Below are 115,343 nucleotides of genomic sequence, written 5' to 3'. Positions count from 1 at the left end.
ATTCGACAGATTGCGATGCGACTTTGGCAACGCACAGACGTAGCCGACAGTGCCGCAATCCTCTTTTTTACAGCCCCTTTAATTGGCTTTAATAGCCTGTTTGTGACCACGGATGCACCATTATTGTTTTTTTGGAGCGTTGCTGTTTGGAGTTTTGTTGCAGCGTTAAAAACGAGAAAATGGCTCTATTGGGTGAGTCTGGGTGCTGCGTTGGGTCTAGGTATATTGTCTAAATACACGATGTGCGTTTTGATGATTGGGTTGTTTGCCTATATCGGACTAGATAAGGCTGAGCGTAAGCGCGAAAACACGTTAGGTTTGCTTTTGGCTGTTCTCATTGCGTTTGTTCTATTTTTACCTAATCTACTGTGGAACGCAGCACACGATTTTATTAGTTTCCAACACACCGCTGAGATTTCAAAGCTTAACCAACCGTTATTGCATCCATTGCGCTGGTTAGAATTTACCGCTGGCCAAGTTTTTGCGTTTGGTCCAGTTGCATTCTGGGTTTTAACCGTGTGGGTGTGGCGACAAAAACTCGCGTCAACGACGTTGCTGTTGATGTGTGTCACCTTTCCGATGCTACTGGCAATGATGGTACAAGCGTTGCTTTCTCACGCGAACGCAAATTGGGCCGCACCGACGTATGTTGGAGGGAGTTTACTAGCCGCTTATTGGTTGGTGTATCGTGGGAAAATCGCCGTGCTCAAGGCTGCCATATTCGTCAATGTTCTGCTTATTGGGCTGTTCTATAGTTACCCTCAGATTCAAAGCGCGTTACAGATTGAACCCACCAAAAAAAATACGCCATATCAACGGGTGAGCGGGTGGCGAGAATTGGTGTTGGCGATACCAGAGCAACCTCAAAACACGGTCTATCTGAGTGATTCTCGAGCGTTATTGTCGTATGTCCATTTTTATCGCAGTGATTTTACCGAGGGGTCGGGAATTCAAGTGCGTAGTTTTAATCCTTCTGGGATCATCAAGGATCACTACCAACTAAATTACCCACTAACCGCACAATACAACGAGCGTTATCTGTTCTTAAGTGAAACACCAAAAGCATTGCACGGTTGTTTTCAACAGGTGCAAGCGCTAGCACCTGTGAGCGTTGATGTTTACCCCACGCTCACACGGAAATTGTATTTATATCAAGTATCAGGGTTCAATGGTTATGAAGGGTGCTAATTCGAGTAAGTGTGCTTGGTTACAGCGAGCTGACGTGATCGGCTGTTTGGTCTGTATTGTGGTGTTTGTGCAATTTCCCATTCTGGATATTGTTGTATCGAGCTGGTTCTTCCGTGATGGTCACTTTTTTCTTGCAAACAATGATTTGGTGCAAGTGATCTATTGGACATTTGCCAAGATCCATTATGTTTTACTCCTTGGCTTTGTGTGTGTGTTTGTCCGTTATTTCTGGGTTGATAAAAAGAATGAACTACGCGAATGCCGACTTAAGCAACTGAAAATTATGACTATCGCACTGGTGTTTGTTCCCGGTATTTTGGTTAACACCATTATCAAAGACAACTCACTTGGCCGAGCTCGGCCCCATCAAATTGAACAATTTTCGGGTGAGAAACACTTTTCCTCAGCGTTTGCTTATTCTGGCGAATGTCGTCGCAATTGTTCTTTTGTCAGTGGGCATGCCGCCATTGGATTTTATTTTATGCTGTTTGGCTGGGTGTTCGGTCGCCGCCGCTGGTGGCAGCTAGGTGTCTTGCTCGGTGCGACTGTCGGAGTGGTGCGCATTATTCAGGGTGGTCATTTTTTATCGGATGTCGTGTTTAGCTTTTGGGCGTGTTATTGGCCGTTTCTCTGGTTGGTTAAAGGGAATGGTTACTCGTTGGGTGTACCTACTTTTCAACCGACAGGTCTTTTAAGGACACATTGAGAAGGCACTTTAGAAGGGCGCGTACAAATGTAGTAGAGTACGGCTAATTCAATGCCGCCCACCATAAACATGACCCAAAGAGGCGCGCTCGTAAAGCATAAAACCACAAACCCAAGAAGCATGCCAGTACCCGCCATGCATTTACCTTTCATAGGAATAACACGGTGATCTTGCCATAACCGCAGAGATGGACCGTATTTGGGGTGATCCAACAAGCGCTGGGCGAATTCAGGTGACGAGCGGGTGAAACAGACTAAGGCAAGAATGAAAAATACAGTTGTGGGCATCACAGGAAGTGCCATCCCAAGAAACCCCAGTCCGACAAAAGCAATGCCTGCAATATGAAGCCAAAAACGTTTAGTTAATAAAAATTTCATAGGCAAATAAAGTGAGTAGGACCTAAGATCTAGCTTATCACAGGGTTGGAAAATTGCTAAAAACGTTCGTTGCTAAGCATAAATAAGCAGTCACGAGTCTACTCGGTCTGTCGAAAGCGGATTGAAAATATCTTTAAAAGCGGCATAGTTAAACACAAAAAAGAGCGCGTATTGGCGGTTAAACTTGGTGGTACGTGAAACTCCTTCATAAAGTCACTTTTCCTATTTGAACAATTCTGCGCGCATTGCATAATTGCTCTAAGGAAAACGCGTTGAGGACAAATTATGCAGTTACCAACAACGGTTACACAACATGAAATGGCATCCGGCCTATCTTATTTGAAAGTAAACAGCGCGCGCTGTGACGCCACTATCTTTTTGCAAGGTGCGCAACTGACCGAATTTACCCCAAAAGGACAAGCGCCGCTAATTTGGGTATCCAGTGATGAAGATTATCAAATGGGCAAACCCGTGCGTGGCGGCATTCCAATTTGCTGGCCTTGGTTTGGTGTCCATGAAAAGGCCGATTGGCCAATTCACGGTGTTGCACGTAAGTTACTCTGGTCGCTTAAACACGTGGAAGAAATTAACGGCGATATTCATATCCGCTTAGCGTTACCAATGGACACGGTAGACACAACGTTTTGGTCTCATAAATCGTCATTAGTTGTAACCTTTGTACTGGGTCATTCATTGCGCGTTGATCTCACAAACACGAACTTAGGTGACACACCGTTTACGCTCACACAAGCACTACACACGTACTTCCCAACGTCAGACATTCAAAAAACCACGGTAGAAGGTTTGCAAGGTGCGCAATACATTGAATTTGGCGAAGGCCCTTTTGCGCAAAATGACGAGGTGGGTTTTGCACGTGAAACGGACATGGTCTACACCCAAGCGCCGGCCATTCAGAAAATACATACCCCTCAGGGTACGATGAGGGTTGCACGTGAACATTCAGCGTCCTGTGTACTTTGGAATCCATGGATAGAAAAGGCCAAGCGCTTAAGCAATTTCCGTGATGACGAATACCTGACGATGTTATGTCTCGAGGCGGCTAATGTGATGGAAGACGCTGTGACACTTCAACCGAATGAAAGCCACACATTATCAACGATCTTGTCTTGGCAATAATCATTGTTCACCGTTTAATAAGGTAAAAATCCGCTTGATGTACATGCCAAGCGGATTTTCATTTTATGAACGATTTAGTTGAGATTATTGATAATCTGCGACCAACTCAAGACCTGAAAACGTGGTGTATCCACGAACCATGACGAAGTAGCGGCCAGCACCGTTAGTCAGCGAGCACGATTCTGTGTTTCCTGATTTAAACGGACGGCAGTCATAGACAGAGGTGGTCGGTTCTGCACCAAATTGCACGTATAAGTCAGCATCACCTGCGCCACCCGTCGTTTTCACTGAAACGCTTACGCCCGCCGGAACATCGAAGTAATAACGTAATTCGCTACCACGAGAACCTTCCAGCCCCGTTTTTGGCACACCTTTATCCAGTCGTGCTTCGTCCAACACCTGACCTACGGTTACGGTCTGCATGTTGACGGACGTCTTGCCCTTATCATCAACGACCGTCAGAGTTACATCGTAGACGGCATCAGTTGTATAGCTGTGGCTTTGAATAGCACCCAGGGCAGTCTCACCATCACCAAATTGCCATTGATGTGATTGAACATTGCCTGTTGAGCCACTACCGTCAAATTGACAAGTTAACGCGGAACAATTGTAGGTAAAGCGTGCGACCGGTGGTGGCGTGCCTGTTGAGTTATCCCCTTCAGGAATTTGGTTGTTAAAGTGGCTCGCCACTTGTGGCCAAATTTGCTTTATTTTAGCGCCTTTGTTGGTACAGCCTCCTAAATGGTGCAACGCAAGCACTTTATTGGTGTCGCCCGAAAGTACAGGACTACCAGAAGAACCGCCGATGGTGTCGCAGTAATAACCGATGTCCGTGCCTGTGCCACGGCCGTTTGCGGTTGGTTCATTGACCGAGCAAAGACCATTGGAATCTTTATCCGACTCAATGGACAGTTCTTTCGGGTTACCAGAACCGTGCTGAGGAATATAGATGCGTTCATTTTGAGCTGGGTCACGCACATCTAACCCGAAGTAACCAAATGGTGCGGTTTTCACAAAGTCATTAACGGTAAAGAGTGTGTAGTCGAGTGTGTAGTCGGTTTTGAGTAAATCTTTACCCGTTACTTTCACCACGGTCTCTTTCGTTGAGCCATTACACTGGATGTTCTGATAGTTGAACCACACTTCTGTTGCCGTCAACTCTTGCGCGCTTTCGATACAGTGGTTGTTGGTGAACATGCGGTTGTCTGGACCAACTCGCCATGCTGTACACAAGCTGCTGCCAGCGATTAATAGTCGAGCCACAGGGCGCGAGCGGTCAAATTCAACCGGATGGTTTTGTGCCCAACATTGCACATCTTTGCGTTCCATTGAGCCGCATGTTGAAAAGGTGCTCATCTCTTCGTTGATAAGTGTGTCCTCGCCGACAGTACCTTCATTGCCGTGGTAGTAAAAGTCGATTTCGCCAAAGTGGGACTCTTGGTCAACGCCAGGATAAAAGGTAACGACAGCGGTGTCACTTGATACCGACATCGTCGAGAATTGTTTGTTTTCAGTATCACCAAGGCGTAAATCGAATGACGCGGTGCTTGCATTGTCGACCGTATATTCGTAACGCTCTGAGCCATCAGCAGAAGCAACAACAAGTTTGCCACCTTGCGTCAAATCTAAATCGGTAAAGTGCAATTTAATGTAGCTGGCACCAGGATGCGAAATCGTCTGAGTAATAGGCGAAGTCATTGCGCTATTCAGTTGCTGATGACCTTGGTTGAGTTTGCGATGGACGACTTCTTTTTTGCCGATAGACAACTTTTGCGCTTGCTGTGTGTATTTCAGCATATGTGCTTCGGTCAAAGGTTGAACGTTTGTTTCGGATGCGTATGTTGCCAAGGCAACCGAGCTCGCTAGAAGACTCAATAACGGTGTTAAATGTTTCATGTTGTACCTTTTTGTTGATTATGTATCCAACCAAACCATAGTGGTACAACACAGAGGTGTAAAGTTTGTGTTAATAATATATTTACATATATTTTACTTTTCTTATTCCTTAGCATTCAGACGTAACAAGGCGGTCTGTTTCGCTTGGATTATAGCAAGTTTATGTTTTTGAGATGTTTTTTGGCTTGCCGTGGCGAGTAGTTCACGTGCTCTTGTAAAATTGCCTCTGAGATAGTGGATTTTGGCTTGCTCTATGTAGGGTTCAGGTAAATAAGGTACGGCGTCAATGACTTTTGAAAGTAACCGTTCGGCCGTATTAAGTTGGTCTTTTCTCACATAATCTTGCGCCAATAATAGCCAGTCGATAGGTGTAGTACTGGCTTGTTCAAATTCTGATTCCACTAAGGCAATTCGTGTTGCATCCTCTATAGGATCGAGTAGTGTGATGTAGTTGCTGAGTAGGTTGTAGCTCTTAACATTTTGTTCAAAGCCGAATTCAAATAGCTTATTGGCAGTATCGAAATCGCCTTTTCGTTTGTGGAGTAGTGCGGCAAGGTTTAGCAGTTCAGCATCATTTGGTGAAAGTGTAAGTGCTTCTAATAAATAGGAATAACTGAGATCGTATTCTTCGGCAAGCAACGCATCGACGCTTCGGTTGGCGTAAAACTTCGTGATTAAATCAGTGCGTGTGGCATTGCCAATAAATACGGAATCGAATTCAGGAAAATAGTCGACGACGGTGCCCGCTTTGGAAAAAGAAATCCACCCTTTTTCCGTTGGTGTTTCCTCGGGAGCAAGTAACTTTGTTTTAAAGTGGTTCGCGACTAAAACAGTCCCATTTTGTACTTGGTAAATTGGAATGCTAGAGACTTCAGTAAAGCTAGTTTGAACATGTGCGAGCTGGGCATAAGATTCAGTGAGAATAGCAAGCGAAATGCAATTACCATGATTTTCTTGCAAACTTTCTTGGGCCGTCAGAGTTTGTCCATCGTAGGTAAACTCGTCTAGTTTGGCTTCTAAATAATTAAAAATAATCTTGTCTTCTCGCGCCCCAAGTCGTCGTGCGTGCGCTTGAAAAGCAAAAAATTTAGTGCGTTCTTCATCTGGTAAGGAAAAGAGTTCAGATGCTGAAGGGATTGCAACTTTATTAAACAAAGTATGATTGATCTTTTCTGCAATATTCAGAGGTGCTGGAGAATGTGTTTCAAGTGAACGGTTGTGCATGGACGTTGTTGTACAACCAACCACTAAAAGTAAACTGCACAATCCGAAAATTTTCCAGACCATCTCCATAACTCTCTGATTACTTGTCATTAATGCAATTTATCGGGAAAAATGGTTGGAAATCAAGTGTCAAATGACCTAATTCAAATACGATCATTTTAAGAATAAATTTAATGCAAAAAGCAGAGGGTTATTTTGTATAAAAATCCGTAAAAAAAGTTACAGAAACTTACAAATGTCACCTTTCTGTTGATATTTATATTGTTACAATGTGACCAGTAGAATTAGAGAAGGACTGATCATGAAAAAGAGCGTGATGAGATGGACACTGCCATTTGCCCTCATTGCTGTCGGAGCCGCTGCGTCGATGGGTGTAGCAGCCGTTGCGAAGAAAGACGAAGAGCAAAAGCAAGTTGATACGCGACCTGTCGTACAAGTTGAAACGATGGAGCCGAGCGATTATCAAGTCGTTATCCAAAGCTATGGTGAACTTAAACCGTTGGAAAGAACTAGTTTGGCGGCTCAAGTTTCTGGCAAAGTGACGTACTGGCACGAAAGTTTTGTTGCTGGTGGCTTGGTGGCTAAAGGTGATGTCTTGATGCAAATCGAGAAAGACAATTACGAAGCGGCAGTATTGCAAGCGGAAGCTGAATTGGCGCGTGCAGAAGCCGCGTTAATTGAAGAGCGTGCGAAAGCAGAAGTGGCAAAGGATGAAGCGCGTCGTTTCCCAGACAAAAAGCACACAGATTTATTTTTGCGCAAGCCTCAGGTAATGAGTGCGGAAGCCGCAGTTAAGTCTGCGAAAGCGGGTTTACAGCGCGCACGTCGTGATCTTGCCAATTGTGACATTACAGCACCATTTGACGCGATTGTCGTGAAAAGAGAAGTGGGTTTGGGTCAATTTGTTACGCCAGGTAACCCACTTGCCGTGCTTAACAATATTGAGACAGGCGAAATTGAAATTCCAGTTGCGGGTTTTGATAGCGTCTTTTTACCAAATCGTATCGAAGGATTGCCTGCAGAAGTGTCGAACAAAGGCATCAACGGTTTTACTCGTGAAGCGAAAATTGCACGCGACTTAGGCGTAGTGGATACCGCAACACGTATGAGCCACCTCGTTGTCCGAGTGGACGATCCATACGGATTTAAAACGAACCAACCAGCAATGAAATTCGGTTCATTTGTTAACGTGGCATTCAAAGGCGCGACCCTGAAACAAATTTTCAAGCTCCCTCAAGATTTGGTTAACAACCAAACCGTCTGGGTCATGAATGACGAAGGTAAATTAGAGCCACGCAAAGTGCGGGTTATTCGTGAGGAAGGTGGTTATTTCCTAGTGGGTGAAGGGTTAGAAAGCAGCGATAAAATCGTCATGACATTGCCGGAGTACCCGACGAAAGGGTTGGCAGTGCGAGTTGCGGGTTCAAAAGATGAATCAAGCAACGCGACGCCTGCGGAAAAGCTGTAAAGCCAAGGAGTGATCATGAGTGAACAACAGCACACTGTAACACCTGACGCTGAACACGGTATTATTGCCTATTTTGCGAATAATACGGTGGCTGCCAACCTATTGATGTTCTTCATCATCATCATGGGTTTAGTGAGCTACTTTACGATTCAACGCCAGATGTTTCCAAACGTAGAAATTAACTACGTTACCGTGCAAGCAAACTACCCGGGTGCGTCACCGCAAGAAATCGAAGAAAGCATCATTATCAAGCTAGAAGAAGCGTTGAAAGATGTTACAGAGATTAAGCGAGGCGTATATCGCTCGTTTCGTGGGGGTGGTGCTGCGCAACTTGAAATTCACAAAGACGAAGATTTAACGGAAGTGACCGATAAAATTCGTGCAAAAGTGAACAGCATCGCTACATTCCCAGCAGCGATGGAACCATTACGTGTTCAACAAGTGGAATTCAAACAGGACGTCATTCAAATGGCGTTGACTGCCGCTTTGCCGATTCAAGAACTGAAACCGCTTGCCAAACAAATAGAAGATGAACTGCTACAGCGCGGTAATATTTCCATAGTGGAGCGTTTCACACCTAGCTATGAGATTGGGATTGAAATCGAACCGGATATGCTGCGCCGCTATAATTTAACGATTGCGCAGGTTGCGTCAGCGATTCGCGGCTATTCAGCAAACTTTTCAGCCGGCCAAATTCGCAGTGAAGGTGGCATTATCGCGGTGCGTGTTGAAAACCAATATTACCATGGTGAAGAGTTCCGCCACATTCCCGTCAAAGTTGGTAGTAACGGTGCGAAAGTATTATTACAGGACGTAGCCACTATCAAAGATGGGTTCGTAGAAGGTGAATACTACAATAAACTGAATGGCACCAACGCCGTTTACATTGCTGTAAAAGCGACAAAAGACCAAAACATGATGCCAGTCGCGGCGTCGGTTCATAAATACATTGAGGAGAAAAACGCAAGTCTGCCTCCTGGTATTCACATTGAACCAATTGTGGACATGACCTATTACCTTGATGCTCGTCTAGAAATGATGAAAAGCAACATGATTGCAGGTGCTATCCTCGTCGCTATTATGCTAACCATTTTCTTACGTTTTAAATTGGCTTTCTGGGTTATGGTTGGTTTACCGGTGTGTTTCCTCGGTGCCATCATGATGATGCCTATTTTCGGTGTCACAATTAACATTACGTCTTTGTTTGGTTTCATTATGGTACTGGGGATTGTCGTCGATGACGCCATTGTCATTGGGGAAAGCGCCTACACCGAAATTGAACGAAAAGGGGCAAACGTTAAAAACGTTATTATTGGCGCGAAACGAGTTGCGACGCCAGCGACGTTTGGGGTGTTAACAACCATCGCGGTGTTTGCGCCAATGGTCATGTCAAGTGGACCAGAAAGCGCGATCTTTAAGTCGATTTCTATCGTGGTTATTTTGTGTTTGGTGTTTAGTTTGATTGAGTCGAAATGGATTCTACCTGCACACATCGCACACACCACATTTAAACCGATGCGAGAAGGTAGCTGGCGTGTACGTTTTAATAAGCGCTTCTTTGGCTTTGTAAACGGTCCATATAAACGCTTTATCGAGCGCTGTGTGGAGTGGCGCTGGTCAGTGCTTGCGGCTTTCGTGGCAATGATGATTGTCAGTGTTAGCCTTATCACGGCAAATCTAGTGCGTGTTGTTCCAATGCCCAAAGTGCCACATGATTTCCCGTTGATCAGCATTACCATGAATGACAACGTATCAGATGAGCAAACTATTTCGGCGATGACGCAAATCGAAGACATGATGAAGCAAGTGGATGCGGAAATCGAAGCTGAGTTTGGCCAAAAGATGGTTAAAAACTACTTTGTCTTCAATGAATCAAGAACGGAAGGTCAAGTACTTACCGCTCTTGTTGAGGAAGAATTGCGTCCGTTTGATGCGTTTGAATTGACGCGTCGTTGGCGTGAGCATATGCCGACGATTGCGGGTGTGAAATCATTGCTTATCATCGATGACGTGGGCAGTGGTGGTAACCGTGATGGTGAATTCGGCTATCGCTTGTATGGTTCAGATTTGCCAACATTGAATGCCGCGGGCCGTCGATTGATTGCGATGTTGCAACAGGAAAAAGGCTTGTTTGACATCAGCTCATCAATTGACCCAGAAAGCAAAGAGATTCAATTTGTTTTAAAACCGGTAGCTTATGATTTAGGTCTTGATCTCGCGTCGGTCGCAAACCAAGTGGGTATGAGTTTCTACGGTGGCGAAGCACAACGTGTGCTACGTGACGGTGAAGAGTTGAAAGTCATGGTGCGTTACCCTGAACTTGAACGTGAAGCGTTGGCGTCGTTGAAGTATTCGGTGATCACTACGCCCACAGGCCGTGAGGTAATGTTGGGTGATGTGGTCGATTTCATCGAAAAACCAGGGATCAGCTACATCCGTCGTGACAACGGCTATCGTACGGTCTACGTGTACGGCAACATCGATGAGCAACAAGTTGAACCAAGTGCGGTGGTCAAAAACATTAAAGACAATGTATTACCAAAGTTACTTGAAGAGTTCCCAACGATTAAAACGGAACTTGGAGGCTCAATTGAAGAGCAGCAGGCACAAACCGATGAACAAATCCTATTCTTTATTGCAGGTATGTTGATTGTGTATATGCTTCTGGCGGTGCCTTTGAAGAGCTATTCTCAGCCGTTAATTGTTATGTCGGTTATTCCATTTGGCTTGGTTGGTGCGATTTGGGGTCACTTATGGATTGGCCTAGATTTAAGCATGATGTCGTTCTTTGGCTTGATTGCGGCGGCCGGTGTTGTGATCAATGACTCTTTGGTCATGACGGATTACGTTAACCAAGTGCGTCGTGAAGGTGTTAAGCTAAAAGACGCGGTCGTTGAGGCGGGTTGTGCGCGCTTCCGTGCAATTACACTGACCTCAATCACGACGTTTGCTGGGGTAATTCCAATCATCTTTGAAACCAGCTTACAGGCTAAGTTTGTTATTCCGATGGCGGTATCTCTGGGCTTTGCAGTTATGTTTGCCACGGTGATCACCTTGGTGTTAGTGCCTTGCTTGTACATTATTTTGACGGATCTTGGTGCATTGTCATCAGGCGCGAAAGTCAAAATATCTGCATTAGTCGCGAAATTGCGTGGTGCAAAAGCAGATAAAGCAGGTGTATAACACGGAAAAAGTATTAGCGTAACATATTGAAAAGGCCGATTTATCGGCCTTTTTTATTGGTGAGCTGTGAGTGGCAAATGCGGCTGTTGTAATCTTTTGGCTGTGGTACACTGCCTACAGTACAGCTGCTCTAAAGGATATTCACTTGTCTGTTTCAAAACCCCAAGCCCCCATTGCTAAAATTGTTCCTCATTCGATGACGCACCATGACCATACTCGCATCGATAATTATTATTGGATGCGTGATGACGAACGAGAAAATGAGGAGGTTATTGCACACCTTGAAGCAGAAAATCACTATTGTGAGGCCGTACTCGCACCAGTTGATGCATTGCGTAAATCGTTGTTCGAAGAGCTCAAAGCTCGAATAGTCAAAGATGACTCATCTGTACCGGTAAAAGATGGTCAATATTGGTATGTCGGAGAGGTCTCTGGTGACAATGAATATCCGACCTATGCACGTGCAACAAATCGCGAAATGCAGGACAAGCAGTTATTGCTCGATGCAAATGAACTGGCGAAAGATCATGACTATTTTGATTTGGGTGACCTTGCAATTAGCCCGAATGAACACCTGCTTGCCTACAGTCAAGATACCGATAGTCGACGAATCTACGATATCTATTTCAAAGATTTAACGACGGGTGAATGGTTACCGGATGTATTACGTGAAACCGAAAGCGAACTGGTTTGGGCTCATGACAACAAAACCGTTTATTACGTCAAAAAAGACATTCAAACTCTGCTTGGCTATCAAGTGTATCGTCACCGCCTGGGAACCGCTCAACAAGAAGATGAACTAGTCTACGAAGAACAAGATCGCCAATTTTTCATGGGGTTAGGTAAAAGTCGTGATGAAAGCCTAATCTTCATTTACCTCAGTGCGACGGAGACTGCAGATCTATTAGTCCTTGATGCGCATGATCCTAAGGCGAAGGTAGAGCGATTGTTCCCGCGTCAGGCTGGTCATGAGTTTGGTCTTGATAGATTAGGTGAAACCTATTTTATTTTATCCAATTACAACGCAAAAAATTTCCGTCTACTTACGGCTACGGATTCGACCATCGGTGATATAAACCAGTGGCAGGAGCGTATTGCTCATCGTGAGTCGGTGTTGTTGGAAGGTATTGAATTATTCGACGAACACTTTGTGCTGACAGAACGCGAGGCAGGGCAAATTCGCTTTGTGGTTCATGGTCGGCATGACACGCAATACACCATTCAATTTGAAGATGCGTGTTTTTACGCGTCACTTGGTTTAAATCCAGAGTCCAGTCAGACAGATGTACGGATTAGCTACAGTAGCTTGACAACGCCAGCAACGGTTTACGATGTGTGCTTGAACACGGGTGAAAAAACGTTACTCAAACAACACCAAGTTTTAGGTGGTTTTGATGCGTCGGAGTATGCCTCTGAACGACTGCACATTAAAGGTCGCGATGGGACCGACATTCCTGTGTCGTTGGTGTATAAAAAAGCCTTATTCAACAAAGATGGCAGCAATCCACTACTTCAATACGGGTATGGCGCGTATGGGATAACTATTGACCCGACATTTTCAAGCAGCATTCTCAGTTTATTAAACCGAGGTTTTGTCTACGCGATTGCGCATATACGTGGGTCTGAAATGCTGGGGCGAACTTGGTATGAACAAGGAAAATTAGCCCACAAACAGAATACCTTCAATGACTTTGTGGATGTAACGCACGGACTGGTTGAACAAGGTTACGGCGCGAAAGATAAGATTTTTGCAACCGGTGGCAGTGCTGGTGGTCTATTGATGGGCGCAATTGTCAATCAAGCTCCTAACGCGTATTTAGGGGTGGGTGTACATGTGCCATTCTTAGACGTGCTGACCACTATGTTAGATGAGTCGATTCCGCTCACGACGAATGAATATGAAGAGTGGGGCAATCCAAATGAGCCGCAAGCCTACGAAACGATTTTAGCGTATTCGCCGTATGATAATTTGCAAGCGATGGCCTATCCTAATATTTTAGTAACAACAGGTTTTCACGATTCTCAGGTGCAATACTGGGAGCCCATGAAGTGGGTCGCAAAATTACGTAGTATGAAGACTGATGACAATATCTTGGTGTTCAAGACAGACATGGACGCCGGGCATGGTGGTGCCTCGGGCCGCTTTAAAAGCTTAGAGGAAAAAGCACTGGAGTTCGCGTTTTTCCTTCATTTGTTATCGTCGAGTGCCAGTAACGAGGTTTAGGTATGTTTGCAGCGCATGGTGAATGGCGTATTTTAATTGTCGACTCGATTGTCTTCATTCAGCCCATTGGTGCATTCAATCGTGAAGGTGTACTTGAGTTTCAGTATGACGTGACAAATCAAGTTATGGCGGTACCTGCTGGTAGGTTAACTCGAGTTGTGACGGATTTGCAGTTTTTCGAATTGAGCACTGCAGACAGCCAATCCGTTGTTCAAGAATATTTTGAGGGTGTAAAACAGCGCGGATACGAACGTATCGATTACATCGGTGCAAACGCACTCTCTCGTCAGTTACTCGAGGGGCTTTGGAAAGGTGCGCAAATGACAGTGGTCTTTCATGACTCTTTAGAAGCGTTTTTAGCGTGTTGTCCTGAGTGCCAAAAACAGGAAATGTGGTTGGCAGGCAACGATTAGTTGCCTGCACAGCACGCTGACGGGGTTAATTTAGATAAGCGCGCAGCATCCAAACCAGTTTCTCTTGTTCTTTGATGTAATCGCTCATTAACGAGGCTGTGCCCTCGTCTCCTGCTTCACCGGCTTGCTCCAGAATGTCTCTTTGCATAGTCAACAATGTGGAATAACCTGCGAGCAGATTTTCAACGGCGGCTTGCCCATCACTAATGTTTTTTGCTTCAGCGATGGTACTGTTTTCCAAGTAATCAGAAAACGCGTGTAAAGGGTGACCTTCAATCGTCAAAATACGTTCTGCAATTTCGTCTACTTTAAGCAGCAGTAGATTATAAATTTCTTCAAATTTAACGTGTAGTTCAAAGAAATTACGGCCCTTAATGTTCCAATGAAAACCACGGGCGTTCATATATTGAATTTGATAGCAGCTAAGTAGTTTGTTTAATGATGCAACCAACTGTGCGCTTTTTTGTGCATCCAAGCCAATAGAATTCGTGTTTGTCATAAGTAACTCCTTAATGCGTTGATGGGTACAGTATGGGTCGAATCAATTGATTTGTATATTGGATTAAAACAATCGCTTTAATCTGAAAAATAAATCAAAAGAAAGAATGCCCAACCAGTCATGCCTTTCTCTAGGCTGGCGAGCTCTTATAAAGTCTTGGGTCTTTTCAATATTTTTCAACCGTAGTGTTTAAAAAAAGCACAAATTCACGATGGGAAGGTGTTTTATTCGGTTGAATGTCAGGACGCATATTTCCTGCCAAACTGGTTGCAAAAAATGGGTGAGGAGGTGTTTGTTTGATCTGTAACAAGTCTCTTATCGTCATTGAATTTTGGGACTTTTTTACTTGATTTAGGTCAATTTTTAGCCTCGCTAGAAGCGCATAATGAATTCATACCTTGTTGTAGAAATATATTTTTTAGCATTCAGGAGAATAATTATGATGCAGGCAAAAACATCCAGCCAACATAAAGCTGAATTAACTGTGGTAGTGATTGCGCTTCTTGCGTTTGTCGTTGGGCTAGTCGGGCATTTAGCTGGTGCGAGTTTCGCGAATTCAGATGCGTTTGGTTACATTGCTGCGCCAATACCACTTATCACAGGTTTAATAGCTTTTATTGCCTATAAAGTGGCGGAGAAAGGCGATCACTAACGTGTTAATCCTTCGAGCTCAAATGAAGTGAAAGGCAATTCCCCAGGCATCACGCGCGCCTTTCACTTCCTTTTTTGTCATCGCTTTCGAGGATCTGTTGGACGTAGTCCATCACCTGCCGAGAATAGAGAAGACTCGTGTGGCTCAAGTGAAATACCTTGTGTTCTGCCATACCGACCAGCTTGGTTTCATCAACCAGTACAGTGCCGTCGGAACGACTTCCACGCTGCAATAGTGGCATAAGCCCAAAGGGAATATCACCCGCAATACTGTAAAGTTTGGCGTTGAATGGCCAGTCGTGGTTTTCACTAAGTAAAAACTCGAGGCTATTTTTCAGGAGCATATCCAACCCTTTGTCATGCATATGCTTGGCAATGGCACTGCCTTTATGAGGTGTGCCAAGGGTGATGACTTTTTTTACATGGGATGAGGCGAAAGAACCGTGTTGCAAATACGCGCGCGCAACGAGTCCCCCCATGGAATGACAGACCAATGCGGTAGAGGTGTCGCCAATGTAGTCATCAATACGCGCAAATATCTTTTCGCGGTCAGGATGTAACGTATTGTAACTCAGATTAAGAATGTCATAGCCTGCTTTATTTAGTTTCAAGCACAGTGGTTTCATGACAAAACCAGACATATAAAGGCCATGGAGCACGACAACACGCTTGATTGGCATGGAAGTCCTTATTTTAATTGAGTCGGTAACAGCTGTACGCTTTGATTATCGTTACTAACCCATATTTCGCCATCTTGAATGGTCACTGTCAACGCCATCGAACGTGCTGCCATTGTTGCAAGTTGCGACGTGGCTTCAAACGGTAAGCTATAGATTGACAGGTTTGCGAATTGCATTAGTTTTGATTGGTTTTTTTGCCACCAAATACCTTGGGTGTTTTCACCATAGGTATATAGCACCACCTGTTTTGCTCGATTACACGCTTTCTTGACTCGTTTTTCATCAGGTAAACCCAAGTCCACCCAAAGCTCAATCTCGTCACTGTAATTTTTTACCCAAATTTCGGGCTCGTCGTCTTCACATAACCCTTTTGTAAATTCGAGCCGCTCTTGTAACTGTAATGCATACGCTAGAATACGGATCATGACACGTTGTTCTGTTTCAGACGGGTGTTGTGCGATGGTCAGTGTGCAGTCTTGATAGACATGTCTGTCCATATCACTTAAAGACAGCTGTGCTTTTAAAATAGTGGCTTTTAATGCCATGGTAAATCGCCATTTGGAAAATTTGCGCGGATTATACCCTATCGATGCAACAAAAGAATGAAACGGTTATGAAGATTGCCTACTCGTTCCGTTCGACAGAGTAGGCATTGCGGTATTAATAGCGGTAGGTTGCCGAAATACCGAAGGTTCTTGGTTTTACAACGGCAGCATATCCATCGGGATAGCGAGCGCTAGCGGGTTCACGAGTGGTATATCCGTGTTCATCAAAAAGGTTGTTCAGGTAGGCGTTCAGCTGCCAATGTTCATGCTCGTATGTGATTGCGGCGCGAGTAAGCACATAGTCACCTGCAATACGTTCTTCCGTATTTTGCAAGTCGGCGAAAAATTCACCAACGTATTGGGTGTTTATGTTCACCGAAAATGCGTCGCTAAACCAATGTGTGACACCGATGTTGGCTGTCAACGCGGGGGCTGAATTGAGTTCATTCCCTACGGTACTTTCAAATCCGACGTCTGCCGCATCAATTTCGGATTGAATGAACCCAACCCCACCGTGAACTTGCCAATTACGACCGAGCATCGCATGCGCATCCAATTCTAATCCAACGCTATGGGCATTTTTGATGTTACTAATCACGCGCGCGCTGCTCATGGCTTGGTAGTCATTGAAATTATTATAAAACAGGTTGGCGCTTAGGTTGATGTCTCCGTTGTTGAACACACTGCGAGCACTCAGCTCATAGGTGTTTACCGATTCTGCATCGTAGTAATAATATTCGTTCGTGACGAAACTTACTGCACCACCACCCGCATTGTAGCCACGACGCGCGCTCAGTGAAACTTTCGTGGCGTCACTCAAATCATATTGGATCACCAGTTTTGGCAAAACGAAGGTTTTACTGTTATCGAGGGTGGCATTGAGCGGTCCGTTTTGCTGCTGCATGATAAAATCGCGCTGCTGTTGTTCGCGCTCCACACGAACGCCGCCAATCACTGTCCAAACATTACCAACATTAATACTAGTTTCACCATAGATTGCATTCGATTTACTGGTATCGTCACCATCATAAATCGTCGCACCTCGGCTATTGAATGATTGGTCACGTTGATAGTGGACGACACCGACAAAGCCTTTGTAGAAATCGCTGGAAAGACCGAAGTTAAGCTTAGTATCAATGGATAGATCATCCTCAAACATGGTGACGTCTGATTCACGTGCGGCGACCATTTCATAGGCTTCAAAACCCCATTGGTAATCCATGTAGGACACCAGAATATCTAAAGAGAGAGAGGTGTTAATTTGGTAGTCTACTTTTAATGACGTCGTTTCGGATTTGGTGTCCATGATCCGTTGAAACAAGGGTTCATAGGCAAACGGGTCGCTACCTGCAAAGTATTTTCGGCCAGTATTGCCTTTTTCTTCATAGTGTTGATAACTGAGCTGTGAAGAAAAACCGGAAAGATCTTTTGGCTGATAAAGTAACTTCAATTGTGTATTGGTAGTGCGAAGTTGGTTTAAATTGCGGTTGGTTGGGTTGCTTTCAAACACCGGAGGATTGGAGTACGTATCCCCATCGAGAAGCTGACTTGAGAGACGAAAAGCCAGCTCATCAGCGATAAGTGGGCCTGAAATCACTGCAGCCGTATCAAGAAGACTTGCTTGGTTTTGATAACCAACTCTCAGTGCGCCTTCCCAATCAAAACTTGGGTCTTTCGTTTTTACGTATACTGCTCCGGCAATGCTGTTTCGACCATTGCTGGTGGATTGTGGGCCACGATACACTTCAACCTGTTCGATGTCCCAAAGGCCGGTATCTCCCGTCAGATCAGCAACAAATGGTTGGCTAACGCCATCAACTAGCGTTGTAACACGGGCCTTTGCACCACCGCTGAACGAGTTAAAGCCAGTGGCGGATCCATTACCTGATACACCTCGAATGTCGGGAACGGCGCCGGTGAGTACCACAATATTTGCGACCTCAGACAGAGCGTCTGACATCGACAGCAGTTGTCCTCTGTCGATAATCGATGCATCGAGTACCGCAACCGACGAGGCGGTGTCTTTGAGAGTACGTTCGGTTTTTTCACCGACGACAACGATTTTTTCCATGGACTGGCGCAAGTTGACGTCGTCAGCGTGTGCATAGAAATTCGACCCAGTTAGTGCTGCGGCAATACACAACGGCAAGATACGTTTGTTATTTCCTGATATACCCATTTTGACCAAACTCCTAGTTTGTTAATGCAAATAAAGCGGCAGCAACGTACCATAATGTTGCAATATTCGCAATTGATTGTGATTCTCATTTGCATTATCATTGTTTGAGTTGGACTATTATCGAGAAAGTAAGGATATGTTAACCTGTGTAATCTTAATCGCCGTGGCGAGCATATTGATTTATTTGAGTAATAAACATCAGCGTTTTGCCAAAAAATCGATGCCCAAAGTGATGGCACGCATTGCTGCCGTTTGCTGTTTAATTGCTGCGTTAGTATTGCTGTTTCAGCAGTTTACCTTCAGTGCTAGCCTCGTTTTGCTGGTGTTGTTCACCATGCTTGCCTGCATGGTTATCCCTCTCATGTCGTTATTCAAAGGAAAACCGTAAATGGAGACGTCAGGTCAAGTACAAGCCTTTCAAGCGGATTGGTTGAGTAAAACCTTAGCAGGTATGCTGCTCGGGCTCGCATTGGCGTATGTGTGTATTGCATTGTTTGCTTGGTATGGCCCAGGAGGCATCGATGCACAAGACAAAGTGCAATTTAACATGTGGATGATTGCGCCATTATGGTTTTCTATTTTCTCAGCTACGTATGTGTTTCGAACGGGTAAGCGCGCGTGGCTCCTTCTGGGGATACCTACTTTAGCACTGTATGGCGTATTTTTTCTGCTAAGGAGCATGGCATGAAGGTAAAAGCGGAAATTTTACGCACCTATCAAAGTGTCCATACGTGGACTGGGATTTGTGCGGGGCTATTATTGTTCATCGGATTTTATGCGGGTAGTTTGACGATGTTTAAACATCAGCTACAGGCGTGGATAGCCCCCATTCCTGCAGAACTTGCGGCAGCGACAGCGGTGCCACCGCAACAACTTATCGATAAAGCCATCGCAGCGTATCCTCAGGCAATGGCGAAAGGCTTTGAACTCGATATCGCCCACGAGGTCCCTTACTTGTCATGGTATAGCCAAGGCGGCGCAAGAGGGATGAATTTGGATAACCAATTAACGTATGCCTTTCTAAATGAACACGGAGAGCTGACAACGCATGTTGCGGGGGAGAACAAGTTTGCCGATCTGATTGATTATCTGCATCGTAGTGGTGGACTTTTTGGTGAAATAGGGCATGACCAACTGGGTGTGTACGTGTTGGGTATCGCCGCTTTGCTGTATTTTCTCGCTTTGGTGTCTGGGGTTGTGATTTTATTGCCCACATTGACCAAAACCTTTTTTGCCCTGCGTAAAGAAAAAGGGGCGAGTCGTCTTTGGCTCGATAGCCACAATTTAGTGGGAATCGTGAGTTTGCCGTTTCACATTGTGATTGCGTTTAGCGTGTTTGTGTTCGCGTATCACGATTTTCTCTATGACGGTCTGGGCAAGTTTTACGGGGATAAACCGCTGTTCAATATGCCACCAAAAACAGAGCAACCTTATCATATTAACGATCTTCCTAAGCTTGAGCTGTTGTTGGAAAAAGCTCATGCCTATAGCGGACAACACACTACGGTGCATGTCAGTTACAACCGACTGAACAGCCCAGCACCTTTTGCGACGCTTAAAATGGAAAACCCAAGTGCATTAGTGCGAGGTCCAGATACGGATTATTTGTTTATGCATCCTTATACGTTGGACGTTCAGAATTCGAGTTTCCCTCAGGGCGTAACGGGCACGTGGGGCAATACAGTTGCAACATTTTTCTCATTGCACTTTGGGACGTATGGTGGCAATTGGGGGCGTTGGGGATACTTCTTAATGGGGTTACTCGGTGCGTTTCTTTTCTATTCGGGCAATTTACTTTGGTTAGATAAACGGACTCGTAAAGACGGAGAGCAAAAACGCAGTACGCTTTTTATGGCAAAATTGACCATCGGTGTGTGTTTAGGGTCGATGCTAGGGGTCGTGGTTACGCTTGTATTGGGTAAAGCCCTGCAACAAAGTGCCTTTGCATTGAATGAATTGTATCTGTGGATTTACTACCTCACGTTTGGTGCCTTTATCGGGCTATCGTTTTGGCTGGGTGCAAGGAAAGCGTCGGTTTTTGGACTAAAAGCGTTAGCGCTTGGTTGCTTAGGTTTGCCACTGGCAACAATGTTCGTGCAGTACACTAACCCTTACGCCGTATCTTGGTTAGACTCGATTTGGGTTGATGTTTTTGGGGTCGTCTTTGCGGGTATTTTCCTGTTCGCCGCAAGCAAAACCAAGCGACGCAGTCAATCGCGAGAAGCCTCATCAATTTGGTCTATGCAGGTCGCGTAATTGAAGGGGGTCGTGATCCGACACCCCATTCAAACAGAAAATCCGTCAGCCTGTTACATATTTTGTAACGATGAATTTCTGGACTATCCGTGTTTAAATTCGTTATTCCTATATGACATGAATATTAAAAGTTAAGAATTAATTATTCATTGGCTGCACACGATTCAAGACAGTCTTCCGACGGTGCAGTTATCAGATAAGGAAACTCAAAGATGAAAAAAACACTGTTGTGGAGTCTCTCCACGCTTGGCGTGTTAGCGATATGGGGAACGCTGAATTTTCTTGCAACGACTCAAGGTTGGGGTCTAACGCCCATAGCCCCGTATGGTGACGACAATGCTTTTGCTCAGGCGCTCGATAAAGAGGTGGCGAAAGCGTTTAAAGGTAATATTGCACTGGCGCTATTGAAAAAAGGTCAAGTGGTCCATTCGAAATACGATTCGAAGGGACAACCCGTGGACGCGCACACTCGTTTTGGTGCGGCATCGCTCAGCAAGTGGGTTACTGCGGTCGGCGTCATGACCTTAGTTGAACAAGGTAAGTTGGATTTAGAGGTGCCTGTGTCGACTTATCTAACGCGCTGGCAGTTACCACCAAGCCAGTTTGACAACAATAAAGTGACCTTAAAATTGCTACTGAGCCACACAGCAGGTATTACAGACGGACTCGGACACAATGGGTTTGCACCTGGCGAACCGGTGCAACCTTTAGTAGAGCATCTAACACACGCAAAAGATGCCGATGAAGGTAAAAGTGGTAAGGTTCGCGTGGAGATGGAGCCGGGTAGCAAGTGGATGTATTCCGGTGGCAGCTACAACCTTATCCAATTAATTATTGAAGAAGTGTCGGGCACAACCTTTTCTGACTACATGGACAAAGCGGTATTTCAACCTCTGGGAATGACCAACTCAAGCTTTGCCCAACACGATAAGAATCAGCCGCTCGCAGAGTATTTTGCGGAAAATGGCAATATACGCTTTTATCCGAACTACACTTCTTTGGCGGCAACGGGATTGTATACAAGCGTGGATGATTTAGTGCGATTTGCGAATGCGCAGTTACCTTCATCGGTGGTTTCAACCAGTGGCCCTCGTTTGTTGACTGACCAAACACTTCATTTTATGAGAGCGCCACTGGCGTCTGTACAAGGTTTGGAAATCTGGGGCGCGGGTACCATGTTGTTTGCGCCAGCGAGCGATAGCGATTACGTTGTTGGTCACGGTGGTAAATCACCTTATTTGAATAGCAGTGTACGTATTAATCCGGTGACAGGTGACGCAATTATCGCCTTGGAAACAGGCAATGATGACGCTTTAGCATCCAATTTAGCGACCTATTGGACTGTATGGCAAACAGGCAAGCCGGATATCTATGTTTTGAGTAATACCTTTCCAACGATGTTGATTAGAATCGCTGTAGGCGGAATAGTTATCATTGTTGGGGCTTTTGTTTTTGCATGGTATCTCCGCCGACGCCAGCGCGCATAGAATACCTTGACGTTGGGTGAGTCTATTCACCCAACCCACCTTTCTTTTATCTTTTTTTGCCGTGACGGCTTACGCCCGTGTTTGGTGTTTTTACTCTTTGATAGCGTCAAAATGGACGCGGCATTCATCTCTTTTCACTTCTATAGTAAACTATCCTTATTCCATCCAAGTGCCGTAATACTGGAAATGCCATTTTTCTTAGTATTGCCAAGAACTTAGTTAATAAAGGTTTAAATTTAAATGACGAGACAGACTATTCAGTGGTTCCCTGGCCACATGAACAAAGCGCGCAATGAAATCAAAGAGATCATGCCGCAGATGGATGTCATTATCGAAGTGTTAGATGCGCGAATTCCTTACAGTAGCGAAAACCCTATGGTTGCGGAGCTTCGCGGAGATAAGCCGGTCATCAAAATTTTGAACAAAGCGGATCTTGCAGATCCGGAGAAAACAGCACAATGGCAAGCTTATTTGGAACAAGAAGCCGGTGTAAAAACACTGGCATTTGGTCATGAAAAAGCTGCGGAAGTGCATCAAATTAACGAACTGTGTAAGAAGCTCGTGCCGCATAAATTAGGTGCAGACAAGCAGATCAAAGCCATGATTATGGGGATCCCGAATGTGGGTAAATCCACCCTAATCAATATTCTGGCTGGACGCATTGTGGCAAAAACGGGTAACGAACCCGCGGTTACCAAAGCACAGCAGCGTATCAAACTTGAAGATGGCATTATGCTGTATGACACACCTGGAATGCTTTGGCCAAAAGTAGAAAACGGTAATTCAGGATATCGATTAGCGGCGACCGGCGCGGTGCGAGATACCGCAATGAACTACGAAGAAGTGGCAAGCTTTACTGCTGAATACCTGCTGTCCGAGTACCCTGAGCTGTTAAAAGCGCGCTACAAGATGGAAGAACTGCCAGAGTGTGATTGGGAGTTTATTGAGCGAGCGGGCAAGCTGCGTGGTTGCCTACGTAGTGGGGCTCAAGTGGATACACATAAGTTCTCAGAGATTTTGATCAATGAACTGCGTGATGCGGTCATTGGGCGTATCACGATGGAAACGCCAGCCATGCGCGAAGAAGAAGAAGTCATGGTGCAACAGCAACGGGAAGAAGCAGAAGCAAAGAAAGCGGCAAAAGCCGAAGAAAAGAAAATGCGCTTGGCTCGAGCGCGTAAGAATCGCCGCTAGGTCGATTGTAGACGTGATCGGTTGCAATAAAAAAAGCCCTTTCGGGCTTTTTTGTTTCATATCTACCGTCACCGATATGAGCAATGTAGCAAGTAAAATTGTGAAGAGGTTGAATAGAAGAGGCTTCAAGGGGCGTTGTTACCTCTAATATTCGACCATACGTTTAACGTTCGCCAACGTGTTTCAGGGTCGAGAAACAGAATCGTCGTTACAAGCCAACTACTTACCTGTCTTGTTGAGATTGATTATCAGTTAGATTAAGCTGGCAGTCAATACTTATTTGAAAATAATTCTCATTTAATCTTTTCGTGTGTTTTTTCAGTCACCCTTTGCCGGTATTGAATTACCTTGCCGATCTTTTAAGCAACCTGCAGGCTTTGAAGTCTCGTAATTTACGTTTTTTTAACGTATAAAAGGAGAAAAAAGAATGAAATAGGAACGGTTATGTTAAGTCTTATTGGACTATTGGGCGCGCTTGTTGCACTCATCTGGCTCACGCTACGAGGATTTAATCTGTTCATTTCGGCACCACTTTGCGCACTGCTCGTTGCCTTGACGAGTCACACTGCTGTCTTTCCCATCACGTCAGAGGTCAACTTTATTGATGCCTATATGGGTGGCTTTGCTAGTTTCGTAAAGGCTTGGTTCTTGATGTTTTTGCTAGGCAGTTTGTTTGGCAAGTTAATGGAAGAATGTGGCGCTGCGGATGCGGTGGCACGGTGGATAGTATCGAAGTTGGGAATGCAGTACGCGGTATTAGCAGTTGTTGTTGCGTGCGCGGTATTGACCTATGGCGGAGTGAGTGTCTTTATCGTCGCGTTTTCCGTTTACCCCATGGCATTGAGTCTGTTCAAAGATGCTAATTTGCCGCGTCGTTTTATTCCCGCAACACTGGCCTTTGGTTCAGTGACGTTTACCATGACGTCGGCTGGCAGCCCTGAAATCCAAAATTGGATCCCAATTCAATATCTCGGCACGTCGCCTTACGCCGCGTGGCAAGAGAGCCTTGTCATTGCGATTGTGATGGCGGTGCTTGGCTATGTGTTGTTGAATTGGATGATCAAACAGGCGAAAGCGAACGGAGAACATTTTGAAAGTCGCGATGGTGACCCTGAATCAACAAATCGTGCATTACCTCATCCACTAACCGGGCTACTTCCTTTGTTTGTGGTGTTGGGGCTCTCATACTACTTTCATGATCTCTTAAAGCAAAGTGCTTTGATTGTCGCGCTGTTGGGTGGTGTGCTCTCGTTACTGGTTATCAATTGGCGCTATTTTAGCCGACTACATCACGCCGTTGGCTATGCCTCGACAGGCGCCCTTGTTGCGATAGGTAATACTGCAGCTGTGGTTGGATTTGGCTCTGTTGCGAAACTCTCACCTGCTTTTCAAGAAGCGGTGAGCGTGATGATGACCATGCCGGGTCATGAGCTAGTTGGTGCAGCTATCGCCGTCAGTGTTATTGCTGGGCTTACCGGCTCGGCGTCAGGTGGACAAGCGATTGCGTTGCCTTTGGTTGCACCACATTATCTTGATGCGGGCGTGTCACCAGAACAATTACACCGTATCGTTGCAATTAGTTCAGGCGCGCTAGATACCTTGCCTCACAATGGCTACGTAGTAACAACCATCCGGGCTATTTGCAACGAGAAACATGAGACGGCGTATTGGCCACTGGCACTGCTGACTGTGGTAGTACCCTTGCTTGGGTTGTTGCTCATTCTCGGCTTGTTTATTTGGTTTTAGTGGTGTTTCTCACACTTACTTACAGTTTTAGCGTGGACAGCAAAACGAAATTCGGCAAGATGGGAAGAAAGAACGATTCGACGTGCTACTCACATTGAACGGGATAGGTCGTCAATCTTTTACAGCGTAATGTTATGTGCATGGGAGAATAGAAATGAGATGCCACGAAATTGACTATCGAATTATCGGCGAATCAATGCAAATGGTTGAGGTTGAGCTCGACCCAGGTGAAGCCGTAATTGCGGAAGCGGGCGCCATGAACTACATCGAAGACGGGATCCAGTTTGAAGCTAAAATGGGTGATGGTTCGGACGTCGATCAGGGGTTTATGGGCAAGCTATTTAGTGCGGGTAAACGCATGATCAGCGGCGAATCGTTGTTTATGACGCATTTTACCAATCGCGGCATGGGAAAAAAGCACGCGGCATTTGCAGCTCCATTTCCAGGGACAATTGTGCCACTCAATATGGCTCAGTTAGGCCAATCGGTCTATCTGCAAAAAGATTCATTCCTATGTGCTGCACTTGGTACGAAAGTAGACATTGCGTTTCAGCGTAAGTTAGGTGCCGGTTTCTTTGGTGGCGAAGGGTTTATCCTCGAACACCTGCAAGGTGATGGGATGGCCTTTGCACATGCGGGTGGTACGGTCATCGAAAAAGAATTACGAGGTGAAACATTGCGCGTGGATACAGGCTGTGTGGTCGGTTTTACGGGTGGTATCGACTTTGATATAGAACGAGTTAAAGGCCTTAAAAGTATGTTCTTTGGTGGCGAAGGTTTGTTCTTAGCGACGTTATCTGGCCATGGAAAGGTTTGGATCCAAAGTTTACCGTTCTCACGTTTAGCTGACCGAGTCATTGAACATGCGCCACAAATGGGTGGACAAAGACAAGGCGAAGGCTCAATTTTAGGCTCATTAGGCGACTTAATTGACGGAGATTGATAATTTTGGCGGCATAAATGTCGCCAAAATTCCTTGTACACTTATTCATCTAAAAAAATTTTCTCAAATTGCACGCATTTTAAGCGGTTTCAAGGATGATGTTCGCTACAAGAGGTGATATACTCCCGCCGAATAATTTTTCTACTTAAACAGAGCACATCAATGGCAGATTTATCAAAATACAGAAATATTGGTATTTTCGCGCACGTTGACGCTGGTAAAACCACGACAACAGAACGTATTCTTAAGCTTACTGGTAAAATCCATAAGCTAGGCGAAGTACACGACGGCGCGTCGACCATGGACTTCATGGAGCAAGAAGCTGAGCGTGGTATCACGATCCAATCAGCAGCGACTACCTGTTTCTGGAAAGATCACCGTTTTAACGTTATCGACACTCCGGGACACGTTGACTTCACAGTAGAAGTATACCGTTCACTTAAAGTTCTTGACGGTGGTGTGGGTGTATTCTGTGGTTCTGGTGGTGTTGAGCCTCAGTCTGAAACAAACTGGCGTTACGCGAACGACGCAGAAGTATCTCGTCTAATCTTCGTAAACAAGCTAGACCGTATGGGTGCGGATTTCTACCGCGTAGTTGGTCAAGTTAAGAAAGTACTTGGCGCAAACCCACTTGTTATGACGCTTCCAATTGGTATCGAAGACCAATTCATCGGTGTTGTTGACGTTCTAACTAAGCAAGCATACGTATGGGACGATTCAGGTCAACCTGAAAACTACACAGTTCAAGACGTACCAGCAGACATGGTTGACAAAGTTGACGAATACCATGAAATGCTAGTTGAGTCTGCAGTTGAGCAAGACGACGAACTAATGATGGCTTACATGGATGGTGAAGTTCCATCTGTTGAGCAATTAAAAGCATGTATCCGTAAAGGTACACGTGACCTAGCGTTCTTCCCAACGTTCTGTGGTTCTGCGTTCAAAAACAAAGGTATGCAACTTCTACTAGACGCAGTTGTTGAGTACCTACCAGCTCCAACTGAAGTTGCTCCACAAGATCTAACTGATCCAGAAACTGGTGAGCCAACAGGCGCAGTTGCTACTGTATCTGTAGACGAGCCTTTCCGTGCGCTTGCGTTCAAGATCATGGATGACCGTTTCGGTGCACTTACGTTCGTACGTATCTACTCTGGTAAGCTGAAGAAAGGTGACACAATCCTTAACTCTGCTACAGGTAAAACAGAGCGTGTTGGCCGTATGGTTGAAATGCACGCAAACGACCGTAACGAGCTTGAATCAGCTCAAGCTGGTGACATCATCGCTATCGTTGGTATGAAGAACGTTCAAACAGGTCACACACTATGTGATCCTAAGCACGAATGTACGCTTGAGCCAATGATCTTCCCAACGCCGGTAATCTCTATCGCTGTAACACCAAAAGACAAAGGTGCTGCAGAGAAGCTAGGTATCGCGCTAGGTAAGATGCTTGCAGAAGATCCATCATTCCAAGTTGAAACAGACGAAGAAACGGGTGACACTATCCTTAAAGGGATGGGTGAACTTCACCTTGACATCAAAGTTGACATCCTTAAGCGTACATTCGGTATCGAATTGAACGTAGGTGCTCCACAGGTTGCTTACCGTGAAACTATCACGAAGCCAGTTGAAGACAGCTACACGCATAAGAAGCAATCAGGTGGTTCTGGTCAATTCGGTAAGATCGATTACCGTATCAAGCCAGGTGAAGTTGGTTCAGGCTTCGTGTTCAAGTCTACAGTTGTTGGTGGTAACGTTCCTAAGGAATTCTGGCCAGCAGTTGAGAAAGGCTTCAAGTCTATGATGAACGAGGGTGTGCTTGCAGGCTTCCCAGTTCTAGACATCGAAGTTGAACTATTTGACGGTTCATTCCACGCAGTTGACTCGTCAGCTATCGCGTTCGAAATCGCTGCTAAAGGCGCATTCCGTCAATCAATCCCGAAAGCGGGTGCACAACTTCTTGAGCCAATCATGAAAGTTGACGTGTTCACACCAGAAGACAACGTAGGTGACGTAATCGGTGACCTTAACCGTCGTCGTGGTATGATCAAAGACCAAGAGCCGGGTGCAATGGGTATCCGTATCAAGGGTGAAGTTCCACTTTCAGAGATGTTTGGTTACATCGGTCACTTACGTACTATCACGTCTGGCCGTGGTCAATTCTCTATGGAATTCTCACACTACATGCCATGTCCAATGAACGTGGCAGATGCGGTAATCGCAGCTGAGAAAGAGAAAAAAGCGAAGAAGTAATCTTACTTTTGAGCTAAAAAAAGCCTCGATTTAATCGGGGCTTTTTTGTTTTTGGTAGACACACCGCTGTGTTGACCGTGTTAGTATGATTAGAAGGCCGTTATTGAGAGTGTTTTAGTGGCGGATCTTCATTTCGATGTTTTGATAGGGCCTGCGCTTAAAACCTTTCCTGCCACATCTCGTTGTTACTTCATTTCTCCCTTTACCAGCCCTGATAGGTTAAGTCGCGAATGCACAGAAAACGGTGTTGAATGCCGATTAAAGGCTGTTCATAGGCAAAGAATCTTTGCTTTATCGTATTCTGCGAATTATGGTAATAGAAAGGGGGAGTTGGTGAGTATGCTAGGTTTTGTAATTAGAAATGAAACCAAACGGCGTCAATAGGCGGGTTTGCCACCTTATTGTACTTACCGAATACAATTCATTGGTGTAAAGAGACGTTTGAGGTGCCATGCCAATTCTTCAAGTGATCTATATCTTCATTTTTGCGCTGTTTGGGATGGCTACGACGGATTTAGCACGTTTCATCTACCTCAATTGGCGTTACGAAGAAATCCGTCTTAATTTGATTATACGCGTTACGGCGTACTCTATTCTCATTGTCATTTTAGCGGTATTAGGTCCCCTGTTATTTGCCTAACGTTATGGCTTCACAGGTTTTATTTACACACAGGGCTTGTACTGGGTAAACCGTTGGGCATGTGTGAGTATCGGCTTGTTGCTTTACGTGTTGCTGCATGACCCATTGTTGGTATTGTTGGGCTTCTAATTCGCTTAAGGCTTTGGTTGAGTATACTTGATAGCCAGAGGGAGAAGCGCAATTTGAAGCCATTGGAAGTTCAATAACGTGACATTGAAAACTACCATCACAACCACTCACGTCTTTATTGTTAAAGCTACTGCTGTTCAGAGAAGGAACCGAAATGGACTCGCAACCCACTAAGAACACGAGACCGAGAGTACCAAGTAGACGTATCATTAAAAGCTCCTAATAAGCCGGATTTGCGGATGCATCCGTGGTGCATTGTTGATTGACGCATTGTACCAAAGGTTGCGTAAGATGTTCGCAAATGCTCATGGTCATTTCTTTTTTATTTTTAGCATTTTCCGCCGCAGTGATGGCTTTTGCGAGCTTCTCGACCTCTTGTTGTGGTGCATGATCCGTTGAATAAACGAGATAGCTTGATGGACCGCCACAGGCACGTTTTCCTACAGGTATTACCTGACAAGACGCCTGAGAAGTACATTGTTTATTTTCTGTCAGAGAATTTAACTGTTGTTTCAGTGACGCAACATCGATACTTGGTTGAGCTTCTTGAGCTTCTTGAGCTTCTTGAGCTTCTTGAGCTTCTTGAGCTTCTTGAGCTTCCTTAAGCGGCTCAAGCTTGGGTGTTGGCTGTTCTTTTACGGTTTCCGGTGCGTTATGGTCGGATTTAACGTCGTTACAGGCACTCAGTGACATCGCTAAAGCCATAATTAAAAGGGAATATTTCATGGGAAGTTTCTGCCGTACATAAAGAATGTTCCGTACAGCATGCCTGTCTATAAATTAGAATACAAGCTTAGTGTTTGTACAAGCTGCAAGCGCTCTGCGGGGCAATATAATGAAATAGTGCATTTTTCTATCACCACTGCAGAGTGAGCGCTTTAGTATTGTCATTGTATTAACCTAAGTTGCGTATACGAGGTGGAAAGTACCAATCCATACTGTCAGCAGGCATGATTAACTGCTGCTATGCGCATCTGAGGTTATGATTAGTTATAGCCAAGGACAAAAACTTTTGGTTCTTCACCTTTACGTTTCTGCTCTTTTGTTGGGCTTAGCAAACCGTAGACTTCGTCGCGGTAGCTATCACTTTCATTCAATAAGTGATCGTCAATAGGTTGAGTTAGTTCACGCTCTGGTGCTAAAACAGATTTGTTCAATTTATGTGTCATAAGGTTCCCCCAGTTTTACCGTATGTGTTTTGATTACGAGACGCGATATTCGCGCCGTGCCGTAAATATAGAGCATAGACCATGCCATTGAGATGATCTGGCTCATGTTCTGATTTATACCGCTATTTTTCTTAAATATTGCTGAATATTTAATCTTAAGCGTACTAAATTGGATCATTTTTGCACTATAACAGCGCAAAGTGCATAAAGTGGACTGATCACTTATAAAGTATTAGTAAAAAAGAATGTGCTCAGTCTTATGGATTGGAATAGTTATGGCAAAGTGCGAACGAAGCGTTCAAGTACTTGTTCTAATTGATGATAGTAAGGGTTGTAGGTAAGTCGTTGAAATATCAGGTTAGATTGCGTGTTTTCAATTGTCGTTTCACCACGGGCCGCATTTTGTTCCAGCGTACACAGTGCATACTTTTGCAGGTCATTTAAATAAATTCCGCAGTGTCGATATATCCCATTTTTTCCGTAAAAGGGGTGTGAGGGTGGATGTAAAAGGCCAATATGCGACATTCCATTGAACGCAGCGCAAGGTCCTTCGATACATCGAGCTTGCTCGATTTGGTATTTTGTCCCGAGTACAGATTGCGCCCAAGACCGCTCTCCATAAAGTAATAAGGTATCACTTGGATGATGCCATTGGGCTAACAGGCCTAATGTTGCATGACTATCAATCGTTGTATCCACCTCGCTAAGTAGCGTTAGTTTGGGAATGTTTCGTAATGCGACGTGGTTGAAGTTGGGTTGATAAAACGTATTCATGACCTCATGGACTAACGCGGCGGCAGCCATGGGAAAACTTTCGTATTTAAAAGGGTCAAGATCTGGTGCTTCATCTAACCAACGAAGACCCGGTACGTACTGAAGCCACTGTGCCAAATAGCTGTATTTATTGTGCGATTGCGATGCGGGCGCAATCAGCACTAAACCGGATACTTTATTCGGTTGAATTGATGCTGCGGCAAGCGCGAGCGCCGCGCCTGTGGAATACCCAATAAGCAATACTTGTTCAAAATCTTTTTGAGCATCAAGCAGCGCATCTTGTGTTATTTCCGACCACGCTGTCGCGTCGACTTGCTGTAAATCACTAGGAGCGGTTGCGTGGCCAGGGAGCAGCAAAGTGCGTACTGTATAGCCTTGTGCCCAGAGCAAAGGGGCAATTGCATGAAAGCTAAACGGCGAATCGGTTAATCCATGAAAAAGTAGTGCCACTTTTTTAGAGCGGGGTTGCTCAAGTTCAAAAGGGGCGACGAGATCGTTGACGGTTACGGGTGGGATAAGCTGGTTGTGTTTGATTAGCCATTGTGTTGTTGGCGTGCTAATAGGGCAAGGTAACGTACCGCGAGGGTTACGAGTTGCGATAATTTGTTTACTTTGCGCGGCATAACTCGAAAAAGACGGCGTGTTGCGGTACGACACGAAAAGCGGCTCTTCGTTGTTAGCATAACGGTATGGCGCCTCTTGGATTTGTGCTTCCAATTGTTCAGCATTTAAACGCGAAGGTAAGCAGCTTGGTTCGGCAAAAGTTGCTGAGCTCATGAACCATAGAAGCAACCACATTCTTGTCATGAAGTTGCCAGTCTCATGAGTAACTCGCCGAGCTTGTCTCTGTCTAAAGGTTTCGCGAGGTGAAAATTAAAACCAATCGCCTCGGCATGCGCTTTGTGTTCTGGCATGACGTCGGCGGTGAGCGCGACAATCGGCAGCGTACTTTTTGATTTTTGTTCGCGGATTAGGGCGGTTGCTTGGTAGCCATCCATAACTGGCATTTGGCAATCCATCAACACAACATCAAAATGTTCCAACGCAACTAAGTTAACTGCCAATTGACCATTTTCAACTATGGTCGGTTCAATGTTGAAAGAATTCAGCATGGCTTTAATGACGACTTGATTCACGGGATTGTCTTCGGCAACCAAAATATGCAGTTTTGATAACACCTGATTGTCGATGTTGACCACTTGCGTTGCGGGAGCTTTACCGACAGGAAGTTTCAGTTCAAGATTAAATGTCGTGCCTACGCCAAATTCACTGTTGATTTTGAGCTCCCCACCCATGAGTCGACATAAGTCCCTTGAAATTGCTAAACCGAGCCCCGTTCCACCAAATTTGCGAGAGGTGGAAGAATCCGCTTGGCTAAAAGGTGCAAAGACGACTTCGAGTTTGCTGGGTTCAATACCAATACCTGTGTCGGCAACTGAAATTGCGAACTTGAAATAGCGCTTTTCGATTTTATGTTGGACAGACACCACTACTTTGCCGCGAGAGGTAAACTTAATCGCATTGCTGCACAGGTTTATTAATACTTGCTCGAGACGCAGCACATCACCTCTGAGCCAGCAGTCGTTTGGTAACGAGTGCTCGATGCGCCACGTTAGCCCTTTTTCCTGAGCGGCTGTTGCAAACATACTGTCTAAACGCAATAACACGTCACTCAAATTAAAATCGTGTTCTTCCAATACCAATTTGTTTGATTCAATTTTGGAAATATCAAGAATGTCATTCACAAGGTTCAGTAAGGTTTTTGCAGCAAGCCCAATCCGTTCAATGTAGGTATGCAGTTCATCACTGGATTTGGTAATTTTGGCCAAAGAGGCAAACCCGATCACCGCATTTAATGGCGTGCGGATTTCATGGCTCATATTGGCTAAGAAGCGACTTTTCGCCTGATTGGCTTCGTCTGATTCACGCTTGGCTTTGGCAAGGGATAGTGTTTTCACTTCCACTAAATGATTAAGTGCCTCGCTTTGACGAACAAAAAGTAAAATGAGTAGCGACAGTAAACTGCAGATAGAGATTTGCAGGATCATCAGCATTAACGTTTGCTGATGATTCAAATTCGAAATAAATTCATCCCGTAAGCTGAGTTCCATACGCCAAGTTTGCCCTGCAAAATACAGCGTGCGCTCTCTGGTGTATGGGTAACTAGACGGTTGCTCCGACCCTCGATTCTGATAAAACGGCAGTGTTTTCCCTGATTCGTACAGCGCCACGTTAAGCATCTGTGCATTACTTTGCGTGATGGCCTCTTCAACGATGGTTTTCGCATCCACAACAATCGTAGCAAATCCACCGATTTGATGGTTACCCGTTTTAGTATCGATTTTGGATGAGTAAACTGGCGCAAACAGCAAGTAAGCCGGTTGGTCATTACTGGATTGAACCAGCTGAAGGATCCCTGAGGCTTGAGGCGTATTCGATAACTCAGCGGCAATGAGCGCGGATTTTCGATCTGGACGAGAATACACATTAAAACCAAGGGCATTGCGGTTATCCGCTTCAGGAAGAATATACGTGACCACCACTCTTGGGTCATTTTCACTTAGCGGAGCGCCTTTGATGGCGACATCATTGCCATACAGTGACTGCAAACGTTTGTTGAAGGCATCAACATCGGCAGGTGCAACCGCCACATTCCAAGACAAGGCTTTAATGAATGGGTGTTGGCGGCGCAGTTTTGCTGCCGCGAGCTTGAATTCTGGCAACGTTAAATGTGGGTCTTGGTAGATAACCGCAGATAAATCGTAGGCGGCTAAAAGTGTTCTACCTAAGTGGCGATGGAGAATCGTTTCAACGACTTGTGCTTCTCTGTCGGCAACCTGAGTTGCGTTATGTTGGTTGTTTTTGGTGTACATATAGGTTGTGGCCGCAACGGAGCAGATCAACGCCATGCTACCAATGACAGCCGACCAAGAGCGTGGTTTATGCGCCACGTTTTTTAACCAAGGTTGCACTAACACCATGATAATCGGTGTAATTAAAATAACCCCTAAACTGTCGCCTAGCCACCAAAATAGCATGTTCGTCCAGTGATTTTCTGGACTGTAATGAGGATTAAACAAGCTTAATGACGCGACACCAACATTGGATGAAATTAAGTTGACGACAATGCCGACAATACCGATAACGTAAAACGCGTGAATGCGGGATTTGGGAAATAAGGGGTTACCCAACCAATTGCGCAGGAGTAGTCCACCTACAAGTGCTTGGAGCATGGCACCGGTAGCGATAAGGCTAATTTCAGCAACTTTGAGCCATGAAAATGCGAGCAATGCACCAGTTTGTGAGACACTCCAATTAAATATTGCGGAGGCGAGAAAGACTCCGGGTAGAAAACGCAATCCACAAACGTAAGTCCCCGTAAGCGCTATGCCCGCGGGTAACCAAATGGGCAACACTTGCGATTGGACCGTAAAAAACAGGAGCGCATGTCCACTGACCACATAGGCAACCAAAAATAAAAGGTATAGCGTGGCTTTTTGCCATCGAGATTGAAGAGTAAGCACGACGTTTCTACATCTTTCCTTGGTTGTCACGAGTGACTTTAGTATAGCCTTAAATTGGCAGTGAGCGTCTACTAAATGTTTGTTTTAGCACTATTGTTGATTCAACCGCTGCAACATGGTGCTGCGTAGCTAGCTTGTGTTTTAGAAAAAACTCATAGTGCTCTAGGTCCTCTGCGACCACTTCCAACAAATAATCGTAGCTCCCAGAGATGACTGAACAGCTCAACACGTGCGCAAGTGATTCAACATGGGATTCAAATTGACTCGCCGCAACCGCCGAGTTTTCAGACAAGCGAACAAACGCGTAGACCAATACACTCAGGCCGAGGGATTTTGCATTAAGCTTGGCGTGGTAACCCTCTATAACGCCGTCCGACTGCAATTTTTTAACGCGTCGTAGGCAAGGGGTGTCAGATAAACTAACGTGTTCAGCTAGGGCGCTGTTGGACATGCGCGCATTATTCTGAAGTGCACGTAAGACTTCTTTGTCTTTCTTATCAAGCGGTGACATTTGAGTGGATTTCACTATTTTTTTATCCTAATTTACTTATTGTTGCTAATAAGTGGTGTAAATCAACTTTATTTTACGAATTTTATTTCGAGGAGCTTTGTTAAGCTGTTGACTATGGGGCACTGTAACTTGAGTGTCAGACGTCGTGAAAATAGAGAATAAAATGAGTACGTTATCAACAGAATTTGACCAGTGGATCCGACATGACTTTGTAGAGTTGAATGATCAACTTGAAGCGTTGTATTGGCAGCAAGAGGATAAAGCGAATGTCGCCGATGTAGGTGAAGACTTTAAGCAAACGCTTACCACGCAAGGCAATGCGTTTATCATCAAATTGCTTGCTGAGGGCAACACCGATGAAGGCTTCGAAAATGCCTTTGATTTACTTGGGAATGTAGGGTTATTTATGGCGGCATGTCGTCGCCATGAAATTACAGAACCGAGTCGCGAGGTCATTTCGCCTTTACAAGAGGCGTCGGCCCTTGCCATGCACATAGGTGCATCCATTGGGGTTACACCTCGCTTTGCAACCGCACATTTAACCACTCACAATAAAGCGGTGAGTGGGGTGTATAAGCGTTTCACCAATCTTCATGCGGAGAAGCTGTTTATTGATTACAACACGCGCGGCATTTTGGCGTATAAACGAGCCGCGGAATCGTTGATAAAAATTCACGCCCTCGGCATTTCACATCCAATGACACCGATTTTACTGACAGAAGTAAAACGAGCGCTGCTCGATGTCATTGAATCAAATCAAATTTTGTATACGGAATTAGACACCGACGCGTTTTTTTATCAAGTTCGACCGTATTACAAGCCTTACCGTGTTGGTAAAGAGATTTACCGGGGTGCAAATGCAGGCGATTTTGCTGGTATTAACGTTATCGACCTGATGCTGGGCTTATGCCAAGCCAACGATGTGCAGTATGGCCAAATGCTCGTTGATAAATTTTTGTACATGATGCCGGAAGATCAAGCGACACTTCGCGAGTGTATGCGTTTGCCTAATTTGTTTGATGCGCTGCTTGCTGAAGCCGAAAATGGTCATACGGGAAGTTGGTTTGAAGAAACGGCCACCTTGTTTATGCAAGTGTGTAAATTGCACGGGGATACGGCCATCCAACATCACAACCAATTGGTGAGTAAATACATCGCCCATCCTTCACAGCGTTTGGCACAGCAACACATGGACAAAGTCACCGCCAGTGGACCACCGCTGCCAGTATTGCTTAAGCAATTAGAAACATTACGAGACAAACGCGCCGCGGCCAATCGTGAAGACATCTATACTCGTTATCAAGATTTGCAAATACTCCGCCAACGAGTAAAAGGGAGCGCTTAAGCATGATAAACAAAGGTGATGTGTTTCACTTGCCAAAGGACGGAACTTACTTGCTCAGCCACTCTGTTGGTCGGCCTTTAAAGTCCTTACAAGCGTATTTACAAACGCACTATTTCGAACCTTGGGAACAGGGCTTAGTGGAACCTTGGGGACATTGGTTGCAGGGCATTGAGCAATTTACTGCTGCACTCGGGAAGCTATTCAATGCGCCAGCCACGCAGTTTTGTCCTCAAACCAACGTATCCAGTGGTTTAACGAAGCTATTACAAAGCTTGCCTTCATCCCCGTCACCCATTCGGTTGTTGATGAGTGAAAATGACTTTCCAAGCATGGGGTTTGTTGCACAGTGTGCGCGCAACGACATTGAGCTTCACTTTATTGGCGCGGATGCAAATATGAGTGATCCTGACGTTTGGCAAATGCACTTAACCCCAGATATCGACCTTGTTTTTGTCAGTCACGTTTATTCAAATACTGGCCAGCAAGCGCCCATTTCCTTTATCGCCTCAAAAGCAAAAGAACGCGGTATAAAAGTCATTCTAGACGTTGCCCAATCTGCAGGGATTTTACCTGTCGATCTCAATGCACTACACATTGACGCGATGTTGGGGTCGTCAGTCAAATGGTTGTGCGGTGGACCCGGTGCGGCCTATCTATGGGTTAGTGAGGCGTTTCTCAATGAATTAAAACCGAAGGATGTCGGATGGTTTTCGCACGCCAATCCATTTGAATTCGACATCCATCACTTCGAATTTCATCAAACCGCACTGCGCTTTTGGGGAGGGACGCCGTCCGTAGAGCCTTTTATTGGTGCGGCGCACAGCATTCACTATTTTACTGAACTTGGCATTGCACAAGTGCGAGAGCATAACTGGGCTTTGCTCGCTCAGTTACACTCCGCGCTTGATGCGTACATGGTGTCTGAATGCAAAATAGAGCGCGCTTCTGGTACGGCGATTGTGTCGTTTGGTGAAAACAATGGGCGAATTTTAGAGGCACTTAAGGAACAGCAGATAGCGGTAGATTGTCGCCTGCATGGACTGCGCATTTCACCCCATTTATACAATACACAAGATGACCTTAATCGGCTTATTGAGGTGGTTCAAGCTCACCTTTGAGCTTGAACTTGGATTTAGGCGACAATGGTTTCCTAGGTTAAACGAGTTTCAATGCTTCAAGTTGTTTGATTAATCTCTGTAAATCGACTTGAGTATTGAACAGGGCGCCTTCTGATTGGCTTAAATTAATGACACCTTCTTCAACCAGTTTTGTGAAAAAATCTTCTTGTACCTCAGTTAGTTCAAGCAAGTGGTAGCTGGAGGAAATCTTCGTCAGCATGTCTGAAAGTACGGAATTAACGATCGTATTGTGTTCGTTTATCGCGCTGCTTATGTCTGCAACAGTTTGCTTTAAATCGGTGATAGCTTGCGTCATGCCACAGCGTAGGGATAAGTCTTCCAACTTAGCCTCCAACCCTTCGACGATGGCTGCAGTGTAATCTCTGACCTCACCTTTAACTGCATCATCAGCGGGCATGTTTTTAACTAAAAACGATACATATTTGCCATTGACCATTAAACGCTGTCCAAACTCAAACAGTCGACCTTTGTTCGCAACCGTTTCGTATACGTTGGCTTCAATGGGGCTTAACTGCGCCCCGTTGAAATCCAGCGTCATCGGTGTTGGTTTACGAACGGAAATACTGGCGCGCAATCTAAAAAAGCGCATAGCATCAAAAAAGGTCTGGATAACCCCCTCAACGTCTGTACACGCATTTAAGTTTTTGAAAAAGCTCATGACATAGCTGTATTGTGATGCCTGTTTCATGGTGACTTCAACCAACTGATGGGCTTCTTGGTTGCTTTGTTGCAATGCGTGGCGTTCTTTGAGTAGTTTCAAGTCTCGCTCGATACGAGAGATGAGTTCTTTAATTTCAAATGGCTTACCAATGAAATCATCTGCGCCCATTGCGAAGGCTTTCAGCTTCGTATCGATTGAACTATCACCTGACACGATAAATAACGCATAGGGATTCCCGTTCGCGGCGCTCGTCAGCTTTTCACATAGTGCAAAGCCAGGTATATCCGGCAACCCAAGATCTAACATGACGAGCGAAGGTTGCACGGCAGCAAATTGGTCTAACGCACTTTGACCGTCGTGGGCGAAGTAGCATTGATATTGATCGATTAGTGTTTCAGCTATCAGCGCACAGTAGTCTAAATCGTCATCAATAATCAGAATTTTCGTTTTTGTGTTATTCATCTCTATCACATTCAATTATTCAGCGAGTTGCGCTGATACGGCATCGGTAACTAATTTAATAATCACCTTGAAATCAAAAGGTTTACTAATCACTTGTTGGAACTCATCGCATTTAGGAAGTTCAAGTTCGCCCGTGACTAAAATTTTCGGTATGTTTGGCGGCAGTTTGCGCGCTACATCCACACCGGTCATATGGCGAAGTCGGTAGTCAATTAGCACTAAATCGGGTGTGTTCGCATGACAGTACTCGATGGCATCCTGCTCCTTGTCGAAACAGTGTAATGTCACGTCTTGGTCTTGCATGAATTCCTGCATTAACTCACCCAATTCGACTTCATCGTCAATGTAAACCAATCGTAATGTCATCATTCTTCACTTTCAGACAGAGCCCTAAATCGCAGCGCGAAACACGTATGCTTGCTTTGTTCGTTGAGGTATAGCTGAGCATTGTGCCGTTCGCAAATTTCACGGCAGATAGATAAACCAAGTCCAGTTCCTTCACCTTTGGGTTTTGTGGTAAAGAAGGGTTGAAAAAGTTTATCGCGCGCATGACGGTCAATTCCGCGTCCAGAATCCACCACTTCCACCGCTACGTGATTGTGTTCATCGCTAACCCTAATTTGGATCCAACGTGTCTCCAGCGCCTTGACTGCATCTACCGCGTTATTGATCAGATTGATAAACACCTGCTCAATCTCAATTTCATTACAACGAATTAAATGCTGAGAGGAACCGGATACCTCTAAGTTAACCAGATGGCGTCTAATATTAGGTTTAGTCAGGGAGAGCGCCTCTTGCAAGAGTTTCTCCACGTAGGTTTGACTATTCATGTCATCAAAACTGGTGCGGGCAAAGCGTTTTAAGCTTTGTGTAATGTGTTCTATGCGTTGCGTGGATTTCAAAATGGTGGCGGCTTTTTGTAAAACCGCATCGGGTTGTTGATTCACCCTTTCTAATTCTAGGAGTTGAGCACTACCTGAGATGATCCCAAGTGGGTTGTTGATTTCATGGGCAATGCTTGCCGCAAGCTCGCCTAATGACGCTAACTTGGAATTTTGAATAGAGCGTTGTTTCTCAATCGCGAGGTTTTGTTCGGCGAGTTTCTTATCATGAATATCTTGTATAGTGCCTGAAATCGAGTAAATCGAACCGTCAATGTAATTCGCTTTGCCATTGGTGAACACCCAGCGCTCATTACCTTTGGCTGTAAGTGCTAGCAATTCTAATTCGTAGGGAATTCCATGATGCATCGCCTGATAAACGGCGTTTTCGATAATGGGTTGGTGTTGCGCGACATAAAGTTGAATGCCTTCGGGCAGTGTTGGAGAGTAGCCATCGCGTTGTTCTACTTCGAGAATTTTGAAGGTCTCTTCAGTCCAAAAGAGCTCGCCCGTGGCCACTTTTAACTCCCAACCACCGACTTTGGCAATTGCACTGGTTTCGTTCAGTATCTTCAGTGTTTTGGTCAGTTCAACTTGGTTTACGATGCTATCAGTGATGTCTTGGCGGATGGACACATAGTGGGTGATCTCTTTGTTGTGATTTTTCATCGGCACAATAATGCTGCGCACGTAATACAAGTTTCCGTCTTTCTTTCGATTGGTAATCGTACCTTCCCAAATTTCACCTTTCGAAATGGTTTGCCACATTAATTTGAAAAAATGTTTTGAGTGCATACCTGAGTTAATAATGCGATGCGATTGACCCACCAATTCGTCATAGGCATAGCCGCTGATGTGGCAGAACTTCTCGTTGACATCCGTAATGATACCCATGCGGTCGGTTTGCGAAATGATCGTTTGTTCTAGCAACGCGTTTTGTAGCTGGTAGTGTTGGTTTTTGGCGTTAAATTCGTCGGTAAGATCGCGCGCTGTTGCGTAAATACGTTGACTCGATGGGTCATACACAATGCGCCATGCCAGCAACAAATATTGCCCTGCATTGGTGCGAAAACGATTGTTTATCCGGACAATGCTTTTGCTGTTGAGTAAAGAGCGAAGCGTCTGCTGTGTGAATTCTACATCGTCGGGGTGTATAAGAGTCAGCAAGGACGTACGATAGAAAAAGGCTTTCTCAAACCCGAGCATTTTCACAAAGGCTTTGTTTACACTGATGGTTTTTCCATCAATGCTGGCAATGCAAAATAAATCTGAAGAGAGATCATAAAACTTCGCGAGTGCTTCAAAGCTCAATCCGTGTGTCATAGCTTACCTTCTTGATGGCTTCGTGTTCGGAGCCGTTAGGCAAATTGATGTAGGGCTAATTAAAGTATTACAAGAGGTTATAAGAATAGTAAAGCAATGTTCCTTTTAGCGAGAATTGCTGAGACAGGTAAGATAGAGTTTGAGGGAGACGGCATTTGCTGTTTACTAAAGGGCAAATTTCAGACATAAAAAAACCGCTTAACTAAGCGGTTTTTCTACAAGAAATGGCGGTGAAAGAGGGATTCGAACCCTCGATAGGGCTACAAACCCTATACTCCCTTAGCAGGGGAGCGCCTTCAGCCTCTCGGCCATCTCACCGCAACAAAACTTTAAAAGTGGCGGAGAGATAGGGATTTGAACCCTAGATACGCTATTAACGTATGCCGGTTTTCAAGACCGGTGCTTTCAACCACTCAGCCATCTCTCCATGGAGCAGAATAATACTGAGCGAAATTCGCTATGTAAACAGTTTATTGAACTGTTTGCCTAAAAATTAGACGAATATTGAAAGGTTTAAGAAAATTTTTCGATTTTGGGGTGTATTTAGAAGAAATCGAGGCAGGTAAAAAAGATTGCAAGGATGTCGTAAAAAAGATTGCAAGGATGTCGTTTGGTTGGGAACGACATCCGATTGCAAGATTACTTAGCAGCATTTTGCCAACTTGGTTGAACAGCGTTGACCAAGTAAACGATGGTTTTACTGTTGTTGCTGTGTAAAGGTGTGTGCTTGGGTTGCAACATGCACCTGCGCCATTAAGCATTGTCTTCTCCTGCAAAGTGTGGTTGAGTACGGTGCTTATTTTGCATGCAGATTGTCGAAAAATAAAACGATAAATATTGGCCCTATCGGATTAGTTAAATTTATCCGATTAATCTTTCATTCAGAATGAAATATCAAAGAATATGCAAGATTGATTCAGTGTTTTGCCTTTGTTTATAGCGGTTTTTGTTGTTTTTTATTTCGGTATGCAGGTTTTTTGATTAATTATTCATATTAGTTGTATTTGTATAATGGCAGAATTTTTAGTGGTGTATAAACCCAACGGTGGTCGCCAAGCAAAAAAACACCTCCAGTGGTTAAAAACACAAGAACAAAAACACCAAATCATCTGGCAGTGGTATGCCACAACGGGAGAATTTGAAACGGATTGTCGAGCCATTCGCTTACTTGCTAACACAGTGACCCAAGTTATTGTGATTGGCGGTGATGGGACATTGCATTTGGTGGTAAATGCGACGGTAGAAATGCCCTGTCGCCTCGCTTTACTGCCCGCAGGCACGGGAAATGATTTCGCTAGGCAGTTTCCTTTTTCTCAAGCGCAGTGGCGCGACACGGTGTTCAGCCACAAGACACAACGAATGGATCTCGGAAAAGTCGGCGGACGCTATTTTCATAACATTGGTGGCGTTGGCTTTAATGCTGCGGTAGTCGAAGCCCTTTGCGTTAAAAACACGCGTCACCCCCTAAGTTATGTTACAGCCGGCTTAAGCCAGCTTTTCCGCTTCGCAGGCGTGTTACTTGAACTGGACAATCGTCAAGCCTTACCAACCATGATGTTAGTGGTGGCAAACGGGCGCTATTTTGCGGCGGGTCTGTGCCCCGCTCCGAACAACGATAGCCAAGATGGACAGTTTGAGCTGCTAGTGTTTAAAGGGTGTAAAGGTTGGCAACGTGTGGTGTCGTTTGTCGGCATGCTGTTGCAGTGCCATACATCGCTCCCATTTGTGGAAACGTGGAACAGCGAGTCGATTACCGTGCACACTGTTGGGTTACCAATTGAGGCCGATGGTGAGTTGGTTGGGGTGACGCCAGCAACGTTTGAGTGTCTCTCAGAAAAACTGTTGTTAGCCGTGTTGTAACTCTCGTGTTCCTTCTAACAGAGTGAAGGTGAAAAGGCGCAGTCCTTTGCACCTTTTTTGAGCAAGGATTACCTTGCTACTGGGGAAAGAGGATGAAAATGCGCTTTGATACGTTCAATGGGCGTTAGGACAAGGGCATTACCGATCAATACGAGCGAAAACCCAAGAAACGTATGACTCTGCCACTCGAAGCCCTCAAATAACGTGCTTAAGGTCACGGCTACGAATGGAAACAGAACAATGACGTAACTGGCTTTTTCAGGGCCAATACCTTTAAGCAGATGGAAATAGCATGCAAAGGCTATTACCGTGCCAAATATGGCTAAGTAACCAAGCGATAACCAGTAGCTACTTTGTGCGTGCACGACGAACGACTCTCCGCTGATTAGGACGTACAATCCCAGAAGTAGACCGCTATATAACATGCCCCATGCGTTTCCTTGTAACACGCCAATTTGCGCATTGGAATTGCGTACACTGACCATGTTACCTAACGAAGCGCATACGGTTCCGACCAAGGCGAGTAAAAGACCGACTAGCGCACCATTTTCTAAATCGAACGTTTTCAGATCATGCCAGAACAAGCTCACAATACCGAGCACACCAATACCAGCACCAAAATAGATGCGTTTTGCGATGGGTTTCTTGAAAAACAATTTGGTATTGAGAATGTTAAAGACCAACAACAATGAAAACGCAATAGATGCCATGGCTGACGTCAAATAGCCTTGAGCCCAATATAGGAATAGGTAGTTCAAACCGAAGTTGCCCAATGCCAACAACATGAAATAACCATGGTCGACTAAACTAAAACGCATTGGTAATTTTTTCACAACAACGAACGCCCACATACAGGCCGCAGCTATTGAAAAACGATAGAATAAACTGACCACTTCGTTAACTTCTCCTAACTGGAATTCAATGGCGAGCCACGTGGAACCCCAAATTAATACGGTGGTGAGATAAAGTACTGCATTTTTCATGGTGTCTTCTCGGTTGAGTTGGTAAGTATCAACTTACCATTTGCTTCTGGTCTGGTTATTGGTTAGTTTAAGTAAATAATCTGTATATACCATATACAGAATTATGGATTTTCAACCTATACAGATGAGAGGTCGAGATGAGTTTGGCGATTGGACGGGATGAGAAAGGGTATTTATACCAGCAAGTCATCAACTTAATTCAAACGATGTCTGAACAAGGGACGTTGCAACCAGGGGATAAGCTTCCATCGCTGCGTATCCTAGCGACTAGTTTACGTGTCAGCATTCCCACGGTGAAGCAGGCTTATCAAGCTTTAGAGTTACAAGGAAAGATTGTCGCGCGTGAAAAATCCGGCTATTTCCTTGTGGCAAAATCCAGAAATGCCGTACAGCCTAAAAAAGCCAAACTGGTTAATAAACCCTTACAAGTCAACAAGCAAGGTTTGATAGAGCAAGTGTATCAAGCCATACATGCACCTGACATGATCCCGTTTGGGATCGCAAACCCAGTTGCCGTTGCCAGTACCGATAAAATGTTGGCAAAACTCATGCGCAAAGCGATGCAGCAAGCCGGACAACGCGCCATCAACTATGGTGCGATGGATGGACTGGCTGCACTCAAAAAGCAAATCGTGCATCGCTACTTAGACATGGGTGTGTTGGTTGAGCAAAATGAAATGGTGATCACCAATGGCGCGCAAGAGGCGCTTGCCATCGCATTGCAGTGTGTCACCAACCCCGGGGACGTGGTAGCGATTGAATCACCTTGTTATTTTGGCATCGTTGAGCTGGTTGAAAACTTGGGGCTCAAAGCGATTGAGATCCCGCTCTGCCCTGAAGAAGGCGTATGGTTGTCCGATTTAGAGCAAGCACTTGAAAAACATCCTATTAAGGCTTGCTTATTTTCGACGAGCATAAACAATCCATTAGGGAGTTGTATGCCGGAACATAAGCGGGAACAACTCGTGCACTTGCTGGACCGTTTTCAAGTAACGCTGATTGAAGATGATGTTTATGGCGATCTGCACTTTGGTTCGGCGCGTGGATTACCCGCGATGAAATACGCCAAACCAGAACGCGTCTTAACGTGTGCATCTTTTTCCAAAACGGCTGCACCCAGCTACCGGATCGGGTGGTTGGTTGCTGGACCTTATGCAGAAAAAGCGCGACGTATTAAGCGCGCGTTGAGTTGTTCTTCTTCGCTCATGAATCAATGGGTATTGGCTGACTATCTTGCCAGTGGGGAGTTTGATCGCCACCTCAAATTGCTGCGGCAACGGTTATTGAGCAATAAAAATAAAATGCGACAGGTGCTTACCGAAACTTTTCCTGCCGATGTTTTAATTAGTGATCCGCAAGGTGGCTGTGTGTTTTGGCTCGACTTAGGCAAGCACTATGATGGCACTCGGCTGTTTCATTTAGCACTGGAGAATGGCATCAGTTTGACACCGGGCAGTCTGTTTAGCGCAGGGCAAAAATACCAGAATTGTGTGCGCTTAAGCTTTGGCATTCCATGGACGGCTGAAGTGGAGAACGCGGCTCGAACCCTTGGGACTTTAGTTCGTCAGGCGCGTAAAGAAAAGGCGGTGTAAACACCGCCTACATGTTATACCTAACGGTATTAATTATGGTTTTACCGCACTGTATTTCACGGTTACGTTACCGAATGGTAAGTAACCTGATACTTGGATAAACCATTTACCTGCTTTTGGCTCAGTAAATTCACACACGTCTACGTTACCGAATTTCGCAGATAGACAGTCATAACGGAATAAGCTTGGTGCGCTACCTTGTTTTACTTTCAAGTTAGCATCACCCCAACCACCAGTGACTTCAATCTTGAGATTCTGGTAGCCTTCTGGCACGTCGATCTTGAAGTTCTTAGGCCAGAACCAACCACCTACATTTGTAAACTCACCGCTCCATACTTGAGGCTCTGGCGTAGGTGGTGTGGTGTTCAGTTCAACAACAACAGGGTCGTGATCGGAAGCTCGGTAAGCGTTGTCTGCATAGAGGCTCGCTTTCAAGGCGTCAGATTTATATTCTGTGTTGTAATCAAGAGCAACAGGCTCGTCCGCATTGATTGACCAGTGCGTTGCTGCAACGACTTTTTCCATCATTGAGTCAGACGCTAGTGCATGGTCAAGGCTACCGATACGTGCCGCGTAGTTGTATGAGTAACCTTGTGTATTACCATCAAGTTGTTCTACAACTGACTTTAAGCCTTTATCCGCAAATGCACGAAGTGGGTCTTCCATTGCATAAGAGTTTAAGTCACCAACTACAATTGTATCGGTGTCTTCAACACCCGTTGGATTTGTCGCTAACCAATCCGCCAGCGTATTTGCCGCGGTTGTACGAGTTACGCTCCAACAGCCTTGACCATCTCCGGTGTCTTTGTCGCCATCCGTCGCTTTTGTACAGCTTCCTTTTGAACGAAGGTGCGCAACAGCCATCGTGAAGACTTCTTCCGTATTCGTTACTTTGAACGTTTGTACGACTGGTGGGCGATTACCATAATCAAACGGTACCATTTCGGTAAACGCAGGCGTACCAACTTCAGCGACTTTGTTTGCACGATAGATAAGTGCAGAGGTAATTGCATCGCCACCAATTTTTTCCGCGTTGAAATTTACAAATTGATAGGTGTCTGTGCTTTGCGCATTCAATGCCGTCACAAGATCCGCAATCGCGCTGAGATCAGAGAAACCATCGTTTTCGATTTCAAGTAAGCCGATGACATCGGCGTCCAAGGCTGTAATTGCTGCAACGATTTTCGCTTTTTGACGTGCAAACTCTTCTTCACTGGATGCACCACGGCTTGTTGGGAAGCCTGCGCCTTGACCATCACCATTAAAATAGTTCAATACGTTGAATGAAGCGATACGTAAGTCACCACGAGTTTCAACAACTGGTGCCTCAGTACGAGGGTTGGTGTTGGTGAAAATTGGCTCAACGGTTGGGTGTAAACGGTATTTGCTGAAGCCGTAAGTGATTACGCCTTCAAGGTTATCTGCTGTATCACCTAAACGCAGCGTATTGTATGCATCAAGTCCTGGTGCTGGGTAACGAATCGGTTCTAAATTTTGTTTTGTCGAACCGTCATCAAGTACGATTTCTTTCGTTTTATTTGCGGCTTCAATTGCACGAGCGGCATCACCTGGAAGCGCCACTTGCGTGCTTTGGTATAAACGTTCTGTCGCAAGTGCCACTTCGCCGTAACGTGCTAATCCGTATGTATCAACCACTTTAAGTGATTGATTTATAGTAACAAGCATGCCTTCTACTGGTTCAAGGCTATCCGTTGGCAATGTCAGGAGTGTGGGCGCAATTGAGCCACTACCACACACTTCTAGTGCTTCAATGTCACCAAGTTGAGTCATGTCATAATATTCTTGTACTTTCGCACGCACACGTACGCGATCACCCACGTTGACATCGGTACCTGTGTAATAAACGAAAATACCTTCAGAGGTTAACGCATCGCCATCCTGCTCAGACTGAGGATGTTGCATGAAGAAACCTTTCAATTGGTTGTCGCCTTGAAGGTCCGACGTTACCACGGCTTCAACAATCACGATTTGATCTTTCAGTGGGCTTGCGCTGCCTGCACCTTGGATGGTGTGAATTGCCGTCGCTTCTGCACCACATACAAGCGGTTCGACAGGTGGCTCTACTGGAGGCTCGACTGGCGGTTCTGTGGTTGTAGAGCCCTCATGCTGACCGATGTTTGAGAAATCATCGATGTCGAATTGTGCCCAGTCAGCACTTGGGTCAAATGTACCATCGATGTCAGTACGAGGTGCAGAGGCTTTATTGCGGCGTAACGTTTGGTTTTGCGTTTTTACGCCATTAACCATCCAGTAGCTACCTGGATCTTCGCCACGTTTGCCAAGGCTATCGATAACCGTATCACCTTGCATAATCGCAATGGCGTCATCACCGTTAAACCAAGAACCTGAATTGATTAGTTGTGCTTTTTCTAATAGCGCAGGCGCAGAGTCATTGTCCACAATGACATAAGTTTGGTTTGCCGCAAGTTGGCCTTCCAGTGCAATTGTGTTACCTGCTGCAGTATTACCATTGAAGAAAAATTGCAGTTGGTATTGAGTCAAATCAACCGCGTCAGTGCCGTTGTTGTAGATCTCAATAGCTTTGTTATTTGATGAGCCTTCAACGTACTCGGAAATGAGTAAGTTTGCAGAGGCAGGAAGCGTGGCAAGCGCCATACTCCAAGCCAAAGGCTTAAGTGTTGTTTTTAACATTTTTTTATTTTCCCGTGTTTTTTTACCCAAAAATGGGTCGATAGTGTACGGCGGGGATATTACAAAAAAGTTACATAGGAAAGCTATATGTAGGTAAAAATTTAACCAATTTTATTTCGAATAATGGTAAAAAATATTTTAAGAATGCGGAAAGTATGAGTAATTAATATGCATTAAAAAAAGAAAAAGGGGAATTCACCCCTTTTTACAATTGTTGATTATTCTTTAAAACTCTTATGGCAATCTTTGCAACCTTTGGCCCAGTTGCCGAACGCTTTTTTGATAGCACCTTGATCACCTGTGTCTGCTGCGTCAGCAAGCGCTTGTGCATACTGCGCAAAATCTGCCGCTTTCTTATCAAACGTCACGCGGTCGCTCCATACTGCTGGCAAGGCATCAGTGTCACCTTTATCCGTGCCCTCGGCAAACGCCTCCCAAGGCATTGTTGATAGACGTGCAGCGTTATGCGCGCGTGCTTTGAAACGCTCTGCATCAAAAGGCACTTTGCCTTTCAACATGTCGCCCATGTCACCGATTTGGTAACGCAATAATTGAAATGAGGCTTTACGATAATCAATCGCATCTTCAGGTTTTTCAAACAGAGAGTTAGCAGAGGCCGCTCCAGTAGATAAAACCGTAAGAACGGCTGCGATAAGCACTTTTTTCATGATGAGATCCTTCAGTTAGTATTCTAAAAAATTACAATTTAATCTTGTGTAAAATCGGCAAATATCATGCCTCGCCTCATACTACGAGTGGCAAGGAAAATTTCCCCTAGTAGGGCAAAAAATGCCGCAATAAGCAGTGCCATGGCGGCAATAAAACAGCTGGCAATCGTTATCCCCAAATCCATCGTGTGAAGATGGGAGATAAATAGCATCATTACCACCGAACATACCAGCAAGGCACTTAAAACACTGGCGCTAAACGCGACGTGAATAAAACGAGACCGTTTTAAGAGCGCGCGCATTTCGCGCTGCAACTCTTGCATTTCCGCTTCATCTTGTAGACGTTTAATACGTTTATCCAGTAACCGTGCACGGTCCACAATACGAGCTAAGCGGTTAGAAAGTACACCAAGTGTCGCCGCGATTCCAGTGATAAGAAATACAGGTGCAACTGCCGTTTGGATGACTTTTGCCATGGTGAGAATTTGAAGCGCGCTGGTTTCCATGATTACCACTTAATTTGAGAGACCGTATCTGGAGTTTCGCCTATCCATGTGTCAATTACGCGATTTTGTTCATCAAGTAAAATGAGCCGAGGTATCCCTTTATTGGCGTAATGAGAATAAATCGCTTTGTCTGGATCGGCAACGAGCGTAAATGGTACACCAAAACTGTCTTTAAATTCAGTGAGGCTCGCCGTTGATTCTTCTCTGCCTATCGCAATAATCTCGAGTGCGGGGTCACTTATCAGCGGTGAAGCTTTTAGTTCACGCAATGTGCGCTTGGAATCAGAACACCACGTAGCAAACAACACGATGAGTTTTTTCTTGTTTTGGGCAAATGACACCGTGTCACCTTGAATGGAGGTAAGTGCCATGTCTTTGAATTTATCACCTTTTGCTACATAGGTTTCATAACCTTTTGGGTGAGGTGGGGTGCTGCTGCAGGCGGTCGTGCAAAACATCAGGCCTATCAAGCCGAGGGTTAGAATTCGTGATAACATAGTGCCTCCTTTTGAGTTCCATTAAGGCGCATTTGGTGCGCGAAAGCAACTGTTCAAGATGAGTTATTTTTCGTTATTTTTAAGTGCATTACTGTCCGCAACGCTGCTGCCAGGGTCTTCTGAGATTCTCTTTGGCGTGCTGGTAAATCAAGGGTATTTAAGTGGTTTGTTGTGGTTATCTGCCACGCTTGGTAATGTGCTGGGGAGTGTTGTGAACTACGTCTTGGGTGTACAAGTTCAGCGTTTTAAACGTGCGAAGTGGTTTCCAGTGAATGAAACTCAACTCATGAAAGCAGGGCAACAATTTCAACGCTTTGGTAAGTGGTCTTTGCTCTTTGCGTGGTTGCCGATAGTCGGTGATCCGCTTACGTTGTTTGCGGGGGTAATGCGTTTACCGTTTTGGTGGTTTATCACGTTAGTGAGTATCGGCAAGGGTATTCGCTACGCGCTGGTGCTGTGGTTTGCACTTCACGTAGCGACATAACACTATCCCTTTCGTGTCCAATCTAAGGTGAGAGACACGGAATCGGCAAAACGTAATGCGTGCGGCTTATCAACACGTACTCGTGCATAAGTCACACTTGGGTGAACGTTGCATTTTGATAAAATATCGGCAACTAACTTTTCCAAAAGCAAGAAGTGACCATCTTCGACGAGCGCAATGACGGCTTTGGTCACCGTCTTGTAATTGAGCGCGTGTGATACCTCATCAGCACTGACGCATTCATAATCGGCGGGATAATGAATCTCGATATTGATCACCACGTCTTGCTTTTTTTCGCGCTCGTCAGGGTTGAACCCAATATACGTTCTCAAGCGCAAATTAGTGATGTTTATAATGGCGTTTTGCATCCGCATTCCTTAGCGTTTAACTAGCAACAAAAACTCATTTCGTGTTTTAGGATCATCTCTGAAGTTACCGAGCATGACCGATGTACGCATTTGCGAATTCTGTTTTTCTACGCCTCGCATCATCATGCACATGTGTTTCGCTTCGATAATTACGCCGACACCTTTAGCGCCAGTCACTTCTTCAACGGCTTTGGCAATTTGATGTGTTAACTGTTCTTGAATTTGGAAACGTCGTGCAAACATATCAACGATGCGTGCAAATTTAGACAAGCCAAGTACTTTGCCATTCGGAATATACGCGATATGGCAACGACCAACGAAAGGCAGTAAATGGTGTTCACACATTGAATACAGCTCAATGTCTTGGATCACGACCATGTCATCGGCGTCACTGGTGAATACCGCATTGTTGGTTATCTCTTCTAGGGTTTGGCGATAGCCTTTGGTTAAATATTCCATGGCCTTTGCTGCGCGTTTTGGCGTATCTAACAAGCCTTCACGAGTTGGGTCTTCACCAACGGCTTCAATAATGGCTTTGTAACTTTCTTTTAGTTCATTATGCATTTGTTCGTCTCTTACTTATTTTAAGTGTCGGCCACCATCTACGGGGATACTGCGCCCAGTGATGTAACGACTATTCAGAATCAGTTCTATGCTGTTGATGACTTCTTGGCATCCCGGTTCGATGCCCATCAACGATTTCTTCAAGGTTTTCGCTTTGTAATCCGGCGTATCGTGTTCGTTAAAAATGATCAGTGAAGGCGCAATCGCGTTCACTTTTATCTTTGGTGCGAAGCGCGCACTGAACGAGCGAGTCATGTTATCAAGCGCCGCTTTACTGGCTGCATATGCGATGTGTTTTGGGCTGCCTTTCTCGACGACATAATCGGTGATATGGATGATGTCCGCGATGCCATTATGTGCTTCTAGGTAATCCACAAGCCCTAAATTCAGCAAATAAGGTAATTTGGCGTGAATCCGCATCATGTTATCAAACAGTGTCGTCCAGTCCGAATTCAGTTCTTCGCAATCCCAGCTTGAGGCATTGTGGACAATCGCTCGAAGCGAGGTGCAATGTTGTTTAACTTGACCAATCAATTGCTCGATGTCCGCATCAGTACGAATATCCGCGAGTAAACATATAGCGCCAGCAGCTTCAAGAGTATCGATGGCCTCGTGTCGAGTTCGATAGGTTACGATGACTGGAACATGCTCAGCAATGAGGTGTTGGGCAAGCGCAAGTCCAATTCGCTGTGCGCCCCCTGTGATCAAAACAGGTGAACTCATGGGTATTTATTTTCCATCCTAATAAAGTGCTTGGCTAACTATAACGCAAACCGCTAACATGTTTCAGCCTTTACGATGAGAATTGAGCGAGCGATCACTTCTCTATTTTCCACTGTTGTTACTACAGAGGTTAGTGTGAAACGCTACGTAGTTCACCCCATTTTTTCACTGAGTTGGTTGCCGCTTTGGTTAATTGTTGTGGTTTATAGCACGCTGGTTTTTCACCAAGGGTTGCAAAGTGCGTTATTAAGTATTGCCCATGAATGGGAAATTGCGCTGACCATGGCATTTGGTTCCTTCGTTGCCGGTGGTACGGCGTTGGGTGGAGGCGCGGTTGCGTTCCCTGTCATGACCAAGTTGCTTCACATCGACCCAGCAACAGCCAAAGTATTTTCTTTGGCTATTCAAAGTTTTGGAATGACTGCAGCGACGATCACGATTTTATGTCGGCGGATCCCTGTCTATGGAAATGTGGTACTAATGGCGTTACCTATGGCGACACTGGGCGTGATAGGCAGTTTATTATTCATCGCGCCTCATGCACCGAGATTGCTGACCAAAAGTATTTTTAGTGTGCTACTGCTTTGCTTTGCGATTACGCTTATCTATCGCTGGTGGCGAAAGGCTCATCATTTACCCGATCATGTGCGAATTGACCCAAAACCACTTCGATTTATGCTGGTTGCGGGGTTTGGAGGTATTGCTAGTGGTTTAGTCGGCTCTGGTGCTGACATTGCTATCTTCGCACTGTTGGTTTTGGCCTATCAAGCAGACGTTAAACGCGCAACGGCTACATCGGTGGTCATTATGGCGTTTACTTCGATAGTGGGGAGTGTTCTCAATGCCCTGTATTTACAAACGATTACCACGGAAATTAGTGCCTATTTATTTGCAGCAATCCCTGTTGTGGTGATTGGTGCCCCATTGGGTGCCTACGTATGTGCAAAGCTAAAAGTAGGGAGCTTAGTTAGTTTTCTGCTTGTGCTCATCTCACTTGAAGTTGGTTTTACCAGCTATGAGTTATATCGATCATTCTAATCCCATGCAACAAAAGCGACGTGACACAAAAAAACAAAAAGCACCCTAGGGTGCTTTTTGTTTCAGTCAACTAAGACGACAGCACTATTCAGCACTATTGCTCGTCATAGATCGTTGGAATTGGCTGACGTTTGTGTTGTGTGCGTAGGTATATCGCAACCAATTTTTCGGTCACGTAATCTGGTACGTCTTTGCCTTCAAGGAAATCGTCAATTTGGTCATAGCTCAGACCCAGTGCATCCTCGTCAGCAAGCCCAGGTCGATTGTCTTCTAAATCAGCGGTCGGCGTTTTGTGCACTAAGCTTGCGGGAGCGCCAAGGTGAGCAGCCAGTGCGCGGACTTGACGCTTAGACAGACCAAAGAGTGGCGCTAAGTCACATGCACCGTCACCAAATTTCGTGTAAAAACCGGTGATGTTTTCTGCACTGTGATCCGTTCCAACCACGAGGCCTTGCGTAAGGCCAGCAATTTCATATTGCGCGACCATGCGTTGACGCGCTTTCACATTGCCTTTAATGAAATCCACTAGGTGCTCAGCAGGCAGCGAGAGTTGTCCTCCGGCCATCGCGGCAAGCGCTTGTTCATGCATAGCATCAGCAGCAGGCTTGATGTTGACGGTTAGGCGTTGACTTGGTTGGATAAAGTCGACCGCAAGTTGTGCCTCGTCTTCATCCGCTTGCACACCGTACGGCAAACGCATTGCTATGAATTGATAATGCACATCAGCTTGTGTGGCATTCAGTTCATTGACGGCAAGTTGGCAAAGACGACCACACGTTGATGAATCGACACCACCGCTGATCCCAAGCACTAAGGTTCTGCAACCTGATGAAGTGAGTCGTTGCTTGATAAATTGAACACGTCTTTCGACCTCGAATGCAACGTTGATCTCAGGCTGAACTTTCATTTCAGCCAAAATAGCAGCACGCATGGTGGCTCCTCTTTGCCATAATGTTTTTTGTTATTATGTGGATATTAACGATGAAATTAAAGACCCAAATGCTGCTTAATTTGTCGCAATTCGGCTTTAACTTCCTCAATTTCACGCAGTAACGCTTCAATCTCGTGCGTACTCGAAATCTCCATATGCCCCGCGGTCGGCATTTCACTAACGCCCACGTATACATCACTACTTAACGTGTGAGCATAACGGGCTTCACGTTGGCCAGGTGCTTTATCTAACAGTTGAGCGTGACCCGCTGAAATTAAATTATTCAATTCGCTTTCTACCTGCTGCACATCCTTAAATTCAGCTAGGCGTGTACTTCGCGTGCGCAGCTCGCCTGGCGTTTGCGCCCCACGGAGAAACAACAAACAAAGAATGGCGACCTGCTGATTCGTCAGTGATAATTTTGCAAACTCGCCTTGGCATAGACGCTGGCGGTATTTTTGGACGCGACTACCAACGGACTCTACGACGACTAAACGCTGGTCAATTAATCCGTCCAGTGTGTCTAACACCGCCTGTTCACTAACATTGAGTACCGGTTCGCGATTGGTTTTTTGATTGCAAGCGGTGGTGAGCGCATTTAAAGATAGTGGATAAATATCCGGTGTGGTGATGGACTTTTCAATGAGACATCCAAGAATGCGCTGTTCGAGTTGATTGAGTTCCATATTCAATATACCTCTATGAATTGGTTGTTATTCTAGTTGGACTAACGGTCGATGCTTGGCGAATCCATTGGGCGATCGCGGCTTTCAAGGAATCAAACTGCAGCGGTTTACTTAAATACGCGTCCATGCCAGCAGCCAAACATTTTTCTTTATCGCCCACCATAGCATTCGCCGTCAAGGCGATGATTGCAATCGATTTAGCATGTTCACCGGCTTCGCCGCGGCGAATCCGAGACGTTGCTTCGTAACCATCCATCTCGGGCATTTGGCAATCCATTAGCACTAAATCAAATGACGGGTCCGCCGCCATTATTTGTAGTGCCGCCACACCGTGTTCTACCACACTCACCGTTAAGCCCATTTTGGTCAGTAAGCTGGTGGCAACGATTTGATTGACCTTGTTGTCTTCGACTAGCAGCACGTGTCCATGCAACACGCTGTTCGACTGAGCTTGTAACTCAGGTTCACCGTGGTACAACATGAGCGCGTTTGCTGGTGTGAGTGGATAAAGCATGTCTAAGGCAGGTTTTAGATCTGGCCAGAGTAACGCTTGGCTATGTGCCGAGGTTGAGATTTTTGCAAACGCTAATTGACGGGAGGTAATAGTGTGTTTCAGCGATGCAGTGTCTTGTGACTCGATTAACATAACGGGGTCGAGGATTAGCAGTGATTGAGACGTTGGATTGGCTTGTAAATGCTGTAGTAGGTGTGTTACGTCATGATAAAGGGCAGTTTTAATGTGCCAAGGAGCAAGCACGTGGCGCACGGACGTTGTGGCGACATGATCAGGAACAAGCAAGACGAGTTCAAGCGCATCATTGTCGATAGGTTCTATCGCGACAGGTTCTTTTAGCACGATGTAAAACGTGAATGTGCTACCAATGTTTAACTTGCTGTAAGCACTGAGTGATCCGCCAAGCAGCTCACACAATTGACTGGCGATTGAAAGCCCAAGTCCTGTTCCCCCGTATTTTCGCGTAGTCGAGCTATCGGCTTGGGTGAACGAATCAAAAATAGTGGCCAGCTTTTCTTTGGCAATACCAATTCCGGTGTCTTCTACACTGCACCATAAACGTGTTTCATCGGCATTTTGTTCGCTGTAACACGTAAGGATAATTTTCCCTTGTTCCGTAAATTTGACGGCATTACTTAACAAGTTATTGAGGACTTGGCGTAATCGATGTGGGTCGGTTTTCGCTTGGGCGATTTGCAAGTTGCGGCAATCGAACTCCAATAAGGTTTGTTTTTCTTCGGCTTTCAACGCAAAAGATTCAATTGTTTCACTGAGAAGCGAAACGAGATCCACCTCCACATGATCGATTTCTACTTTACCCGCTTCGATTTTCGAAAAGTCGAGAATGTCATTAATAATCGTCAACAGAGATTCAGCCGAACTTTGAGCTAGATGAATTTGATGGCGTTGTGAAGAAGTCAGTTCGGTTTGTTGTAATACGGTCATCATCCCCAAAATGCCATTCATTGGCGTACGGATTTCATGGCTCATACTTGCTAAAAATTCCGCTTTCATTTTTGCTGATTGCTCGGCGAGTTCCTTTTGAACGAGCGCCAATTGTTTCGATTTCAGCGTTTCTTTATTCGCGTATAAACTCCCGAGTACAACCGCCAATGCCTTAATGAATCGAGTATCACTTGGCGTCCAATTCGGGTTTGGTACATTGTACTCGACATTCAAAATCCCTACGGCTTTGCCATGATGAACGATGGGGCTGATATACAGTGATTGGATCTCAAAGGGGGTAAGATAGTGTTCTACTAGTGGTTCAGATATGGCATTTTTACGGGCATCAGGAAGCGCGATAAGTTCTTCTTTCTCAATCGTTTCAAACAATTTTTTAAGCGTATTGGCACGCCACGGTGGAAACTGCTCCCAGGCCTTCGCTTTGGTATGGCTAAAGGCCGTGGGGATCAAATGTTGTTTGTTTTCATCAAATAACCAGACTGTTGAGCGCGCAGCAGCAAGGCCGCTGCACACCGCATCGGTTATGAGTTGATGGGCGAGATCGAGCTGGTTGCCAAGTAGCGCTTCATGCGTTGTGATACGTGCGAGTAATTCGTTATGTCGAGCAATTTTGTCATGTTCTAATTCGATTTTCTTGCGCACATCGATATTTTGCAAAGAGCCAACCACTTCGACAGTACGTCCCTTCTCTACGCGAGGAAAGGCTTTTATCGAGATCCAACGCATATTTCCTTTGTCTGTTGTAATTAGGAATTCATCTTCAAACGGTTGTGCATGCTTGATGGCGCGGTCCATAAACTCTTGAATGCGGCGGCGATGTAACCCTTGTTCAAAAAAATCGACACTGTTAAGCCAACCTGGTTGAAAGTTTGACGGTGTTTCAAAAATGGCTTTAGTGACTTCAGAACAAAATACTTCCTGCGTGCGCATATCAACTGACCAAGCTCCCACCTCCGCGAGATGGCTCATGGTATTGAGGTGTTGTTCATTGTCTTGGATCTGCTTAATAATGCGATTAAGAAATACAAACGCGCCGGTAAATAAACACAAAAACGTCAGGAGCGTTAAACGAAATGGCCACAGCGACGCGCTATCCGCTTGCCAGCCGGCTTTTGGGTAAGCGTAGAGTTCCCAATCTTGTTGATTTGGTAAATTAATTTTCAAGACAAGGGCATCTTTGTTAAGCAAATTCGTCGACCCTAGGAAAAAGCCTTGGTCGTCGTTATTGGTATTGTCGATTTTGCGTAAACCAACATAAAATCGGTCCTGCAGTGTCTGAAGATCAACGGCGTTGTAGAGTTTTTCAATGTCGATAACGACAGATAATAATCCCCAAAACTGATTAGATTCGGTTTCATACACTGGGACTCTAGCGATGAGCGCCTCACCGCCTTGGACGAGTTTTAGAGGACCTGCAAGGACGATGGATTTGGAGTTCTTGGCTTGAAGGGCGGCCTCTCGCTGTAATGGCACGTTGTTATAATCAAGTCCAATTGCTTTTTCATTCCCTTTCAGGGGATACATCCACGTGATGACCATATTTGGTGCGGCACCGATGTTCCGTAAAATTTGGCTGTGATCAAAAAGAGGTGCCGCGATTTTAGTGAAATTGGCCTGATTCAGATTGTCTTTTTCCGATACAGCAACAGCGAGGCCTCTGACCATTTGCAGATTACTGTTAATTTGACTCTCTAACTTAGCACGGTAGAGATTGACCTCTTCGTAAGCATCGGTTCGCGCTATTTCTTTTAGGCGGTTGATATTGACTCGGTCAACGAGTACGCCAATCACCGCAATAACAACCAATAGCGTCCAAAATCCGACCCTAAGCGAACGTGCTTTCCTTGGCGAAATGGGCGACGTGAAATGCATGCAACAATAATGATTCCCTATAATGGTTTTACTATAGTTCACCCGTAACGTAAGCGAAAGCCATTTCAAGTAAATCAGCAGACTAATCTTGGATGCTTTTTATATTTCTGTCATGGAGTTATCGGTCAATTTCATATTGAGAAGATGGGTATACGTACGTTGTACTACGCTTAAAAGGGAACAGTTTGGGAACAAGCTTGTTCATTTGATTTTCACTCTGTAAGGTGAGATTAACACCGCGTCTTGTCATATTAATTGGCATTGTTGCGCGTAAAATAAACATCATCTTCGTCATGGATAGGAATTATAACTATGTTGAATTGGTTAAAACGGCTGGTCATGCTTGTGATTGCGTTGGGTTTGTTGATCACCGCAGTGTGCTACGGAGTGCTAACTCTCAGCTTACCGATGCTTGATGGAACTGGGCGTAGCGATGCAATTGAACACGATGTGGAAATTGGACGAGATGTACAAGGACAAGCTGTTATTACGGCGAAGACACGTCAAGATGCCGCTTATGGTCTGGGGTATGCGCATGGGCAAGATCGGTTTTTTCAAATGGACTTGTTGCGCAGAAATGCGGCGGGCGAACTTAGCGAGTTGTTTGGTGAAGCGGCGGTAAATTTAGATAAGCGGATGCGTTTTCATCAACTTCGAAAGCGCAGCGAGCTCATCTTGCGCAGTCTGCCTGTCGACGACCAAACCGTTTTGGCAGCATACGCAAGAGGTGCAAATGAAGGTCGCGCACAAACGGGCTATTCAAGTTTTGAGTACTTACTGACTGGTGCACCGATTAAAGCATGGCAACCAGAAGACAGTTTGTTGGTTATTTTTGCAATGTACCTCGATTTGCAAGAAGGGACGTTTCAGCGCGACCGAACATTAATTGAACTTGATACCCAATTCGGCTCAGAAATGCGCGAATTTTTGACGCAGCCAAGCCGCTATCAAGCCGCTTTGGATGGCAGTAAGCTCGCGTTGTCTAATCAACCAGTGCCAACACTAAAATCACAGACACTCACCGCATTGCACCATATCGAAACGCCATTAGATATTGGCAGTAATAACTGGGCGGTTACGGGCGCGTTAACAAAAACGGGTGCGGCGATGCTATCTGACGACATGCATTTAAGTTTAAATGTTCCATCAATTTGGTACCGCGCACAATTGAACTATCTACAGGATGGTGAAGCGGTGCAGGTAACTGGTGTTTCGCTGCCAGGCGCGCCTGCAATTGTGGTTGGGACAAATGATGCAATCGCCTGGGGATTTACCAATGGGTATCTGGACACCGCTGATTGGATTGAGCTCGATACAGAGACAAAAACGCAGATCATCAAAGAAGAAATCGCGCTGCCAAAAGGGCAAGTCTCCTTTTTCCCCCTTGAAATGAGTGAATTTGGACCGGTTGAAACCTTTAATGGAAAACGTTACGCCCTTTCTTGGGTTGGCCATCAGCTCTATGCGGTAAACCTAAACCTGCTGAAATTGGAAACCGCGCAATCGGCTCAGCAAGCAATTGAGTTAGCGCCAAGTATCGGCATTCCAGTGCAAAATTTAATGGTTGTTGACCGTGCAGGTAATGCTGGTTGGACAAATATGGGAGCGGTTCCTAAACGCACAGAACCGAGCAATATCGCGGTACAAGAACGTGACTATACGCCGACATGGCTGCAAAATGAAACGGACAGACCATATGTATTAAACCCACAAAGTAATAGGTTATGGACGGGGAATTCACGCGTTGTAGGCTTGTCGGATAACCTTCGTTTTGGGGACGGCGGTTATGCGCTGGGCGCGCGGGCAATGCAAATACGTGACCGCCTCTTTGAATCTAAACAGTTTGCCGAAGATGATTTCAATGCCTTGCAGCATGACAATGAAGCACGTTTTTTAACGCCTTGGCATGAATTGCTGATGTCTACGCTGCAATCGAGTCCAAATGGCGTTGATACCTACCAAGACGACCTTCGCTTTTTACAGAATTGGCAACGGTGTGCCTGCGCAGATTCCGTAGGCTATACGCTTGTGGAAGCTTATCGAGGCAAAGTGTTGGATGTCGCCTTTGCCAGTATTGAATCTGCATTACGACAACAAGGCAGCTCTCTTAAACCTATCAAGCGAAATTTAGAACCTGCGATGTGGAAACTGATTGAAGCGCAGCCAAAGTCATGGCTTGGCCAATACGAAAGTTGGGATGCCTTGTTGTTGGATAGTTACGTTCAAGCCAAAGCTGACCTGACCGCCAAACACGGAGTTTCTATGGCAGGGTGGTCTTGGGGAGAGGTAAACGCGCTGCATGTCCAACATCCATTTAGTAGACAAATCCCACTTTTATCAAAGCTACTCGACATGCCAAAAATGCCGGCATTTGGTGACACGTTTATGCCTGCCGTACAGATGCCGCATTTCGGTGCATCACAACGTTTTATTGCTCAACCAGGGCACCTGGACAATGCCACAATGACCATGGCTGGAGGGCAAAGCGGTCATCCACTGTCACCCTATTACCGCGCAGGTTTTGAGGAGTATGCAACAGGAGGCACATTGCCGTTGTTACCTGGGGAATTAGAGCATCGATTGACAATTCAAACCACGCAACAGTAAAAATGAAAAAGTGGCTTAGGCCACTTTTTTAAACTATTGAGTTGTTAGCCTCGTAGAATGTCAAGACGTACAGCATGCACTTGGGAGAAGGAAATGGAACGAATGGTCAGGTGTTTGTTTTTTCTCATGTTAATCTCACCGCCAGTTTTTGCTGAGAAAGTGGTATGGCGCATGGAGACAATAACGTCACACCTACAGGTTTTATTCGGTCGTGGCGGGAACATTGCGGTACACGTCGGAGATGAGGGAGTCTACATCGTAGATGACCAATTTGCGGCGTTGAGTGAGGACATCAAACGCCAAATAAATACCATTCAACCCGGGTTACCTGAGTTTGTGATTAATACTCATTTTCATGGTGATCACACTGGCGGAAACGCCCCATTTGCGACAGATGGCAGTCATATAGTCGCGCACCATCACGTCCGAGAGAGACTTGAAAACGCGCATGGTGCGGGGAGCACTGTTTTACCGCGTTTAACCTTCGGTTCAGATTTAACCCTGCATTTTAATAATGAACACGCCGTTATTCAGCATTTTGAACATGCGCACACCGATGGAGACGCTGTCGTGTTTTTCACGGTGGCCAATGCCGTTCACATGGGAGACTTGTACTTCAATACCGGGAGCTTGCCGTTTGTCGATGTGGATTCGGGTGGCTCTGTGGACGGCTTGTTAGCTGCTTTGTACACCGTGCATCGTCGTATCGGTCCCTCAACGACCCTGATCCCCGGACATGGTGCACTTGGAAATAAAGTCGATTTAGAGCGGTACATTGCGCTGATTGAGCGAGCAAGAAACCGAGTTTTAGATGCCATCATGACAGATAAAACGGAATCGGCAGTACTCGCGGCCGATCCGCTCGATGAGTTGGGACTGGAATACAGTTCATGGCTGCCTAAAGAACGAGTAACGCGATTATTTTACCGAAGCTTGTGTAATGACGCGTGTTTTAAATAACGGATATGGGCCCTTAACCTACAATAGACTCAGGCCTGATTGTTAGACGTACCATTCGCGGAGGAAGCATGCCACACGAAAAAGCACGATTAACACTTTGCAATTTGAAGCAAGAAGATTACCCAAAAATTAAGGGGCTTATGGATGAAGCCTACCCAGATTTAGGTGGCGCTTGGCCATCACACACCATCTATCGATTAATCGAGCAATTTCCCGAGGGGCAAATTGGCATACTGGATAACGAGGTTTTAGTCGGACTCGCACTCAGTGTACAAGTGGATTACAAACGATTTGCCGATCCTCATACCTATGAAGACATTGTTGACGCTCAAAATCGTATTTTCAGTGACCAAAAAGGTGATGCGCTTTATGGTCTGGACGTCGTGATAGCTCGGAGTCATCGAGGGATGCGACTTGGACGACGTCTTTATGATGCACGCAAAGAACTCTGCAGACAGTACAATTTACGCGCCATTCTAGCTGGTGGACGGATCCCTCGCTATCGTGAATACAGCGATAAAATGGCCCCGATGGAATACATTGAACGTGTCGATAAAAAAGAGATTTACGACCCTATTTTGAGTTTCCAACTCGCGAACGATTTCCAAGTTAAGCGATTACTAAAACAATATTTGCCTGAAGATGCGAATTCAGATGGATATGCCACCTTATTAGAATGGAACAATATTCTATTCGAGAATACGCAAACGGTTATTGATAGCCGCAAATCCATTGTACGCGTTGGTGCAGTACAGTGGCAGATGCGAAGCGTCAATTCCGTGGCCGACATGATCCAGCAAGTTGAGTATTTTGTGGATACTGTGTCGGATTACCAGAGTGACTTTATTCTCTTTCCTGAATTCTTCAATGCGCCATTAATGGGGTTAACGGAACATCGCAATCAGACCGAAGCGATTCGTTATTTAGCGGAGTACACAGAACAGTTTCGTGATGAGATGTCGCGTTTAGCCATTGAATACAATGCCAATATCGTTACCGGTTCGATGCCCTTGTTAGAAGGCAGTGCGCTCTACAACGTAAGTTATTTATGTCATCGCGACGGACGAATTAACGAGCAACGTAAAATTCACATCACACCGCATGAATCGTATGACTGGGTGATTCAAGGCGGGGATAAAATTGAGGTATTTGAAACCGACGCAGGGCGTGTGGGCATTCAGATTTGCTACGATGTTGAATTTCCAGAATTGTCGCGGATCATGGCTGAGAAAGGCTTGGAAATATTATTCGTTCCATTTTGGACAGATACGAAAAACAGCTACTTGCGAGTACGCCATTGCGCCCACGCTCGAGCAATTGAGAACGAATGTTACGTGGTTATCGCAGGCAGTGTCGGTAATTTACCGGTTGTCGAAAGTCTAGATGTGCAATACGCACAATCTGCCGTGCTGACGCCTTCGGATTTTGCGTTTCCCCATGATGCGGCGTTGAATGAAGCCACACCAAATACGGAAATGTTGCTGTTCAGTGATTTGGATTTAGACAAGTTAAAGCTCTTACACAGTGAAGGAACGGTTCGAAATTTAAAAGACCGTCGATTGGACTTGTACGCCGTGCAGTATAAACAATAGGAATAATGAAGCGCCGTTCACTGTTGCCAAAGCGCTTATTGCTGTGACATTGTGGACTGAATTTATTTTCAAGAGAAGGGAGAATCCATGACGACATTAATTTATTGTGCGTTTGCAATGATGTTACTACCGTATTTAGCAAAAATTCCGGTCGCAATTTATCAGCAAAAGGCGGGTGGCTATGACAATCATTTACCTAGACAGCAACAGGCCTCGTTAACGGGTTTGGGGGCGAGAGCATTGGCCGCACATCAGAATACGTTCGAAGCTGCCATCATGTTTGCAATCGCATTTGCGGTTGCCGTAGCAACTCAAAATACCGGTGGCACAATACAAGGGTTATTTATCGGCTTTATCGTGCTGCGCGTGTTGTACTGTGTACTTTATTGGTTAGACGTTTCCACACTGCGCTCGATAGTGTGGGGTTTGGCGCTTGGCTGTCTGCTGGTCGTTGTCGGTCTTAGTCTGTAACGACTGGATTGCGACACGACTCGGAAACATCAGGTCAGCATGACTAAGACAGCGGCGGTAGCAATAAGTACAAGACCTAAAGAATCTTGGCGTTTGGTGGGCTCTTTAAGCCACCAAGCGCTTATCAACAGCATGAAAAAGACTTCAATTTGACCGAGCGTTTTAACGTAAGCGACGTGTTCTAGGCTCATGGCGCTGAACCACCCAATAGACCCCACACAGCTAGCAAAACTGATGAGTATCGTTAATTTCTGGTGTGCCCAAAGTTGCCGCCAAGTCTGTTTTTCAAAACACGTGAGATAAACACTGAGAAAAAGAGTTTGCAACCCAATAACCGTTACCAGCACCCAAGCTGCACTGTAAGGAAACGGCAATCCAGTCGCAATACTCGCTTCTCGTACCCACAGTGAAGTGAGCGCAAACGCTGTTCCACACGCGAGGCCGATGACCGCCGTCTTTGCATTCCATGTTTTAAAGGTAAATCCACTTAACATTAAAACCGCTATTGCACCGATAGCGACCCCGAGCCAACCGAGTATCGAAAGACTTGAGCCAAAAAACAGTAAACCGAGTATTGCTGCGACAATGGCTTCACTTTTGGCTAGGCCTGCACCAATGGCGTAATTATTCTGTTTGAACAAAACCACCATAAGTCCCGTGGCGATGATTTGCATGATGCTAGCGCATAAGACGTAGGTCATAAAACGTGTGTTTGGTTCGAGTATTGGCGCTTTGTCTACGTGATAAAGCAAAATCAAATACGCGACGGCGAGTGGACCTGCAAATAAGAAACGAGCTAACGTGACACCGGCAACGGACGTGTGTTTGCTCAGCTTGCTTTGTAATGCATTACGCCACGCTTGTGAAAATGCGGCAAGGAATGTAAAGAAAACCCAAGTCATGATGTCAACATATCGCAGGTGGTGGTACTCACCTTAACGTTTAGGTTAAGTGAAGACGAGTGCTTTTCTACAATCTTGAAAATAATTCAAAGTGATAGCGTGGTATTGATGTGAGAGGAAAGTGCACTGCGACAATCTGTCGCAGTGCTAATACCGAGAGTTTGACCTACAATGGTCTTGATGCTACGAAATGAATTAGCCGTTGACGCTTAGCGGGTCAACGGCTTTTGTTTTTCTGAGTTTCTAAAACAGAACACAATCATTGGCCGACAGTGATCTGCTCCATTGCTTCCTGCTTATTTTTAGACACTGAGTCATGACCAAGCAAATAATCCAATTGTACGGTAAATAACTCATTTGGCTTCGGATTGTTGGTGTAGGTCCATTGCTTTAATGCGTCTATGCTTGCCGTGTCGAACAGACCTTGTGGTTCGCCGTGCAAGACTTGAATACTATGAGTGCGACCCTTCTCATCGATTTTAAATTGGAGCTGTACATAACCTTCAATCTTTTGATCAACCGCTGCTTTTGGGTATCGCGGCTCGATGCGCATCACGGGTTGAACAAGGTGCTTGTTGCTTTCCATTTTTGTATTTGATTGTGAATCACTATTGCCAGCATAAACACTGAGAGAGGCTACCAAACCCGCAGCAAGCACGGCTTGAAGCACATTGTTGATACGGCGTGTATCTCGCAGGTTATTAAGTCGTTGTTGCATCATTTCTTTATCTCCGTATTGGCTAAATACCTTCGGAATACGCTGTGAGAGAGCTAAGCTATGCATCAACGCTCTTCCATAATCAAGGCGAACCGAGGTGGGTTGGTTGGCGAGTACGACTTCATCACACGCCAACTCCTGAATGCGTCTGAAACTGGCAAACCCAATCCAAACAAGGGGGTTAAACCAATTAAGACACGCTAAACATAAAAATAAGGCGCTAAACTGATTGTCATAGCGGCGCAGATGCGTGTTTTCATGCGCGAGTATCATGGCTTGCTGGTTCAGCGTAAATTGTTTTTCGAAATCAGCGGGTAATACAAGAGTGGCAGGGAAAAGACCCATAATGAGCGGGGCTGAAACTTCCGTTGAACGCAGGCGATTATCGCCGTCTTTGTAGGGATGAAGTTGCTTTGCAAAACCATAATGTTGAGCAAAACAAAGACCAAACAACAATACGCTGACAATCAGATAAATTACATCGAAACTAAAGCTCCAAGCGGTGCTCGGTAGCGCCTGCGCAGTAACGCTAAAATGCCCTAAATCTGTCGTAAACGTGGGTTTCATGTCATTCGGTACATAGTCATAAAGCAATCCCAATGGCAATGCCCACCACAACCGTAAGATGAACCGTGCACCTAAGTAAGGCAGCAGAAAACGCTCACACACACTCAAAACCACCAACACAGTGCAGAGCCATAGCTGCTGTGATAAAAGCCAAGTTAGCATCTTATTCGCCTCGCTCTTGTTCCCAATCCTGAATGATTTTTTTGAGCTCATTGATGTCTTCGGCGCTAAGATCTTTTTGTTTTGCAAAACCACTGATGAGCGCCGTTAAACGACCATTAAAGAAATGATCTAAGAAGCTTTTGCTGACTTTGAGGGTGTATTCGTCTTTCGCGATGAGCGGCATATATACGTATTCTCTGCCGTCTTTATCAAACGTGATGGCTTCTTTTTTGACAAGTCGGCCTAGTAACGTTTTGATGGTCTTTTCATGCCACTCGGTTTGGTTGCTTAACCGGTCTATGATATCCGCCGCTTTTGCAGGAAATCCCTGCCAAAGTGCATCCATAACCGCAAATTCGGCTTTAGAAAGTTCGATCATGTTTTTCGCCTACAAATGTAATCTAAACTTAGAATTACACGTGTAATCAGATTGTGCAAGTGGATTTGTAAATTAATTCGAGAAGCTGTGTTTTTTTAAAGGTTGCTTGTTAATCTCGTTCATTGGTTGATGTGGTGAGTATTCGACTAGTCTTTAATGATCAAAAAGATGAATATTTAATGGCTGTATTGCACCTTCAGGTAAGATCAAAGGGTCGAGTTGTAGGCTGTCAATGCGCACGCGTTGCAGATCAATCACACGGTAACCACAGTACTTGGCCATTTTGCGAATTTGCCGATTCAATCCTTGTTTGAGCACAATGCAAAACTGGGTTTCACTAAGGAGCGAGACCTCACAGGGCCATGTGATTTGGTTGTCAATCGGGATGCCTGTCGCCATTTTGTGGCAGAAATCCATATCTAACGGTTTGTCGACGGTGACGTGGTATTCTTTTTCGACATGATGTTCCGGATGATTCAAGCGATGGCATAAATCCCCATCGTTGGTGATCAAAATGAGGCCTCGGCTGTCTTTATCTAAGCGGCCAATCGGATAAAGACGCGTTTCACTTGGCAAAGCATGAATAATACTCGTTGGGTCATTTGCATTGATTTTGCAGTCCATCCCAATGGGTTTATGAAAGGCAAACAACTGTTTTTCACAAATACCCTTAACCGGTTCGCCATTAACGAGAATGACATCACTGGGCAGCACATGATCAATGTGGTTTGCAGGACGCCCATTGACTTCGACGACCCCTGCATCAATCAATCGAGAAGCTTGCTTTCGAGAGCAAATGCCGCAATGGCTTAAATATTTTGCAAGACGCATGGGTTCAGTCAAAAGTAGCTCTCATCAGGTCAACGAAAAACACGAGGGTAACAAGGTGTATTTTAACATGAACGATCCACGTGTGCTGTACGTATTATCATCAAAAGTACAGGAGAAACCCTCATGGCTGGAATCGCGTTTTCCGAATTAGTTCATCATCAACCTTTACAAAAGGTCGTCGTGCATTCTCGTGATTTGGCACTATATCAAGTCAGTGTGTTGATCAATCACGTTGAATATTTTGTTAAAGAAGCCAATGGAGAATTTCTAAAAGCATTGAATCCACTTGAAGTTCAAAAGCGATTTGATGGGTTAAATTATTTAACGATGGTGCTTAGGCACGAAAGCGCGTATGACGAAATGATAGGACAACCCGTACGAAAAGAGCAAAATGTGCTGGAAGTGTCATTTGGGCAAAATCATTTATATTGATTTAGTTATGCTAGCAAAAATCTAAATGTGCTACTTCAAGGTGGTGACATCAGCAGTGTGTGCCTTGTGCACGGATATAAAGAGCACTCTGCAGCGACCACCTTGCATTGAGGCTGCACATTTATCACGCTTACTCGCTCAAGAAGCTGGAGGTTATTCATTGTGATTTGTCGAATAAAACCTCCATCCTACTGCACATTGATCTTTGCATTTTACTGTTAGTCACAGATGTGACGGTCAAAAATTGACCGCTCGTCAATGTTGGTCTATTTTATTTATCGGTACAAATGTAAACGAACAAAGGACTGTTGATGAAATACACATTTTTTATCGTTGTAATGGCGTGGTGGTACTTCTCCATTCCAAACGCAAACTCCACGGAGGTCTGGGCTAAAGGAAGTGAATGTACCGAACTTGAACAGCCCATTATTCGAATCACGAAACACAAAAGGCTGCGATACTATCCCCAAAACAGGTATGAAAATAATAAAAATTTAGACCACGTTAAGCTACTCGTGCTCGATGAACTAGAGAAAAACTACCCAGAACACGCAAACGTCGTGATAAAAAAGATGCACATGTATCGACAACCAATGACCGAAGCGTTTTATGGAAAATACGTGAATCGTTATGAGTTTGGTGCGGAATTTATGCCCGTTGAATCCTGTTCAGATGGGCTTAAAGTGGACAGAGGCAACTTGGCTATTTTGACCGTTGTGTCGCTGGGCGTACCAAGCATTAAACTGAATTACGATTTGGCGGCGGCGAGTAAACGTCGGTCAACCAATGTGGTGTCTAATCAACATGCGCAACTGAAAATAAACACCATTGCGCCAGAACAGGTCATGATGACAGAAAATTCAATTTTAGGTCTTAAAATAGGCAGCTCGTTTAGCGATTTTATGACGCAGGTGGGTCGCCCTAGCGTATATTGGCCGCTGACCAAAGGTAAAACGATTGCAATGGTGGGTAGAAAGCTCGCGTTGTTTTTCAAAAATGAACAATTGGTCGGCTATCAATATGCTCATCATCTTCTACCGTTGACGCTGAGTAATGAAGTCGAATTCTTTGAACAACAAAATCAAGTTGATCTGAAGCTTCAAAATCAAACGGTATCCCTATCTGAACCATTATCACAAGGGCTTAAGAAACAGGCGATGGAAGCGGGCATGCATTTAGACTTAGTGCGATATAAAAAATCCACTCATGAGTATCTGGAGAAAATAGCGGGCATTGCTGTTGGGGATGTGTTCACGGATACCATGCCCGAGTCGCTCAGTTGTCTACCAATGGATAATAAAGAAGTTGACGTCATTAATTACCACACCATTCGCTTTGTAGACCAAAAATTAAAGACAAAATATCTAACGGGATGCAATCAGATTGTGGAGCTTTGGAATGAAAAACAGTATAGCCGCGTGCAACTGATAGAGCCGCTGCCAAATCATAACGTCGAGTTGGCAGCCTTTGAAACGCTACTTGAGAAGCAAAAACCTTGGCGCTTTAAACAATGGCATTACCAGAGTGATTTAGCATCACTACCTGAATTGCAAAAGCTTGATGTGGTCAATGATATTGCAAAGTTTGAATCATCTCGCTGGTTTGGGCATTTCGAGATTGCAGATGAGAAATTAGTTGCTGCGAAATTAATAAGCCAATAATGGGATTGCGTAACGGAAACCCTGCATGGGTTCTTCCGTTACGATGATTACACTTTGTTAAAGGAACAAGGCTAATTGACGGATATCTTGAATTTCAAGATCTGCCAGTCCTTTAAAGGAGTAAGGAGCAAATTGATTTTCTAACCATAGGCTGGCACAACCGGCTTGTCTCGCACCTTGCACGTCACTATCTAAACTGTCACCAATATGCAATAACTCATTTGGCTCGATATTTAAACGCGAACAGGCCGTTAAATACATCGCTTTGGCAGGTTTTGCTGTTCCATCACGACCTGCTTGCAGAACAAAATCGAAATAACCTTTTAGATTAAATTGTTCGACGTCGACGTTACCATTAGTGATAGCAACAAGAGGATATTTCTGGCGAAGTTTGTTAAGTAAAATCAGTACATCTTCACTTACCGTAATATTGCAGCGCGCAGTCATAAACGCATTGAAAGCCCCCGTAGCATGGCGTACAGCATCTTCTTCGGGAAACCCCAATTCGGTGAAGGCGTACTGTAAAGCGACGTGTCGCCAACGGGTGACATCTCCTTCTAATGAGTCATCTTTATCAAGTGCCGCGCGGCGGCAGTCACGCCAAAAATGTTCACCTTGCTCCTGCCATTCAGGAAACTGTTCGACGTAATCGAGCATGGCCCGAATAGCTGCTTTGATAATAGGGCGGTTGTCGTACAAGGTATCATCAAGGTCAAAGCTGAGCGCTTGTATTTTGCCGATGGCGCGGTTAAATCGCATAAGAATACCCAAAGAAAATATCAGAATTCAATGGTCTGAACTCCAAGAGAGAAATTGAAAATAAACGGCACGCTAAGCATAGCCTAAGGCTTCGCTGTCGAAACTTCAAGCTGTGCATACACAAACTAGAAAGTCTTGTTTAAGACTCGTTCTTTTGTTTTTTCGCCCGCGGATGGGCTTTGTCATACACTTTGGCTAAGTGCTGAAAATCAACGTGTGTATACACTTGGGTCGCAGATAAACTGCTGTGGCCAAGCATTTCTTGAACTGCCCGTAAATCTCCGCTTGATTCCAAGACATGACTTGCAAAAGAGTGGCGAAGTTTATGTGGATGGATGGGGGTACTGATCCCTTGGCGGATCCCCCAAGTTTTCATACGGGCACGAACATGACGAACGGAAATACGCGTTTTTCGTTTACTGACAAACAGTGCCAGCTCGCCAGGGTGAATAAAATGCTCTCGAATCGGCATCCAAGCTTGAATTGCTTCAAGGGCTTTTCGGCCTACAGGTACGACACGCTCTTTGCTGCCTTTACCTACAACGCGAATTTCCCCATCACGAATATCATGGACATTCACATTGACCAACTCGCTTATCCGTAAACCGCTAGAATACATTAGCTCCATCATCGCTTTATCGCGAAGCGCTAACTCGTCCTCTTCTTGAATTTCGAGGAGTTGTGCCATTTGATCAACGTCTAAGTTCTTTGGTAACGGTTTTTGGAATTTTGGGCCCTTCAGACCCTGAGCAGGGTTACTGATGTCGTCTTGGCGACGTTGTAAAAACTTATACAACGAGCGAATACAACTCAGTTTGACGTTAATCGAACGAGGATTTAGCTGTTTCGCGCGCAAAGACATGCTATATCGACGCACCAATTCCGGCGTCACGCTATGCCACCCTGAGCACAACGTATGAAAATAGGCTGCAGCTTGGTTTAGTTGGAGTTGATATTGTGTGAGGGTGTGATTTGAGTACTGACGTTCGTATTGAACATATTGGATAAATGCGGCGATTGGTGCAGTCCATTGTTCCGTAAGTTCGACAGTGTGGTTCATGCAAGCTCAGTTAGACGCTGTTCGAGAGAGCGTAAAAACTCGTTAATGAGTAAATTGTCGTTGTCGGGCGCAAAATGATCAGGATCGGTGCTGGCTAACGCTAAAATGGCTTTAGGGGCTTTGAGATCACCAAGTAAATAAAGCGCTACTGACTGTGCGTCACCTTTATTGAAAAACAACGATTGCTCATCTTTGCTTAATCGACCTAAATAATTGCCACGGCGATTTAAGCGATTCGCGACTAAGGCAGTAAAACGAAGTTCAAACTCGAGCAATTCACAGCCGCAAATGGTTGGCACTTCAGAGAGCTTTGTTTGCACGAGTTGACTGAGCTGTGCAAACGATTGGCATTGCCACAAGGCACGCTGACATTCGCTAAACAGCTTAAAGACTCGTTCATTGTCTTTGGCATAACGGATAAGTTGAGCGATTTGCGTCTTGAGTTCCGTTGTTTGCTCGCGTAGCAATCGTTGTTGCTGCAATGCTAAATTGGGCAGTCCTGTCGCATCGCTGTGTAATTCGAGCTCGAGCAATAAATAGGGGTGATGACGAAAGAAGTCAGGGTGACGGCTCAGATAAGCTGCCACTTGATGTTCTTGCAATTCGGTGACCACTTTTTTATCTAAGGGCTGCTCATTCATACCGCAACTTGTCCATCGTAAACGTGTTCCGCAGGACCGGTCATTTTTACCGGATGCCCTTCACCAAGCCAGCGGATCTGTAAGCTGCCACCAGGTAAATCAACACGCACAGTGCTTTCTAATTTTCCTTGCAGCATGCCCACTACCGCAGCCGCGCAAGCCCCCGTTCCGCACGCAAGTGTCTCGCCCGCACCGCGCTCCCACACACGCAGTCGAATGTGTTCTGCGTTAATAACTTGCATAAAACCTACGTTTGCACGGGCAGGAAAACGTTCGTGCAATTCAAGCGTTGGGCCAAGTTCGTGTACAGGCGCGTTTTCTACGTCATCCACAATCAATACCGCATGTGGATTACCCATTGAAACCGAACTGAGGAAAACAGTTTGCTCTGGTAGCCTGAAAATATAGGTGTTCTCACGTTTGCCCGCTTTCATCGGAATGTGCTGTGGGTCGAATTGTGGATGCCCCATATTAACTGTAACTTGGCCATCTTTTTCGGTAAATAGGGTGATGTTGCCACCTTTTGTGGAGACCGACACTTTGTGTTTATTCGTCAGGCCTTTCATTCGCACAAAGCGTGCAAAACAACGCGCTCCATTGCCGCATTGCTCAACTTCATTACCATCGGCATTGAAAATTCGGTAATGAAAATCGATTTCAGGTGAATAAGGAGGTTCAACAAGCAACAGTTGGTCAAACCCAACCCCGAAATTGCGATCTGCCAAGCGCTTAATCTGGTCACGCGATAAAAATACATTTTGGGTGACGTTATCGACGACCATAAAGTCGTTGCCCAAACCATGCATTTTAGAAAAATTAATTAACATAGGAACCGTTACAATCACAACTTCTGGCTACAGCATGCCATAACCTGTGCGATGCTGCAGCCGTTTTTTTAAGGCAGTAAATGTTCACCTTGCCAAAGAGATTCAATCTTTTCACGCTCACGTACTAAGTAATGGTTCTGACCATCGACCATCACTTCTGCCGCGCGTGGACGCGAGTTATAGTTTGAACTCATGCTAAACCCATAAGCGCCAGCACTGCGTTGTACTAGTAAGTCACCGGCGGCAATCGCAAGACGTCTGTTTTTGCCAATGAAATCGCCCGTTTCGCATACAGGTCCAACCACGTCATATTCTCGCTCTTCCACATCTTGGCGGATTTCGGCGGGAACAATCGCTTGCCAAGCACTGTATAGTGCGGGACGAAGCATGTCGTTCATGCCTGCATCCACAATGGCGAAATATTTGTCTGCGGTTTGTTTTATGAATTCAACTTTGGTCAGCAAAATCCCCGAATTGGCGGCAATGGCTCGTCCTGGTTCAAAGATAAGTTGAAGATGGGGGTACTTTTCTAGGCGTGCTTTAATTTCCGCTGCGTACGCGCTAGGGTGTGGTGGTTTTTCATGGTTGTACGGTACGCCAAGGCCACCACCAATATCAATGTGCTTTAAGGTGATCCCGGCCGTGGCAAGCGTATCAATGAGCGCAAGCACTTTGTCTGTTGCCGCCAAAAAGGGTTCTATCTCGGTTAGCTGTGAGCCGATATGGAAATCAATGCCAACAACGTCCAAACCCGGTAACGCGTAAGCGAGTTGATAGACATTAAAAGCCTGTTTGATGTCTATCCCAAACTTATTTTCTTTCAAACCCGTTGAAATGTAAGGGTGCGTTTTGGCGTCGATGTCAGGGTTTACACGAATGGAAATCGGTGCAATGAGACCTAGAGAGGTCGCGACTTGGCTAATACGCTCAAGTTCTGCTGGCGATTCGACGTTGAAGCATTTGATGCCTTGTTCAAGTGCAAACGCGATTTCATCAGCCGTTTTTGCTACGCCCGAAAACACGACTTTGCTCGCATCACCGCCGGCAGCCAAAACCCGAGTTAGCTCCCCTTTGGACACAATATCAAAGCCCGCACCTAATCGAGCGAGTACATTTAGGACGGCGATATTGGAATTGGCTTTGACGGCATAACACACCAAATGAGGGTGGCCTTGAGCTGCATCAGTGAAAGCGTGGTAGTGTCTTTCTAATGTACGACGTGAATACACGTAGCAAGGGGTGCCATAGTGAGCCGCCAGATCACTGACCGAGACTTCCTCAGCAAACAACGAATCATTTTGATAGTGAAAATAGTCCATTTAACGGTCCTTCTGCTTTGACTGTTCAGAGGAAGGTGCTGAGGGTTCAGCATTGGTGGTTGGTGCTTTTTCTGGTAAATACAAAGCACCGCTTTGACCACAGCCGGTGAGTACAAGAGTGCCAACGGCCAAAATAGCAGCCCAAAATACAGTGAGTTTCTTCGCTTTCATTAGATAAATAAAGTCTATGCCCTTATAATCGCAGGGTAACAGAATTACTGAAAAAAGCAGCTATTCACAGGTGAATTTTATTCCTGTTAAACTGGTAAAAATCCAAAGCCCAAAGGAACGCTATCATGACTGACCACGAATACCATGAATTGGTTGATGCAATGCTACTCGCGCTTGAAGAGCAAATTGAAGACTGTGAAGTGGATCTGGATTATGAAACAAACAGTGGCCTGCTCGAAGTTATTTTCCCAGACAAAAGTAAAATTGTGATCAACAAACAACCTCCTTTACACCAAGTGTGGGTTGCCACAAAATTTAATGGTCATCATTTTGAATTACACGGTGACACGTGGATTGACAACCGCTCTGGTGCTGAGTTCTGGCAGTTCATTTCAGACGCGGCGACTCGTCAAGCGGGTGATGCTATTGTCTGGACTGCGAACTAAATGCTGCCATTTGTCGAAGCGTCTGCGAAAGGCGAGCATCGTGCTACGGTGATTTGGCTGCATGGCCTCGGTGATTCTGGTCATGGTTTTTTACCCGTTGCAAACGCATTGCAACTTCCCGAGTCGCTCGGAGTTCGGTTTATTTTTCCCCATGCGCCAGAAAGACCGATGACCATTAATGGTGGTATGCGCATGGCGTCTTGGTATGACATTAAGTCTCTTGATCTAGATAAAAGAGCCGATGAACAAGGTGTGCGAGAATCAGCAGAACAAGTTCAAGTGTTAATTGAGCAAGAAATTGCATCAGGTATTGCGCCGGATCGCATCGTCTTAGCGGGCTTTTCGCAAGGTGGTGTTGTGACACTCCATCTCGCCCCCCGTTTACCTTATGCCTTGGCAGGGGTGATGGCACTGTCGACCTACATGTGTGTACCTGTCAAACTGAATGAAGAAAAGCAGCAAGCGTCGCTGAATATTTTTATGGCCCACGGTCAAAAAGACAATGTTGTGCCATTATTTGCCGGTGAGTTAGCACGTGACACATTGATCACAAGCGGTTACGCACCGTCGTGGACAACCTATGCGATGGCGCATGAAGTTTGTTACGATGAACTCGCTGATATCCGTAACTGGCTCATCGCAACCCTAGGCTAATTAGAGGAAACCAGCATGACACAAAAGTTGGTCATTCGGACAAAAACAAACGTCGCCGTCAGCCAACCACCTGTTGAAGCGGTGAGTTATGAGTGGCATTGGCGACGTATTTGGGCCGCTTTGTTGTCATTTGGATTGCTCATCGGTGCCGGTGGTTACGCGCTGTTGCTATCGGTTAATGCCGATGAATTAACACCGGAAAACAGGGTGGAAACACAACATTCCGCATTGGATTTGGCGCAAGCGTCGGACAGCTTGGAACAAGATGCCGAATTGGATAATGTAAGCGTAGCGGATGAAGATGACACGGCGAATACGGAAGTGGTTACCATCGACAAAGCGGTGTTTGATGAAGATACATCGACGAGCGAACCCAGCGACGTATTGCAAGACGAATTAGGGGAAGAACCTGCCGCACCCTCTCTGGTATCAATAGACAATGGTAATGAAACACCGTCGAACCAAATTGAATCAGCCGATTCGCCAACTGACGTGAACGATCCGGCACAGTTTTCTTCGGATGCGACAGTGGCCACGTTAGCTGTAGGCGCGCAAATTGACACGTCTAAGGTGTCACGTGCAGTGCTTACCACCGGTGTTATTGACCGTGAACCCGTGGATGTCCTTAAAACGGACGTATCGAACAGCCAGTTTTCAGACAAACTCTATTTTTTTACAGAAGTGAAAGCGCTGCAAGGCACAACCATTCACCACGTTTGGTATTTTCAAGATGTGATTATGGCGGACATTCCATTGTCTATTTCCGCAGCGCGTTTTCGTACTTATTCACTGAAACACGTGTTGCCAGAACAATTAGGCGACTGGCGGGTTGATGTCGTCAAAGAAACGGGCGAATTAATCGCACAGAAACAATTTCGTATCCATGCCGCACAACCTTAATAGCGGTATTTGAAGATTAAAGGTAAAGCATGACTGAACATAACGCACCACTTCGTATTGCAACTCGCAAAAGTGCTTTGGCACTGTGGCAAGCTGAGTTTGTAAAAGCACAATTAGAAAAGTTCCACCCTGGACTTGTCGTTGAGCTTGTACCGATGACCACTCAAGGTGATGTGATTCTCGATACGCCACTGGCAAAAATAGGTGGTAAAGGTCTGTTTGTTAAAGAATTAGAACAAGCTATGTTGGATGGCCGTGCCGATATCGCGGTACATTCAATGAAAGACGTACCTGTCGAATTCCCTGAAGGCTTAGCATTACACACCATTTGTGAGCGTGAAGATCCGCGTGATGCGTTTGTATCAAATACCTATAGTGCACTTGCTGAGCTGCCACAAGGAGCGGTTGTGGGCACGTCAAGTTTGCGCCGCCAATGTCAAATTCGTGCGCTTCGTCCAGATTTAGACATCCGTGACCTGCGCGGCAATGTGAACACGCGTTTGGCAAAATTGGATGCCGGTGAATATGACGCCATTATTTTAGCCGCGGCGGGTCTAATCCGATTGGAAATGCCAGAACGCATTCGTGCTTTTATTGAACCCGAAGTGTCATTACCGGCAAATGGACAGGGTGCGGTGGGTATCGAATGTCGAATCGACGATGAGCGCACAAAAGCGCTACTCGCACCACTAGAGCATACGGAAACTCGCGTTCGAGTGAATGCAGAACGTGCGATGAATCGTCGTCTTGAAGGGGGCTGTCAGGTACCAATAGGGGCTTATGCCTTGCTTGAAAAGGATCAAGTGTGGCTACGTGGTTTGGTTGGTGCGGTAGATGGTAGCCAAATGCTGACCGCTCAAATCACAGGGGCACAGAGCGACGCAGAATCATTAGGCGTACAACTTGCTGAAACTCTGCTTGGGATGGGAGCAGATAAAATACTTGCAGACGTCTACGGAAAATAACGCATTATGAAGCATCTGCTCATCACTCGGCCAATTGACAAAGGCAACGAACTGTTTCTCAATTTGGAAGCAGCAGGATTTAAAGTGAGCCATACCCCCGTCTTGGCACTGGATTATCTTGATGTAGCGCCAGCTCAATTAGCCGTCATTGATGAAGCGGACGTTGTTATTTTCATCTCTCAAGATGCAGTAAAAGGGTTGGCAACATTGCGCGACACACTGCCAGCGTCCACCCAATATGTTGCGGTTGGGACCAGTACAGCAAGCGTGCTTAAAACCACGTTTGGCGTGCAAGCGCTCGTGCCAAAACAACAGGATACCGAAGGGATGCTCGCACTAAATGTGCTAGCGGACGTTTCAGGGAAGCAAATTGTGATCGTTAAAGGTCAAGGTGGACGGCCTGACCTTGCTAAATCGCTCAAATCACGAGGTGCGTTACTTAATCAGCTTGCCGTCTATGAGCGCAAACCGGCCGAACTTCAATCCGATGAGTGGTTGGACCTCTGGAAGCGCAGCGAAATAGACGGTATAGTGATCACCAGTAATGCTGCCGCGGATGCGATTTTCAACAGTACCCAAGAAGACGCACTTAGCTGGTTGAAAGGTTGTACGTTTTTTGTTGTAAGTCAGCGTATTGCGCTACACCTTCAGGAAACCTACCGTGTGCAAGGGGATGTAATCGTAACGGATGGTGCACAAGACGAAGTCGTTTTTAAAGCCATTTTGTCTGCTCGCCAAGCGCTTGCTATACAGCAAGAGTTGACTAGCGCACTGGAGCAAACGGAGTCAGAGCGGCTTCCTCCAGACACCTCATCTGCGAGTACGTTGTCACCAATCCAGAAAGCAACGCAGACAGCAAAGGAATTTACCTCGGTTCACATTGAGCCGGATCACACTCAGGAATCCACTATGAGCGAACAACCTCAACACACAACGTCTTCAGCGGCAATGGGAGCGAAAACACGCATTCCAGTAAGCAAAGTTGGTATTCTGGCATTAACGCTCGCGATGATGTTAGGCGGCGCTGGAGCTGCAGCAGTTTGGTATGGTGAGCAACAATTGAGTGCGATGAATGAACGTGCTACTGCATTGCAGCAGGAAAATGCCGTTTTACAACAGCAGGTTGTAACGCAAAAAGCGCAGTTGGCCAAATTAAACCAAGCAATCTCAGGTTTTGATGAACAGTTGAGTCGCACGTTGAGCGCTCAACAATCGTTGATGAGCGACACATTAGCACAAGTCAAAGAAGTGGCCTCACTGCCTCAACAACAATTCGCGAAAAGCGAAGCGGCTTACTTGGTCCATCTATTACGTTTTAAAGCAGTTGTGGAACACGATTGGCAAACCAGTGAAATACTCCTTTCACGTTTAGATAAATTAGCGGTTCACTTTGCCGAACCTCATGTTATTTCGGCAGCGATAGCACAAGATTTAGTGACTATCCGGGGTCAAGAAAATCCGCCACTCGAAACTGCTTATGTGACCTTAATGGGGTTAGTGCAACAAGCGTCTGAATTACCCCTACTCACGCTTAAACTGCCGGAAGAAAATGCCGTTGAACAAGTAGTATTGAGTGAAGATGTGAACGATTGGCAAGCAAACTTGAAACGTTCATGGGACAAATTTGCTGAGGATTTCATTCGTATTCGCAAACGTGAAACTATTACCGCAGAGCCGCTTTTATCAGCCAGTGAGCAAAGGTTGTTGCGGGCCGCGTTTGAGGCTTATTTAACGCAAGCGCAAACCGCACTTATGAAGCAGCAAACAGCCGTTTACCAGAGTGCGTTGCATGGCGCGATTGAGCACCTTAATACCCACTTCGACACCAATGCCGCTGTTGTTAAGGGGATGACGGTGGAGCTAGAGCGACTGGCTGGCATTTCTATCACGACAGACACTCAGATTAAATTGGTTACGCCAGATGTTATAGAGGGGCTCATACAATGATCCGAGTTCTGGTTTATTTCCTTGTTCTTGCCTTGGTCCTCGCAGGATCACACTGGTTGATGGATGAAAAAGGGTATGTGCTTATCTCTTTTAATCAAACAACAATAGAAGGGACGCTGGTTTCGTTTGGGTTTATGACGTTACTCTCTATGGTCTCCTTGTATTTGTTTGCACGAGTGGCGGGTTGGCTTTGGCGATTAGTCGTTTCGCCTTCTCGTCATTGGTCTTGGCGCCGTCATCGTCGTCAACAGCAAGTATTGGAACAAGGCTTGTGGGCGATGTTGCAAGGTGATTGGGAGTCGCTTGAACGTCATTGGCGTAAAGCACCCGTCTCTGAAGAGTGGCAAACCCTAAAACAAGCGGCACTAGTAAAAGCATCAATGGAACAAGAGCAGTGGGTACAAGCGCGTGCTCAGTTAGACGCTTTACCGACCAACGAGCACACAGTATCGCTAAAAGCGAGCCTTGAACCGAATGGTGACAATACTGCACTGTTAGCAAAACTCGCAAAAGACAAACAGGCATCAACGCACATGTTGATGCAATATGGTGAAGCGCTGGTTGCTCAGCGTGCGTTTAGCGACCTTAAACCAGTCTTGGTCAAGCTAAGCAAACGTGCCTCAATGGACGTAGCGTTGTGGCGAGTGAAAGTCGCAAAATGGTTTACATCAGTATCAACCCATGAACGAGAGCTACTTTGGAACGTACTACCTAAGTCTGTGCAACAGCACGTTGAAGAGGTTTGGGTACAATCACAACTCGCAAAGGGTGAACTTAGCAAAGAAGAAGCTCGGTTGCAGAAGTGGGTTAAAAAAGGCCAGTTCGAGCAACTGGCGAGTGCGCTACTGCATTTGCGTGGCGAGGGCTCGTTGGTGCTTCAACAGGCAGTGCAACACGCGTTGAAAACGCAATCGGACAATGTCTATTTGTTGCTTTCTTTGGCCAGTTTAGCGCTTGCTGGAAAAGATGCGCAGTTGGCTGCAAAGGTATTCGACCAACTGGGTGACGGAGTCCCCATGCATTGGAAAGCAATGCAAAAACGCGCCTACATTGAAGATAAACAGTATCAAAAGGCGTGTTTTATCGAACAGTAAAAGTTGTCCGTCCAAGCTAAGTAAAGGTAAAAAGCGGTGTTCAGGCACCGTTTTTTCGTTTAATAACGATTTGGCTTATCCGCTTGCACTTCTGGCTATCACAGTCAACAATGGACAGATGTCCTTGAAATCTTTCGCGAGGTGCGTATGATCCGCGAAATTTTACCAAAAAACTGAGTGCCTTATGATAAATCCAAACCTTCCGTTACTCGACCTTCACCGCCACTTGGATGGCAATGTGCGCGCAACGACCATTTTGGAACTAGGGCGTCAGTTTAACTTGGCGTTACCGGCGGCGGATGTTGATGGACTGCGTCCTCATGTTCAAGTAATGGACAACGCCCCCGATTTGATGTCTTTTCTTGCGAAACTGGATTGGGGCGTCAAAGTCCTTGGTGATTATGATGCTTGTCGGCGCATTGCGGTTGAAAATGTCGAAGACGCGAAAGCACAAGGGATAGATTACACCGAACTGCGCTTTAGTCCTTACTATATGGCAATGAATCACAATCTACATCCGCAAGGTGTTGTTGAAGCCGTGGTGGATGGCATTAAATCGGCGTCTCACGCTTTAGGGGTAAAAGTAAATCTTATTGGCATCATGTCGCGTACCTTTGGCGTCGAGAAGTGCATTGCAGAATTGGACGCTATCCTTGCACACAAAGAAGACATGGTTGCGGTGGATTTGGCTGGTGACGAAATTGGCTTTCCGGGAGAATGGTTTGAACCACATTTCAAGCGAGTGCGTGACGCGTACCTTGGTGTAACGGTTCATGCCGGTGAAGCAAAAGGCGCAGAGAGTATTTGGCAGGCGATCGAGCAACTTGGCGCCACGCGAATTGGCCACGGTGTAAATGCGATTCACGATCCAAAACTAATGGACTTTTTACGCGATAAACGAATTGGCATTGAGTCGTGCCTCACGAGTAACATTCAAACGAGTACCGTTAAAACGTTAGACAGCCACCCGCTAAAACGTTTCCTTGATCACGATATTCTTGCTTGTATTAACACGGATGACCCTGCGGTTGAAGGCATAGAGCTTCGACACGAGTTTGAAAATGTTGCCGCTTTAGCTGGACTGTCTGCCAGTGATTGCGATAAAGCGCAGCGAAACGCACTGGAGATTGCATTCCTGAGCGCGGATGAGAAACAAGCGTTGCTTACCTTGGCGGCAGCCCGTCGATAAATTTATGCTCTAGAGCTGCTTAGTGACATGAGCAGCTCAAATAATCTTGCTTTAAAGCATGGATCACGCGTCCGCGAGTCACCAAACCAATCACTTTACCGTTCTCGACAACGGGGTAAATTTTGGGTTTATTTCCATCCATTAACTGAGCTAAGTCGACAACATTCATTTCTGGCGATACTGACAACGGTTCAGTTGACATTAAATCTCCCACCGCGAGCTGTCCGTTGCAAAAATAGCTATTGTCTAGCAATGGTTTGAGCATTTGTTGTTCCGAGATAAAACCAATTAAGTAACCCGCTTGGTCAATCACTGGGGTGCCAAACACTCCATAGTTGTTCATCGCATCCAGTGCTTGAGTAAGCTCCATCGAAGCAAAGACGTGCGGAAATTGTGTGGTCATGATTTGTTTAACTGTACGCATAGTAGACTCCTTTATTGGAAGGATATCGTTTTCGATGTTTACAGTATGGGAAGAACAAAATTATTAATAAAATGGATTATTTGGATTGATGTGATGGGTTTTATCAATCGATCACCGTGATTAGCAATCGATTGATAAGAAATCAATTACTTGATGAAGGCGAACGCATCAGCAAATAAATTTTCACGGATAGCCCCTTTCGTTAGAAAGTCATCGCGGACAATACCTATCATGTCGAAGCGGCCCGCCATATACACTTGATACGGTTCAAGAGAGACGATGTCCGCCATAACCGCGTGATGTACATAGCCGATATGGCCTTGCCATTCACCTTCCGGTGTTTCTACCACAGGAATGAATTGGAAATTGGGACGACGCTTCGCCCATGCTTCCATTTCCTCTTTTGCATAAAGCGCCGACTCGACTTTCACACCCCAATAGACAAAGACGGGTTGATCGTAGTTAATTTCGGCTAAATGGTCTGCAATCGATTTAACGTAAGAAAATCCAGTGCCACCGGCAAGCAAAATTGTTGGCATGCTTGGTGTTTCGCGTAAATGTGCATTGCCTAAACCGACTTCAATAGTAACAGTCTGATTTGCTTCATGAGCCGTTTTCAAAAATGCTAAGGCTTGCATCGCATAGGAATCAACAGCACCAGCGCCAATATGCAACTCAATTAGGTTGGTTTGCGACGGTTTGCTGGCAATTGAAAACGCGCGTTTGTCTTTCTCAGCTAAGACCACTTGCAAATATTGTCCGGCTAAAAATGAAACGGGTTGTTCAGGTGTAAGCTCAACCTGATATACAAATTCTGTGAGCGGTGCAATGCGAGTGACCGCTGCTTGTAGTGTTTGCATGCTTTACCTATAAAGTTGCACATTGGACGCGAATGCCGCGCACTGTATCATAATTTGCGCTATTTGGGCAAAATACCGAGACTATCCCAAATCTCATCAACGCGCTGTTTGACTTGCTCATCCATCACGATAGGCGTGCCCCATTCTCGATCCGTTTCGCCTGGCCATTTGTTGGTTGCATCCATGCCCATTTTTGAGCCAAGTCCCGACACTGGCGAGGCAAAATCAAGGTAGTCTATCGGTGTGTTTTCAATCAATGTAGTATCACGCGCAGGGTCCATTCGTGTTGTGATTGCCCAGATGACGTCATTCCAATCTCTAGCATTGACGTCGTCATCACACACAATCACAAATTTCGTGTACATGAATTGGCGCAGGAAAGACCAAACACCCATCATTACGCGCTTCGCATGCCCTGGATACTGCTTTTTCATCGTGACCACAGCCATACGGTATGAACAACCTTCCGGTGGGAGATAAAAATCAACGATCTCAGGGAACTGTTTTTGCAATATTGGTACGAACACTTCGTTCAATGCCACGCCCAAAATAGCGGGCTCATCAGGTGGACGACCGGTGTAAGTGCTATGATAAATCGGGTCTTTACGATGCGTGATGTGCGTCACTGTCATCACTGGAAAGTCATCTACCTCGTTGTAGTAGCCAGTGTGGTCGCCATACGGCCCCTCAGGCGCCATTTCGCCTGGCATGATGTACCCTTCAAGCACGAATTCGGCACTTGCAGGGACTTGCAGGTCATTTGAAATGGATTTAACGACTTCTGTTTTGCTGCCGCGTAAAAGGCCCGCAAACGCGTATTCGCTTAGGGTATCAGGAACCGGTGTGACCGCACCTAAAATTGTGGCAGGATCCGCGCCCAAGGCTACTGAAACCGGATACGGCTCACCAGGGTGTTTTTCGCACCACTCAAGAAAATCAAGTGCACCGCCACGATGAGATAACCAACGCATAATGATTTTGTTTTTACCGATGAGTTGCTGGCGGTATATTCCAAGATTTTGTCGTTTCTTGTTTGGCCCCCGTGTAATGGTTAAACCCCACGTGATCAGTGGCGCCGCATCGCCAGGCCAACAATGTTGAATCGGCAACGTGGACAGATCGACGTCATCGCCTTCTATCACAACGTCCTGACATGGTGCCTTTTTGAGTTCTTTGGTTGGCATGTTGAGCACCTGTTTAAAAACAGGTAACTGACCGAGTGCTTCTTTGATGCCTTTTGGCGGTTCTGGTTCTTTTAAAAAGGCTAAGAGCTTTCCAACTTCGCGTAGTTCGTTGACATCCTCTTGCCCCATACCCATCGCAACACGTTTAGGGGTGCCAAATAGATTCGCGAGAACAGGGACTGAGTGACCTATGGGGTTTTCAAACAAAATCGCAGGGCCGCCAGCGCGTAGCGTACGGTCAGCAATTTCGGTCATTTCCAAATAGGTCGATACAGGCTGAGTAACTCGAACAAGCTCACCTTTGTCTTCGAGTAAAGCAATAAAATCACGTAAGTCTTTATATTTCATAAGCAGCACATCTCTTTTCTTGCGTGCTATTGTAGCAACTCCTGACAAAGACGGTAGTCCTATCCATTGAGTTGATGGCGAGAATCTAATAGCTTGCTACACTTTGTAACACGTCTGAATAAAACCATTGTGCCTTGATACCAATCACATTTATGCTCTATTCATGTTCGGTTCTGACCGTTGCTCAGTTTGGCAAGACAATCGGTATTGTTTGATATTGCGCAATATGCAGTTAGTGTGAGTTGATAGGATTGTAGCCTTTATGGTGTTAACCATTTTTCTGAAGAGTCTGTTTTTAGCCAGTGGTAGGGTTGAGGCTTGAATAAAATCATCGCGAGTATCCTGATGCTCTTGGTTTGTGTATCGTCCTGGGCGATGCCAATTCCTGAACAAGCGTTTTCAAATCACAGTGCAGTCATGCTCATTATTGAGCCTTCGACAGGGCGAATCGTAGAAGCAAACGACGCTGCTGCGATGTTTTATGGTTACGATTTACCCACTCTGACTTCACTTAAAATTCAACAAATCAATCAACTTACACCTGAACAAGTGGCGGCGGAGCGAAAAGCGGCGGTGTCAGAAGGGCGAAACTATTTTATTTTTCAACATCAATTAAAAAGTGGTGAGATCCGCACAGTACAAGTGTTTTCAAGTCCTTTTGCAGTGCATGGGCAAACGTTGTTGTTGTCCGTTATCCAAGACATAAGTGCCCAGCGAAATTTGCAGCAGGAACTTTGGCATTATCAGGAAAACTTGGAACAGCAAGTTGCGATGCAAACTCAAGCCATCGAAGAAGCCGACGCTGTAAAATGGGTGTTAATGTACGTTGTTCTGGTCATGATGATTGGCGCATTAGTCATCGTCATATTTATGGCGTTTCGACTCAGAGAGGCAAAACGAAAAGCGGAACACGACAGTTCGACACTTCGGGCTATCTTTAACGCGTTTGACGATTACTTAGTTTTTACGGATGAACATCACGTTATTTTGTCAGGTAATCAACGAGTCCATCAGGCATTCCCAGAAAATTGGGTGGGTAAGGTGTTGTGTGATTTTGTCGATTGTCCTGAAGGTATGTCACTTGGTGATAATCAGGTTGCAGAACTGATGGTGAAGTTGGTTGATAAGTCGTTCCCTGCTGAAATTCGCTGTGAAGCGGTAAATGATAGGCATGGTAAACAACAAGGATTTTTGTACATCATTCGCAATATTCAAGCACGCCTAGAAGCCGAGCGAGAACTGCGTTTAGCCAGTACAGTGTTTGCGACGACCAATGAAGGGGTGTTGGTGTCTGATAAACAAAATCGCATCCAACTTGTCAATCGAGCCTTTACGGAAATAACGGGTTTCGAACAACATGAAGTCATGGGTCAAACACCTGATATTTTCAGTTCAGGTCGGCATGACACAGCCTATTTCACTCAACTCTACGACACATTAAATAAGCAAGGGCATTGGGAAGGCGAAATTTGGAATCGTCGCAAGAATGGTGATATTTACCCAAGTTGGTTAACGGTGTCTGCTGTCTTCTCGGATAGTGGCGATATTGAAATGTACGTGGCGCTTTTTAACGACATCACCTCTCGCAAGAAAAATGAACAACTGATGTGGCAGCAGGCAAACTATGACAATCTGACGGGGCTCGCTAATCGCCACCACTATCACAATAAATTCGACCAAGAAATCCTGCGCGCACAGCGAGAAGGAATGCGTCTGGCGATTTGCTTTATTGATTTAGACCGTTTCAAAGCGGTTAACGACACGCTCGGTCACCATATTGGAGATCTGTTACTGATTGAAGCAGCGAATCGCATTAAAGCCTGTACCCGGAGCTCAGATACGGTTGCTCGGTTGGGTGGGGATGAGTTTGCTTTGTTGTTACCGGACGTGAATTCGATTGCTGATATCGAAAAGATCGCAAGTAAGGTACTTAAAGCGTTGAGCAGCCCATATAGTTTGGAAAGCCACGAAGCGTTTGTGTCGGGAAGCATGGGAATCACGTTGTTTCCTGATGATGGCACAGATCGAAAAGTGTTACTGCGTAACGCAGATAGTGCGATGTATAAAGCCAAAGAACATGGCCGAAATTGCTTTCAGTTCTACACATCCGCGATGCATGAACATGCAAAAGCGCGTAGCCGGTTGGAAGGTGCATTATATAAAGCGCTTATTAATAAAGAACTTTCAATTAATTATCAGCCGATTGTTGATGGCCAAGGGAAATTAAAAGGGGCAGAAGCCTTGTTGCGGTGGTATTCACCTCAGTTAGGTCATGTATCACCCGCCACGTTTGTTCCTGTGAGCGAAGAGTTGGGGCTTATTGTCGCGATTGGCGAATGGGTGTTGTACCAAGCCTGTGCGCAAGCAAAAAGTTGGCGTGAAAAAGAAAACGCGGACTTTTTTATTACAGTCAACGTCTCCAGTACGCAGTTTAAGCGACAAGACATTGCTTCCTTAGTGGCGAAAGTGCTACGTGATACGGACCTACCCGCACATTGTTTGACTCTGGAAATCACAGAAACGGTCTTAGCTGACAATACGCATCATACGTTACATCAGTTAATGGCGCTGAGGGAAATGGGCGTGGAATTAGCAATAGATGATTTTGGCACCGGTTATTCTTCTTTGAGTTACTTGAAACGTTTCCCGCTGACCAAATTGAAAATTGATCGCGAGTTTGTTCGTGATATTCCGGACGATCCTGAAGATTGCGCCTTAGTGAGTGCAATTATTTCAATGGCCGCGAATTTGAACCTAAAAGTCATTGCGGAAGGGGTTGAGACACAGGCCCAGTTTGAATATTTACAATCACTTGAGTGTGATCTGACACAAGGTTATTGGCACAGCAAACCGCTAAATGTGGAAGCAATGAATCGTTTGTTGCAAACCAGACGTACTATGCTGGGTGAAGAACAAAGTTAAAAAAGAGGTAAGTCGTAGACTTACCTCTTTTCTAGTCAAGGAGGTGACTATTTTGCTTTAATGGTGTTTTTGGCATCTGCTGCCATAAAAGCAAAAATTGCGTAGGCCGCTGTGTTTTGGCGTAGCTTCTCTGGGTCAACTTTATCTAAAGTATCATCCGCGGTGTGGTGGTAATCAAAGTAGTCCGTACCATTTTGATCAAGTCTAAATACGGGAGCAGAACCGGCCTGTTTGAAAGGAATTAAGTCTGGCCCACCATGCGCCTCATTCTTCCCAATATAGGTGATGTTAAGCGGCGCGAGCTCTTTAGCAATAGCTCGGACAATCGGTAGGGATTGAGCGTGTACATTTGATTCAAAAGCGTAAACTTGACCTGCGCCAAAGTCCGATTCTGCAGCGGCGACAATGTTGTTGAGCGATTTTGCATTTGCTTTAAAGTAGGCTTTTGCGCCCCATAGCCCTAATTCTTCAGCGGCAAACAGCACAACGCGCACGCTGCGCTTTGGACGTTTTACATCTTTAATGAGTTTGGCCGCAGCCATAGTTAATGCAACACCGGCCCCGTCATCTAAAGCACCAGTGCCTAAATCCCATGAATCTAAATGGCCACCGATTAAGACATATTGCTCTGGTGTTTCGCTACCCGTAATTTCACCAATAACGTTGTAGCTTGTGCCTTCACCTAAATCTTCGGTGTGTATGTTCATGTCAATGTTGACGGTATGACCCATTGAAATCAAACGCTCAAGTTGATCGGCATCGGGATTGGCAACCGCAGCAGTTGGGATTTTGGTGACTCCTTCGTCGTAATGACTGCCACCAGTATGAGCAAAGCGATGGTGACCTGTACTTACAGAGCGCATGATGTATCCGACCGCTCCTTTCTTAGCGGCTTCCACCGCGCCTTTATTGCGAGCCTTTACTGCAGGACCGTAGCCGTTGCCATCAATGTCACGATTCATACGGTAATTAATAAACGCAATTTTACCGTTGAGGCTATTCTCTGGCGCTGCCACTAGCTCTTCAAATGTTTCAAATAGAACGACCTCGCCTTTTAGTCCCGCTTTTGGAGTACTTACACTGTTGCCTAAAGCGGTGATATGAAGCGGTTGATGGCTTGGAAATGTAATACTTGCTGATTCGTGATAGCGACGCCAATTTGGGAACGTTGCAGGCTCAACCCAAACCTTGTCAAAGCCCAGATTTTTGAATTGCTTCTGTGCCCATGCGACGGCGAGTTTGTCATTTTCGGTGCCGGGTAGACGAGGACCTATTTCCGTGGTTAAGGAGCTTAAAATCTGCCAGCTTAAATCGCTTTGCATTGCATTTGTTCTAAGGGTATTGACTTGATTTAGTTGCTCGTTCGTAAATTCTTGCGCACTTACGTTGGTGCACAGTAAGGCACATGTAACGGTAAAGAGAGAGAGTAGCTGCTTCATAATTCCCAAGTATTGTTAGACTGTTCACAAGCAGACATTGTGGCAAATGCACGCAATGAAATAAATTAAAAACCGTTTAGTTGTCTAAATTTGCGACAAAGGTTTTTAGTAGTTGATATTCATGTTCAAGACGTTGAAATATACTCACATCGCCCGTTGTTCTATCTGGATGAAACTCCAATGCGAGCGCTCGCCATCTTTTTTGTAGTGCTCGATGCGTCAAGGGAGTGGGGAGTGCCCAACGGGAATGTATGGTATCTAGGGAGATGTCGGTGCAGAGCATTTGCTGTTGAAACGCCATATTTTGCCAAAATTGGTCAAATAAGGCATTGATTTCTGCCTCCGACGTGTCGAAGTTAGTCCAGTCAGCGTAGTATGCCTCGAGTGGATCTGCAGAACAGAGTGTTAACTCAGACGATGGCAGTAATTCAATGTTCAAGGTGCTTATCAGCAGCGACCACCCTTCTTGTTGCAATTGAGCCCGAAGTTGAAATAGGGCATTCATTATTAAGAAGTTTTTCTTGAATAGATCGCGCTGTGGATTATCATCTTGGGTTGTGACTACGCCACGATTCTGCAGAGCGTCGTACAATGAATGAATTTTGAAGGTTTTTTGCTCTAAAAGTAGGTCAAAAATTGGCTCGCATAGGGGGTTATACATTGTTCCGATTCAGGAGTTGATGTATGTTGACCTTAGCACACTCGTACTCATACGCAATGCGGAATGGACTCAGAATGAACGGCACAATAAAAAAAAGAACAATTGCGCTAAAAATCAAAGTGACTCTGATGTTGCTCCTGCTCAATTTTGGTCTCAGTGCAGCCGAAAGTACTTTGCTATCGACGAAGCTGGACGCTTTTTTTGCGCAGTCTGAATGGCCTCAAACCCAACATGATGGGGAGTCGATTCTGCTTGAGCAAGCGCCAAATGTTGAAACAACCAAAGCCATTCTCAAACACATCGCCATTACATCGCTAAAAGCAGGCGAATTTACGCAAAGCAATCCATATCTAGTCCGTTTGCTCAAACTCACTACCTCCCCAAACGATGAATATCGCTTTTTTGCCCAGAAAATGCTGGGCGTTAGCGCGTATTACCTAGGCGATTATAAAACTGCAACAGCACAATATAAACAGGCGCTGGAAACGGCAAAGCTGCGAAACAAACCGTTAGAAATCGCAAGTATCGAGAGCAATTTGGGGCTGGTTTACAGCGATGTGAATCAGACATCTTTGTCGTTGAAACACTATCTTGCTGCACAAAAACTCTACCAACAATTCGGTACCGACCAAGATAAAGCGGATATGTTGCTTAACTTATCGAGTGCCTATACTCGCCAATCTCGTTTTGATACGGCGGCAAAAATGTTGGAACAAGCCGCTTCGATGTACGAGCAACTCGACTATCCGGTTGGGCAAGCACTTGCCAAAGCCAATTTAGGCGTCGTGATGTCTGAAATCGGTGAGCTACATAGTGCAAGAAACTATTTTCAGCAGGCTATCGACTATTACACGCAAATAGAAGATGAGCGAAATCTTGCAATTCACTATGGAAATCTTGCTAACCAAAGTATCCGAGAGCATGATTTTGAGCAGGCAGGAAATGAGGTGCTTCAAGGACAATATTATGCAGAGAAAGCCAACAATGATGCTGCGCTTCTTTCTGTTTTGGTGCCATTTGCAAAGTGGCAGTTACAAAAAGGAGATTTGGATAAGGTCCACGATACCATTAATCAAATAGACATGCTGTCGTCGAAATTGGAAGACCCACTAAAAAAAGCGGATGGGCAAGCACTCGCGAGTCTCTACGCCGCTGCAACCGGTGATTTCAAAAAAGCGATTGTAGAGCTAGAAGATTTTCTCGCGAGCCATCGTCATTTGCAAAATAAAGCCCTATTGCAGCAGCTTGAAGATTTTGAAGGTAACTTTGCAGCCCAACAGTTATCACAAGAAGTCATTGAACTAAAACAACAGCAAACGTTGCAGTTACTTGAAATGACTAAGAGTCGTCAAACATTTGCTATAGCTGGTTTATCAATGGTGCTGTTACTAACCGCTTTTGTGGCATGGTATATTCGAAATCTTGAACGTACCGCAAAGCTAAAATTAGAAAAAGAAGTGGAAACCCAAACGGAAGTATTGCAAAGCGTTGCTCGAGATTTGCGTCGATCCGACAGTGTAAAAAGTCAGTTCCTTGCCAATATGAGCCATGAAATTCGTACACCGCTTACCGCCATTCTCGGGCATGCTCAAATATTACAAGACATTGCAGCCAATCACCCTGAGATAGGGGGAGTGTAGCCGTTATTCAAAACCAAGGAGCTCATTTACACGAATTGATTAATGACATCTTGGATTTGAGTCGGATTGAAGCTGATCAGCTACACATCCAAAAATCAGACTTTGATTTGGTGGTGTTGTTAGAAGACTTACGCGCGCTGTTTGACGTGACCGCTCAAACGAAGGGACTGGAGTTGGATTTCGAACATTCGCTGTCACAGCCTTTTTGGATCCGCGAGGACTATGTACGCCTTAAGCAAGTCTTAGTTAATTTGCTTGGGAATGCCTTGAAATTTACAGAGAAAGGTTGGGTGAAATTATCCATTTCGATGTCCGATTCACGACTTTACTTTGCAGTTGATGATTCAGGAATTGGCATGAAGCCTGAGCAGCTAGAGGTAATTTTTGATAGTTTTAAGCAAGGTGATGAGAGTATTACACGTCGTTTTGGGGGCAGTGGCTTGGGGCTAAGCCTTTCGCGACAGCTCGCCGAAATGATGGGCGGGGATATTCGCGCTTCAAGTACCTATGGTGTAGGTAGTCAATTTGTACTTAGCATGCCACTTTGTCGTAGTTCTTCCTTAGACAGTGATATTGTGTCTTTGCCTTCCTCTTTTGCGAATACCTCAATACGACAAAATAAGTTAGTCGGAACGGTTTTAGTCGCTGAAGATCACCCTGAAAACAGAGCGCTTGCGGTACGCTTCTTAACGCGATTTGGTTTAACGGTGATTGCTGCTGAAAACGGTAATGAAGCGGTTGAGTTGGCACTGCGCGACTTTCCAGATGTAATACTCTTAGATATTCAGATGCCTGAACTTGATGGGCTCAGTGCAATGCACCTGCTGCGCAAAAGCGGCTACATTGGCCCTATTTTCGCCTTAACGGCCAATGTATTATCACACGAAGTGGATCGTTATTTAGCAGAAGGCTTCACAGGCCATTTGGCGAAACCATTTGATAGCCATATGATGTACAACGTTTTGGCGCAGGTGCTTGATAACAGTGATAAGCAAGCGGAAAAATCATTTGAAGTTGATTTAAGTGATTTGAAGATCAGTTTCATCAATGGCTTGGAAGAGGACCGAACTCACTTAATCACACTGTATGAAGCGGATGATTGGGAAGGTATCCGTACGCTGTGCCACAAACTGCAGGGGGCCGCAATGACGTTTGGCTTTGCCGAAATTGCTTCAACGACGGCACAATTTGAGCGTGCTATTGCCACAAATGACCACGTACATTTTCAAGACTATTATCTCATCTTATGTGACGAACTCAGCCAGTCATTAAAACAGCTCAATGTCTCCTGATGAAGGAATGGATTGAGGGGCTGCCTTACTCTCTCCTGCGTTGTGGTGATTTTCACGCTGTTTCAATTGTCTTGGATTTTTGTCAGGAGCGGGAAAGGTCACCTTGAAGAGTGAAAGCTTTTCTTGAATACTCTGTGCAAGCGCTAATAAATCTAAATTCGACACGACTTGAATTCGGGATGTAGAAAGCGCATCGGTATTCAGTTCAACCATCGCATCAATGCTTATTTGAGCTTCGTCAGAAACTTGTTGTTGCTCATTAACCTGACCATGGATGATTTTCGACATATTACTGATGTCGACCATGGCCGCTTCAATGTGATCGACTTCTTTGGTCGACGCTTCAGACAACTGTACGGTGCGATTGGTATCTTCCAAAGCCGCCTGCATTGATTGGTTCGCTGCATCCGTACCCGCTTGAATTTTATTAACCATTACACGCACTTCTTGCGTGGACTTACTAGTGCGTGCCGCTAAGTTTCGGACTTCATCCGCGACTACCGCGAAACCACGACCTTGTTCCCCAGCGCGAGCTGCTTCAATCGCGGCGTTGAGTGCCAGCAAGTTTGTTTGCTCAGCGATAGCATTTATCACGTCGATAACCGATGTTATGTCGTCGCTGTCTTTTTTCAATGTAATGATTTGTTCACTGGTTTTTTCAATGTTCTTTGCAAGTTCAACTAAGCTGGCCTGACTTTTGGTTGTGTCCGATCGCGTTTGTTGGACAGCTGATGTCGCAGATAGCACGGATTCGTGTATTTGCTGCAAGTTATTGTCTAACTCGCGGGATGCTGAGAGCATACGACCAATACAATTTGCTAAGTCCTGACCATGAGAATGTTGGATAGTGGCTTTTTGTGTCATTGAAGCGTAGGTGTCACGTAAGTCGTCAGCCATAGGAGTAAGGCGGCAAGAGGAATTGTGTACTTCGCCGATAATATGCTCTAGGGTCAACAGGCTGGCATTAATAGCAAAACACGCTGGAGGTAGGTTCTTGTCTGTTTCGTCGAAACGGAAAGTCAGATCGATGCCTTCAGGAGACGATAAGGCATTTATAAGGTCGTTCAGCAAGCTTTTAGATCGCACCGTACGTTGTATAAGGTATTGTACCAAAAACGCTGCGGCTATAGGTGTGGCGATAATGAGCACTATCCACACGGAGGTTTGTTCTTGAAACCACAAATAGCCCGCGCCCAATATTAGCCACTGAAAAATGACCCCTAACCACACCGGTCTCGCCAAACTCATGTAGATTCTCCATAAAATAACTCATTTATTTATAGCCTAGATGATTGGAATATGCGAGCGATAAAAAAAGAGGCCGAAGCCTCTTTTCTAATCTATGTTATTGATTAAACATATCATCCAGCGTTCCTTGCGCCAGCGGGTGGTAACCTGGACGCGCGTTTAGGTACACCTTTTTCGCCCAGTCTTTCTTACCATTTTTAATCAGAGATTTGTATAACGGTACGATTAACTTACGGCGGCCAATGTGCGTTAAGTGCTTGTCTAATGCTGGATAAATTGCATCATAGCCGTTGCCAACGCCTAACATAAACCATGCAAATGCAATTTCAGCATTGCTGGAGTTCGTTAGATTGAAGGTTCCGTCTAGTTCAGCCATTTTTGCTTTGCTTAAATCACGAGGTAGATTATTGATGAAATGCAACCACTCGTGCACTATCCATTGTTTCGCTGGTAAATCACTTACCGCTTTGTCACCGGATAGCCAAGCTTTAGATTCGGCATCCACTTTGTCAAAGACATCCGATGTTGGGTTTGGCGCATCCGCAGGTAAGCCTGGCTCGTGGATCCATTCATGGATTTTTTCTTTAGTCACGATACCAGGGTATTTGTTAATCAGATTTTCTGATAAATACCCTTCAAAATCAGCTGTGGTTACAGATTTAAAGGAGAACGCTTTGAAGTAACCTTTGACAAACGGGTCAAACTTATCGCGGCCAAATTTTTCTTCTAAGTAGATTAAGAATAGCTGCCCTTTGGTGTAAGGCACTGAGCTAAAGGCATCATCTGGATCGCGACCATGCAATTCTAAGTTCAATCGTGTATCTGGCGCTGCGATTTGCGTCAGCAATTCTTTTAAGCCTGCTGTATCAAGTGCTTGTTCCATCACCGCTCGTTCGCGACCGTACACTTCTTCCATAATACGGTTTTCAACGTACGACGTGAAACCTTCGTTTAGCCACAAATCTTCCCACGTTGCGTTCGTCACTAAGTTACCAGACCACGAATGCGCAAGTTCGTGAGCAATGAGGTTAACTAAACTACGATCACCAGCCACAACGGTCGGTGTAATGAATGACAAACGTGGGTTTTCCATGCCGCCGAATGGGAAACTTGGCGGCAGCATTAATAAATCGTAACGACCCCACGCATATTGGCCATACATTTTGCTTGTGCGGTCGATCATGGCTTGAGTATCCGCAAACTCCCATACTGAGGCATCGAGAATTTGAGGTTCAGCAAAAATCGCCGTTTGGTGCGACATTTCTTTGTAATCTAAGTTACCTGCACCAATTGCGATTAAGTAAGGAGGGATAGCCTGTGGCATATCAAAGAAATAGTCACCATCTTTGATAATCGCGCCAGTATTGTCAGCGCTCATTACTGCTCGCACGTCTTCAGGCGTGTGGATACGCGCTTTATACGTAACACGCATCGCCGGGCTGTCTTGTACTGGGATCCAGCTACGAGCATGGATCGCTTGTGACTGGCTGTACATAAATGGATGCGTTTTGCTTGCGGTTTGTTCAGGTGTTAGCCATTGCAGACCTGACGCTTTAGGTTGGCTGTTGTAGTACACGCGTACTTTTTTTGCTTGTTCTTTGAACTGGATGGTGAGTTTTGACCCTTTCACATCATCACGCTGTGCTAAAGTAAACTTGGCCGGATGCCATGTGCCGTCTTTACCTTCATATATAACACGATGAATGGATAAATCACGTGTATCGAGCACTAATGTTCTTGCCTTTGCGTTTTTCCACTCTAACGTGTGCTCCACGAAACCTTCTAGCTCTTTGTCTGGAAAGTCAACGTTGAGGTCAAGGTACAGATGAGTAGAAACAACTTCATCTAGGTTTGCATAAGTATGCTGATCCGCGACTTGGGCGAATGCGTTAGTACTTAGACCAACACCAGCAAGCGCTAGGCTAAGCGTGAGCGTAGACAGTTTCATTATGTATTCTCGTTTTAGTTAAGACTGTGAATTTATAGCATGTCAGCGACGAAGATGACATCCTGATGCGTTAAACATGGTGATAAGGTAAACTAAGCTCAATTGCGAATCGGAAAAGTCACTTGTGCCTAGTTTAACCTCGTATCATACCTTTGCGCTGCCAGCATCCTGTCAACGTCTAATTGAAATAACCGATGTAGATGAGTTACGCACCCTCGATATTAAAGAACCTTTTTGTGTCTTAGGGGAAGGGAGTAATACCATTTTTATCGAAAATTTTGCGGGCAGTGTCATTGTCATGAAAACCAAAGGGGTCCACATTGAGCCTCGCCAAAATGATACCTTCATTCGAGTTGCCGCGGGTGAAAACTGGCATTTGCTTGTAGAAAAATTGGTCGATATGGACATCGGAGGTCTTGAAAACTTAGCATTGATTCCGGGAACGGTTGGGGCTGCACCAGTACAAAATATAGGTGCTTACGGTGTGGAACTGGCTCAATTTGTAGAATACGTTCAAGGCTACGATTTGAAAACGCAAGAAATGCGCAAATTATCGAATTCGCAATGCCGGTTTGGGTATCGAGATTCGATCTTTAAACATGAATTAAAAGAGCGTTTCATTATTACGGAAGTCGGCCTTGCGTTACCCCATCATTGGCAACCAAATTTGAGTTATGGCCCGCTTGCGGCACTGTCGTCACAGAGCATCTCAGCGAAACTCCTCTTTGAAGAGGTAATCGCTATTCGACAAAGTAAATTACCGGATCCCGAGATACAGCCTAATGCAGGTAGTTTTTTTAAGAATCCGGTGGTCAGTGGGACGATAGCGTCAGCACTGCAAAGTCGTTTTCCGGAGATGCCCAGTTACCCTGCAGGCCCGGAGCAAACAAAGTTAGCGGCGGGATGGTTAATTGAGAAGGCGGGTCTAAAAGGTTTTTCATTAAATGGTGTACAGGTTTATGAAAAGCAAGCATTGGTGCTTATCAATCAAGAACATGCCAGTGGGGATGCCCTAAAAGCAATGATTGAAGTCATTCAAAGTAAAGTAAAAGCGAAATTTGGTGTGAACTTAGTTCACGAGGTACGACTAATCGCCGCGACAGGTGAAGTGGCTTTGAGTGTGGAGTAAAGCATGCTAAAAGGACTCGAAGGCAATAAATTGCGGGTATTAGAAGCGTTGAACCAAGGCGGGTTTGTGTCTGGTCAAGCGCTTGGTGAACAACTTGGTATTAGCCGCACCGCCATCGCTAAACATATTGCGTCACTGCAAGAAATGGGTATTGATATTTTTACCGTGAGTGGCAAAGGGTATTGTCTCAATCAAAGCTTGCCGCTTTTGAATCCACTTCAAATTAAACAAGAACTTGAAAAAAAGCCGCACACCCATTCAAGTATTGAAGTTGTACCGGTCATCGATTCCACTAACACCGAATTAATGCGACGTGTACAGCAAGGGCAATATCCAGCGCAAGGGCATGCACTCCTTGCTGAAATGCAGCAAGCAGGACGTGGACGTCGAGGTAAGGTATGGCAGTCACCATTTGGGGCTAATCTGTATTTGAGTTATTACTGGCGTTTGGATGATGGTATTCAAGCCGCAATGGGGGTGTCTATCGTGATCGGCCTTGCGGTGTATGATGCGCTGAATAAATTGTATGGCGTATCGGTGCAACTAAAGTGGCCGAATGATGTTTACCTCGATAAAAAGAAATTGGCCGGCATTCTGGTCGAAGTTGATGGTCAGGTTGAAGGTCCGTGCCACTTAGTGATTGGTGTGGGGATAAATTTGATTATGCCAGAGTCCATAGCCGCAGCTATTGATCAGCCATGGCAAGATTTATCCTCAAAAGTGGGCAGTATTAATAAGAATCAGCTTGCGGCAACGTTAATTGATTGTATTACGACGCGACTCATGCAATATCGTCGTCAAGGAATTAAGTCGATGGTGGCACAGTGGAACAATCTGAATGTATACGCAGGGCAACCTGTTTCGCTCAGTACAGGGCAACAAACGTGGCAAGGTATTTGTGAAGGGATTGATGAACAAGGCGCAGTGATGTTACGCCAGAATGGTGAGGTGAAAGCCTATTACGGCGGCGAGTTATCGCTTCGGCCGATAAATTCGTTTGAACGTTAAGCGAGTGAAAGCATGAATCTTTATGTCGATGTAGGTAACACAGCGCTGAAAATGGCGTTGGATAAAGGCGATTCGGTTGAGTCAGTGTCTTTATCGGCAATTCCATGGGCGCAAATAAAGGCGGTTGTCGTTGGGCAGGTGGGTAAGCGAGAGCTTCTCTCTGATCTCATTAATGCAGCAAAGACTCACAACGTAGGTGTTGTGGAAGCGAACGTGTCGCCAACACTTAAGCAATTGAAATGTGGTTATGCGCTGTATCAAAACTTAGGTATTGATCGCTGGCTTGCTGTCATAGCTTGCCATTACTTATATCTAAATGAAAATGTCATTATTGTTGATTCAGGTACTGCAACAACGGTTGATGGACTCACTGCTGCTGGACAGCATCTTGGTGGTTGGATTATTCCTGGGTTAGATATGATGAGTGACAGCTTAACTCGTCATACCCAGAAGGTCTTCAGCGATTTAGAAAGCCCATTTGCAATGGAATTTGGCGTGAATACACCGAATGCGGTGAAAAATGGCAGTCTTGTGAGTACATTGGGCTGTGTTGTGCTTGCCAAATCACAGTACTTCCAAAAAGAAGGATGCAAGGTTGTTTTTACCGGAGGTTACGGCGCGTTGTTACAAAAACACATTGAAGACGCCATATTTGTAAAAGATTTGGTTTTACTCGGACTGAAATACTGGCACCAAAATCAAGGATAATGATTGTTTTTAGGGCGATTTGTTCTAATATTGAGCGCTTGAAGCGAAATTTACGATTTTTTTTCAGATTCTTGTTGCATCACGTAAATCGTTGCTCTATTATCCTGCCCCGTAGTGAAGCAGTGCCGACTTAGCTCAGTTGGTAGAGCAACTGACTTGTAATCAGTAGGTCATCCGTTCGACTCGGATAGTCGGCACCATTTTGCTTCCTAAAAGACTTTTTCGTGGAGGGGTTCCCGAGCGGCCAAAGGGATCAGACTGTAAATCTGACGGCACTGCCTTCGATGGTTCGAATCCGTCCCCCTCCACCACTTTATTACGACGGTTAGAGGTAGTTTAACAGGTTCCTAAAGCGGGCATCGTATAATGGCTATTACCTCAGCCTTCCAAGCTGATGATGCGGGTTCGATTCCCGCTGCCCGCTCCAGTTTCTGGTGTGCTGATATAGCTCAGTCGGTAGAGCGCACCCTTGGTAAGGGTGAGGTCCCCAGTTCAACTCTGGGTATCAGCACCAGATCAAGAATCTTCCAAAAAACTTCCTTTTAATTGTCTCATAAAAAGTTAATACTAACGTTTTAGAATAATCGTAGTCCGCGCTAAGTGGATTATTTTTATATGTAATCTAGATCTACAAAACTGATAGGTTCCGTCATGGCAAAAGAAAAGTTTGAACGTTCGAAACCGCACGTAAACGTAGGTACAATCGGCCACGTTGACCACGGTAAAACAACTCTAACTGCAGCAATCTCTACTGTTCTAGCAAAAACTTACGGTGGTCAGGCGAAAGACTTCGCGTCAATCGACAACGCACCAGAAGAGCGTGAGCGTGGTATCACAATCAATACTTCACACGTAGAATACGACACACCAGCGCGCCACTATGCGCACGTTGACTGTCCAGGACACGCTGACTACGTTAAGAACATGATCACTGGTGCTGCACAGATGGACGGCGCTATCCTAGTAGTAGCTGCGACTGACGGCCCAATGCCACAAACGCGTGAGCACATCCTACTTTCTCGTCAAGTTGGTGTACCATACATCATCGTATTCATGAACAAATGTGACATGGTTGACGACGAAGAGCTTCTAGAGCTAGTAGAGATGGAAGTTCGTGAGCTTCTTTCTGAGTACGATTTCCCAGGTGATGACCTTCCACTAATCAAAGGTTCAGCACTTCAAGCACTTCAAGGCGATGCTGCTTGGGAAGCGAAAATCATTGAGCTTGCAGAAGCACTTGATTCATACATCCCAGAGCCAGAGCGTGCAATCGATAAGCCATTCATCATGCCTATCGAAGACGTATTCTCAATCCAAGGTCGTGGTACAGTAGTAACAGGCCGTGTTGAAGCTGGTATCATCCGCATCAACGAAGAAGTTGAAATCGTAGGTATCAAAGATACAACGAAGACAACTTGTACAGGTGTTGAGATGTTCCGTAAGCTTCTAGACGAAGGTCGTGCGGGTGAGAACGTTGGTGCACTTCTACGTGGTACTAAGCGTGACGAGGTTGAGCGTGGTCAAGTACTATGTAAGCCTGGTTCAATCAAGCCACACACGAAATTCACTTCAGAAGTATACGTACTTTCGAAAGAAGAAGGTGGTCGTCATACTCCATTCTTCAAAGGCTACCGTCCACAGTTCTACTTCCGTACAACTGACGTAACTGGTAACATCGAGCTACCAGAAGGCGTAGAAATGGTAATGCCTGGTGACAACATCAAGATGACTGTTGAGCTAATCTGCCCAATCGCGATGGACGAAGGTCTACGTTTCGCGATCCGTGAAGGTGGCCGTACAGTAGGTGCTGGTGTTGTAGCTACAATCATCGAGTAATAGATTAGTCATAATCTAACTTGGTAGAAAAAGGTCGCTTAGGCGACCTTTTTTGTTTTTTGAACTTAGTAAACTTGCATTTATTTTTAGTAATCCGACTAATCGCCAATCGTAGAAATTCATAAATATCTATATACTCGCAACATAATGCCAAAAGGAATTACAGTAATACACGAGAGAAACGCGGTAGTCAGGTATTTATTCCAAGAAAAGTACGATGCTTGTGAAATCTTTATGTCCAAAATCACGGGATATTCAAAAAGCCAAATTCAAAAATGGTTAATTGGAGAAGTTATACCAAGCAAATACACACTAGACATTTTGACTATGTGTGTTTACACGCCTGAATTTACAGTTGTTGAAGAGTTTTTTGAAATCGACCAAACTGAACCAATCAAAACACAGCTGAATACAATGTATAAAGGACATGAAGATCGTAGTGGGGTTTACGCATTTTATGATTCATTAGCTACTTTGCTGTATGTAGGTAAAGCTACAAATCTATTGCGAGAAACCTATTCAGCACTAATGAGAGAAGATGTAGTCGAGTTCCCATCCGGCATTGCAAATAAACCCCTCAAGCGTTTTAACTTGGTAAAATATATTTCGGCCTACGATGTTGGACTAAACGGGCATTGGGATTATCCAAAACACGTCGAATCGTTAATTCTCCGTATATCGAAACCAACATTAAACAAGCAAATTGGCGTTTTAGAAAAGGCCTACCCTGTGGAAGTTGATTAATGCAATCAAGGTCTCTCGTTTATTTCACCCCCATTGAATAGCAAATAATAATCCGCGCTCCAATGTAAGCGCTTGGTTGAGCGTAGCCATCCAAACTGAACGGCTACGTACATGTTAACCCATGCCCGTCCTTAGGCATTGTAGGTGTGAAGTAGTAATTCAATATCTGCAGGAGGTTCATAAATTTCCCCCGGCATACCACCAAGTTTGAAATAAGCCACTTGTTTTTTCATTTCAGCGGCTTGTTCTGACATTTGTCTTGCCGCAGCCATTGTTTCTTCTGTTACGGCAGAGCTTTCTTGTACGATGGCTGACAGCCGTTGAACCACTAAATCCACTTCTTTGATAGACTGTTGCTGAGTTTGCGTGCTTTCACTTATTTTGCAAATACTTTGGTTGACCATGCTTACCGCGGAGACAATTTGGTTTAGCTTGTCACCCGATTGATTTGCTCTGTCGGTGCCCAAAGCGACTTTTTGGTTACTATTGGCGATAATATTTTTGATTTGTTTCGCAGAGGCAGCTGACCGACTAGCTAATTCTCGAACTTCATTTGCAACGACAGCAAAACCTCGACCATGCTCACCCGCACGCGCCGCCTCCACTGCTGCGTTTAACGCGAGTAGGTTAGTTTGAAATGCCAGCGCATCAATGACGGATACGATTTCATTGATGTCTTTTGATGCACTATTGACCTCATTAATTGCGTTGACCGTTTCGCTGGAGAGAAGGCCGCCTTCTTCAGCAATTTCTCGTGCATTTTCAGATAATTTCACTGCACCACTGGATTGGTTGGCTACCTCGGTAATTTCGTCAAGCATATTACCTGTACTCGCGCTTGCTTCTTCTAAGTTGGCCGCCTGTTCTTCCGTTCGTTGGCTTATCTCCGTATTACTTTGCGCAATTTCTTCCGCACTTTGTGACACGATTTCTGACGCGGTTTGAATTTCACCAATGATTTCGGTTAACTTGGCTATCGTACGGTTCATGTCATTTTGCAGTGTTGCAAATACGCCGAGGTAACTTCCCTCAACATTTAGGGTCAAATCACCGGCTGCAACGGCCGATAGTACGTGTTGTACTTCCGAAATGGCAGAAGCAATATCCTTGGTTGCGGTGTTAACGTCACTTTTCATTGCAGCGAGTTGGCCTTGCAGGTCTGATTCAATTTGTACGCTGAAATTGCCTTGGCGCATAGCCGCCATGACATTTGCAAGCTCGGCAATTACAGTATCTAACGAACCGACAGAGCGGTTGATGTCTTGCTTAAGTACATTTAGCTGGCCTTTCATTGGGAGTTGTATATCGCGATCAAAACGCCCGTGACTGATTGCCATCATCACGTAAGAAACTTCACTCAGTGCTTTATCTAGCTCTGAAATCGACGTATTGATGTCGCTTTTTAGTGTCGCAAGCTGACCTTTTGCATCACAATTGACACTTTGTTTAAAGTCGCCGTTGCTCACGTAAGACATCACTTCACTAATGTTAGAAAGGATGTTTGCAAGGCCAGACACACTAAGGTTGATGTCTTGTTTTAACAACTCCAGTTGGCCATTTAATTCAAGCTCAACTTGTTCATTGAAGTTGCCCTCTCTGATTGCACTCATTACGCGTGCTATTTCGCTGACCGCCATGCTTAAACTGGCAACCGAGTTGTTCACGGACGATTTCAGTTGGGCAAATTGACCCGCTGCTTCAATGTCTACGCGACGGTTGAACTGGCCGTTTTCTAAGTCTTCCATTACCTCCACAATCGCCCCAATGGTTGAGTCTAACGTTGAGAGAGTATGGTTTATGTTCCGTTTTAAAGTGGCCAAATCCCCCTCTAATGCCGAAGTAATCGGCTGGTCAAATTCGCCCTTGGTCATGGATTGCATGACGCCATTAATTTCTTCCATCGCTTGTTCTAACGACTGAGCGCAGTGGTTGGTGGCATTTTTTAGGGTATCAAGTTCGCCTTTGCATGAAACATTTATTCGGTGCGAAAACTCTCCTTTTGCCATGTAATTCATAACTCGGTTGGTTTCGGAGATTGAGCTCTGTAGTGCATCAAGTAAGCCATTGAATGCGATAGCAGACGAACCAATTTCGTCTTGAGAAAGAATTTTCGTTCTTATTGAAAAATCACCTAGGGCCTCAACTTGTTTCATGGTGTTAACTAACTCATTGACAGGCACGACGAGCCGTTTCGCAAACCAATAGGCGATGAAAGTGATTAAACATATCGAAACGATGAGCACACTGACCAATTGATAGGTTAATTGGTTTACTGCAGCAAATGCTTCAGCTTCATCCATTTCAGCAATCAGTGACCAACGAACGCCCATTACATCGATCGGTCGAAATGCAGATAGCACTGGGTTGCCGTTGTAATCAGCAATTATACGGTTACCGCTTTCTCCTTTTTGGCTTAATTGGAACGACGTGGTGCTGATGGTGCCCAACTCTGGGTGTTTAAATGAGTTTATGACGGAGTGATTGAGCGGGTCGAGATAAGAGTCCGAACGCATGAGTCCATCCGCACCGACTAAATACGTTTCACCCGTTTCACCCAACCCTTCACGTTGTTTCATAATGGCATTCAACGCATCAATAGAGAGTTGTACGATAAGTGTGGCGGTAACCTGTCCATTCACGATAATTGGCGCAGCAACAAAGCTTGCAGGGGTGTTATATGAAGCTTCATAGCGTTCGTAATCGACAAAATAGGCTTGATTGTAATTCGTTAACTTTTTGCCCTCGTCAAATGCTTTTGCAAGTGGACTATTTGCAAAAGGGCCTGTTGCTAATGAAGTGCCGAAGTCGACTTCTTTGTACACCGTGTAGATGACATTAGACGTTTCATTATCAACAATAAAAATATCATAGAAATGATAGGTTTTAGCGATTTCTTTGAAATAGTCGTGATAGGCGAAATGCACAAAATCGTAACTGTCACCTAACGGGCTTTCTAGTAATTGGTGTTTCTCGCCTATCGGATGTGGATTATCCACAATATAACGAGTTTGCAATGCGATTGCTTTTGGAGACAGAGTGCCGATGTCGATATTCAACGGTTTGGCGTTGGGGTTTTCTTGGTGATATCGAGGGAGGAAACTGTCATGATAAAATCGTTCCAATTCGTCTTTAGACTTTACAGCTTCAACGTCTTTATATGCGGATTCAAAGTCCTGCGCTGCCGAGGCAACATAGGGGTTTGCAACTAGAGCATGCACTTTTTGTTTAATTGCGGTGAAATGGCCTTCAACGGCACTGCGCTTGATCTGTCCCACAGCGTCTAATTGGTCGTAGACCTGTTGCTTCATCGCATGTGATGAACCATAGAGTGCAATTGCGATCACGATTGCCATAGGAATAAGAGAAACGAGCAAAAAGGCGACGATTAGTTTTTTAGCTAGGTTAGCTTGTCCGAATAACCCTGATTGGCGAGTAGAATCCATCATAACTTCCTTTTAAATGTGATGAGTGACCCAAATGCTAGACAAACGACCCTTAAGCAATTTACGTAAAGAAGGATGTTTAGCTGAAATTCGGGTTAATGATCAGAAAAAGTGTAGTTTAGATTTTGGGAAAATCGAGGTTAAAAAATGTACAGAATTGTAGTGTGGTAAAGGAAAAAGGAAAGATAGGGTTACAGATATTCTGTAACCCTAAGATTAGTCTGCGGTTAATGTTTCCAGTGATACTTGTGTGCTTTTTCTTCCATGTAAGCAGCTGTTGCCGGATGCATTTGCGTTTGGTTCTTACCTTCGAAGAAGAAAGGTTGGCGTTTTTTCGCGTGACTACCGACTTCATTCATTGATGCAGCATCATAAATACGACCATTGATCACCGTATAGGCGACTTTTTCTGAGTCTCGGATATTGTTCAGTACATCACCATCAATGATGGCAAGGTCTGCAAGTTTGCCCGTTTCGATGGTGCCTAAGTCTTTTTCCATACCTAAGTAACGAGCACCGTCAATTGTACCGCTACGAAGTGCTTGCCAATTACTGAAACCACCTTGCACCATAGACCACAGTTCCCAGTGTGCGGCGAGACCTTCACGCTGACCATGCGCACCAATATGAACGGTAACACCCTCATCACGAAGTTGCTTGGCGGTTTCCGCAACATTGAAATGATTGTAGTGGCGGTCAGGCGCTTTTGTTGGACGAATCGACATTGGTTTTACAATGTACTCTGGTACAAAGCTCATGAGGCGTTTGTTTTCCCAGACATTCGTGTGCTCATACCAATAATCTTCGCCTTTAATACCACCGTACGCGACAACAAACGTTGGTGTGAATCCAACGTCGGTTTGTCCCCACATTTGCTTCACATCAGCATAAATGTGCGGAATCGGTAAGGCATGTTCCACGCCCGTATGACCGTCGACTATCATGTTCATATTGTGCTGAAACTTAGCTCCCCCTTCAGGGACGACCATAATTTCCATATTGCGAGCCGCTTCGAGAACTTGTTGACGTGTTTCGCGGCGCGGATGGTTATAACTCTTCACCGAAATAGCCCCAGCATCTTTAAGGCGTTTAACGTGGAATTCGGCGTCGGCTAAATTGTTGATTGGAGTTTTATAGCCAGGCGCTTCACCAGCATAAAGAATACGACCCACAGAGTAGATACGAGGTGCTACGGTTAAACCGGCTCTCGCCAATTCCGACATCGAGAATACTTCGTTTGAATCATTAGACGGATCGTGAATCGTTGTAACACCGAAGCTTAGGTTCGAAAATTGGTTCCAGTTTTGTTCTGGCTGTAATTGGTTGCTGCCATAGCTGCCATGAGCATGCACGTCAATCAATCCAGGGACAACCGTTTTACCTGTAATATCGATAGTTTCTGCACCATTGGGGATGCTAACTTCGTCTTGTTTACCAACAGCGACAATGCGGTTATCTTTGATGAGTACAACCCCGTTCTCAATAATTTCTTGCTGAGTTTCCGCCTCACGCATGGTGACAATTTTACCACCGACGAGCGCCAGCACACCGTTGGGTTTATCCGCTTTTTGCTCAAAACTCAGATCGATTCCGTCCGCAGTGAGCTCTTTGTCCAATTCTTTATCACTTAAGAACTCGAATGTATCGGTTAATGCACGTTGGTAGAGCGTAGGACCAAATGCCCAAGTTACGGCTTTGCTGTCTGCCGTCCAATTCAAAAAATCACCTGAATATTTAGATACTTGCTGAACAGGGAAATCAGTTATGCCTTTATTGATCGAGAGTGTTTTGCCCGTGTGGGTAAACGGAGCAACAAACGTATTGAAGTTTTCAATAAACGCCACGTAGTTTCCGTTAGGTGATACACGATAATCGAAAATATAATCACCTTTGAAATGACTACGCTCCTCAGCGCCGGTCAGATTTACCGACTTTAACTCTAACCCAGTATCGCCATTTTGTACTGAGAAGAAAATGCGGTCACTGTCTTTGCCAAAATGCGGGTTGTCACCAGCTTTAATTATGCGTTTGCTTTTCTTACCCTTTATGTCGGCTACATAAATACCGGGTTCCATTGACCAGTCACCATTGAGTAAGAAGCCACCCGTCACCTTTTTATACACGACGTTTTTACCATCGGGTGAAAAACTCGGCGTAACGTAGTGTCCAGGGTCTTGAGTGATTACTTTGCCTTTTCCACCACGTGCTGACACTACTCTGACGCTGCCTAGTGCTTTGTCATCCCAAGTCGTGTAGACAATGTATTTCCCGTCTCTCGAGAAACTTGGGTAAAACTCAAAATGGTCGGTTTGGTTTGTAACACGTTGTACTTTACCTGAGCTCACGTCTTTAGTGTAAAGGTAGCCTAAAGCTTGAAACAATGCCGTGTTGCCATCTGGAGATACCTGAGACCAGCGCGCGAGCTTTACTTTAAACGTATCAGGAGCAACATCAACCGCGAAACGAAGCGCTGGTGTAATTTGTTTTTCAGCTACGATGTGCGCTGCGATTGAAGTCACTTGCTTGGACTCGATGTCTACTTTGTGGAAGTGACCTTTCGCCCAAAACACGAGCGCTTTGCCGTCAGGTGTATAGGCAAAGGCGGGAGCATTACCGTGCGCGCCATTGGTTTCTTGTAAATCTCTATCAAGTCCTGAGTAAATGCGGTGCTCAATACCCGATTTCAAGTTTTTAATGTACAGGGCACTGATGAACTCTTTGCCGTTGTCTTCGCGCTTTACAAAGGCAATCGATTTACCGTCTGGACTCGGGGTTGGACGTACAGCACCGCCAGCGCCACTAATTACAGTTTCTTCTTCACCCGTTATTAGATCCCAACTGCGAATTTCAAAAACGGGCGTCAGCGAGTTTTTATTGTACTCCCAACGCACGCCAGGTGTAGCGTCTACCGAATAGTAGATTTTGTTGCCATCTTTAGAAAATGCAGGTTCAGCAATGTTTTTCTGAGATTTTGCGCCGTGTAGACGCTCTCTGACAACAACTCCTTTTCCGCCGCTGATGTGGTACATGCGGATCGAACCACCGGGGATAGTACGACCAGAGACTTGGCCTTGTTTAACCGCAAGATATTGACCATCTGGCGACCATGCAGGGTTATGAACGATGTTGTTCTTTTCTTTTGACACTTGTTTTAAGTTACTACCGTCAACGTCCATGACCCATAAATTGTCACCACCATCTCTATCAGAGATGAAGGCTATTTTTTTCCCATCTGGTGAAAATTTGGGCTGGATGTTCCACGCCATGTCGCTTGTAAGCGCTTTGGCTTCACCACCGCGGATTGGAATGATGTAAAGATCACCGAGCATGTCGAACACAACGTGTTTGCCATCAGGACTCACATCTAAATTACTCCAAGTCGTTTCGTTGGTGTCTAATTTGATTGTTTTACGTTCACCAGGAGGATTAAGCACATTCCAATGCTTTGTATCTTTTTCAACGGCTTGTGTATCTGCCGCAGTGGATGAGCTGGCAAATACGCCGTGCGAGAGTCCAAAAATAGCGGCAACAATGGCGGCCGATAGTGGGGATTTAAGCTGTTTCATCGCTGATATCCTAGATTTAATTGTAATTTGCTCGGGGTGGACCGAGATGACAAACAGCATGAACAAAAACGTGCAAGTTGTCGACAGAACGCGATGATTAACCGAGCGTCTGTTTTCGTATGTGTGTCAGGTACGCTTCTAAACTTTCTTGCCAAAGGGGCAGCGACTGAGCGAGTTCTTGTGAGCACTCCTTGCCATCCAGCAGGCGTCTCTCTATTTTTTTCAGTAGCGTGCCAAAACGGTTAAACCCTAGTTGCAGAGCCGTACTGGCTTGGCGATGTAATAGCTTAATACACTGCTCAGGAGATTCTTTTGCAAGTTGTTGAATTCTTATGACTTTGTTTCTAGCTGAGAGGACAAACTCATTGTAGATAGACGATACCTCATCTTCATTAAAGCTACTATTCAAACTCGCTACGGCGGTGTCATCGTACAGTACATCTGGCAGCTCGGCAGATATACTGGGCTTCTGTGCTGTTTGAGAATCACTGAGTGCTTGGCGAAGTTTCTCTTGTTTAATCGGTTTTCCAACAATGTCTTTTATACCGAGTGCAATGTACTCTTTAACTTCATCTGGACTTAAGCTAGCGGTAAAGGCTAAAAACGGGGTGCGATTGTTTTTGTGCTCGAGCTGTTTAAGACGGCGAAGCACATCCTGTCCAGTTAAGTCAGGTAAGTTCATATCAAGCAAGACGACGTCAAATTGGTGTTGTTGCAATAGCTCCAACGCATGTCCACCGGTTGTGGCAAGTTTCACTTTGTGTTCATCCGCGGCCATAAACTCAATGGCGATTTTTTGGTTTAATTCTAAGTCCTCAACCAGTAATACATTTAATCCCGTGAGATATTGGGCACTTTGATGGCGCTGTTCTACGAGGCTGAGTTCGCCTAAAGTTAGGCGAATATCGAAACTAAACTCACTGCCAGCGTTTACTTCGCTGGCAATATTCAGCTTGCTGCCCAATTTTTCTAAAAGACGAGCGGTGATCGCAAGACCAAGGCCTGTGCCACCTTTTATCTTACCCGCATTGCTTTGCACGTAGGGCTCAGTCAGGTATTCAATTTCGTCTTGTTCAATCCCTGGTCCCGTATCAATCACATTAAATCGAACTAGATGGGTCATGTCATGTTCGCTCACAAGTTCGACATGCAGTTTGACGTAGCCCTTATCCGTAAATTTAATCGCATTGCCGACTAGATTGATGATGATTTGTCTGAGTTTCTGCTGGTCGCAGTAATAACAGGCTTGATCTGGGAGTTCATAAAGTAACTCAAAGGCGACTTTCTTTTGTTCGGCCAGAGGGCTTAAAAGTAAGCATAAGTTATTGAGCCAGCTTTTTATTTCTACATCTTCTTCATACAGTGCTTCATCACGTTGTTCGAGACTGGCGTAATCTAATACTTTATCAATGAGTAAATTGAGTGATTCAGCAGAGTTAATGATGGCTTCACAATAGGCTTTGTTGGTTGCATCTTTCGAGCGATTTAACACTAACTGTGCACTGCCTAGAATGCCATTCAGTGGTGTACGAATTTCATGGCTGACGGTTGAAAGAAAGAGTCCACGGATCTCTAAATCTTTTTGTGCTTTTGCGGCCAAATTATTGAGGTGTGTTTCTCTTCGTTCATTGCACAGAAGTGCCATACCCGTGGTGTAGAAAATGGGGGAGATCACGCCATTAAAAAACACGGTAATGGCAAACCAATTTTCTTTAAAAAGCGTTGTGGATGTAACGTCACCCATAAACAGCATTCGGCCAATAAAAACACAGAGTAACGTCAGTAGAATGAGGATGTAGACCATACTGCCATTGGGGTAAAGTGGTCGTGCAAAACGAATAAAAACATAAAGTAAAAATGCGGCTTCAAATACGTGTTGGAGATCGGAGACAAAAATCCGTTCTCTCAAACTCGGTGCTACCCACGCGAAATAGAGCAATAGAAGGCCTAGGACCAAAGTGGTGAGAAAAAAGGCTTTGAGTTCGATGCGTTTGAAATCAAGAAACTGACTAATGGCAGTGACGTGAACAACGGACGCAAAGAAGAGCAATACATTCGCAACGCTGATGGTTGTCCAGTTGTCAAAATAGCTATGAGTCGAGAAGCTGATAACGGCAGTAAAGGAAACGAGTGGGTAAAAAATATAAAGCAAGGTTCCTGGAATGGATTTATTTGCACGCCATGTCATGGTCGACAAGAGTGTCATTATGGCCATCATGACCGCGGAGGTAAGGTAAAGTGTTTTAGTATCAAACATAGTAGACAGTTATTCTTATCGTTCGTCTACAGAATAGAGGGTTGTTTGAAGTGAGTAAAGCGGAGTATGACGGCAGCTACTTTAACGAGGAAACGATAAAGTAACTGCTCGAACATTCGACGAAATTAACGAATTTCGTCAGGAATATTTTGTTGTGCCCAAGAAAGCAACTCGATACGATTGCGGCATTTCGTCTTTCTAAATGCACTGTACAGATGGGTTTTAACTGTGTGAGGGCTGATATTGAGAGATTCGGCGATTTCTTTGTTTTTCGCTCCTTTACTCATTAATGAAATAATCGCTTTCTCACGTTTAGTTAGCTTAATCGGTTCAATATCACCTTCGGTTAACTTATGAAGCGCATCTTTATTGAACTGCAACATTCGGTTTAGGACATTGCACATAATTTCACGGCGATACCACAATTGATTTTCCATCAATAGGCGGATCCCTTTCATTAATACATCTGCGTTGTCGGTAGTGTAGAACACACCACGAATACCACTTAGTAATGCACGATTTGCGAGTTCTGGATTCTCATCTAGGTTAAACAACACGATGTCACACTTAACTTTCAAGCTAACGAGGTGCTCCTTCAATTTCCCCCATGCATCGTCAGTGGCTGTTTCAATAAACAGCAAACGGGTTCCCTCTGGGACTTGGGAAATGTCGGTACCGGCGGTAACATCAATTCCTTGCGTTTTCAACAAAGGTTGTAAAACGTTGACACCTATAGTGTTGATCGGGTTTTTTTCTAGTAACAAAAAGGCAGAACTGCTCATTGCTGTTGATACTCGTGTTTAGAATTACCCTAATCCTAACATGTGATTCACGCCTTTTGTATTAGAATTTTCACAATGATTTATAGTTTTTCGCGATAGGATGTAGCAAAAACGTTTTATTCCATATGAGAATAAAACGCATTGTTATAGTAAATCATTGAAAATGAATAAAAATAGTTGAAATTATAGGAGTGCATTAATTATTTACATTCCTTAACATCGAATACTTTATTGTAATACTTTTTTATTATTTTGGTAGGGTGGCCACCCCATTTCTTTGCCTGCGAGGACATGAAGGTGAATATGGAACACCGTTTGCCCGCCGTGTTCATTGCAATTCATTACGACGCGATAGCCGTCTTCAGCAAACCCGTATTCTTTAGCAAGCTTTGCTGCAACGACATATAAATGACCGACAAGAGAAGCGTGCTCCGGTGTTATGTCATTGATGGTTGCGATCGGGGTTTTTGGAATAACCAACACGTGAAAAGGTGCTTGTGGGTTAATGTCGCGAAATGCCAAACTTTGCTCATCTTCATAAACAATGTCAGCTGGAATTTCACGGGCAATGATTTTACTAAAGATCGTTTCAGTACTCATACGTAGTCCTTGAGGAGTAAACAGTAAAGTCATTATATTAGAGCACAGAGTAATGACAAATAATCTTAGAGCTGCCACACTCATCCAAAATGGAGGGAACAATGAGAAGAATAATATTCGTTACAGGGTTGTTGTTTTGCGCAGTTTCTCACGCGGCAACCATTAACTTTCCGGAAGAGTTTTATCCACTACAGGTAGATGAAAAGACGGTCGAGCATTCGTGGTTCAGTAAAATCCGTACGTTGTCGCTAACACCTGGAAACTACAAACTGAAACTTAAGTATTCCGATTTGTACGAGTTAGGCTACGATGAGCATGAGGTGGTTGAATCAGCACCATTTTGGGTAGATTTAGAAATTCCAAAAGAAGGGACTTATCAAATTCGCTTTAGTCGAGCCGAATCTATTGAGCAGGCAAGACGTTTTGCAAAGCAGCCGCTCATAACGCTAAGAGCCGAAAGTAACGGAGAGGATACCCAAGTTAACGCGGTTGCGGAGCCTGTGATGGAGCAAGTGGAAGAGCCTGTAGCACCTATCGCTACGCTTCGTCCAGAGCCATCGACAAAACCTGCCAACGTCAGAGCGCCTGATGCACCCGTTGCAGCACCACCCACACCAGCGGTGATGTTGGAGTTTTGGTGGCAGCAAGCTACTCAAGCCGAAAGAGCTGAGTTTTTAAAGCGCATTGGACAGTAATAAAAAAGCCTGCAAATTGCAGGCTTTTTTAACATTATTTGCTTCGACGCATTAATTCAAAGAATTCGTCGTTTGTTTTGCTCATTGCAAGTTTATCAATGAGGAATTCCATCGCATCGATTTCTGTCATTTCATGAACAATCTTACGTAGAATCCACATCTTTTGTAACTCATCCGCTTTGGTGAGGAGTTCTTCACGACGCGTACCTGAACGGTTAAAGTCAATTGCTGGGAATACACGTTTTTCCGCGATTTTGCGGTTTAGATGTAATTCCATGTTACCTGTACCTTTAAACTCTTCGTAGATAACTTCATCCATCTTAGAGCCGGTATCGATAAGAGCTGTAGCGATGATCGTAAGGCTACCACCTTCTTCAACGTTACGCGCAGCACCAAAGAAACGTTTTGGCTTGTGTAGTGCGTTTGCATCAACACCACCAGTAAGTACTTTACCTGATGAAGGAATAACGGTGTTGTATGCACGCGCTAAACGTGTAATTGAGTCAAGTAAGATAACAACGTCTTTCTTATGTTCAACAAGACGTTTAGCTTTCTCGATAACCATTTCGGCAACTTGTACGTGACGACTCGCTGGCTCATCGAACGTTGAAGCGATGACTTCGCCTTTTACTAGACGTTGCATCTCAGTTACTTCTTCCGGACGCTCGTCGATTAGTAAAACGATAAGCTGAGCATCAGGGTTGTTGTAGCTGATTGATTGCGCGATGTTTTGAAGTAACATCGTTTTACCCGCTTTCGGTGGAGCAACGATAAGACCACGTTGACCTTTACCGATTGGCGACGCTAAATCCAATACACGAGCGGTGATATCTTCTGTACTACCGTTACCACGTTCCATCGTCAAACGTTCGTTGGCGTGGATTGGTGTTAAGTTTTCGAACAGGATTTTCGTGCGTGAGTTTTCAGGCTTGTCATAGTTTACTTCATTTACTTTCAATAATGCGAAGTAACGCTCACCTTCTTTTGGTGGGCGGATAAGACCAGAAATGGTGTCACCAGTGCGTAAGTTAAATCGACGAATTTGGCTTGGTGAAACGTAGATATCGTCTGGACCGGCTAAGTAAGATGCTTCAGAAGAGCGTAAGAAGCCAAAGCCATCTTGCAAAATTTCTAGAACGCCGTTGCCGTAGATATTCTCGCCACTTTTTGAGTGTGCTTTTAAAATAGAGAAAATAATATCTTGCTTGCGTAGACGAGCAACGTTTTCGAGTCCCATAGACTCAGCCAACTGAACAAGTTCGTTAATTGACTTGTGTTTTAATTCGCTTAAATGCATATCGGTGGGTTCTTTATTTCAGTCATTAATCTCGAATGAACCGAGAGGGGTTGAAATTTGATTAGTTTGAAAAAGACTAGTGGGCTAATAAGTTAGCAGGTCGATTTAATATCGTCCAGTGTTTAATCAAGTAAATTCACATAAAAAAAGTGGGTGATTTGAAAAGGCCAAGTAAAGATGCTTGGCCTTTCAGAGGCTTAGATGTTGTTTTCTAAGAATTCAACTAACTGAGTTTTTGAAAGTGCGCCAACCTTAGTTGCGGCAACTGCACCGTCTTTAAACAGTAATAATGTAGGGATACCGCGAATACCAAACTTAGGTGGAGTGCCCGCGTTTTGGTCAATGTTTAGCTTAGCGATAGTAACGCGGCCTTCAAATTCAGCAGCGACTTCGTCTAAAATTGGGGCGATCATCTTACAAGGACCACACCATTCTGCCCAAAAATCAACAAGTACTGGTTTGTCAGCTTTTAATACATCAGCCTCAAAGCCGTCATCAGTAAGTTGAATAATTTTGTCGCTCATCACGCTCTCCGTTAAATTTTAGCGAATTATTTAATGCGTATTTAAACACTCTTATTTCTTATTGCAAGTTTAAACGTTATGCTTAATTGCTATGACTAAGACACATTTGACCAATAAAAAATTTTCTGACTTTGCTTTAGCGCCGGAAGTGGTCGCCGGATTAACTGAGAATGGCTTCGAATATTGTACGCCAATTCAAGCAAAGTGTTTACCTTTTGTCTGTGAAGGGCGTGACATCGCAGGTCAAGCCCAAACTGGGACGGGCAAGACTTTGGCTTTTTTAACAGCCACTTGTCATCGTCTTATGCAAACAGAAGGCAAGTCCAGAAAGCACCCAAGAGCCCTGATCATGGCCCCCACTCGGGAGTTAGCGATTCAGATCCATAAAGATGCAAAAATCATTGCGCCGCAATGCAACCTTAAACTTGGTTTAGTATATGGTGGCGAAGATTACGAAAAACAACGTGCTCAATTTGAAAATGGTGTAGATATTTTAATTGGCACAACAGGGCGACTCATCGATTTCTACAAACAAGGCGCGTTTAGCTTAAATGAGATCGAGGTAGTTGTACTGGATGAAGCTGACCGCATGTTTGATTTAGGGTTCATCAAGGATATTCGTTATTTGTTTAACCGCATGCCTGAGCGCAGTGAAAGAATAAACTTGTTGTTTTCTGCAACACTTTCTTACCGTGTGCAGGAACTTGCGTTTGAACACATGCATAACCCAATTCATGTTCAAGTCGAGCCAGAAGTAAAAACAGCAAAGCGCATAAAAGAAGAACTTTTCCATCCTTCTCAAGAAGATAAAACCAAATTATTGTTAACGCTAATTGAAGAAGAATGGCCTGAAAAAGCGATTGTTTTTGCTAATACAAAACAGGTTTGTGAAGACGTTTATGCTTGGCTTAAGGCGGATGGACATCGGGTTGGTTTATTAACGGGTGATGTGAATCAAAAGAAACGCATTTCAATTTTGGCACAATTTGCTAAAGGTGATTTAGACCTTCTAGTTGCGACAGACGTTGCGGCGCGCGGTTTACATATTCCTGAAGTGAGCCATGTATTCAATTTTGACTTACCTGACGATTGTGAAGATTACGTTCATCGTATCGGTCGTACAGGTCGCGCAGGTGCATCTGGGCATGCAATTAGTTTTGCATGTGAGCAATATGCTTACAATCTGCATGACATCGAAACCTACATAGATCACGCAATTCCTTTGTCACACTACGACAAAGAAGCCTTATTAGATGACATTAAAACACCTGATTTGCAGAGAAAACGGAACTATTCACAAGGACCACGTCAACGTAATGGACGTCGCCAAAATAGTTACCAAAAACCGCGTTCATCTTGATGAGCGCAACTGAAGTATGGAACTAGAGGTTTTGAATAAGTGGCGCAAGCGACTCCCCAAAACAATATATTTGCTGTAATCGACTTAGGTTCAAATAGCTTTCACATGATGATTGCCAAATACATGGCAGGTGGTGTGCATACTATTGGTCGCGTTAAACGCAAAGTGAGATTGGCCGCTGGCCTCGATGAAAACAATGTCTTGTCATTAGAAGCAATGGAGCGAGGTTGGGAATGCCTTGCTCTTTTTGCAGAACGTTTGCAGGATATTCCGAAAGAAAACATTCGAATTGTCGCAACAGCCACAATGCGTCTTGCAATCAATGCGGATGTTTTCATTAAGAAAGCGGAAATGATTCTAGACCATCAAATCAATGTGATTAGTGGTGAAGAAGAAGCTTGCACTATTTATAAAGGGGTTGCGCATACCTCGGCGTGTCAAGGTC

General features: G+C 45.1%; 98 protein-coding genes and 6 tRNA genes (2 of these 104 running past the window's edge). 51 read left to right on the top strand and 53 right to left on the bottom strand.

Going from position 1 to position 115,343, the window contains the following annotated elements; translation table 11 throughout:
* Positions 1 to 1,188: the 3' portion of an ArnT family glycosyltransferase gene (locus NI389_RS09885; RefSeq protein ID WP_308359650.1), read on the top strand. 291 nt of this gene lie to the left of the window's left edge; 1,188 of the gene's 1,479 nt are visible here — the last part of the coding sequence; its start codon lies off the left edge, out of view; it ends in the stop codon at positions 1,186 to 1,188.
* Complete coding sequence (locus tag NI389_RS09880) at positions 1,175 to 1,894, top strand: phosphatase PAP2 family protein (protein WP_308359648.1); 720 nt, start codon at positions 1,175 to 1,177, stop codon at positions 1,892 to 1,894. Before NI389_RS09885 ends, NI389_RS09880 begins: the two co-directional genes overlap by 14 nt.
* Here the strand turns inward: NI389_RS09880 and NI389_RS09875 are convergent.
* The gene (locus tag NI389_RS09875) at positions 1,864 to 2,271 is read right to left on the bottom strand and encodes a YbaN family protein (protein ID WP_308359646.1); all 408 of its coding nucleotides are present in this window, start codon (positions 2,269 to 2,271) and stop codon (positions 1,864 to 1,866) included. The genes NI389_RS09880 and NI389_RS09875 overlap by 31 nt on opposite strands.
* A 285-nt stretch (positions 2,272 to 2,556) precedes the next feature.
* Between NI389_RS09875 and NI389_RS09870 the strand changes: the two genes are divergently transcribed.
* On the top strand, positions 2,557 to 3,408 hold the full coding sequence (locus NI389_RS09870; protein ID WP_308359644.1) for a D-hexose-6-phosphate mutarotase: 852 nt from the start codon (positions 2,557 to 2,559) through the stop codon (positions 3,406 to 3,408).
* An 84-nt stretch (positions 3,409 to 3,492) separates the two neighbouring features.
* Here the strand turns inward: NI389_RS09870 and NI389_RS09865 are convergent, their stop codons facing one another.
* Together NI389_RS09865 and NI389_RS09860 are read right to left on the bottom strand one after the other, a co-directional pair.
* Entirely contained in the window at positions 3,493 to 5,304 is a 1,812-nt protein-coding gene (locus NI389_RS09865) for a pre-peptidase C-terminal domain-containing protein (protein WP_308359643.1), read from the bottom strand.
* Between the two features lie 102 nt (positions 5,305 to 5,406).
* A complete protein-coding gene (locus NI389_RS09860) occupies positions 5,407 to 6,591 on the bottom strand; it encodes a tetratricopeptide repeat protein (RefSeq protein ID WP_308359642.1) in 1,185 nt (394 codons plus the stop codon).
* Between the two features lie 238 nt (positions 6,592 to 6,829).
* Here NI389_RS09860 and NI389_RS09855 point away from each other — a divergent pair, with 238 nt between their 5' ends.
* The 4 genes from NI389_RS09855 (at position 6,830) to NI389_RS09840 (ending at position 13,816) form a co-directional block, all read left to right on the top strand.
* On the top strand, positions 6,830 to 7,996 hold the full coding sequence (locus NI389_RS09855; protein WP_308359641.1) for an efflux RND transporter periplasmic adaptor subunit: 1,167 nt from the start codon (positions 6,830 to 6,832) through the stop codon (positions 7,994 to 7,996).
* Between the two features lie 15 nt (positions 7,997 to 8,011).
* Positions 8,012 to 11,179, top strand: a complete 3,168-nt coding sequence (locus NI389_RS09850) for an efflux RND transporter permease subunit (protein WP_308359639.1) — start codon at positions 8,012 to 8,014, stop codon at positions 11,177 to 11,179.
* 145 nt (positions 11,180 to 11,324) lie between these two features.
* Positions 11,325 to 13,403, top strand: a complete 2,079-nt coding sequence (locus tag NI389_RS09845; RefSeq protein ID WP_308359637.1) for a S9 family peptidase — start codon at positions 11,325 to 11,327, stop codon at positions 13,401 to 13,403.
* A gap of 2 nt (positions 13,404 to 13,405) precedes the next feature.
* Complete coding sequence (locus NI389_RS09840) at positions 13,406 to 13,816, top strand: hypothetical protein (RefSeq protein WP_308359636.1); 411 nt, start codon at positions 13,406 to 13,408, stop codon at positions 13,814 to 13,816.
* Positions 13,817 to 13,841: 25 nt separating this feature from the next.
* On the opposite strand, the gene NI389_RS09835 is transcribed toward NI389_RS09840, so the two are convergent.
* On the bottom strand, positions 13,842 to 14,315 hold the full coding sequence (locus NI389_RS09835) for a Dps family protein (RefSeq protein ID WP_308359634.1): 474 nt from the start codon (positions 14,313 to 14,315) through the stop codon (positions 13,842 to 13,844).
* A 442-nt stretch (positions 14,316 to 14,757) separates the two neighbouring features.
* Here NI389_RS09835 and NI389_RS09830 point away from each other — a divergent pair, with 442 nt between their 5' ends.
* The gene (locus NI389_RS09830; RefSeq protein ID WP_308362538.1) at positions 14,758 to 14,967 is read left to right on the top strand and encodes a hypothetical protein; all 210 of its coding nucleotides are present in this window, start codon (positions 14,758 to 14,760) and stop codon (positions 14,965 to 14,967) included.
* 49 nt (positions 14,968 to 15,016) lie between these two features.
* Here NI389_RS09830 and NI389_RS09825 read toward each other — a convergent pair whose 3' ends face one another.
* From NI389_RS09825 to NI389_RS09815, 3 genes are all read right to left on the bottom strand, one after another.
* The gene (locus NI389_RS09825; RefSeq protein ID WP_308359632.1) at positions 15,017 to 15,646 is read right to left on the bottom strand and encodes a lipase family alpha/beta hydrolase; all 630 of its coding nucleotides are present in this window, start codon (positions 15,644 to 15,646) and stop codon (positions 15,017 to 15,019) included.
* Positions 15,647 to 15,654: 8 nt separating this feature from the next.
* Complete coding sequence (locus tag NI389_RS09820; protein WP_308359631.1) at positions 15,655 to 16,191, bottom strand: YaeQ family protein; 537 nt, start codon at positions 16,189 to 16,191, stop codon at positions 15,655 to 15,657.
* Between the two features lie 115 nt (positions 16,192 to 16,306).
* The gene (locus NI389_RS09815) at positions 16,307 to 18,370 is read right to left on the bottom strand and encodes a TonB-dependent receptor (protein ID WP_308359630.1); all 2,064 of its coding nucleotides are present in this window, start codon (positions 18,368 to 18,370) and stop codon (positions 16,307 to 16,309) included.
* Between the two features lie 136 nt (positions 18,371 to 18,506).
* Between NI389_RS09815 and NI389_RS09810 the strand changes: the two genes are divergently transcribed.
* From NI389_RS09810 to NI389_RS09770, 9 genes are all read left to right on the top strand, one after another.
* Positions 18,507 to 18,758, top strand: coding sequence for a hypothetical protein (locus tag NI389_RS09810; RefSeq protein ID WP_308359629.1), 252 nt, complete (start codon positions 18,507 to 18,509; stop codon positions 18,756 to 18,758).
* The gene (locus NI389_RS09805; protein WP_308359628.1) at positions 18,759 to 19,058 is read left to right on the top strand and encodes a hypothetical protein; all 300 of its coding nucleotides are present in this window, start codon (positions 18,759 to 18,761) and stop codon (positions 19,056 to 19,058) included.
* Positions 19,055 to 20,626, top strand: coding sequence for a PepSY-associated TM helix domain-containing protein (locus NI389_RS09800; RefSeq protein ID WP_308359626.1), 1,572 nt, complete (start codon positions 19,055 to 19,057; stop codon positions 20,624 to 20,626). The genes NI389_RS09805 and NI389_RS09800 overlap by 4 nt, the downstream gene beginning before the upstream one ends.
* 212 nt (positions 20,627 to 20,838) lie before the next feature.
* Positions 20,839 to 22,113, top strand: a complete 1,275-nt coding sequence (locus NI389_RS09795) for a serine hydrolase (protein WP_308359624.1) — start codon at positions 20,839 to 20,841, stop codon at positions 22,111 to 22,113.
* 240 nt (positions 22,114 to 22,353) lie between these two features.
* Complete coding sequence (ylqF, locus tag NI389_RS09790; protein ID WP_208841872.1) at positions 22,354 to 23,307, top strand: ribosome biogenesis GTPase YlqF; 954 nt, start codon at positions 22,354 to 22,356, stop codon at positions 23,305 to 23,307.
* A 444-nt stretch (positions 23,308 to 23,751) separates the two neighbouring features.
* Positions 23,752 to 25,053, top strand: coding sequence for a GntP family permease (locus NI389_RS09785; RefSeq protein ID WP_308359622.1), 1,302 nt, complete (start codon positions 23,752 to 23,754; stop codon positions 25,051 to 25,053).
* Between the two features lie 148 nt (positions 25,054 to 25,201).
* A complete protein-coding gene (locus NI389_RS09780; protein ID WP_372588628.1) occupies positions 25,202 to 25,996 on the top strand; it encodes a TIGR00266 family protein in 795 nt (264 codons plus the stop codon).
* Between the two features lie 162 nt (positions 25,997 to 26,158).
* Complete coding sequence (gene fusA, locus NI389_RS09775) at positions 26,159 to 28,246, top strand: elongation factor G (RefSeq protein WP_308359619.1); 2,088 nt, start codon at positions 26,159 to 26,161, stop codon at positions 28,244 to 28,246.
* A gap of 451 nt (positions 28,247 to 28,697) precedes the next feature.
* Positions 28,698 to 28,886 carry a hypothetical protein gene (locus NI389_RS09770; protein WP_208841870.1) on the top strand — a complete coding sequence of 63 codons (189 nt, stop codon included), beginning with the start codon at positions 28,698 to 28,700 and terminating at the stop codon, positions 28,884 to 28,886.
* On the opposite strand, the gene NI389_RS09765 is transcribed toward NI389_RS09770, so the two are convergent.
* The 6 genes from NI389_RS09765 to NI389_RS09740 form a co-directional block, all read right to left on the bottom strand.
* Positions 28,875 to 29,225 carry a hypothetical protein gene (locus NI389_RS09765; protein ID WP_308359616.1) on the bottom strand — a complete coding sequence of 117 codons (351 nt, stop codon included), beginning with the start codon at positions 29,223 to 29,225 and terminating at the stop codon, positions 28,875 to 28,877. The genes NI389_RS09770 and NI389_RS09765 overlap by 12 nt on opposite strands.
* Before the next feature lie 9 nt (positions 29,226 to 29,234).
* Positions 29,235 to 29,741: a hypothetical protein gene (locus NI389_RS09760; RefSeq protein ID WP_308359614.1), complete on the bottom strand. Its 507-nt coding sequence runs from the start codon at positions 29,739 to 29,741 to the stop codon at positions 29,235 to 29,237.
* A 260-nt stretch (positions 29,742 to 30,001) separates the two neighbouring features.
* Positions 30,002 to 30,184 (bottom strand): hypothetical protein, encoded by a 183-nt coding sequence (locus NI389_RS09755; protein WP_208841867.1) that lies wholly within the window; start codon positions 30,182 to 30,184, stop codon positions 30,002 to 30,004.
* 273 nt (positions 30,185 to 30,457) lie between these two features.
* Positions 30,458 to 31,735: an alpha/beta hydrolase gene (locus tag NI389_RS09750; RefSeq protein ID WP_308359613.1), complete on the bottom strand. Its 1,278-nt coding sequence runs from the start codon at positions 31,733 to 31,735 to the stop codon at positions 30,458 to 30,460.
* Positions 31,736 to 31,761: 26 nt separating this feature from the next.
* On the bottom strand, positions 31,762 to 34,482 hold the full coding sequence (locus NI389_RS09745; protein ID WP_308359611.1) for a CHASE domain-containing protein: 2,721 nt from the start codon (positions 34,480 to 34,482) through the stop codon (positions 31,762 to 31,764).
* Between the two features lie 49 nt (positions 34,483 to 34,531).
* The gene (locus tag NI389_RS09740; RefSeq protein WP_308362537.1) at positions 34,532 to 34,993 is read right to left on the bottom strand and encodes an Lrp/AsnC family transcriptional regulator; all 462 of its coding nucleotides are present in this window, start codon (positions 34,991 to 34,993) and stop codon (positions 34,532 to 34,534) included.
* Between the two features lie 163 nt (positions 34,994 to 35,156).
* Between NI389_RS09740 and NI389_RS09735 the strand changes: the two genes are divergently transcribed.
* Together NI389_RS09735 and NI389_RS09730 are read left to right on the top strand one after the other, a co-directional pair.
* Positions 35,157 to 36,338, top strand: a complete 1,182-nt coding sequence (locus NI389_RS09735; protein WP_308359609.1) for a PrnB family protein — start codon at positions 35,157 to 35,159, stop codon at positions 36,336 to 36,338.
* A gap of 2 nt (positions 36,339 to 36,340) precedes the next feature.
* Positions 36,341 to 37,456 (top strand): aminotransferase class V-fold PLP-dependent enzyme, encoded by a 1,116-nt coding sequence (locus NI389_RS09730; RefSeq protein WP_308359607.1) that lies wholly within the window; start codon positions 36,341 to 36,343, stop codon positions 37,454 to 37,456.
* Positions 37,457 to 37,493: 37 nt separating this feature from the next.
* Here the strand turns inward: NI389_RS09730 and NI389_RS09725 are convergent, their stop codons facing one another.
* The 5 genes from NI389_RS09725 to NI389_RS09705 form a co-directional block, all read right to left on the bottom strand.
* On the bottom strand, positions 37,494 to 38,600 hold the full coding sequence (locus NI389_RS09725; RefSeq protein WP_308359605.1) for a response regulator transcription factor: 1,107 nt from the start codon (positions 38,598 to 38,600) through the stop codon (positions 37,494 to 37,496).
* Positions 38,601 to 38,615: 15 nt separating this feature from the next.
* Positions 38,616 to 38,969 carry a response regulator gene (locus NI389_RS09720; RefSeq protein ID WP_308359603.1) on the bottom strand — a complete coding sequence of 118 codons (354 nt, stop codon included), beginning with the start codon at positions 38,967 to 38,969 and terminating at the stop codon, positions 38,616 to 38,618.
* Entirely contained in the window at positions 38,966 to 40,804 is a 1,839-nt protein-coding gene (locus NI389_RS09715) for a PAS domain-containing sensor histidine kinase (RefSeq protein WP_308359601.1), read from the bottom strand. The genes NI389_RS09720 and NI389_RS09715 overlap by 4 nt, the downstream gene beginning before the upstream one ends.
* A 225-nt stretch (positions 40,805 to 41,029) precedes the next feature.
* A tRNA-Ser gene (locus NI389_RS09710) sits at positions 41,030 to 41,122 on the bottom strand.
* 18 nt (positions 41,123 to 41,140) lie between these two features.
* Positions 41,141 to 41,231, bottom strand: a tRNA-Ser gene (locus tag NI389_RS09705).
* Between the two features lie 584 nt (positions 41,232 to 41,815).
* On the opposite strand from NI389_RS09705, the gene NI389_RS09700 reads away from it, so the two are divergent.
* The gene (locus tag NI389_RS09700) at positions 41,816 to 42,664 is read left to right on the top strand and encodes a diacylglycerol/lipid kinase family protein (RefSeq protein ID WP_308359599.1); all 849 of its coding nucleotides are present in this window, start codon (positions 41,816 to 41,818) and stop codon (positions 42,662 to 42,664) included.
* Between the two features lie 68 nt (positions 42,665 to 42,732).
* On the opposite strand, the gene NI389_RS09695 is transcribed toward NI389_RS09700, so the two are convergent.
* The gene (locus NI389_RS09695) at positions 42,733 to 43,647 is read right to left on the bottom strand and encodes a DMT family transporter (protein ID WP_308359597.1); all 915 of its coding nucleotides are present in this window, start codon (positions 43,645 to 43,647) and stop codon (positions 42,733 to 42,735) included.
* A 137-nt stretch (positions 43,648 to 43,784) separates the two neighbouring features.
* Here NI389_RS09695 and NI389_RS09690 point away from each other — a divergent pair, with 137 nt between their 5' ends.
* The gene (locus NI389_RS09690) at positions 43,785 to 45,239 is read left to right on the top strand and encodes an aminotransferase-like domain-containing protein (RefSeq protein WP_308359596.1); all 1,455 of its coding nucleotides are present in this window, start codon (positions 43,785 to 43,787) and stop codon (positions 45,237 to 45,239) included.
* Positions 45,240 to 45,272: 33 nt separating this feature from the next.
* Here the strand turns inward: NI389_RS09690 and NI389_RS09685 are convergent, their stop codons facing one another.
* From NI389_RS09685 to NI389_RS09670, 4 genes are all read right to left on the bottom strand, one after another.
* A complete protein-coding gene (locus tag NI389_RS09685; RefSeq protein WP_308359595.1) occupies positions 45,273 to 47,912 on the bottom strand; it encodes an ExeM/NucH family extracellular endonuclease in 2,640 nt (879 codons plus the stop codon).
* A gap of 218 nt (positions 47,913 to 48,130) precedes the next feature.
* Positions 48,131 to 48,580, bottom strand: coding sequence for a c-type cytochrome (locus tag NI389_RS09680; protein WP_308359594.1), 450 nt, complete (start codon positions 48,578 to 48,580; stop codon positions 48,131 to 48,133).
* A 38-nt stretch (positions 48,581 to 48,618) separates the two neighbouring features.
* Positions 48,619 to 49,086, bottom strand: coding sequence for a DUF2721 domain-containing protein (locus NI389_RS09675; RefSeq protein ID WP_308359592.1), 468 nt, complete (start codon positions 49,084 to 49,086; stop codon positions 48,619 to 48,621).
* Between the two features lie 2 nt (positions 49,087 to 49,088).
* Entirely contained in the window at positions 49,089 to 49,583 is a 495-nt protein-coding gene (locus NI389_RS09670) for a TlpA family protein disulfide reductase (protein ID WP_308359590.1), read from the bottom strand.
* A 58-nt stretch (positions 49,584 to 49,641) separates the two neighbouring features.
* Here NI389_RS09670 and NI389_RS09665 point away from each other — a divergent pair, with 58 nt between their 5' ends.
* Entirely contained in the window at positions 49,642 to 50,067 is a 426-nt protein-coding gene (locus NI389_RS09665; RefSeq protein ID WP_308359588.1) for a YqaA family protein, read from the top strand.
* A 2-nt stretch (positions 50,068 to 50,069) separates the two neighbouring features.
* On the opposite strand, the gene folX is transcribed toward NI389_RS09665, so the two are convergent.
* Genes folX through folM form a run of 3 tightly spaced genes read right to left on the bottom strand, consistent with a single transcriptional unit; the run spans position 50,070 to position 51,722 of the window.
* Positions 50,070 to 50,435: a dihydroneopterin triphosphate 2'-epimerase gene (folX, locus tag NI389_RS09660; RefSeq protein ID WP_308359587.1), complete on the bottom strand. Its 366-nt coding sequence runs from the start codon at positions 50,433 to 50,435 to the stop codon at positions 50,070 to 50,072.
* Positions 50,436 to 50,444: 9 nt separating this feature from the next.
* A complete protein-coding gene (gene folE, locus NI389_RS09655) occupies positions 50,445 to 50,999 on the bottom strand; it encodes a GTP cyclohydrolase I FolE (RefSeq protein ID WP_308359586.1) in 555 nt (184 codons plus the stop codon).
* Positions 51,000 to 51,014: 15 nt separating this feature from the next.
* Positions 51,015 to 51,722: a dihydromonapterin reductase gene (folM, locus tag NI389_RS09650; protein WP_308359584.1), complete on the bottom strand. Its 708-nt coding sequence runs from the start codon at positions 51,720 to 51,722 to the stop codon at positions 51,015 to 51,017.
* Between the two features lie 135 nt (positions 51,723 to 51,857).
* Between folM and NI389_RS09645 the strand changes: the two genes are divergently transcribed.
* On the top strand, positions 51,858 to 52,760 hold the full coding sequence (locus tag NI389_RS09645; RefSeq protein ID WP_308359582.1) for a sulfite exporter TauE/SafE family protein: 903 nt from the start codon (positions 51,858 to 51,860) through the stop codon (positions 52,758 to 52,760).
* Positions 52,761 to 52,854: 94 nt separating this feature from the next.
* On the opposite strand, the gene nadE is transcribed toward NI389_RS09645, so the two are convergent.
* From nadE to NI389_RS09630, 3 genes are read right to left on the bottom strand one after another with little or no spacing between them, the layout of a single operon-like run.
* A complete protein-coding gene (nadE, locus tag NI389_RS09640; protein WP_308359580.1) occupies positions 52,855 to 53,691 on the bottom strand; it encodes an ammonia-dependent NAD(+) synthetase in 837 nt (278 codons plus the stop codon).
* A 56-nt stretch (positions 53,692 to 53,747) separates the two neighbouring features.
* Positions 53,748 to 54,377, bottom strand: a complete 630-nt coding sequence (locus NI389_RS09635; protein WP_308359579.1) for a YceH family protein — start codon at positions 54,375 to 54,377, stop codon at positions 53,748 to 53,750.
* Positions 54,378 to 54,390: 13 nt separating this feature from the next.
* Positions 54,391 to 57,729, bottom strand: coding sequence for an ATP-binding protein (locus NI389_RS09630; RefSeq protein WP_308359578.1), 3,339 nt, complete (start codon positions 57,727 to 57,729; stop codon positions 54,391 to 54,393).
* Between the two features lie 312 nt (positions 57,730 to 58,041).
* On the opposite strand from NI389_RS09630, the gene NI389_RS09625 reads away from it, so the two are divergent.
* The 4 genes from NI389_RS09625 (at position 58,042) to NI389_RS09610 (ending at position 63,359) form a co-directional block, all read left to right on the top strand.
* Positions 58,042 to 60,336 (top strand): penicillin acylase family protein, encoded by a 2,295-nt coding sequence (locus tag NI389_RS09625; RefSeq protein WP_308359577.1) that lies wholly within the window; start codon positions 58,042 to 58,044, stop codon positions 60,334 to 60,336.
* 93 nt (positions 60,337 to 60,429) lie between these two features.
* Entirely contained in the window at positions 60,430 to 61,296 is an 867-nt protein-coding gene (locus NI389_RS09620; RefSeq protein ID WP_308359576.1) for an MBL fold metallo-hydrolase, read from the top strand.
* A gap of 68 nt (positions 61,297 to 61,364) precedes the next feature.
* Complete coding sequence (locus tag NI389_RS09615; protein ID WP_308359574.1) at positions 61,365 to 62,888, top strand: carbon-nitrogen hydrolase family protein; 1,524 nt, start codon at positions 61,365 to 61,367, stop codon at positions 62,886 to 62,888.
* Positions 62,889 to 62,975: 87 nt separating this feature from the next.
* Entirely contained in the window at positions 62,976 to 63,359 is a 384-nt protein-coding gene (locus tag NI389_RS09610) for an MAPEG family protein (protein ID WP_308359572.1), read from the top strand.
* A 29-nt stretch (positions 63,360 to 63,388) separates the two neighbouring features.
* Here the strand turns inward: NI389_RS09610 and NI389_RS09605 are convergent, their stop codons facing one another.
* The 4 genes from NI389_RS09605 to NI389_RS09590 form a co-directional block, all read right to left on the bottom strand.
* Entirely contained in the window at positions 63,389 to 64,261 is an 873-nt protein-coding gene (locus NI389_RS09605) for a DMT family transporter (RefSeq protein ID WP_308359571.1), read from the bottom strand.
* Positions 64,262 to 64,520: 259 nt separating this feature from the next.
* Positions 64,521 to 65,708, bottom strand: a complete 1,188-nt coding sequence (locus tag NI389_RS09600; protein ID WP_308359569.1) for a TonB family protein — start codon at positions 65,706 to 65,708, stop codon at positions 64,521 to 64,523.
* Between the two features lies 1 nt (position 65,709).
* Positions 65,710 to 66,087, bottom strand: coding sequence for a BlaI/MecI/CopY family transcriptional regulator (locus NI389_RS09595; protein WP_308359567.1), 378 nt, complete (start codon positions 66,085 to 66,087; stop codon positions 65,710 to 65,712).
* Between the two features lie 153 nt (positions 66,088 to 66,240).
* Positions 66,241 to 66,930 carry a pseudouridine synthase gene (locus NI389_RS09590; protein WP_308359565.1) on the bottom strand — a complete coding sequence of 230 codons (690 nt, stop codon included), beginning with the start codon at positions 66,928 to 66,930 and terminating at the stop codon, positions 66,241 to 66,243.
* 111 nt (positions 66,931 to 67,041) lie between these two features.
* On the opposite strand from NI389_RS09590, the gene NI389_RS09585 reads away from it, so the two are divergent.
* Together NI389_RS09585 and NI389_RS09580 are read left to right on the top strand one after the other, a co-directional pair.
* Positions 67,042 to 67,350 (top strand): DUF6482 family protein, encoded by a 309-nt coding sequence (locus NI389_RS09585; RefSeq protein ID WP_308359563.1) that lies wholly within the window; start codon positions 67,042 to 67,044, stop codon positions 67,348 to 67,350.
* Between the two features lie 311 nt (positions 67,351 to 67,661).
* Positions 67,662 to 69,011 carry a hypothetical protein gene (locus NI389_RS09580; protein ID WP_308359562.1) on the top strand — a complete coding sequence of 450 codons (1,350 nt, stop codon included), beginning with the start codon at positions 67,662 to 67,664 and terminating at the stop codon, positions 69,009 to 69,011.
* Positions 69,012 to 69,068: 57 nt separating this feature from the next.
* Here the strand turns inward: NI389_RS09580 and NI389_RS09575 are convergent, their stop codons facing one another.
* From NI389_RS09575 to lptM, 6 genes are all read right to left on the bottom strand, one after another.
* The gene (locus NI389_RS09575; RefSeq protein WP_308359561.1) at positions 69,069 to 69,770 is read right to left on the bottom strand and encodes an HAD-IA family hydrolase; all 702 of its coding nucleotides are present in this window, start codon (positions 69,768 to 69,770) and stop codon (positions 69,069 to 69,071) included.
* A gap of 139 nt (positions 69,771 to 69,909) precedes the next feature.
* Positions 69,910 to 70,830: a tyrosine recombinase XerC gene (xerC, locus tag NI389_RS09570; RefSeq protein ID WP_308359559.1), complete on the bottom strand. Its 921-nt coding sequence runs from the start codon at positions 70,828 to 70,830 to the stop codon at positions 69,910 to 69,912.
* Positions 70,827 to 71,471, bottom strand: a complete 645-nt coding sequence (locus NI389_RS09565) for a DUF484 family protein (protein ID WP_308359557.1) — start codon at positions 71,469 to 71,471, stop codon at positions 70,827 to 70,829. Before NI389_RS09565 ends, xerC begins: the two co-directional genes overlap by 4 nt.
* Positions 71,468 to 72,298 carry a diaminopimelate epimerase gene (gene dapF, locus NI389_RS09560; RefSeq protein ID WP_308359556.1) on the bottom strand — a complete coding sequence of 277 codons (831 nt, stop codon included), beginning with the start codon at positions 72,296 to 72,298 and terminating at the stop codon, positions 71,468 to 71,470. The genes NI389_RS09565 and dapF overlap by 4 nt, the downstream gene beginning before the upstream one ends.
* 68 nt (positions 72,299 to 72,366) lie before the next feature.
* Positions 72,367 to 73,617, bottom strand: a complete 1,251-nt coding sequence (gene lysA, locus NI389_RS09555) for a diaminopimelate decarboxylase (protein ID WP_308359554.1) — start codon at positions 73,615 to 73,617, stop codon at positions 72,367 to 72,369.
* The gene (gene lptM / locus NI389_RS09550) at positions 73,618 to 73,788 is read right to left on the bottom strand and encodes an LPS translocon maturation chaperone LptM (RefSeq protein ID WP_308359552.1); all 171 of its coding nucleotides are present in this window, start codon (positions 73,786 to 73,788) and stop codon (positions 73,618 to 73,620) included.
* A 125-nt stretch (positions 73,789 to 73,913) separates the two neighbouring features.
* Here lptM and cyaY point away from each other — a divergent pair, with 125 nt between their 5' ends.
* From cyaY to add, 7 genes are all read left to right on the top strand, one after another.
* Positions 73,914 to 74,234 (top strand): iron donor protein CyaY, encoded by a 321-nt coding sequence (cyaY, locus tag NI389_RS09545; protein ID WP_308359550.1) that lies wholly within the window; start codon positions 73,914 to 73,916, stop codon positions 74,232 to 74,234.
* The gene (locus NI389_RS09540; RefSeq protein WP_308359548.1) at positions 74,235 to 74,888 is read left to right on the top strand and encodes an alpha/beta hydrolase; all 654 of its coding nucleotides are present in this window, start codon (positions 74,235 to 74,237) and stop codon (positions 74,886 to 74,888) included. It begins immediately after the preceding gene.
* Positions 74,889 to 74,903: 15 nt separating this feature from the next.
* On the top strand, positions 74,904 to 75,788 hold the full coding sequence (locus NI389_RS09535) for a DUF2914 domain-containing protein (RefSeq protein WP_308359546.1): 885 nt from the start codon (positions 74,904 to 74,906) through the stop codon (positions 75,786 to 75,788).
* A 29-nt stretch (positions 75,789 to 75,817) separates the two neighbouring features.
* Positions 75,818 to 76,753 carry a hydroxymethylbilane synthase gene (hemC, locus tag NI389_RS09530; protein ID WP_308359544.1) on the top strand — a complete coding sequence of 312 codons (936 nt, stop codon included), beginning with the start codon at positions 75,818 to 75,820 and terminating at the stop codon, positions 76,751 to 76,753.
* A gap of 6 nt (positions 76,754 to 76,759) precedes the next feature.
* The gene (locus NI389_RS09525; RefSeq protein WP_308359542.1) at positions 76,760 to 78,700 is read left to right on the top strand and encodes a uroporphyrinogen-III C-methyltransferase; all 1,941 of its coding nucleotides are present in this window, start codon (positions 76,760 to 76,762) and stop codon (positions 78,698 to 78,700) included.
* On the top strand, positions 78,697 to 79,794 hold the full coding sequence (locus NI389_RS09520; RefSeq protein ID WP_308359541.1) for a heme biosynthesis HemY N-terminal domain-containing protein: 1,098 nt from the start codon (positions 78,697 to 78,699) through the stop codon (positions 79,792 to 79,794). The genes NI389_RS09525 and NI389_RS09520 overlap by 4 nt, the downstream gene beginning before the upstream one ends.
* A 184-nt stretch (positions 79,795 to 79,978) precedes the next feature.
* Positions 79,979 to 80,983 (top strand): adenosine deaminase, encoded by a 1,005-nt coding sequence (gene add, locus NI389_RS09515; RefSeq protein ID WP_308359539.1) that lies wholly within the window; start codon positions 79,979 to 79,981, stop codon positions 80,981 to 80,983.
* Between the two features lie 19 nt (positions 80,984 to 81,002).
* Here the strand turns inward: add and NI389_RS09510 are convergent, their stop codons facing one another.
* From NI389_RS09510 to ubiD, 3 genes are all read right to left on the bottom strand, one after another.
* The gene (locus tag NI389_RS09510) at positions 81,003 to 81,407 is read right to left on the bottom strand and encodes a CBS domain-containing protein (RefSeq protein ID WP_308359538.1); all 405 of its coding nucleotides are present in this window, start codon (positions 81,405 to 81,407) and stop codon (positions 81,003 to 81,005) included.
* A gap of 146 nt (positions 81,408 to 81,553) precedes the next feature.
* The gene (gene fre / locus NI389_RS09505) at positions 81,554 to 82,267 is read right to left on the bottom strand and encodes an NAD(P)H-flavin reductase (RefSeq protein ID WP_308359536.1); all 714 of its coding nucleotides are present in this window, start codon (positions 82,265 to 82,267) and stop codon (positions 81,554 to 81,556) included.
* A 59-nt stretch (positions 82,268 to 82,326) separates the two neighbouring features.
* Positions 82,327 to 83,799, bottom strand: coding sequence for a 4-hydroxy-3-polyprenylbenzoate decarboxylase (gene ubiD, locus NI389_RS09500; protein ID WP_308359535.1), 1,473 nt, complete (start codon positions 83,797 to 83,799; stop codon positions 82,327 to 82,329).
* Between the two features lie 318 nt (positions 83,800 to 84,117).
* On the opposite strand from ubiD, the gene NI389_RS09495 reads away from it, so the two are divergent.
* The gene (locus NI389_RS09495; RefSeq protein WP_308359533.1) at positions 84,118 to 86,721 is read left to right on the top strand and encodes a sensor domain-containing protein; all 2,604 of its coding nucleotides are present in this window, start codon (positions 84,118 to 84,120) and stop codon (positions 86,719 to 86,721) included.
* 47 nt (positions 86,722 to 86,768) lie between these two features.
* Here NI389_RS09495 and NI389_RS09490 read toward each other — a convergent pair whose 3' ends face one another.
* Positions 86,769 to 88,160, bottom strand: a complete 1,392-nt coding sequence (locus NI389_RS09490; RefSeq protein ID WP_308359531.1) for a M20/M25/M40 family metallo-hydrolase — start codon at positions 88,158 to 88,160, stop codon at positions 86,769 to 86,771.
* Positions 88,161 to 88,236: 76 nt separating this feature from the next.
* Entirely contained in the window at positions 88,237 to 88,821 is a 585-nt protein-coding gene (locus NI389_RS09485) for a DNA-J related domain-containing protein (RefSeq protein ID WP_308359529.1), read from the bottom strand.
* Positions 88,822 to 88,895: 74 nt separating this feature from the next.
* Here NI389_RS09485 and NI389_RS09480 point away from each other — a divergent pair, with 74 nt between their 5' ends.
* Both NI389_RS09480 and NI389_RS09475 read left to right on the top strand, forming a co-directional pair.
* Positions 88,896 to 90,461: a tetratricopeptide repeat protein gene (locus tag NI389_RS09480; RefSeq protein WP_308359527.1), complete on the top strand. Its 1,566-nt coding sequence runs from the start codon at positions 88,896 to 88,898 to the stop codon at positions 90,459 to 90,461.
* A gap of 35 nt (positions 90,462 to 90,496) precedes the next feature.
* Positions 90,497 to 91,753 carry an ATP-binding protein gene (locus NI389_RS09475; RefSeq protein WP_308359526.1) on the top strand — a complete coding sequence of 419 codons (1,257 nt, stop codon included), beginning with the start codon at positions 90,497 to 90,499 and terminating at the stop codon, positions 91,751 to 91,753.
* Here the strand turns inward: NI389_RS09475 and NI389_RS09470 are convergent.
* Together NI389_RS09470 and NI389_RS09465 are read right to left on the bottom strand one after the other, a co-directional pair.
* On the bottom strand, positions 91,730 to 93,001 hold the full coding sequence (locus NI389_RS09470) for a methyl-accepting chemotaxis protein (protein WP_308359524.1): 1,272 nt from the start codon (positions 92,999 to 93,001) through the stop codon (positions 91,730 to 91,732). The genes NI389_RS09475 and NI389_RS09470 overlap by 24 nt on opposite strands.
* A 97-nt stretch (positions 93,002 to 93,098) precedes the next feature.
* Entirely contained in the window at positions 93,099 to 94,949 is a 1,851-nt protein-coding gene (locus tag NI389_RS09465; protein WP_308359522.1) for a M1 family metallopeptidase, read from the bottom strand.
* A gap of 124 nt (positions 94,950 to 95,073) precedes the next feature.
* Here NI389_RS09465 and murB point away from each other — a divergent pair, with 124 nt between their 5' ends.
* The 9 genes from murB (at position 95,074) to NI389_RS09420 (ending at position 100,374) form a co-directional block, all read left to right on the top strand.
* Positions 95,074 to 96,078 (top strand): UDP-N-acetylmuramate dehydrogenase, encoded by a 1,005-nt coding sequence (murB, locus tag NI389_RS09460; RefSeq protein WP_308359520.1) that lies wholly within the window; start codon positions 95,074 to 95,076, stop codon positions 96,076 to 96,078.
* Positions 96,079 to 96,081: 3 nt separating this feature from the next.
* Complete coding sequence (gene birA, locus NI389_RS09455; RefSeq protein WP_308359517.1) at positions 96,082 to 97,086, top strand: bifunctional biotin--[acetyl-CoA-carboxylase] ligase/biotin operon repressor BirA; 1,005 nt, start codon at positions 96,082 to 96,084, stop codon at positions 97,084 to 97,086.
* 12 nt (positions 97,087 to 97,098) lie between these two features.
* Positions 97,099 to 97,794, top strand: a complete 696-nt coding sequence (locus NI389_RS09450) for a type III pantothenate kinase (RefSeq protein WP_308359515.1) — start codon at positions 97,099 to 97,101, stop codon at positions 97,792 to 97,794.
* A gap of 124 nt (positions 97,795 to 97,918) precedes the next feature.
* Positions 97,919 to 97,994 (top strand) — tRNA-Thr (locus tag NI389_RS09445).
* A gap of 26 nt (positions 97,995 to 98,020) precedes the next feature.
* A tRNA-Tyr gene (locus tag NI389_RS09440) sits at positions 98,021 to 98,105 on the top strand.
* A 41-nt stretch (positions 98,106 to 98,146) separates the two neighbouring features.
* Positions 98,147 to 98,221: transfer RNA gene (locus NI389_RS09435), tRNA-Gly, on the top strand.
* Positions 98,222 to 98,232: 11 nt separating this feature from the next.
* Positions 98,233 to 98,308: transfer RNA gene (locus tag NI389_RS09430), tRNA-Thr, on the top strand.
* Positions 98,309 to 98,445: 137 nt separating this feature from the next.
* The gene (tuf, locus tag NI389_RS09425; protein WP_308359513.1) at positions 98,446 to 99,630 is read left to right on the top strand and encodes an elongation factor Tu; all 1,185 of its coding nucleotides are present in this window, start codon (positions 98,446 to 98,448) and stop codon (positions 99,628 to 99,630) included.
* Positions 99,631 to 99,777: 147 nt separating this feature from the next.
* A complete protein-coding gene (locus NI389_RS09420) occupies positions 99,778 to 100,374 on the top strand; it encodes a hypothetical protein (protein ID WP_308359511.1) in 597 nt (198 codons plus the stop codon).
* 131 nt (positions 100,375 to 100,505) lie between these two features.
* On the opposite strand, the gene NI389_RS09415 is transcribed toward NI389_RS09420, so the two are convergent.
* The 5 genes from NI389_RS09415 to NI389_RS09395 all read right to left on the bottom strand — a co-directional run bounded on the left by NI389_RS09415 (position 100,506) and on the right by NI389_RS09395 (position 111,022).
* A complete protein-coding gene (locus tag NI389_RS09415) occupies positions 100,506 to 103,820 on the bottom strand; it encodes a methyl-accepting chemotaxis protein (protein ID WP_308359509.1) in 3,315 nt (1,104 codons plus the stop codon).
* 224 nt (positions 103,821 to 104,044) lie between these two features.
* Positions 104,045 to 107,383 carry an amidohydrolase family protein gene (locus tag NI389_RS09410; protein ID WP_308359507.1) on the bottom strand — a complete coding sequence of 1,113 codons (3,339 nt, stop codon included), beginning with the start codon at positions 107,381 to 107,383 and terminating at the stop codon, positions 104,045 to 104,047.
* Between the two features lie 97 nt (positions 107,384 to 107,480).
* Positions 107,481 to 109,640 (bottom strand): ATP-binding protein, encoded by a 2,160-nt coding sequence (locus tag NI389_RS09405; RefSeq protein WP_308359505.1) that lies wholly within the window; start codon positions 109,638 to 109,640, stop codon positions 107,481 to 107,483.
* Between the two features lie 125 nt (positions 109,641 to 109,765).
* The gene (locus NI389_RS09400; RefSeq protein WP_208841812.1) at positions 109,766 to 110,422 is read right to left on the bottom strand and encodes a helix-turn-helix transcriptional regulator; all 657 of its coding nucleotides are present in this window, start codon (positions 110,420 to 110,422) and stop codon (positions 109,766 to 109,768) included.
* A gap of 228 nt (positions 110,423 to 110,650) precedes the next feature.
* Positions 110,651 to 111,022 carry a histidine triad nucleotide-binding protein gene (locus tag NI389_RS09395; protein WP_308359503.1) on the bottom strand — a complete coding sequence of 124 codons (372 nt, stop codon included), beginning with the start codon at positions 111,020 to 111,022 and terminating at the stop codon, positions 110,651 to 110,653.
* A gap of 101 nt (positions 111,023 to 111,123) precedes the next feature.
* On the opposite strand from NI389_RS09395, the gene NI389_RS09390 reads away from it, so the two are divergent.
* A complete protein-coding gene (locus NI389_RS09390; protein ID WP_308359501.1) occupies positions 111,124 to 111,717 on the top strand; it encodes a DUF2057 domain-containing protein in 594 nt (197 codons plus the stop codon).
* 34 nt (positions 111,718 to 111,751) lie between these two features.
* On the opposite strand, the gene rho is transcribed toward NI389_RS09390, so the two are convergent.
* Positions 111,752 to 113,014 carry a transcription termination factor Rho gene (gene rho, locus NI389_RS09385; RefSeq protein ID WP_208841809.1) on the bottom strand — a complete coding sequence of 421 codons (1,263 nt, stop codon included), beginning with the start codon at positions 113,012 to 113,014 and terminating at the stop codon, positions 111,752 to 111,754.
* A gap of 197 nt (positions 113,015 to 113,211) precedes the next feature.
* Positions 113,212 to 113,538 carry a thioredoxin TrxA gene (trxA, locus tag NI389_RS09380; protein ID WP_208841808.1) on the bottom strand — a complete coding sequence of 109 codons (327 nt, stop codon included), beginning with the start codon at positions 113,536 to 113,538 and terminating at the stop codon, positions 113,212 to 113,214.
* A 91-nt stretch (positions 113,539 to 113,629) separates the two neighbouring features.
* On the opposite strand from trxA, the gene rhlB reads away from it, so the two are divergent.
* Complete coding sequence (rhlB, locus tag NI389_RS09375) at positions 113,630 to 114,898, top strand: ATP-dependent RNA helicase RhlB (RefSeq protein WP_308359498.1); 1,269 nt, start codon at positions 113,630 to 113,632, stop codon at positions 114,896 to 114,898.
* A gap of 39 nt (positions 114,899 to 114,937) precedes the next feature.
* A protein-coding gene (gene gppA, locus NI389_RS09370; RefSeq protein ID WP_308359496.1) for a guanosine-5'-triphosphate,3'-diphosphate diphosphatase crosses the window boundary here: on the top strand, positions 114,938 to 115,343 show its beginning. Its footprint extends 1,097 nt past the window's final position; 406 of the gene's 1,503 nt are visible here — the first part of the coding sequence; it begins with the start codon at positions 114,938 to 114,940; its stop codon lies beyond the right edge, outside the window.

The organism is Pseudoalteromonas xiamenensis, from assembly GCF_030994125.1.
GTDB classification, from domain to species: Bacteria; Pseudomonadota; Gammaproteobacteria; order Enterobacterales; family Alteromonadaceae; genus Pseudoalteromonas; species Pseudoalteromonas xiamenensis_B.
This window is presented reverse-complemented; position numbering and strand designations above follow the sequence as displayed.

Coding starts and splice junctions, on each gene's coding strand:
- NI389_RS09690 (WP_308359596.1), top strand. CDS start 43,785: ATGAGTTTGGCGATTGGACGGGATGAGAAAGGGTATTTATACCAGCAA.
- NI389_RS09860 (WP_308359642.1), bottom strand. CDS start 6,591: ATGGTCTGGAAAATTTTCGGATTGTGCAGTTTACTTTTAGTGGTTGGT.
- NI389_RS09465 (WP_308359522.1), bottom strand. CDS start 94,949: ATGAAACTGTCTACGCTCACGCTTAGCCTAGCGCTTGCTGGTGTTGGT.
- add (WP_308359539.1), top strand. CDS start 79,979: ATGATAAATCCAAACCTTCCGTTACTCGACCTTCACCGCCACTTGGAT.
- NI389_RS09510 (WP_308359538.1), bottom strand. CDS start 81,407: ATGCGTACAGTTAAACAAATCATGACCACACAATTTCCGCACGTCTTT.
- cyaY (WP_308359550.1), top strand. CDS start 73,914: ATGACTGACCACGAATACCATGAATTGGTTGATGCAATGCTACTCGCG.
- NI389_RS09535 (WP_308359546.1), top strand. CDS start 74,904: ATGACACAAAAGTTGGTCATTCGGACAAAAACAAACGTCGCCGTCAGC.
- NI389_RS09735 (WP_308359609.1), top strand. CDS start 35,157: ATGAGTACGTTATCAACAGAATTTGACCAGTGGATCCGACATGACTTT.
- NI389_RS09795 (WP_308359624.1), top strand. CDS start 20,839: ATGAAAAAAACACTGTTGTGGAGTCTCTCCACGCTTGGCGTGTTAGCG.
- xerC (WP_308359559.1), bottom strand. CDS start 70,830: ATGAACCACACTGTCGAACTTACGGAACAATGGACTGCACCAATCGCC.
- NI389_RS09840 (WP_308359636.1), top strand. CDS start 13,406: ATGTTTGCAGCGCATGGTGAATGGCGTATTTTAATTGTCGACTCGATT.
- folE (WP_308359586.1), bottom strand. CDS start 50,999: ATGCATAATGAACTAAAAGAAAGTTACAAAGCCATTATTGAAGCCGTT.
- NI389_RS09525 (WP_308359542.1), top strand. CDS start 76,760: ATGAAGCATCTGCTCATCACTCGGCCAATTGACAAAGGCAACGAACTG.
- NI389_RS09605 (WP_308359571.1), bottom strand. CDS start 64,261: ATGACTTGGGTTTTCTTTACATTCCTTGCCGCATTTTCACAAGCGTGG.
- lptM (WP_308359552.1), bottom strand. CDS start 73,788: ATGAAAGCGAAGAAACTCACTGTATTTTGGGCTGCTATTTTGGCCGTT.
- NI389_RS09880 (WP_308359648.1), top strand. CDS start 1,175: ATGAAGGGTGCTAATTCGAGTAAGTGTGCTTGGTTACAGCGAGCTGAC.
- NI389_RS09725 (WP_308359605.1), bottom strand. CDS start 38,600: ATGAATAACACAAAAACGAAAATTCTGATTATTGATGACGATTTAGAC.
- NI389_RS09760 (WP_308359614.1), bottom strand. CDS start 29,741: ATGAAATATTCCCTTTTAATTATGGCTTTAGCGATGTCACTGAGTGCC.
- NI389_RS09405 (WP_308359505.1), bottom strand. CDS start 109,640: ATGTTTGATACTAAAACACTTTACCTTACCTCCGCGGTCATGATGGCC.
- NI389_RS09520 (WP_308359541.1), top strand. CDS start 78,697: ATGATCCGAGTTCTGGTTTATTTCCTTGTTCTTGCCTTGGTCCTCGCA.
- NI389_RS09400 (WP_208841812.1), bottom strand. CDS start 110,422: ATGAGCAGTTCTGCCTTTTTGTTACTAGAAAAAAACCCGATCAACACT.
- NI389_RS09825 (WP_308359632.1), bottom strand. CDS start 15,646: ATGCCAATCAAGCGTGTTGTCGTGCTCCATGGCCTTTATATGTCTGGT.
- NI389_RS09595 (WP_308359567.1), bottom strand. CDS start 66,087: ATGATCGAACTTTCTAAAGCCGAATTTGCGGTTATGGATGCACTTTGG.
- NI389_RS09820 (WP_308359631.1), bottom strand. CDS start 16,191: ATGGCATTAAAAGCCACTATTTTAAAAGCACAGCTGTCTTTAAGTGAT.
- NI389_RS09665 (WP_308359588.1), top strand. CDS start 49,642: ATGAGTTATTTTTCGTTATTTTTAAGTGCATTACTGTCCGCAACGCTG.
- NI389_RS09750 (WP_308359613.1), bottom strand. CDS start 31,735: ATGAGCTCAGCAACTTTTGCCGAACCAAGCTGCTTACCTTCGCGTTTA.
- NI389_RS09620 (WP_308359576.1), top strand. CDS start 60,430: ATGGAACGAATGGTCAGGTGTTTGTTTTTTCTCATGTTAATCTCACCG.
- NI389_RS09410 (WP_308359507.1), bottom strand. CDS start 107,383: ATGAAACAGCTTAAATCCCCACTATCGGCCGCCATTGTTGCCGCTATT.
- NI389_RS09800 (WP_308359626.1), top strand. CDS start 19,055: ATGAAGGTAAAAGCGGAAATTTTACGCACCTATCAAAGTGTCCATACG.
- NI389_RS09765 (WP_308359616.1), bottom strand. CDS start 29,225: ATGATACGTCTACTTGGTACTCTCGGTCTCGTGTTCTTAGTGGGTTGC.
- fusA (WP_308359619.1), top strand. CDS start 26,159: ATGGCAGATTTATCAAAATACAGAAATATTGGTATTTTCGCGCACGTT.
- NI389_RS09630 (WP_308359578.1), bottom strand. CDS start 57,729: ATGCATTTCACGTCGCCCATTTCGCCAAGGAAAGCACGTTCGCTTAGG.
- NI389_RS09875 (WP_308359646.1), bottom strand. CDS start 2,271: ATGAAATTTTTATTAACTAAACGTTTTTGGCTTCATATTGCAGGCATT.
- NI389_RS09585 (WP_308359563.1), top strand. CDS start 67,042: ATGGCTGGAATCGCGTTTTCCGAATTAGTTCATCATCAACCTTTACAA.
- NI389_RS09615 (WP_308359574.1), top strand. CDS start 61,365: ATGCCACACGAAAAAGCACGATTAACACTTTGCAATTTGAAGCAAGAA.
- rhlB (WP_308359498.1), top strand. CDS start 113,630: ATGACTAAGACACATTTGACCAATAAAAAATTTTCTGACTTTGCTTTA.
- ylqF (WP_208841872.1), top strand. CDS start 22,354: ATGACGAGACAGACTATTCAGTGGTTCCCTGGCCACATGAACAAAGCG.
- NI389_RS09600 (WP_308359569.1), bottom strand. CDS start 65,708: ATGCTAACTTGGCTTTTATCACAGCAGCTATGGCTCTGCACTGTGTTG.
- NI389_RS09540 (WP_308359548.1), top strand. CDS start 74,235: ATGCTGCCATTTGTCGAAGCGTCTGCGAAAGGCGAGCATCGTGCTACG.
- NI389_RS09680 (WP_308359594.1), bottom strand. CDS start 48,580: ATGAAAAAAGTGCTTATCGCAGCCGTTCTTACGGTTTTATCTACTGGA.
- NI389_RS09785 (WP_308359622.1), top strand. CDS start 23,752: ATGTTAAGTCTTATTGGACTATTGGGCGCGCTTGTTGCACTCATCTGG.
- NI389_RS09815 (WP_308359630.1), bottom strand. CDS start 18,370: ATGGGTATATCAGGAAATAACAAACGTATCTTGCCGTTGTGTATTGCC.
- NI389_RS09670 (WP_308359590.1), bottom strand. CDS start 49,583: ATGTTATCACGAATTCTAACCCTCGGCTTGATAGGCCTGATGTTTTGC.
- NI389_RS09755 (WP_208841867.1), bottom strand. CDS start 30,184: ATGACACATAAATTGAACAAATCTGTTTTAGCACCAGAGCGTGAACTA.
- NI389_RS09675 (WP_308359592.1), bottom strand. CDS start 49,086: ATGGAAACCAGCGCGCTTCAAATTCTCACCATGGCAAAAGTCATCCAA.
- dapF (WP_308359556.1), bottom strand. CDS start 72,298: ATGTTAATTAATTTTTCTAAAATGCATGGTTTGGGCAACGACTTTATG.
- ubiD (WP_308359535.1), bottom strand. CDS start 83,799: ATGAAATATAAAGACTTACGTGATTTTATTGCTTTACTCGAAGACAAA.
- NI389_RS09720 (WP_308359603.1), bottom strand. CDS start 38,969: ATGATGACATTACGATTGGTTTACATTGACGATGAAGTCGAATTGGGT.
- NI389_RS09810 (WP_308359629.1), top strand. CDS start 18,507: ATGTTAACCTGTGTAATCTTAATCGCCGTGGCGAGCATATTGATTTAT.
- NI389_RS09390 (WP_308359501.1), top strand. CDS start 111,124: ATGAGAAGAATAATATTCGTTACAGGGTTGTTGTTTTGCGCAGTTTCT.
- NI389_RS09730 (WP_308359607.1), top strand. CDS start 36,341: ATGATAAACAAAGGTGATGTGTTTCACTTGCCAAAGGACGGAACTTAC.
- NI389_RS09695 (WP_308359597.1), bottom strand. CDS start 43,647: ATGAAAAATGCAGTACTTTATCTCACCACCGTATTAATTTGGGGTTCC.
- lysA (WP_308359554.1), bottom strand. CDS start 73,617: ATGGACTATTTTCACTATCAAAATGATTCGTTGTTTGCTGAGGAAGTC.
- NI389_RS09420 (WP_308359511.1), top strand. CDS start 99,778: ATGCCAAAAGGAATTACAGTAATACACGAGAGAAACGCGGTAGTCAGG.
- NI389_RS09485 (WP_308359529.1), bottom strand. CDS start 88,821: ATGTATAACCCCCTATGCGAGCCAATTTTTGACCTACTTTTAGAGCAA.
- NI389_RS09450 (WP_308359515.1), top strand. CDS start 97,099: ATGAATCTTTATGTCGATGTAGGTAACACAGCGCTGAAAATGGCGTTG.
- NI389_RS09575 (WP_308359561.1), bottom strand. CDS start 69,770: ATGCGATTTAACCGCGCCATCGGCAAAATACAAGCGCTCAGCTTTGAC.
- folX (WP_308359587.1), bottom strand. CDS start 50,435: ATGCAAAACGCCATTATAAACATCACTAATTTGCGCTTGAGAACGTAT.
- NI389_RS09490 (WP_308359531.1), bottom strand. CDS start 88,160: ATGAAGCAGCTACTCTCTCTCTTTACCGTTACATGTGCCTTACTGTGC.
- hemC (WP_308359544.1), top strand. CDS start 75,818: ATGACTGAACATAACGCACCACTTCGTATTGCAACTCGCAAAAGTGCT.
- NI389_RS09415 (WP_308359509.1), bottom strand. CDS start 103,820: ATGATGGATTCTACTCGCCAATCAGGGTTATTCGGACAAGCTAACCTA.
- NI389_RS09635 (WP_308359579.1), bottom strand. CDS start 54,377: ATGGAACTCAATCAACTCGAACAGCGCATTCTTGGATGTCTCATTGAA.
- trxA (WP_208841808.1), bottom strand. CDS start 113,538: ATGAGCGACAAAATTATTCAACTTACTGATGACGGCTTTGAGGCTGAT.
- NI389_RS09480 (WP_308359527.1), top strand. CDS start 88,896: ATGAACGGCACAATAAAAAAAAGAACAATTGCGCTAAAAATCAAAGTG.
- NI389_RS09805 (WP_308359628.1), top strand. CDS start 18,759: ATGGAGACGTCAGGTCAAGTACAAGCCTTTCAAGCGGATTGGTTGAGT.
- NI389_RS09580 (WP_308359562.1), top strand. CDS start 67,662: ATGAAATACACATTTTTTATCGTTGTAATGGCGTGGTGGTACTTCTCC.
- NI389_RS09835 (WP_308359634.1), bottom strand. CDS start 14,315: ATGACAAACACGAATTCTATTGGCTTGGATGCACAAAAAAGCGCACAG.
- NI389_RS09855 (WP_308359641.1), top strand. CDS start 6,830: ATGAAAAAGAGCGTGATGAGATGGACACTGCCATTTGCCCTCATTGCT.
- NI389_RS09865 (WP_308359643.1), bottom strand. CDS start 5,304: ATGAAACATTTAACACCGTTATTGAGTCTTCTAGCGAGCTCGGTTGCC.
- NI389_RS09740 (WP_308362537.1), bottom strand. CDS start 34,993: ATGTCACCGCTTGATAAGAAAGACAAAGAAGTCTTACGTGCACTTCAG.
- fre (WP_308359536.1), bottom strand. CDS start 82,267: ATGCAAACACTACAAGCAGCGGTCACTCGCATTGCACCGCTCACAGAA.
- NI389_RS09395 (WP_308359503.1), bottom strand. CDS start 111,022: ATGAGTACTGAAACGATCTTTAGTAAAATCATTGCCCGTGAAATTCCA.
- NI389_RS09625 (WP_308359577.1), top strand. CDS start 58,042: ATGTTGAATTGGTTAAAACGGCTGGTCATGCTTGTGATTGCGTTGGGT.
- nadE (WP_308359580.1), bottom strand. CDS start 53,691: ATGCGTGCTGCTATTTTGGCTGAAATGAAAGTTCAGCCTGAGATCAAC.
- birA (WP_308359517.1), top strand. CDS start 96,082: ATGCTAAAAGGACTCGAAGGCAATAAATTGCGGGTATTAGAAGCGTTG.
- rho (WP_208841809.1), bottom strand. CDS start 113,014: ATGCATTTAAGCGAATTAAAACACAAGTCAATTAACGAACTTGTTCAG.
- NI389_RS09850 (WP_308359639.1), top strand. CDS start 8,012: ATGAGTGAACAACAGCACACTGTAACACCTGACGCTGAACACGGTATT.
- folM (WP_308359584.1), bottom strand. CDS start 51,722: ATGAGTTCACCTGTTTTGATCACAGGGGGCGCACAGCGAATTGGACTT.
- NI389_RS09870 (WP_308359644.1), top strand. CDS start 2,557: ATGCAGTTACCAACAACGGTTACACAACATGAAATGGCATCCGGCCTA.
- NI389_RS09700 (WP_308359599.1), top strand. CDS start 41,816: ATGGCAGAATTTTTAGTGGTGTATAAACCCAACGGTGGTCGCCAAGCA.
- NI389_RS09830 (WP_308362538.1), top strand. CDS start 14,758: ATGCAGGCAAAAACATCCAGCCAACATAAAGCTGAATTAACTGTGGTA.
- NI389_RS09565 (WP_308359557.1), bottom strand. CDS start 71,471: ATGAATGAGCAGCCCTTAGATAAAAAAGTGGTCACCGAATTGCAAGAA.
- NI389_RS09715 (WP_308359601.1), bottom strand. CDS start 40,804: ATGACACACGGATTGAGCTTTGAAGCACTCGCGAAGTTTTATGATCTC.
- NI389_RS09610 (WP_308359572.1), top strand. CDS start 62,976: ATGACGACATTAATTTATTGTGCGTTTGCAATGATGTTACTACCGTAT.
- NI389_RS09685 (WP_308359595.1), bottom strand. CDS start 47,912: ATGTTAAAAACAACACTTAAGCCTTTGGCTTGGAGTATGGCGCTTGCC.
- tuf (WP_308359513.1), top strand. CDS start 98,446: ATGGCAAAAGAAAAGTTTGAACGTTCGAAACCGCACGTAAACGTAGGT.
- NI389_RS09770 (WP_208841870.1), top strand. CDS start 28,698: ATGCCAATTCTTCAAGTGATCTATATCTTCATTTTTGCGCTGTTTGGG.
- NI389_RS09470 (WP_308359524.1), bottom strand. CDS start 93,001: ATGAGTTTGGCGAGACCGGTGTGGTTAGGGGTCATTTTTCAGTGGCTA.